Here is a 115,343-nt window from a genome sequence, read left to right as displayed (position 1 = left end):
GTGACGCGATGTGGGCGCGGCGTCGTGCGTTACAGCAGGCCCGTGTGGCGGCCAATGATTGGGTCGTTAATGCCGACGTGGATGAATTTCACGAGTATCCGGCGACTCTTGAGACGTTTCTGGACTGGTGTGACAAGCGCCGGATCAACGTCGCTCAAGGCGTCTTCATCGATCGTCTGGCGCCGCACGGCCAGTTGAAACCGATTGCTGGCGAGCCGGCCATGAGCGTGCAGTTTCCGCTCGCCGCCGAAGTACAGTGCGCGCTCGGCCAGCCATCTATTCACCAAAAACCCGGCGGCTCGGTCAAGGTCATGGCCCATCAAGGGGACGTGTTTTTAAACCGCGGCGGGCATCGGCCTGCGCCGGACAATCCGCCGATCCGGTTCGCATTTGGCCACGATCTGGATCGTTTCCCGATGCTGGACCGGCCCGTCTTTCGCTGGTCGCTGCCGCTGCGGGTGCACCACTACAAATGGACGGCCGGCCTGCGCGAGACGCTGGAGCGTCGTCTGGCCACGCCGGGCGTCAGCCCGGCAGGCGCCGAATACGGCCAGAAGCTGCTGGATCATCTGCATCGCCACGACGGCATCGCACTGGCCGAGGTGGCGGTTGCCGAACCGGGACTGGCGCCAATCACGCACCGCTGGCCGGCCGCGATTCGGCGCCGCGCACGTCAGGCGCGCTGGCTGGTGGCAACAAGAAAACCGCGCAAGAAACTCAAACGCTGGCTCGGGAGCAGGGCATCGTGAACGGATGGCAGGTCGAACAACTCACCCACGGCACGGATGCCGGGCTTTATCACGCACACAGCTATTACGATCTGAACGTATTCGACGCCGAAAGTCGTCGTATCGTGGCGCATCGCATGCACGGTGTCGCCGAGCGTGCGCTACGGCCCGATGATCGAATCACGATCGGGTTGATCGACACCGAGGCAGACGGCGCTTGGACGGAGATCGGCCAGAGCAGCGCCTGGAGCTGGCAACAGGGCCCGATGGCCCAATGGGTGCCGGGTACATCGCTCGTGCTCTGGAACGACCGCGACGATGCGACGTTCGTCACGCGCGTGCTCGATACGGTCAATCAGACGCGCCGCACGCTGCCCATTGCCAGCTATGTCGTCGATCCTCGGGCCCGGTTCACGCTTGGCGTGAACATGGCGCGTCTGGATACGCTGCGCCCCGGCTATGGCTACTGCGGCGGGGCAGGCGCCCGGCTGGATCAACGTCGGCCGCGAGAAGACGGGGTCTGGAAACAGCCGCTGGACGGCAGCGCGCCGACGTTGATTCTATCGCTTGATCGGGCCGTACGATTTCTATATTCGCAGCTCGGCTGGCGCGACGTTCTGGATCACCGGGTCAAGCGCTATCGATACTGGTTCAATCACGTCAAGATCGCGCCCGACGGCAACCGGTTTACCGTCAAACTGCGTTTTCGCTCCCGGGATGCCAAAAAAGGCTGGAGCGATCGTATGGGGGTGAGCCTGACCTGTGGCACGGATGGTGAGGTCCTGGCGCTGATGACCGACGCCACATCGCACGTGATCTGGGCCGATAACCAAACACTGTATTTCTGGCGAAAACGCGACGGTGTCTGTCTCTATGCCGACGAAACACCGAAAGGGCGCTATCTGCGGCCGATCGCGCCCGAGGTCATCGACTACAACGTGCATCTGCGCTATCTGCCGGGATCGACGCATCGCATGGTTTTCGATACCCCGTATCGCGAGTCGATCGATGTTCTGATTCACGATGAGCAGTCCGAGGCGACCCAGACTATTGCCCATTTCGACAACCACCGGCCGGCCCGCGGGCAGTATCGCTGTGACCTGCATCCGTGCCCGAGTCCGGATGCCAACAAGATCGTGGTGACCTCGCTCGACGACGGCGCGCGCCAGGTTTATCTGCTACGCAAGACGGCGTGACCGGAACCGCCTGCGAAACGCGGTCTTCCGCCCCGCGCCATGTTGTCTTCTATCTGCCAAATCTGGCCGGGGGCGGGGCCGAGCGCTCGATCCTGCGTCTGAGCCAGGCGCTGGCCGAGCGCGGCCATCGCGTCGAGCTGATCGTCAATCAGGCGGCTGGCCCGTATCGATCACGGGTGGCGGCATCCGTGCGGCTGGTCGTGCTTGAGCGGGCCAGCAAGCTGTCCGGACGCCTGGCGCTCCTGCGCCTGGCCTCCGGCGCGCGCGATGCGCGCGCGGCACTATTGCGCCTGGCCGGCATGCGGCGGCCGATCATCAAACTGGCCTATATCGCGCCGCTGACCGCCGTATTGGCCGAATCCCGGCCGGACGTCTTGATCAGCGCGCTGACACGGGCGAATCTGGCCGCGCTGCTGGCTCACCGGCTGGCCGGGGTCAAATCACGCATCTTGGTCACCGAGCGTAATCATCTGAGCGCGGAGCTGGCCGAACGTCGGACGCAGGGCGACAACACCGCCGGATGGGCATCGCTGATCGGGCTGGTCAACGCCTGTTACCCCTGGGCCGACGCGATCGCCGGGGTCTCGCGCGGCGTGGCCGACGATCTGGCGGCAAGCACGCGACTATCGCGCGATACGATTCAAACACTCTACAACCCGGTCGTCGGCCCGGATCTGGCCGCAGCCGGGCGGGCGCCGCTGCCCGAGGGGATATGGCCGGTGAGTGCGACGGATACGACGCCGGTGATTCTGGCGGTCGGGCGTCTCGAGCCACAGAAGGATTTTTCCACACTGATCCACGCGGTCGCCCGGCTATGGCGGGCGCGGCCGGTACATCTCGTGATTGCGGGCGAAGGCGTGATGCGCGCGGCACTGACGTTGGAAATCAAGCGGCTGGGCTTGGGCAACGTGGTGCATCTCGTCGGCTGGGTCGATGCGCCGGCGGTGCTCATGCATCGAGCCAGTCTGTTCGTGCTCAGCTCGCTGTACGAGGGCTTGCCCGGCGTGCTTATCGAGGCGATGGGCTGTGGCTGCCCGGTGGTGGCGACCGACTGCCCCAGCGGCCCACGGGAAATACTGCTCGACGGGCGCTACGGCCCCTTGGTGCCGGTGGGTGACGTGCAAGCACTGGCCGACGCGATGCAGGCCAGCCTCGATCAGCCCGTGGCGCGCGAGCAGTTGCTCGCCCGGGCGAGCGATTTTTCGATCGCGACATCGACCGAGCGTTTCGAGCGGCTCATCGAGGATTTGGCGACGCGCTGAAACGCTGCACCGGGCATTACGCCGATAGACGATGGAAAACACACGACAACGCGCGTGCCCGGGCGGCCCAGGTGTAGTGGCTTTCCAGATCGTGGCGTGCCTGGTCGCCCAGGCGGCGTCGCGCGGCCGGGTCATCGATCAGCGACACCAGCGTCGCCGCCCATGCCTCGGGCGCGTCGGGCGGGCACAGGCGTGCGTTGTGCTCATCGATCAGCACCTCGCGCAGAACCGCCAGATCCGAGGCCACGATCGCCCGGCCGGCGGCCATGTAATCGAACATCTTCAGCGGTGACGTATAGCGGCCGATATCGCCATGCGCATCGCCGGCGGTCGCCACGCGAGCCTGGTTGGGCAGGAGCGCGATATCCAGCGCCGCCAGATAACCCGGTACCTGCTGCGGCGCAACGTGGCCGTGAAAATAGAGATTTTCGCAGGGCCCGATCCGGGCCTGCCAGGCTGCGATATCGTCGGGTTCGCCGCCGACGACGTGAAAATCGATCGTTGGGCAGCGCGTGACTAGCTGGGCGATCAGCGACATGCCTTTGCCGGCATAAAGATGCCCGCAATAGCCAACGCGTCCGCAGTCGGGCCGGCCCGGCAGCGAAACCCGCGTCACGTTGCTGTCCGCGCGGCGTGCGCCGTCGGCCAGAACGCTGATATGGCCCGATAAGGCCGGGTAGCGCGCCACGATATCGTCGGCCAGGCGGTGGGTGATCGCGATCAGATGCCGTCGTGGATCGGGGCGCGCCAGGCGTGCCTCGAAATCGGCGTTTGAAACCAGCCCGCGATAGCCGACGAGCGAGACCAGCCTGCCAAGGCTCGGCAGGTGACGCTGGCCGCGCCATCGGCCCATTACAAGCCGGCCTGCGATACGCAGGGCCTTGACCGCGCGTGTGAACGAATAGCCCCGGGCGGCCCGGCCCGCGCCCGTGCCGGCGGGCTTGTGTGCTTCGTAGACCACCGGCCAGTGACGATCCCCGGCCAGTGCTGCGCTGGGCAGATGCCGAGTGAAAATCAGCCGACATCCGGCCCGGGCCGCCGCGTCCAGGCAGGCCATGGCCCAGAAGGCATCGGGCTTGGTGATCGCCGGCCAGTCGATCAATTTGATTTCGATGTCTGCCTGCAGGCCGTAGTAGTCGCGGATCGATTCGCCCGACGACGGCATATCGGTATAAGTCGGGGCGAACAGCACGACGTGCCAATCGGTTTCGGCCAGCGCTTCGCACATGCGTATGACCTGGAGGCTGTTCGCCGAACGCGCCGGCAACCGCGTGGCGGCGATTACGGCAACTGAGCGTGGGGCGGATGTGGTCATCGTGTCGATCGTCTAATCGACGGCATGACCACGCTCGTCGCGATAATGGGCGAGGAACGGATAGCGCTCGATCAGGCCGGCCACGCGCTCACGCGCCGCCGCCGGCCAGGCCACCAGCTCTCGTGTGGCTGACGGCCGGGTATGAATCAGCGCAGCGGATCGGGCGATGTGATCCGGGTCGATCGGCAAGCCAAGAAACGCCATCAGGCGGCTCAGAACACCGTGCGGAGCGGCGGCCAGTGCGCTGTGACACAGGGTGTGCCAGTCGGTTTCGGCCGTGTGCGACCGGATACGCTCGACCGTTTCACACAGCGCGGCGTAGATATCGATCTGCTCGTCGGAGACCGTATCGGCGATATGTCCGTCGGCCTGGCTCTGGCGCAGAGCAGCGGCGAAGGCAGCCGGCTCGGGGGTGCGTGTACGAAGCGCGTCGTACGCCCGTCCGGCGCGCAGCGACATGGTCGCGATATTATCGAAGGGGTTGCGGGTGACACAGATCCAGGGCTTGCGCCAGCGGGTGTCGCGGTTGAGTTGCTCAAGCAGGTCGGGCCGGGCCTGTATGCGCTTGACCGCCATGTCGCCTTTCTTGTCGCCGATGACCGATAGCGTATCGCCGCGATGATGACTCGCCCCCTCGACGTAATAGCAGTAGCCGTTCCAGTAACGTCCGTGGCGCGTGAACACGCGCGAGGCATGATCCATGAGAGCTGCGATACGCGATAGCGGCAGGCCGGCCTCCAGCAGGCCGATGGCGTCGAGCTCGTGAGCGATGCGCGCGTTGGGATGGGCATCGATGATCGAGCCGATCAGCGAGTGGCCCGAGCGCGGAAACCCCGCGAAGTGGACGATACTTTGAATACCGGCCAGCCGACGACGATGACGTAGTGCCTCGAAGGCGCCGCGTGCGTTGAGCCGTCGGATGGACACGGATTCGTGTCGACGCGAGGCGTGTCCGTCGAAGGCGGGGATGGAGTGCGTGGCGCGTCGCGTCATAGGCGTTCGGGGCTCGTTAGAGGTTGTGTGGTGGCCAGGCCAGCGACGACGCGGCTCGCGCGGGCCGACCAGGTGTAGTGGGCTTCCAGATCCGTGCGGGCGGCCGCGGCCAGTCGTTGACGCAGTGCGGGGTCGTCGGCCAGCCGAGACAGGGCGGCCGCCCACGCCGAAACATCGTCATGACCACATAACAGCGCGTTCGTGTCGTCGACCAGTATTTCTCGCAGCACGGCGAGATCCGAGGCCACGATCGGCTTGCCAGCGGCCATGTATTCGAACATTTTCATGGGCGATGTATAGGCCCCGATATTGGTGCCTGTGTCGCCACGTCGACTGGCCTGGTAGGTGGCGACTGTTGGTTGATTCGGCAGCAGGCACACATCGAACGCAGCCAGCCAGTCACCCACGCGATGCGGCTCGACGTGGTCATGGAAGACAAGATTCGAACAATCCGCGGTCCGGGCACGCCAACGCTCGCGATCTGCTGTCAGGCCGCCCAATACGTGGAACTGAGCCCAAGGACAACGGCGCGCAATGGCCTCGATGATCTCGACACCCTTGCCGGCATACAGATGCCCACAGTAGCCAACACACAGTGTCTTGCCACGCTCGAACGGTGCGGGGCCGGGGGGCCGCGTCGGCAGTAGCGCGCCGTCGGGGGCCACGAGAATCCGGCTGGCCAGGCGGGGCGCGGCTTCACAAAGATCTCGTGCAAGCGCGTGCGTGATCACGACGACGCGCACCAGGTTGGGATAGGCCGCCAAGCGGCGTAACAGCGTGATGTTCTGCACATAGCCGCCGCGACTTGCCAGCGCGCGCCGATCCCGGGCCTCGGCCGGCGCGTGCCGGGTCGAGGCCACGGCCTGCCAGCGCCCCCCCGTCTGTCGCAGGCGATCGTCCAGATAATCCATCGCCGGGCCGGTTTGCCCGGGGCGGGCCTGGATGCCTTGGTGGAGTTCGACGATACATCGCAGCCCGGCCTCCAGCGCGGCCCATCCGGCCGCGACATGACGCGCATAAACCAGGTCCGGCGCCCAGTGGCGTGCTGCACGCGCGCTGCGCCAGGCCCATAGACGAATCGCCTTAGCGCCGCCCGGCCATGCCACCGGCTGCGTGGTAAAAGCCGGGATGATGCCGTAGTAAGCGGCGACAGTCGGCGTATCCGTGCGGCGTTCATGCTTGCCGTCCGGCACGAGCAGGATGACGTCGTGGCCGTGCTCGGACAGCGCCTGAGCCATGCGCACCACGAACAACGCTTCGGCCGAGGGCGATGGCAGACAGGCATCGGAAATGAACACGATTTTCATGGCCTGGCTCGCGTCGTCCGGCGGCGATTGTCGCCGGCCTTACTAAACACCCTCGCGGCCGGCGATAGGCACGGCTTCCATCGATCGATTCTTTTATTGTTTTGGAACAAACAAATAGCAGCGCTCATGGTTTAGCCTCAAAGCTCTGCACCGCCCGAATAGGCCTCGTCGTGAATCGCGCATGTCTTTAAACATCACCGCCGTCACCGAGCTCTCCAATCGCGTGAGCGCCTACAGTAGTTTCGTTATCGACTGGATCGCGCGTTGTCCCGAGGCCGCCGCTCGCGTGATCGATGAGCGCCGCTTTTGTGAAAACTGCGAAACGGTCGTGTCCGCGCCGCCGCGCTTGAACGGCAATGATATCGACGGTTTCATGCGCACGCTACGCCATCACCGTAACGAAAATCTCGCCGTCATCGCCGTGCGTGATCTGGTTGCCCTGGATGCACTGGACGATACGCTGGCGGCGCTGTCGTGTCTGGCTGATGACTGTATCGAGGCCGCACTGACCGCGGCTGAATCAACGGTGGCAGCGCGTTATTCGGCGCCGGTCGATAGCGCTGGCGCCGTGGTCCGTCCGGTCGTGATCGGCATGGGCAAGCTCGGTGGCGGCGAGCTCAATTTCTCCTCCGACGTCGACCTGATCTTTGCTTACGGCAACGACGCCGAGGTCGGCGGCGACAGCAATATCGACGTGTCGGGCTATTTCCGGAAAGTGGCCCAGAAAACGGTTCAGATACTGTCTGAAACGACGTCCGACGGCTTCGTCTATCGCGTGGATACGCGCCTGCGGCCGTTCGGCGATTCGGGCGCGTTGGTGGCCAGCCTGTCGGCCATGGAATCGTATTATCAAAACCATGGGCGCGAATGGGAGCGCTATGCCTGGGTCAAGGCGCGCCCGGTCGCCGGCGATAGGGCCGCGGGATATGCGCTCATTCGCCTGCTGCGGCCGTTCGTTTATCGCCGTTATCTTGATTTCGGCACGTTTGAGTCGATCCGTGAGATGAAGGCGATGATCGATGCCCAGGTCGTGCGTGCCGATGCGGCCAACGACATCAAGCTGGGCTTGGGGGGCATCCGCGAGATCGAGTTCATCGCCCAGGCGTTTCAGTTGATTCGCGGCGGTCAGGAACCCAATCTGCAGGAGCCGCGGCTACGCCCTGTATTGGCCCAGCTTGCCGAGGCGGGCCATCTTTTGGGTGAGACCGTCGATACGCTGGACGCGGACTACGTCACGCTCCGTCGCCTGGAAAACCGGCTCCAGATGGTCAACGATCAGCAAACTCACGAGCTGCCCGACGACGATGAGGCGCGCACCCGCATTGCCGCGGCCATGGGCTATGACGATCTGGTGGTTTTCGATAACGATATCGCCACGCTTCGTCAGCGCGTGCATCGAATATTCGATGACGTATTTGTTGATCCCGACGCCGATACAGCCGAGCCTGAGAACAAGGCCCTCGAACGCCTGTGGTCAGGGGCGCTCGAGCCGGACAAGGCCCGAGCCACGCTCACCGACATCGGCCTGACGCGTGTCGACGAGATCATCGCCGCGCTCGAGGATCTGCGTGATCAACGGCTGTACCGGGTTCTGGGGGATCGCAGCCGGCGCTGGATCGCTCGGCTGATACCGCTGCTTCTGGCCGAGCCCGTGGATCAGGCGGATCGGGATATCGCCGTCATCCGCACGTTGAGTGTCGTCGGGGCTGTCATCGGGCGCAGCAACTACATCGCGCTGTTGGTGGAGCACCCCGATGCGCTACGTACGCTCATGCGGCTTTGTGGCGCCAGCAGCTGGATTACCAGTCATATCGCCGAACAACCCGCGCTGCTGGATACGCTGCTCGATAGGCGTCAGCTCTATCGGCCGCCAAGCCGGGATGAACTCGCCGCGACGTTAGCCAACGATCAGACAGCGCTCACCGAATTCGATCTGGAAGCCCGGATGAACGCACTGCGGCGTTTTCAAAAGCGTGCCGTTCTGCGCGTGGCGGCGGCCGACGTGACCGATGCGATGCCTTTGATGATCGTCTCTGACAAGCTGACCGAAGTGGCCGAAGTCGTACTGGAAGCGGCACTCGACATCGCCTGGTCACAGATGACCGCCCGCTTCGGCCGGCCCATAGGCGACGACGAGCGGCCCTGCGGTTTCACGATCGTGGCCTACGGCAAACTGGGTGGCTTGGAGCTTGGCTATGCCTCGGATCTGGATCTGGTCTTCGTCTACGATGGCCCGGTCGAGCGAGAAACAGTCGGTGGTGAGCGACACCTGACGCATCAAGTCTTTTTTACGCGTCTGGCACAGCGGCTTATCCATGTGCTGTCCACACAGACCATGGCAGGGCGCGCTTACGAGATCGACATGCGCCTGAGACCGTCAGGAAATGCGGGATTGATGGTGTCGCATATCGATGCGTTTGCTGACTATCAGCACAACAAGGCATGGACCTGGGAGCATCAAGCGTTGGTAAGAGCGCGCCCCGTGGCAGGCGATACGCGCCTTGCAACACGGTTTTGCGACATCCGCCAGGCGATTCTGGCTCGCCCGCGCGATCCGGCTGAGCTGGCGGTCGAGGTACAGGCGATGCGCCGGCGCATGCGCGATTATAAAGACGAAAGCGCCGACGGTGAGTTGGACGTCAAACAGATGGCCGGCGGACTGATCGATATCGAATTCCTGGCGCAGTACGCGGCCTTGTCGCAGACGAAGAGACACGTCGAGATCTCGCGGTTCACGGACGCGATCCGTATCCTTGAGAGTATGGAATCGGCCGGGTTGTGGCCGACGGCAGACGTCACGCGCCTGACCAACGCGTATCGCGACTATCGCGGGATCGCTCATCGCGCGGCACTACAAGAACGTCGCGCGATGATCGATGCGCACGACATGGCAGACGCGCGCCGTCATATCGCAGCGATCTGGGCGCGTTGTATCGAGCATGTTGCTGCCCCGGACGAGACCCCGAAGGCCTGATTCCGAGGGGGATGCGCGTGTCAGCGGGTATCAATGGTTTTCGCGACAGGGCCGCCGGGGCGAGACAGCCTATGGGTGTCGACGATGATGAATTCAGAATGCGTCGATCTCCAGATTAAAACGATAACGTCCGTTTTCAGTACCGATGATCAAACGTATTAAACATACGAGCACGGGGGCACAGCGCGCACGCCAGGCGAGTCTGGTTCGTTTGGTGCAGGCCAGCGTTGATGAAACTGGTGCCCAACGTGTGATTCTGTTTTCACCGGATGCGGATCAGGGTCGTTTGGAAGACACGCTGGCCGGGTTGACGGTGCCGGTGGCGGGGCATGGCGCCAGCCTGCCGGGCGCCGTCGAAACAGACCCATCCGCGCTCGTGGTGTGCAACTGTGTGCTGGAAAGACAGTCGTTGAAGCAAATTCCGGACACTATCGACGCTCTGGCGCGGTTGTCGTCGCATGCGCTGCTGCTCGTGCGCACCCGTTATGCCGGCGAGGTTGTCGACGGTGAAGATGCCCATCGCGCGCTTCGCAACGAGGCGGCGTGGCGCCAAGATCTGGCTGGCGCATACGGCGCGATCTGGCCGTTGGCCTGCGGTATGCAGGGGCTGTGTCTATTCGTGAGCTGGTGCCCGAGTCCAGCGTTTATACGGACGTTCGATGCCATCAAGACAGGTTATAGAAACCGCCGGGTTCGCCAGCGCCGTCTGACCCGCGCGATCGGCGCTGTCGCACGTTTTCTGCGCCCGCCGATAAGTGAACGCGCCGCGTTGGCCCGGCTGGCCGGCAAACGAATTGCACTCGTCGGCAATGCCCAATCGCTGATTGATCGTCGCTACGGCACGATGATCGATGCCGCTGATGTGGTCGTTCGGTGCAACCGCGCTATCGTTGTGAACGCGGCATCGCACGGCTATCGCACCGACTGGCTGGTCACGGGGCTACCGCTAACGCATGCCTCGGCCCGCGCCCGCGGCATCGAACTTGTAATCTGGTCCAGTCGAAGTAAGCGCACGATGCGGAATCTGCCGGCCTGGCCGGCATTTGCCGGATGTCTGCTGTTGTACGCTGACCGTCGGATCGCGCGTTTGCGACAAATGATCGGTAAGGTACCCTCAACCGGCATAAAAGCGATTGATTTGTTGCTGGCAGCCGACTGTCGACAACTTGATGTCTATGGGTTTGATTTCGCGCAGAGCGCTTCAGCCAGCGAACCGACGGGTTCCATGTCGGCCGATCACGACTTCATCGCGGAAGCGAAAATCGTTCGCCAGTGGGCCAGCCAGGACAAGAGATTGACCCTCCATGAATAAGCGCGGATCGGACTAGCCATGGGGTTGCGTCGAACACTTGCCGGTCTTCTGCCTTACAGTCCGTGGGGCGATAAATACCATGACATTGTCAACTTTCGCCGCCGGCATCACTACTGGCCTCGACTCCGCGGCCCGCGCACGTTCAACGAGCATCTGCTGCGGCTGCGCATCGATCACCTCGGTGACGAGAAAAGACGTTATGTCAGCGACAAGATCCAGCTCAAGACATTTGTTGCAGAAACGGTCGGATCGCGATACGTGATTCCCACCCTCGGTATCATCGATACCGTCGCCGCCTTGCACGAATTCGATTTTCCTGCGTGCTGCGTGGTCAAGCCCGCCCATGCCAGCGGGCAGGTCTTCATTCGAAGGTCAGCGCGCGATCCGGTGCCGATGCAGCAGCTTGAGGCATGGCTGGCACTGGATTATTACCGGCATAGCCGCGAGCGTAATTATCTCGGATTACAGCAGCGTCTGATCGTCGAGCAGTTCGTCGACTATGGCGACGAGGGCCCGACCGATTACAAACTTTTCTGTTTTTTCGGCCGGGTTAAGATGATCCAGGTCGACGTCGGGCGGTTTGATCTTCATCAACGCCGTATCTACTCGCCGGATTGGCAGCCCTTTGATTTCACCCAGAACCAGCACCCGCTTGCGCCCGTTCAGCCGCCGCCGGAAAATCTGGATGAGATGATCGCGGTGGCCGAGCGCTTAGCCGAGAATCTGTCGCCTATCCGGATTGATCTGTATTCCAACGGCGAGGAAATACGGGTCGGTGAACTGACGAATTGCCACACCGGCGGGGCCGGCCGATTCGATCCGCCAGAATTCGATCGCAAGCTCGGGCCCTTGTTCGAGCGCCCGGAGTTTGAGCTCGTCGAACTGCGTGCCGGCTGAGCGCATGGCGGCGCGCCTTCTTGTTGTGTCCGTACGACGCGCACGGGCGGCGCCGAGCCATCGGCCGTCGCGGCACGCAACGCTGGGCCACTGACGCTGTATTTGAAAGACATGGGAACGATATGATCATAGTTACCGGCGGCGCCGGCTTCATTGGTAGCAACCTGGTTGCCGCCCTCAACGCGCGAGGCATGACCGATATTCTGGTCGTTGACGATCTCTATGAAGGCCGGAAATGCCTCAATCTGTCGGATTGTGATTTCACCGATTATCGCGAGTACGACGATTTCATCGATCTTGTGCGCCGTGGTCATGATTTCGGGCCGGTAGAAGCCGTTTTCCATCAAGGCGCCTGTTCGGATACCACTGAGTGGGACGGGCGCTTCGTCATGGCCCGCAATTTTGAATATTCGCGCTCGCTGTATGAGTGGACGACCGCTCGAAGCGTGCCCTTGATCTATGCCTCCTCGGCCTCGGTCTACGGCATGGGCCCGGATTTCGTGGAGACACGCGAGGCCGAGCACCCGCTCAATATGTATGCGTTTTCAAAGTTCGTGTTCGATCAGTACGTCCGTGCACGCACGAGCGCGTCACAGGTTGCCGGGCTACGCTATTTCAACGTCTATGGCCCGCGTGAAGGCCACAAGGACGGCATGGCCAGCGTCGCGCGTCATTTCTCGGCCCAGATCGAAACCACGGGGCAGTGCAAGCTCTTCGAAGGCACCGACGGTTACGCAAACGGGGAGCAGCGACGTGACTTCATCCACGTCGATGACGTCGTCGCCGTCAACCTGTGGCTAATGGATAACCCGCAGGTGTCGGGCATATTCAACTGCGGCACCGGCCGGTCTCAAACATTCAACGACGTGGCCGATGCCGTGATCGGCTGGCACGGGCAGGGCAATAAACACTACGTGGCGTTCCCGGCGCATCTGCAGGGTCGGTATCAAAGCTTTACAGAAGCCGATATCGCCGCACTTCGTCGTGCCGGATATACCGCAGCATTCATGCCGGTCGAGGTGGGCGTGCCACGTTATCTCGACGCGATAGCCAAGACCCGCGAATCGTGACACAGCGGCCGCTGACGGTTTTCGGTGCGGATTTCGCCGACTATCCGATCATGCAGGAAATGCTGATGGGGCTGGCAGGCGCCGATACGCTCTGGGTTGGCGGACGTTCGGGGCTGGCACGCGTTGATCATGACGAGGCGCTGCGGGCCGTCACTTATTTTGATTGGCAACCCTACCAGCGAGCAGCTCGCGCCGCGCCGGATCGGCGGCCCGTCGGCGCGGCCGATGAGGCGTTTTATAACGAGGCACGCTGGGCGTTCGAGCGCTCGCTTGATCGCGTGTTTCTAACGCCGTTGACAGCACGCGAGATCGAGCACTATTTCTGGAATCTGGTCGAGCGGCTGGAAACGCGTTTTGTGTCGGCAAGTCACGGTTTGGTCGTCTTATTCGCGCATACGCCGCATTTTCCCTGGCATATCGTGTTTTTCCACGTATGCCGGCGCCTCGGCATACCGTGCTATATCTTCAAACGTACGCAGACGCCCGACGGCATGTTCTTCGATACGGAACTGATGGCGCGTCAGGCCCCCTGCATCGAGGCCAGGCATCCCGTCGATCCGGCCGAGGTGCTGGATGCGATATCCCAGGTTTCGGGGCGGCTGGCGCGGTCGAGAGAGATCAATCAGGCCGCAGAGAAAACGGCCATGCAACCAATGGGCCTGCGCTTGTCGCTCAAGATTCTGCGACGGTTATTCAAGCGCCGCCGAATCTTTCTCGAAGACCATTATTATCGAGAACCCTGGTGGCGCCTGTTTTTATATACGTTGCGACGGGATCGGGATCGCCGCGCGGATATCACCTATCTCAATAACCACGCCGATAGCCAGGCGCCGACACAGCCGTATGTCTACTTCGCGCTGCATTATCAACCCGAACGTACGACCGTTCCCGAAGCCGGAATCTATCAGGATCAGCGGTTGGCGATTCGCGCGCTGGCCGCCGCATTACCCGCCGGCTGGGTGCTGGCCGTTAAAGAGCATCCCCGCCAGCTCGGCGACCGGCGCCCGGATCTACGCTGTCTTCACTACGCACGGCGGAGCTTGTACACCGATATTGGCGCGCTGAACAACGTGCGTCTTGTTCATGCGTTCACGCCGTCGGCGCCACTGCTTGCCGGTGCGCGACTTGTGGCCTCGTGCAACGGCTCATCGGTGTTTGAAGGCCTGCAACAGAACATCCCGGGTCTAACGTTCGTGCCGACATGGCATTCCGCCTGTCCCAGTAGCCCGGCGGTCCATACGCTCGACTCGCTCAAGGCCGTGGTGCAAACACTGACAAAGAAGAGCCCGGCGGATGTGCGGGCCGACTTCGAGTGTTTTATCCAAACACAGGCCCGGCATTGGTTCATCGGCGCCAACGACGATCGCGCGGCCGCTTTGTCGCAGCGCACGCGCGCTGAACTGGTGGGCGCCATGCGCGCCGAGCTGGCGGGTTTGATCGACGATTCAGGCCCCGGCTTGTCCGAAACCTCGGCGAAGTCTTGATTCAAGGACGTCGGCCGGGCTATTCGTCGAGGTTCTGAGACGGCTGCACGGGCGTCACCCGATCCAGCCGGGCCTGGATTTTCTTCTCGAAAGCCGGCCAGCGCCGACGCGTGATCGCGCGCGCAAAACGGGGACTGTAGAGATAGAGCAAAAATTTGAGCTTTATCTTCTGCCCGCCGATACCATCGATCAGGACCAGGGTATTGCCGGCGCTGGTCTGCTTTACGAGTAGATTGCCCGGGCTGAGATCGTGCACCGCGATGTGGTTCGTCAGCACCCAATGCCTGAGCTCGCCGAGCAATGCCTCGGCCTCATCGCGCTGCACGATGCCGTATTTCAGGGCGTGCTGGAGTTTGATCGCCGGCGTGCCGTCGTCGTTGCAAATGCGCTCGACAACCAGCCCATCGGCCTGAGTCGTGGGTGCCCAGCCGTAGATACGCGCGCGGTGCGCGTGCGACACGCCGCGCCGGTCGAGCGATCGCGCATAGTGCGAGTCGACCAGATTGGCTTGCTGGGCCTCCGGGTGGGCGGGGTGCTTCGGCACCTTGATACACCGTTGTCGATCGGCGGGATGTACGTAGCACGAGCGCTGCGAGCCGTGCCCGATGAGCAGATCATCACGCAAGACGTGCCGCGGCGTGGGCGCCATGGCCGGTACTTTGTAACGCACGATCCAGCGAACAGCGCGACCCAGCAGAGCCATGAAAGTCGTCCTGAGTCCGCGCTCAGAGCGTTTGGCTTGTGCGTCGATCCTCGAGCAGGAATTCGACGAGACGAAAATCAAACCAGGTGTCGATGCTGACCATATCCTCAGTGACGACCGCGCCGCTGTTGTGACCGAGAATAGCGCGCTGTTCGACAAGACAGTCCCGCGTGAAGGCATAGGCCGCGCCGTTACGGTGGTACAGCGTGTCGAGCTGCTGGCGCGCGATAACCTGGCCGCCGTCCTGGCTGTGATAGCGCAGGGTGGTCTCGTCCCACTCAAGCTGCTTGCGCGGGTGATATTTCGGATCTGTGGCGGAGACGGTCCACACCGCATCTCGATTCTCATCGACAAGCGTTTGATAAGTCTGGCGGACGTGGGCCGCGGTGCGCATCGGAGAGGTTGGCTGCAACATGAGCACGATGTCGTAACGCGTGGCGTCAGCGGTTTCGCAGGCCTGCAAAGCGTGGGTGAGGACATCGAGATCGCCGATTCGATCACCCGACAACGACTCCGGGCGCATCCAGGGTGCCGCCAGCCCGCTTTGTTCTGCGGTTTCGGCGATCACGGGATCGTCGGTCGAAACAACCGCGCGGTCGATCTCGGGCAGCTGCTGTATCAGATGACCGACCCGGGCCACGATCGGCACGCCCTGTATCGGCTGAATATTCTTTTTCGGCACGCCCTTGCTGCCGCCGCGGGCAGGCACTACCGCCAGAATACGTTGACTGTCATACATTGACGCTGCTCCGTTGGGTGTCCCCGGATTCCATCCGCGCGATGCAATCGGCGATGGTCGTCAGATCAGACACCGCCACATCAGGGACATGGCTGAAACGACGGGCTGGAAGCCCGTAGGCTGAAGTATCAGCCACCACGCCGATGAAATGACAGCCGAATTCAGCCGCGCCCAGACGATCATCCTCGCCGTCGCCGATCATCACGATCTGGCTGGCCAGCAGATCCGCCGTTGCTGCGATATGGGCCAGGTTGTCCTGTTTGGACGCGGGGCCGCCGTAGATCGCCACGAATCGATCGGTGGCCATACGGCTGGCGACGGCGTCGACGAGCGGGACGGTGGGCGTGGCCGAGTTCACGTAGAGCGCGATACCGCGCTCGGCCAGGGTTGCAAGCGCGTCGAGCGCGCCCGGTACCCACTCGCACCGGGCGATCGCGTTCTGAACGATCGCGCCGTAGCTTTCGACCAGTCGTTCGGCCGACCCGGCACACGCCGGCCCGAGATCAGCGACCAGCCGCTCGAATATCTCGTAGCGATCGGCGTGCGGGTGGCCTGCACGTATGGCATCCAGTCGGGATACGTCAATACCGTGGGCCGCGGCGGTTTGCGAAAACGCCTCAGCCTTGATGGCATTGGATCGAACCAGCGTGCCGTCGAAGTCGAACACCGCCGCCTGGATCGTCATATCAAGGATCGACTGTGGCTGCGCCGGTTTCCTCATCCTCGGCGTCACTGGGCGCCGGCTCATCGGCGGCGGGGCGGCGCGGCGTCCAGATCTCGTCGCGCGAATCGTTTTTGTCGCCCAGCGTGAAGCGGCCCCAGTGATCGACGATGGTCTTGCGATCAGCACGCGGCATGCGATTGATGCGTTTGTCCTTGTAGAAGGAGTCGTCGTTTTTATGCGTCGACGATATCTCTTCGAAAATCACGCCGGTCTCGGTCCAGAAGTGGTGCCACACGCCCGGCTGAACCACGGCCGTCTCGCCCGGCGAGAGAATCTTGTGATGGCCGTCGACCTCCAGATGAAGTGTGCCGTAGACCACAATGAACGTTTCATCCTTGAGCTTGTGAAAGTGGGCCGGGTGATACTGGCCGGGCAGCTGCGCCACGATCTTCTTGCAATAGCTGCGATTGACGACGTCGATCAACACGGCGCCGATCTCACGGAAATTTTCGACGCCGTGATGATGCGAATACTCGACCTTAAAGTCGGAATTCAGCGGGATTCGTGCTTCGTTGAGCATCGCCTTGATCTGGTGCAGCGATGATTGAATGACCTTGCGATCCGGATCGCTGGGTATATCGGTGGCGCCCTCATCGATTACGCCTTGTGCCTCCACCTCTTGATTGACCACCGTGCCGGCCTTGAAGCGCCCGGAAATCAGCTGGCCGTCGTGCAGTGGCATTGCGAAAAAGACATCGTCGAGGCCGATCTCCTGGCCGGCGGTCAGCGGGGCACGAGCGTAAACACCGCGCTGCAGTGCCGCCAGCGCGTCTCGTTCGGCCTGCGTGTGGTGCGTGTCGTGGATATCGTTACCGCACAGCGCGACAGCCTTCTGATAGGCGGCCAGCCATGCACGAACCTGCTCGGGGGTGGCCGAATACGCGTTTAGCGCGGTCACGGGGCCATCAATCACGCCGACGTGTTTTTCAAAGATGCGTGCGCCTTTGGCGTACGCGGCGATCACGACGTCCGTATCGTCTGGCGCCTCATGGGTCGACCAGCCGATCGTGGTGTCGCGATAGCGCTCACTGAGCCGGTCGATCTGGTTGAGCTGGCAGTGCGCGTCCGGCGTGGGATACAGCGCGACACAATGCATGAGCGCATGATCGATGCCGCGGTGATGACAGAAGCTCGATATATTATCGATCGAGGCGATGTCCTGACCGCCGGTGGATACGATCACCGGCAGGTTGGCTTCGCTGATCCGTTCAAGCAGCGGCCAGTCCTGACACGACGCGCTGGCGACCTTGATGATATCGAAACCCATCGCCTCGATATGGTCGACCGAGCGCTCGTCGAAAGGCGTGCACATGGTCAGCATGCCTTGAGCCCGGACCTCGTCGAACATCACGCCGAACGCATCGAGCGTCAATTCGGTCGAGAGGAAGCGCTGGATGTGTTTGGGCTCGGATGCATCACGGAAATCCGGGTGGATAAAGCTGTCCAGATCTCGAAACTGGAACTTCACGGCGGCGCGAACCCCGTGGTCGCGCGCGGCCGAGCCCATCTCGCGAATGATCTTCAGCCCGTGCTGTACATCGCCCTGATGATTATTGGCCATCTCGAAGATGAACAGATCGTTGAAATCGTACGACTGACGCATTGTTGTAGTCTCCTCGATATGCAACCGCTCGGCTGTCGCAAGCGAACCGGGCGTCTTTTAATTGGGTTCAGGCGGTTAGGCTTTTTATGTTGTAGCCCTGTTGATGATCGATGCGTACCGCGCGCTGCTCGCGATGCGAGCGATGGGCCGCGGCAATGACCAACATCGTGTCCAGCCCGCGGGACAGATCCAGCGGCGATGGTGTCGCCTCGGCCACATGACGCTCGATGTGCTCGAGCTCGGCGATGAAATCATCGGGCCGCGTCTTGTGAAATAGCTCGGTTTCACCCGGGGCGCTGCCGGTGGCATGTATGACCGCATCGGCACCGGGCTCGTGGCCGGCGATCCATTCCACATGGCCGTGCTCGCCCTGAAGCCGTGCCCATTTTCTCGTTGGCTGGGTGACAACGTCCTGAACCACGCGGCCGCACAACCCGTTTTCGGTAACCAGATGTAGTGCGGCCAGGCGATCATATTCGGCTTGGCCGTCGGATACGATATCCAGCATCGCGGATACCTGGACCACGCGGCCGGCGCCCACGAGATGCGCCATGTGCTGCCACATGTTGAGCGCATGAGAGTGCTCGCCGAGCGCGCCGCCACCACGCTTCCAGTAGCCCAGATAGCTGTCGGCCGGGCCGGCCAGCCAGGGATGGGCAGCGAAGATGCCGCCCCAGTATTCGCGGAATTCCACGTCCAGCGTACGTGTCGTGCCGGTATCGCCTGTGGCGACGTACTCACCGAATCGATGACTGGCCTGGCCGACGACGTGGTCATAGCCGACAAACACCCGCACGCCCAGTTCCAGCGCGCGGTCATGCACCTGCTGATCCAGATCGGAGAGCGGCGTGCTGGCGGGCTTTTCGATCAGGATCGCGGCGGGGCGTTCCTCGAGTGCGGTGAGCGCAAGTGGCATGTGTAGATCGGGCGGCGTGCCGATCACGATCAGATCATAGCCGCCGGCGGGCACCGTAGCCGTATCGTACAAGCCGATCGAGTCGTCCCAGCTGCCATAGCGTGAGGGATAGATCTGATCGCGCGTACGCGCCAGGGCGTCGGAATCCACGTCACAGATATCTACCGACCAACCCAGCGTGCGCGCGGCGTGGGCCATATGATTGCCGATCGAGCCGGCGCCAAAAATCTTGACTTTATCTATCATTGCGTCCGCTGGCATCCATGAATGAGGGTACGGCGTCGGCCGAACGTGCCGGGAAGGGTAGCAGTGTCCGCGGTGCGGGTCAGGAATGAGGTGGTGGTGATGAAGATTTTCGGTCTGATGGTTTTGAAAAACGAGGGCGATATCGTCGGGCAGACCCTTGAAGCGGCCCTGGCCTGGTGTGATCGCATCGCGATTCTGGACAACGACAGCGACGACGATACGGTCGATGTCATTGAGCGCGTGGCGCGGGCATACCCGGGGCGCATTGATTGCATCGGCCGTTATACCGGCGCCTTTCACAACGATCTGCGCATGATTCCGTTCTATCGTCTGCGAGAAGAGGCCTCGTCCGGGGACTGGTGGTGCCGTCTCGACGGCGATGAGCACTATCCGCAAGACCCGCGCGCATTTCTGCGTGCCGTGTCGCCGCTGGATTGTCGTGTCAACGCCATCAACCTGTTTTATGAGTACACCGATCTCGATTGGGCGGCCTGGCAAGCCGGTCAGGAAAGCCTGGCCGACCGCGACCGGCCCATCACCGAGCGTCGCCGGTATTACCGGGCAACCTATGAAGAGTTGCGTTTCATGCGTCATCACCCGCACCTGCATTGGCAGGGCAGTGAACACTGGCCCACACCACGCGGGCCGCTCGCCCGGCGGCGGATTCTGATGCAGCATTTTCGCGCGCGGGACCCGGAGCAACTCAAGGCCCGGCTGGCTGTGCGCCAGGTCGCGGCTGAAAAAGGCCGCCGCAAGCCGAACCATCACTGGCGTGTTGCCGCTGAAGCCTGGCAAAGCCAGATCGTCGATCATCGTGACTGTCACTACGATGATCACACCGGTGCGTTCGCCTACAGCGCGCAGCGGTTCGATGACCCGGCGTCCAAGCGCTTCGGGCAAAGCCTCAAGCGCGTCGCGATGGCCGTGGGATGGCGAATCTGAATGAGCGCTGGCGTTTCGTGGTGATCGCTTGTCAGCATAGATCGGGCTGATCTTCTATACTCCGGGGCACTGCCAGGGACGGGTTTGGTCCATCACCGAACGGTTTGAAGTGCTGTTATGAAAAACCTCTTTCGCACGAATAAACAAGGCCATAACAAGGCGTTGTGGGATTATTTCGTCAAAGGGACGCCGCGCCGGCGTCAGTGGTATGCCAAGCGCCTCGGGGCACGCCAGGGAGCATCATTGACCCGGCGAGAACAGCTTGCCGCCGAGTTCCAACAGACGGATCTGGCGCATGCAATCGCTCGCGATAAAGGCTTTGCCTTGTTCGCGCCCGGAACGTTCGATGAGATTGGCGAGATCGTCACCGCCGCTGGCCAGATCGTGGCCGAGCGTGAGTCGGGCATGGCCCCGGGCAACAAGGATTTCTTGCAGCAGGGTTATCTGGATACGGCTTGTCTGCCTGACGACTCGCCGTTTTTGCGTTTCCCACTGCGCGAGGACGTGATCGCGGCGGTATCGGCCTATCTAGGCGTCGTGCCGGTGCTGGCGAAGATGGATGTCTGGAAATCCGACAATTCGCCGTCGCAGCATCACGCCAGTCAGCTCTATCACTGTGACTGGGATGATACGACCCAACTCAAGGTGTTCGTCTATGCCAGCGATGTCGACGCCGCCAGTGGTCCGCTGACGCTCATGGAGGCCCAGGCCTCGGATACGCTGCGCTCGAATATCGGCTATACCTATGGCCGCAAGGGCTATCGCGTCAGCGACGACACGGCCAACAAGACGGTGGGAACAGCCAGCCAACATGAAATAACCGGCCCGGCCGGCACCGCTGTGTTTGCCGATACCAGTCGCTGCTTTCATTTTGGCAGCCGGGTTCAATCCGGCGGCAAGCCGAGGGTCGTCGGGTTTTACCAGTTCGTCACCCCAACGAGTTTTCTGTTCCCGCCGTCCGGTTATCAGGACGCCGCGCCGTATCGACATATGGCCGGCACACAGCACAGCGAATTGCAGCGACTGGTGCTGGGCGGGGCTTAATCACGTGAATCGTCGAGTCGATAGCGGCGTGGGGTCGATCGGCGCGCGCATTGTCTCGTCTCGGGCATGTCTATGGCGCACGTCTGTCATCTGAATCTCTCGCGGGGGTATCGCGGCGGCGAACGACAGACCGAGCTCTTGATTCGTGCGCTGTCCCAGCGTGGCTTGACCCAGCGTGCTGTCGTTCGTGCTGGCCAGCCCCTGGGCCAGCGCCTGGCTGATGTTCCCGGTCTGGATATTCAAGCCATCGCACGACCGTTTCCGACCAAACTGCGGTGTGTCCAGGGGGATGTCGTGCATGCGCACGACACGCGAGGCGCGCAACTGGCTTGGCTGCGCTGGCGTGTTTCGGGCTTGCCCTATCTTGTTACCCGTCGTTTGGGCAAGCGGCCGAGTAACAGCGCGCTGACGCGTGCGGTGTATGCGAACGCGGCGGCGTGTGTAGGGGTTGCCAAGTCGGTATCCGCGGTCATCGCGGCATATGCAGGGCGGCCGACGACGACGGTTTACAGTGCGCTCAGTGATCTGGCGGTGAACCCCGAGATACGAGACCGTCTGCGGGCACGCTGGGGGTCGTCTTATGTGGTGGTCAACGTGGCGGCGCTTGTGGATGCGCAGAAAGGCCAGTCGTGTCTGATCGAGGCAGCGCACGGCCTCGCCGCCCGCCAGAGTGGCATGCATTTCGTGCTCGTCGGCGCTGGACGAGACCGCGAACGATTCGAGCGCCAGGCACGGGACGGCAAAGCCAGCATCGAGTTCGCCGGCTTTGTTGATAACGTCGGCGATTATCTGGCCGCGGCCGACGCGTTCGTTCTACCCTCACGCCACGAGGGTATCGGCGGCGCTGCGCTGGACGCCATGCGGGCTGGCTTGCCCGTCATCGCGTCGGCGGTCGACGGCCTGCCCGAGTTCATCGAGCATGACGTCAACGGTTTGCTGGTGCCGGCGGGCGACTCGCGCGCGCTTGAACAAGCTTTGCTTCGCTTATTCGAGGCGCCGGAATGGGCACATCGCATGGCTGTGGCCGGGCAGGAGACCGCCCGGGCGTTCAACGTCGACCGAATGGCTGATGCTTATCAAACGATCTATCAAGACATAACGCGTGGCGATGCTTGATCCGTGTCTGTCACAGCAGCCGCTCGATACGGCGCCGGCATGGGTGCAGGCGACTGCGAGTGCCCTCGGTCTCTCGCGGCTGGTAGCCCAGCATCTCGACGATGCCGCCAACGGCGTCGATGACGATACGGCCGCGAGCGACGCCAACGACACGCTGGTCGCCAGTGACCGCGTGCTGCAATACCTGGATGCGGACGCGCTGGCGCGGGCGCTGGATGCGGCGCGCCGTGTTGGTCGCCACGGTGTCTTTCGTATTTCGACACGATATTCCAGCCGTCCGTTAGTCGACGGGCATAACGAATTCGCGAGTGTTCATGACAGCACGTGGTGGTGTGAGCGGATCGCGAGCGTGTTCGGCCACGCGGCATTGGTCGCGGATACACCGCACGAGTACTGCGTGATCGTCACCGCACCGATCAGTCCGGCGCTTGCAGGCGAGATGGCCGTGCTGTCGGCACGCCAGCGGCGGCACGCCGTTTGGTCCCGTCGTCGTCAACGTCTGCTCGGGCGTCTCTGGCGGCTTGTCAGAAGACCGCGCTCACAAGACAAGCTGTTGCGAGAGCTGGCCGGCCAACGTGTCGCGCTGGTTGGCGGCGCAGCGTCCCTGGCGAAGCAGGCCTACGGCCCGGCCATTGACGCCGCCGACTGCGTGATACGTTGCAACCGCGGCGTGCTCGTAAGCGAGCGTTCGCACGGTCGGCGCACCGATTGGCTCATCACCGCGCTGCCGATGAGCCGCACGACCGCCGAGCGACGGGGCGTCGAGCGCCTGGTCTGGGTCAGCCGACGACCAAAAATGATGCGTAACATCCCGGCCTGGATGTTTGCGACACGACGACTGCACATATTATCGAAACGACGAGATCGCGCACTGGCGCAGCGGCTGGGAAAAACAGCCTCGACCGGCATGAAAGCCCTCGACCTATTGGCCGCGTCACCCTGCGCCCGGCTTGATATCTACGGTTTCGATTTCGGCGATACACGCTCCGACAGCCAGCCGACACGGCCCATGTCGACCGATCATGACTTTGATGCCGAACGTCGCTATGCGCGATATCTCATCGAGTCCGATCCTCGCCTCCATCTACACACATGATCGACGTTTGTTTTCATACCTATCCGCCGGGCTGGCCGTGGACACGGCGGGCCCGGCGTCGTGTCCGGCGCAAACGCGAAAAGATCGACTGGTCGGTCGCCCTACGCCAGGGGTTTCGTCGACACGACATCAAAACCAGACTGTATCGGCCGGGCCGCCCCTTGGACGCTGATGTGCATGTGTTCTGGGGCTGGCATGAACCCGCGATGTTCGATCGCCTGGCGCAAAGTGAGGGCCAGCACGCGCTGATTCTCGAGCGCGGGTTCTTGCCGCCGCGTCGCGGCTGGGCAAGTCTGGCCTTCGACGGGCTCAACAATCACGGTCGGTATGGGCCGGCCGGCGATAACGGCGTGCGCTTCGAGCAGCACTTCGGTCATCTATGGCGTGAGTGGCAGCATCGGGATACCGGCCGTGTGCTTCTGATTGGCCAGGTCCCCGGCGATATATCGCTCAACGGCGTGCAAGTTGACGAATGGGCGGCCGAGCGTGCCGCTCGGCTTCATGCGATGGGCCGCCAGGTCATTTATCGACCGCATCCGCTTGGTTTCACCGAATGTCCGGCACACGCCGTGGCCTCGGCGCATTCTCTGGCCGAGGATATGGCCGCGGTCGACTGCGTGATCACGTACAGTTCGAACACCGGTATCGAGGCGGTTCTGGCCGGCGTGCCGATCATCGTGGAAAGCGATGTGTCGATGGCATGGCCGATGGGCGGTCATGATATCGAGGCATCGATAGTGCGACCGGATCGAGGCGTGTGGGCCCACGACCTGGCCTGGAAACAATGGCAGCGCCACGAGCTGGCCGACGGCACGGCGTGGGATCATGTGCGACACGCGGTTGGCTTGTGATGCACGCGCCACGCGCTGGCGCGATCAGCGCGCCCGATACCTGTATTCGAAAATCATAATCGGCGACAAGGCATGATCCATGAATAACGACGCGGTGCGTGTGTTGTATATCGGCCGTCACTATCCCGATATCGGCGCTGGATTGATTACGCGCCTGCGACGCAAGAAGAACCGCTATCGCAAGCTGCGTGGCCAGTGCGGTTTCATGCGCTCAGCGCTGCACGCCAGTTTCGACGTCACCGAGGCCAGTCTTGCCTGGCTCTATCGACACCGGCGGGAGATCGGTCAACGCTTCGATTATCTAATTATCTGTAGCAAGGCTGACTCATCGGGTGAAGGCACCAACGTTCGCGAGTTTGATTTCGTCAGCGGGATCGAGGGGCTGGCGAAAGCGTTTTTCATCAGTAATCCCCAAGCCGGTTTCATGGTTGACGATCAGTGCTTGGATCGATTCGATGTGGTGTTCAAGCGCGAGCATTACGCCAACTTGGCGCGATATTCGATCACGAACCACAACCGAGACAAGATTCGTCTTGCCTGGCTTGATTGTCCGTTGATTCCGGCGCGGCGTCATAACGTGGCCCGGTTGGTGCCGCAGACCTTCGGTTTCGACAAGCCCAGCGAGACGGCGTTGTATGACGCCTGTTTCTACGGCACGCAAAGTTCGCCGTTGCGCCCCGAGGTCTGGCGACGGGTGCTGGCCGCGCCGGAGATAACGGCCATCGGCGGTATTCAGCCGCACGATATCGACACAGATGTCGCCCCCGACGTCGCCGCACCCGCGCTCGATACGGATCGGTACGTGCAGGCCATTCGCGACTCGCGCGTGAATCTGGCGCTGGACGGTCTGGGCGAGTTTACCCATCGCCACTGGGAGCTATGGCTGTTGTCGGCCTTCTGCCTGAGCAGCCCATCGATTCGGGATCTGGCATTGCCGGGCGGTGCACGAGAAAACGAGCATTTTGTCTGTTTCGACGATCTCGATGATCTGATCGACAAAATTCGCCATTACGCCACAGCCGAGGACGAGCGCCGCGAGATTGCGCGTGCCGGTCGGCAATTGTTCGAGTCGACGTTCGATTTCAAGAAATACGGCGCGTTCGTGGTTAACGAAATGAACAACGCAGTCCGTTAATGGCCCGGCCGCGGGTGAGGGTCAGGCCGATTCCTGGGTCGGGCTGTTATCGCGTGCCAGGCGCACGTGGCGCCTGGGCTCGTGCGAACCAATCGCGGTGTCGTACAGCATCTCGGCCACGGAGTCCCGCAGCGTTTGACGTGAAAACGCCGAGCGTTTGACCGCACGATCGTCGTTGGCCCCGAGAAACCACCATTCTGCGTTGTCGTCGAGAAAGCGTACGTAATCGGCGCGTACTTCGTCGGTTGGTTTGGCAAGCAGGCGCTCGATCAGGGCCGGCAGCGCCTCGGCCTGGCTACAGAGTGGCCCACTCGGGCAGGCCGAGTGCCACGTCGCGGCAAATGTGACGCCCGGAATTCCGGCCTGCAAGCCCTCGAAAACAGCGGAACCGGTACATGATGCGGTCATGCGCGCACGGCCGATCAGTGAAGCCGAATCGACGAACGCATGGATCAGAACCGCGTTCGGAATCCGCTGAATCGCGCGATACAACGGTGTGCGCTGCGTATGGAATCGGCGTAGCGACGGGCGTCGATCACCGAGCTGTCGCGGGTGTTCTTTGACCGCCAGGACCATGCCCTCGGGCAGCGCCGCCGCCAACAGCCGGATCGCCTGAATCTGGTCATGAAAATAACCCGCTTCAGGAACGGTCGTACGCTCCGGCTGATAGTGCAGGCCAAAATAGACAAACGGTTGATCGGGCGCGTGACGCCTTGCGTTGGCATCCAGATAAGCCAGATCTGCGCGGCGCTGGCGTTGACGCTGTCGGGCAACGGCCATCACCCGGCGCCAGGGCAAACGATGGTAATGACGATGGGCCAGGTATTGCCGATCTCGGAAATAACGCCAAGCAATGGCTATCCAGCGAGCAAGCCCGACGCGCTTGCGGGCATGCCGCTCTGCTCGTACGTTGATCGACACCGAGTTGGCCATGCGCGGCGAGCGGGCCCAGGCTTGGTCGGTGACCCACGTCGGATCGATCGGCTGCGCCGGGCGAACCCAGCGCTGGCCGTGCTCGCTCAGATCGGCATCAAGCAGCACGGCATCCGCGATTTGTGTGGTGCGGCAAATGAATACCGGAACATCGTGTGTCTTGCACACCTGGTGAAACACGATGTGCCAGGGAAAATGCGGGGTATGCGCAAAAAACACGGTCAGCGGACGCGGCGTACGGGTGATCCACGCTTCGAAAGCGCGAATCAGGCCATAGAACAGTTGTTCTTGCTGGGCGTAAGACGCCGGTTCGAGAAACACACGATCCAGTGAGCGCATGAATCGCTGCTTGGCCGGCTCGTAATACGACACACGATCGAGCGGGATGACGGAGCGTGCGTCCAGGCGCGGCTCAAAGTCAGCGAATCGAAAATAATTTCGCCAGTCGAAGTATTCGTATCGATCCAGTGAGGCATCGCCCGAGGACGGCGGCAGGCGCCCTTGGCCGCCGATGATCAGGCGCGTGTCATCGGCAAGACGCATGGCAGCCTCCTGCATGAACGGATAATCGGCAAAGTCAGCGCAAAATACGGTGCCTTGATTCATGAGCCTCTCGATATCCGCCGTCGAGCCATGATTAATACATCGGCGTCGGTAAAAATCTGCATGTCAGACTACGCGATTAGAAAACCGGGCGTGGCGTCGATCAACAGAATGGCGCGACACGACGCGCCCGATAGGTTTCGCCCCGCGACAGCAGCACGCCCATGACACAAGCCCCGATCAAACTGGCCCCGCACGGCTGCCATGGACAGGCCGAGTCAGCAACGACCGCGCGTTTTCGGGTCTGGAATCCGGTTTTTTTCGCTGATACAGCGCCGTGCGACGGGCTGTTCGACATCGCCGAATGGCAGCGGCGAAACGGGCTGCTCGGCCATGCCCAGGGCCGCGGCCAGGCCTGTTTTCTCCGCCGCGACGACGGCTCCTACTGGGTGTTGCGTCATTTTCGACGCGGCGGTTTCGCAGCGCGCCTCAGCGCAGACCGTTATCTGTGGACCGGCGCGCGCCGCACGCGGGCCTACCGGGAGTTTCAAATCATGCTTGATCTGGCGCGCCTGGGCCTTGGCGTGCCCAGGCCGGTTGCGGCTCAAAGCATAAGACACGGGCTGTACTACGAAGCGGATCTGATTACCGAGGGAATTCAGGGGGCTTGCCCGCTGGCCGATCGGGCCTGTCTCGAATCTGTTTCTATAGCGACCTGGCAGGCCATCGGTCGCGAGATCGCCGGGCTTCATGCCCACGGTGTCTGGCACGCAGATTTAAACGCGCGCAATATCCTGCTCGACGAGGCGGACCAGCCCTGGCTGATCGATTTCGACCGGGCGCGATACAGGTATCCGCGCCGGCGCTGGCGAGAGAACAATCTGGCGCGCTTGAAGCGCTCGCTGGACAAGTTCGCCGCCCGCGAGCCGGTCTTTCATTTTCGTTCGGCCGATTGGGCCGCGCTGCGGGCGGGTTACGAGGCGGCTTTTTTCGAGGCATCCGGTTTGTAGGGATCGAACTTCCGGCGCTTGAAGCGCTGGTGCAGCCAGAAATACTGGGCTGGGTCCTCGTTCACGACGTCTTCGATGATGTGGTTGATGCGCTGGGCATCAGCGGCTTCATCGCCGCTGGGAAAGTCGGTAAGCGCGGGTTTGACGATCAGGCGATACCCGCGCCCGTCGGCCCGGCGCAGGGTAAAGAACGGGACCACGGTGGCGCGCGTCATCTTGGCCACGCGGCTGATGGCGACATGGGTACGCGCCGGCTGGCCGAAGAAGTCGACGGTGACGCTCACACGCTTGCCGGCCTTCTGATCGGCGGCGTACCAGACGGCCTCGCCCCGGCGCAGAGCGGCCATGAGCCCGCCGATATCGTTGTCGGCGATCGTCGCGCCGCCGATGTGTGCCTCGCGGCGGGTGCGCATGACGTGATCGATGACAAGATCATGCGGGGGTTTGTACATCGCGGTCGTCGTGTAGCCCAGCGCCTGCATATACGGCCGGGCCATGCGCACCCCGAGCTCTAGCGACGTGGTGTGGGCCGACAGCAGAATGATGCCACGCCCGCGCATGGCGGCATCCTCCAGGTGATGCAGGCCCTCGATTTCGGCCAGGCCGTCGATCTCGTCCTGGCGGCCCCACCAGCAGAACACGGTTTCCAGCGCGCCCTGGCCGACATAAGCGAAGTGTGCATCGAGCAGGGCCTCGCGCTCGGCCGGCGTGCGACCGGGATAGCACAGCGATAGGTTGATGGCCGCGACCCGGGCGCGGTCGCGCACGATATGCCGCGCGAAGCGCCCGAGCCGAGCCCCCAGCCGCATCTGGGCGCGCCAGGGCAGACGCGCCAGCAGCCGGCCCAGGCCCACCAGCAGCCAGCTCGGCCAGTGCCGCGGATGAGAAAGCGAGGGCGCATCGGCGCGGGACGGGGCGGGCTGGCTCATGACATATCGGACTCGCACACACAGATCGCGAATCGCTCGGCGTTCGGGGCGTGCTGTAAATGGGGCGTGAGCGTTTGTATGATGGCCGATTCAGCCGAGCGACGAAAGATCGATGCCCACTTTGCCCGTATTCGCTGACGCACGTGTGCTGGTCATCGGCGATGTAATGCTCGACCGTTATTGGTACGGCGATACCGGCCGGATCTCGCCCGAGGCGCCGGTGCCGGTCGTGCGTATCGGTGACGAGGAGCGCCGGCTGGGCGGCGGGGCGAACGTGGCGCTGAATCTGGCCCGTATCGGCGCTCGAACCCGGCTCATCGGTGTGGTTGGTAACGACGAGCCTGGACAAGCCGCCGAGGGCTTGCTGCAAGAGGCCGGGGTGGTCAGCGATCTGCTGATCAGCAACAGTCACCCGACGATCGCCAAGCTGCGCGTCATGAGCCGCAACCAGCAGCTCATACGATTGGATTTCGAGAAATCCTTTGCCATGGACGGGGCATTCGAGCGGGCCGAGTTGCTGGCTCGGGTTCGTGCCGCGCTGGCCGATACGGACATCATCGTCTGCTCGGATTACGGCAAGGGCACATTGGCTGATGTCGCCGCGATCATCGCGATGGCCAGAGCCGCCGGCGTGGCGGTTCTCATCGACCCCAAGGGGCGTGACTGGGCACGCTATGCGGGGGCCAGCCTGATCACGCCCAATGTGGCGGAATTTGGCGCCTATGCCGAAGGTTTTGCCACGGCCGACGACTGGCAGGACGATACGACCCTGGCCCGCGGCGCCGAACACGCACTCTCGCAGCTGGATCTCACCGCGCTGTTGATCACACGCAGCGAGAAGGGCATGAGCCTGTTCGAGCGCGGCGGCGCTCAGCATCTGCCCGCCCGGGCCCGCGAGGTCTTTGATGTAACCGGGGCTGGGGACACAGTCATTGCGATGATGGCAGCCGGGCTTGCGGCCGGTCTGACGCGCGCGCAGGCCGCCGAGCTTGCCAACCTGGCCGCGGGTATCGTCGTGGCCAAGCTGGGCACGGCGACCGTCAGCCGCGACGAGCTGCTGGCCGCGCTACATGCGGCACCTGAAGGCGGTCGCGGCGTCACCGACGAAGCCGCGCTGGCTGATTGGATGACGGGTGCGAAGGCCCGCGGTGAGCGAGTGGTGATGACCAACGGCTGTTTCGACTTGTTGCATCCCGGCCACGTCGCGTATCTCGAAGCCGCCCGCGCACTGGGCGACCACTTGATTGTGGCGGTCAACGATGATGCCTCGGTCGCCCGTTTGAAAGGCCCGGCGCGGCCGATCAACCCGCTGGCCCATCGCATGCAGGTGCTGCGCGGTCTGGGGGCCGTGGACTGGGTGGTGGCCTTTGGCGAGGACACGCCCGAGCGTTTGATCTGTCGGCTCTTGCCGGACGTGCTGGTCAAGGGCGGCGACTACGACGCCGCTCAGGTGGCCGGCGCGGATTGTGTGATCGCGGCGGGCGGTGGGGTCCGGATTCTGGAATTTGTGGACGGCCATTCCACGTCCGCAATCGCGGCGCGTATCCGCGAGCGCGCGGGCGACTGAGCCCATGCGCGCTGCCCCGTTGATGCTGGCGGTCTATCGGGCTGTCGTTGTTGGCCTGTTGCCTCTGGCGCTGCTCTATTTCGTCTGGCGCTCGCGCCGGGAGCCGGCCTATCGCCAGCATCTGGCCGAGCGGCTGGCCTGGATCGCGACCCGCACCGATCGCCCGGTCTGGCTGCACGCCGCCTCGGTGGGCGAGGTCCGGCTGGCAATCGCGCTGATCCACCGGCTGCGCGGGCGTTCGGATGCCCCGATTCTATTGACCACGATGACGCCCACGGGCCGCGAAACAGCGCGTCATGCGCTCGGCGAGACGGTCGACGTCATGTATCTGGCGCTGGACACCCGGGCCGCCACGCAGCGTTTCGTCACGCGGGTACGTCCGCGGTGCGCCATTTTCATCGAGACCGAACTCTGGCCCAACCTGCTCGATACGCTGGCCCGCGCGGCGATCCCGATCGCGCTCGTTAACGCCTCGGTATCACCGCGCTCGGCAAGCCGCTATGACTCGCCCATGCTGCGAGGGCTGGTGCGATACACGCTGCAGGGCATCGATCTCATCGCGGCGGCCGGCGCGGCCGACAAGACGCGTTTTGAAACACTCGGTGCGACGGGCGCGGCATTAAAAACACTGGGCCAGCTGAAATATGATCTGGCCGCGGACGACACACTCGACCGCGCGGCGGCGACACACGGCCGGCAATCGTTGGCGCGTCCGGTCATCGTGGCGGGCAGCACGCATGATGATGAAGAGACACGCTGGCTTTCATGCTTTGCCGAAATACGGGCGCAGTATCCCGAGGCGTTGCTTGTTATCGCACCGCGCCATCCGCAACGCTTTGACAGCGTCGCCCGGCAACTGGCGGCCGGCCCGTGGCACTGGGCGCGCTTCAGCCAGCACGGCTTCGACGCGACCGCCGATATCGTACTGGTCGATACGCTGGGCGCGCTGGGTCAGCTCTATTACCGGGCCGATATCGCCTTCATCGGCGGCACGCTCGTGCCCGGGATCGGCGGGCATAACGTCATCGAGCCGGCCGCGGCCGGCTGCGTGGTCGTCACCGGCCCGCATGTGGATAGTTGGGCCGACGTGATGGCCCCCTGGTGTCGCGAAGGGCGCGGCGCGATCGTTGATGATGAGGCCGCGCTCGTTAGCCAAGTGATCAGCTGGTTGGCCGATCGGCCGGGCTGCCGGGCCCTGGGCCAGGCCAATGCCGATCAGGTGGCTGGCGCACGCGGCGCGTCGGCGGCAAGCGTTGATGCGCTCGTGGCCGCCGGGTTTCTGGTATTGGATACGCCGTCAGAGCCCAGCCAGCCGAGGCGCGTGTGAGTGCCGGGTGGGGTGTCGGACGAAACAATCGCGCCGAGACGGCCCGGCGCGCGTTGGCCGATCAAGCGTTGTCGGTTCTGGCTAGCGCCCAGGACGGCGCCATCGGGGCCGGATTACCGGCGACTTTCGATAGCGCGCGGGCACGCTGGGGGCCACTCTCGCCGCCGGTCAGTGCTTATGTGGCGCGTGTTCTGCTGCGCGAGCCCGCCCTCGATGAACCGTGGCCGGCGCGTTTGCAGCAGCTGTTGCACTGGCTGGCCGGTGTGCAGCGCGCGGATGGGCTCATCCAGGACACCACACTCGCTTCGCCCAGCCGGCGCGGTGGCCTGGTTGCCACTGGCAATGCGCTGAGTGCCTGGTGTGACTGGCAGCGAGAGCACGATGATTCCCGCATCGCCCGGGCGATCACACGCAGTGCCACGGCGCTGGCCGATCTGCTGGCCCACGACCCGGCGCGTGCCTGTGCACGCCACGGCGTCGTCGTGCCTGATTTTCTACCCGCCGCCGAGGCGGCGCGCGGCCTCCTGCTCGCCGGCCAGGCACTGGATCGGCCGGCCTGGTGGGATATCGCCGCCCGTCAGATCGACAGCGCGCTGGCAACGTGTGATGACACCACGAAAGAAACGGTTTTTGAGCTTCGCACAGGCCGAGCATTGGACAGCGCGCTTGAGGCGGCCATGCGCTGCCAGACCGTCGATGCCGTGACACGAATCGCTCGGGCGTTCGACAAGCGCTTGAATCACGGCGGGCTTACGCGGCGTATACCGGCACGGGACATGGACAAGACGCGCCGGACCCTGGCCGCTGCCGCACTCGCCCGGTCGTTACAGACGGCAGTGAAAGATGGTGTCCTACTCGACCGACGTACGGCTCGGCGTGTTCGCGGCTTGAAAATCCAGCGCATCGTCTCGCCGGGCGCTATCGATCATTGCCTGGCCTGTGATTCGCTGGCGGATCTCGTGGCCGGCTGTCGGCCGATCACGCGGCCGCAGGCGCGCTGAGTTGCGTAGAATCAGGCCGATGCAGATTCTATTGACCGGCGGCGCGGGCTATATCGGGGCACACGTGGCACTTGTCCTGCTGAACGCCGGGCACGACGTGATCGTCTTCGATAACCTCTCGAACGGCTCACGCGTCGCACTCGACCGCGTCGAGCGCCTGACCGGCCGGGGGCTGGTTTTCGAGTATGGTGATGTCTGTGACACACACGTCCTCGACGATGTGTTTGCGCGCCATACCGTCGACGCCGTGATCCACCTCGCCGGGCTGAAGTCCGTGGCCGAAAGTCTTGAACAGCCGCTGGACTACTACGCCCACAACGTTGGCGGCATCGTGGCCCTGACGCAGGCCATGGCACGTGCCGGTGTTTTCACGCTGGTGTTCAGCTCATCGGCCACCGTCTATCGCGCCAGCGACGCCATGCCCTTGACCGAGCAGGCCGCCACCGGGCGGGCGGTCAACGCCTACGGCAGCACGAAACTCGTGGCGGAATGGGTATTGGGCGATTTATGTGCGGCCGATGCGCGTTGGGCTGTCGCGGTGCTGCGTTATTTCAATCCCGTGGGGGCGCACGAAAGCGGCCTGATCGGCGAAGACCCGAAAGGTCACCCGAACAATCTGCTGCCGTATATCTGCCAAGTGGCGGTGGGCCGGCGGGCATCGCTTTCGGTCTTGGGCATCGATTACCCAACGCGCGATGGCACCGGCGTGCGCGACTATATCCACGTGATGGATCTGGCCCACGGCCACCTGGCCGCACTCGAACAGGTCAGCACCCGGCCCGGCTCGCATACATGGAACCTCGGCAGCGGCTGCGGGCATTCGGTCTACGAAATCGTTGCCGCCTTCGAGCGTCAATCCGGAAAAGTCATACCGACATGCCCGGCGCCGCGCCGCGCCGGAGACCTTGCCTACTACTGGGCAGACACCTCGGCCGCCGCGCGTGACCTGAACTGGCAGGCCACGCGCGATATCGACACCATCGCCGCCGATGCCTGGCGCTGGCAGTCACGCAATCCGGAGGGCTACGATGGGTGATACCGACACCATGCACGCGGTGCAGTCCAAACCGCTTGTGGACATCGTGGCCGCCACGCGCCCGAATTTCGTCAAAATCGCGCGGCTGTATCCACAGCTTGTTGCGAGTGGTGAGTGCCGGGTGCGTCTGGTTCATACCGGCCAGCATTACGATGCCAATCTTTCGCAGGCCTTTTTCGATGAGTTCGGCCTGCCGGTGCCTGACGTGCGGCTGGGGATCGGCAGCGGCTCGCACGCCGAGCAGACCGGGCACACGATGATGGCTTACGAACAGATCTGCCAAGCGGAGCGGCCGGCCTGGACGATCGTGGTGGGCGATGTGAATGCCACCGTCGGCTGTGCGCTGGCGGCCACCAAGCTGGGTGTGCGGGTGGCCCATCTGGAAGCCGGCTTGCGCAGCTTCGACCGATCGATGCCCGAAGAAATCAATCGCGTGGTGACAGACGCCATCAGCGATCTGCTCTGGACGCCGTCGGAAGACGCCGATGCCCACTTGGCTGAGGAAGGCATCCCGGCGAGCCGGATCGAACGGGTGGGCAATATCATGATCGATACGTTCGAGCACCGGCGCACCGCGATCGAGCAGGATACGACCGTCGACCGGTTGGGCCTGACACGCCGCGGCTACGTCATGGCCACGTTTCATCGCCCGGCCAACGTGGAGGATTACGCGTGGTGCCTCGCACTGGTTGCCGCGCTTGAAACGATGACCCGCGAGCGCGACGTCGTATGGCCCCTGCATCCGCGCACCCGAGCCCAGCTGGCCCGCTTTGAGTTGCTGGAGACCTTGAGCGTAATGCCGCGACTACAAGTGATCGAGCCGCTGGCGTATACGCCGTTCATGGCCTTGATACGTCATGCCCATGCGGTGGTTACCGATTCCGGCGGCCTGCAGGAAGAGACCAGCCATCTGGGTATCGCCTGTTTTACCGTGCGAGCGAACACCGAGCGCCCGATCACGGTCACACTGGGCACCAATCGACTCGTGCGGATCGATGAGGTGGCCGATGCGATTCGCCTGGCCGCACCACCCGATGCCAGGCGTGGCGCGATCCCGCTCTGGGACGGGCGAACGGCCGAGCGTGTGGTACATAGCCTGCTTAAACGGCTGGATGCTGTTTGATGCATCACCGGCGTGTAGTCCGCGAACCGTTGAGGGTCCGATGTCGCTGAATACGCTACGTCGTCAGATTTATAACGCGACGTGTGGCCTGGAGGCGCGCCTGGCGCCGCCGCGCGCCAGTCAGCAGCCGCTGGCGGCGCATGTCGACGCGGCAGCCGATTGGGTGGCCCGTGCCCAGGACGCACATCCCGGCGGCGGGGTCGCCGCTTATTACGACGCGCCGCGCAAACGATGGGCGGCAGATTATCCTGAAACGACGGGCTATCTGATCCCGACCTGTCTGACCTACGCCCAGCGTACGAGGCGTGACGAGTTCCACCGGCGTGCGCTGGCCATGGCGTATTGGGAATGTGATATCCAGCTCGCCAGCGGGGCCGTGCGCGCCGGGCACATGGACGCGCCGGTCACGGTGCCCACCATCTTCAATACCGGCCAGGTGCTGTTCGGGTGGGCCGCGGCCTGGCAGGCCAGTCATGAGCCGCGTTTCGCTGAGAGCTTGTCGCGCGCGGCTGCGTGGCTCGTTGCCGTCCAGGACGCTGACGGGGCCTGGCGCCGCCACGCCTCGCCGTTCGCGACGTATTCGGTCAATACCTACAACCTGCGCAGTGCGCTTGGCTTGCTACGCGCGGCCGATGTCCTGGACGAGCCGGCCTATCGCGTCGCGGCGCGGGCCAACATTCATTGGGCGCTCACGCGCATGCACGCCAACGGCTGGCTCGAGGATAACGATCTCGAAGATAATCGCCGGCCACTCACACACACATTAGGCTATTCGCTCCACGCGCTGGTCGAGCAGGCCCTGTATTTCGAAGATGATGTGGCGCTTGCCGGCGCGCGGCGCGCGCTCAGGCACTTGGCTCGCGCACAACGTCTGGACGGTGGTTTAGCCGGTCGTTTCGATGCCGACTGGCGGCCCGCAGCCCGCTGGGATTGCCTGACCGGCACCGTTCAGCTTGCCCACGCCTGGCTGCTGCTGGCCGAACATGACAGGGACGTAGAATTGTTCGAAACGGCCGATCGCGCGATTCGTTTCGTGGCCGCCGCGCAGGCGACGGCACATGCCTTGCCGGGTATCCGCGGGGCGGTTGCCGGGTCGTTCCCGCGCCGCGGCGGCTATATGCGTGGGGTGTATCCGAACTGGGCTGCCAAGTTCTTCATGGATGCAGCCATGGCACGCGACGATGTCGCCGGCACCATCTGGCCGGCGAGCCACGCCGGCCACAGCGGCTGACTACGCGGCGTCGGCCGCGCGACGATGCTGGGCCTGGCTATCGGCCTCGTCGATGGTTTCTTGATAGGTGGTTTCGGTGTTGACCGCCATGTGATCGCCGCCGTAACCCAGCATCGAGCGGGCCAGTAACAAGCCCATCTCGATCGAATGATCGGCGTTGTTATAACGAAATGTGCCCCCGCGGCCTGCGATCTCCAGGCCCTCGAAGCCGTCGAGGTAGCCCCGGATCGTCGCGATTCGATCCGCGTAATCCAGATCGTAGATCGGGTAGGCATTGGGCGTGCGTACCACGCACCAGTCGACGGCTTCGTGCGGCTCGATCAGGCCCAGATGGTCGGCCAGATCGGCAATACAGCGCCGCGCGATCGTATCGTCGTCAGACTGCCAGAGCGCGTCATCGCGAAAACAGAAACACTCCAAAACCAGCGATGTCCGATTCGACTCGGGCACCAGGGCCGGGCTCCAGTTTTTCGGCTCGTGGATGCGACCGAATACGATATCGCGATTCTGGACATACAGCCACGTATCGGTCGAGACCTGTGGCCGGTCGATGATCAGATTCACAGTGATCAGATCCCGAAACGTAAGCGCCGCGGCCGCCTCATGCACGGCCTCGTCGCAGCCGGGAGTGAGCATGCGTGCCAAGCCGCCCAGCGGCAGCGTGGAAACCACGTCGGTGGCGGCCTGCTCGCCCGGTGTCTTGTTTTCGTCCTCGTAACGCACGGTGAATTGATTCGGCCCGTGGTAATCGATTCCGGTGACCGACGCGCCCAGCTGCACGGTGTTGCCAGCCGCACTTACGTCTTCTGCCAGGCGCTCGGCAATCCGCATATAGCCATCACGCGGATACATGAACTGCTCGATCAGGCTGCTGCTGGCCGTCGAGCCGCGCTTGAGCGCGTCCTTGAGCACGCCGGTGATCGATAGCCCCTTGCTGCGCTGGCTCACCCAGTCGGCCGATAACTGATGACAGGGCCGGCCCCAGACTTTCTCGGTGTACTGGCGAAAGAACATCTCGAAAAGCCGGCCGCCGAACTGCGCCTTGAACGCATCCTCGATATGCCGGATATCGCGATCCAGCAGATCGTACTGCACCGTCGCCTTGGCATAACTCAGTGCCGCACGCGCCATGACGAGCGGCGGCGTCTTACGTGCCACGTCTGCGATCTGAATTGGGTACTGATAATAGGTGCCGTCGTGAAAGATCCGGCTGATGCGATCGACGTCTACCAGCTCGCCGTCCATCAACCGTCGAAACCAGCGATTCAGGTCTTCGTTCTTGGAAAACCAACGATGCCCGCCCAGATCGAAACGATAACCCTTGTAATCAACCGTACGGCATAATCCGCCGACGTAAGCGTTACGCTCGAGCACCGTCACCTGCGCCCCAAGACGGCTCAGCTCGTGGGCTGTGGCCAGGCCGGCCGGGCCGGCGCCCAGAACGACGACATGACGTGCTTCGGAGGATGGATCACTCATTCTGGCTGCTCGAAGAATAAAGAATCGCTTTGTACGAGCGCCGCGGCCGCCGCGCGCCCGCAGGCTACGACACGCCCCCCGAACGGTCAACGCAGCCAAAGATTTCGTCGGCCGCACCATGTGCGATCCACTCGAGCGTTATATCGTCCGCCACCGCATGGCTGACGTGACGCCAAGCCACAAGCGGGTGCATGAGCGGCGCGTCAGAACCGAATATGATTTTTTTTGGAATACGTCGAACGGCATAACGCAAATATTCGTGATGCCAGGCGCCGGACGTATCGAGATAAACCTGCTCGTGCCGCGCGGCGATAGCCACGGCATCCTTTAAATGACGCTCGGCGCAGGGAAAACTGCCCAGATGCGCGATGATTACCGGCGCGCGCGTATGTCGAATCAGGTGACGCTCGATCCATCGCGGGCTGCAGAAATCCCCGCCGTGTACAAGCAGCGGCAGGCCGAGCTCGTCGATGGCGGCTAATACATCGCGTGACGGGCAGCCATCGAGATGCGGCAATAGCTTGACCCCGTCGAAGCCGACCAGATCATCCGGCGTGGCCTGCTCGTGAAAAAACCCGGTCAGATGACGATGCAGCTTGTAGCGCACAAGCCAGGGAGCGGGTTCGGTCAAGGGAATATCGCGGCTGGCAAGCCGAGCAAACACAAGTATCGAGCGGCGCGGATCGGCCGCGGCGGTTCGCAGCCGCGCGTTGATCTGGCGATAGCCGTCCTTGCGAAGCGGGGCAAAGACACAGGCACGCGTGATACCGGCAGGCGCCATCAGTCGACGATATTCGTCCAATGCCAGATGCGGATAATAAATTTCGTTCGTGTCGCTTTCGCCGATATGAACGTGGCAGTCGGTCAGCGGTATATCGTCGAATTCGCTTCTTGGCGCAAAGATAGACGTGCTCATCGGTCGAATTGACCCGGCAAGTTGAACAAGGCGGCGGCGTTGGTCCAGCCAATAGTTTCGAGTGTCTTGTCGCATCGGATTGCGCTGGCCAGCTGCAGCCAGGCCACGTCGGGATGGGCCAGAGGCGCATCCGAGCCGAACAGCATCTTTCCCGGTACACGTTGCGCCGCGTAGCGCAAAAACTCGGATACCCACACCCCGGAGGTATCCAGGTAAACCCGCGCGTTGCGACGTGCCAGATCCACGGCGTCTGTTAGCAAACCGGCTTCGGTAGGGTAGGCGCCGAGATGCGCGAGAATCACCGGGCCGCGCAGGCGCGGGAGTACGGTTTTCTCGATCCACGACGGCGTGCTGTGCGCACCGGCATGAATAAGCACGGGTAGTTCGGCCGCATTGATGGCCGTCATCGTTTCAGTGTCCGGCAGGCCGCTTAAGTGCGGGATCATTTTCACACCGGCGAAGCCCTCGAGATCCGGGACGCTGGCTGCCACGCCTTTAAGGCGTGCACCAAGCGCTTGCCGTGCCTGCCAGAACCGGCGAACGGGCCGTGGACCGTCGGCGCCGCCCAGGCGTGCGAAGACCAGAGCGCGGGGCTCGTTGTCCAGCGCCCAGTCACGCAGCTCGAGATTGGCCGTGTGGTAATCAGCCATGAGCGGGGGGAACACACAGGCTCTGGTGATCCCGCTGCGATCCATAAATGATTGGTATTCGGCGGGCTGAAGCCGACCGTAGCCTATGCCATCGGCATCGGTGACGCCTAGATTCACGTGGACGTCGAACAGCTGTTCAGGCCGCCAATCAGCAGGACTCTCCCGGAACAATGGAGGCTCGGTCGGTCGGGTCGGCCCGTCAGACAATGTCATGGCGCCACGCGTCGTCGGTTTCATATCCCAGCTCGATGAGGTAATCGGGCATTTGAGGAATGGCCTCGAGCATGGCGCGTATTCGCGGCGCGTGCTCCGAGCGACGCCATTGCTCGATACGGCTGGACTCGACGGCACGCAGGCCGCCAAGCGCGCCTTCGGTCATCGAGTCGCGCGCGAGCGCTTGTTTTTGCACGGCGCGATCATAGTCGGCGAATTCAGCGCGGCGTCCCCAGCCGATATCGGCCTCGAGCTGTGCCTGAATACGATCGGGGGCAACGACAAGATCCTCGTAGCGAAGCGTGGTGATGTCCTTGGCCGCCGCCAGCGCACGGAAACGGCGATAGATACGGCGCCAGCGCTCGAAGCTCACGTAATAGCCACGGCTACTCGGATAAGCCGCGTGTTTGGAGGTCAGGACTGCGCGTGGATCGCGCAACATGACAACGAAATGCGCTTTGGCCGAGCGGCGGCTGTAGAACTCGCGCACGGCATCGATCGTATCGATATCGCGCGGGTTTTTCGTGAGCATCCAGCGATGATTACGCAACGCGTGTCGCGCCGCCCAAACCGCTTCGATTTCGCCGTCGAACACCCGGACATCGGGAACCGCGGCAGCAATCATCATCTGCAGCATCGTCGATCCTGTCCGTGGAAAGCCGCAGACCACGGCATGACAGGCTAATGGGGTCGTGCCGGGCAGGGGGGAATCCACTACGCGGCGGGCCGCACGCCGGCCGACACGCCGAAGCGTCGTATTGGCACGCTCGATCCGGGTCGTGCGATCAGCGTTCGGCGATTTTATAGCCTGTGCCGTGGCGTAGACGGTGCGGTAGCGCATGACTTCGCGTGACCAGCTGCGCTCATGGTCGCCCACAGAAGCGCCGGACCATGGCTCGTGCATGAAGCCGGCAAGTGCACGGCCCAACGCCTCGGCCTGTGGTGAAACGAACCGGACATCGGGGGCGTTGTCGCCGAGCAACTCGCGAAGCGCTGGTAGATCCGAGACCAGCATCGGCACGCCCGCCGCTCGGGCCTCCAGCGGCTTGAGCGGTGTCGTGGCCGCGGCTACCGGCGTGTCGCGACGTGGCACTACGAATAGATCCAGCCCGCGGTAGAAATCAGGCATATCGCCGTAAGGGATGAAGCCTGGCAGCTTTACTGTGGCTTCCAAGCCGCGCTCGGCGATACGTGCCTCGATTCGCTCACGATCGGCGCCGTCACCGGCGATCACGATCTCCAGCCGGTTCCGTAGCTGTGGCGACAAATTCGCTGCGGCATCAACCAGCAGATCCAGGCCTTCCATCGGTGAAAACGTACAGGCGTAACCCATGCGAACACGGCTTGTTCCGTAAGGACTGGGCCGTGAACCTGATGAGAAGCGCTGCGTATCCACGCTGTTACGTACAACAAACACGCGCTCGCGCGCCACGCCTGTGTTGATGATGCGCCCGGCGAGGCCATCCGAAATAGTAACCACCGCATCGGCGGCGCGACAGACCGCGGCTTCGTGACGATTGAACAACTGCCCGCGAAGGTTGGCATAACGGCTGGCAAGGCCCAGGTCATAGTCGCCGTTGAAACAGCGCAGCTCGTATACACAGGGCAAATCGAACGCGCGCGCCACGTCGATGGCCACCGAAGCCACATAGTGCGGGTGATGAACATGGATCAGGTCCGGCGAAAGCCGGCGTACAATGCTTGCGAGCTCGGCTCGAAACTCACGCTGCGTGGCGGGGGCAAGCCCGATGCCCGGCCGCTCGAAGCGTTTGATCTCAGCCACGCGATCATCGTCACTACGATGCCGGGCGGCGTGAATCTGAGCGCCCGGATGCCAGGCCTCAGTTTGAAACTGCCGATCGGCGGCCCGTGTCAGCGGCGCGAACGGCGACGTGGCGACCGTGACGTCCAGCCCTAGATGCTGGGCCTGGGCCGTGATGAGGCCGCTGCTGCGTACCGTATAACCGTCGATGTGGGGCCAGCCGTAGTTGAGCACATGCAGCACGCGCTGCACGGGGGCGTCGGCACTAACCGGCGGTTTCGACATCAAGACGGCTCGTATCGCGGATTGGCAGCAGCAGTATGACGCGCCTATCTGATCCTTGCAGTGTCAGGCTTCGGTTTGTCGCGCTTGTTTAGGCCATAGAGATGCATGGATGATTGATGCATGCACGCCGACGCGCCGAGTCACCACAAGATGCAGGCCGATGTTGGCCAGGCAGACGCTGAACGTCGTGGCCATGGCGGCACCTATCAGCCCGTAGGTCGGAATGAGCACGGCGTTGAGCACGACGTTGAGCAACACGGATGCCCCCTGAATACGAACCGTCCACCATTGATGCCCTGTCATGTTGGCCAGATAGCCGACCGATCCGGCGCCGACATTGACCAGCGCGCCGGCGACCAGCATGACGAGCGGCGCATAGGCCGTGCCGAATTCCGGCCCAAAGGCCGCCAGAATGATCGGTCCGGCGACCACGAGCCCGGCGGATACGGCCAGTGCCGGCCAGAACATCGCATGTGCCAACCGGCGCACCGTGCGTTGCAGATTCTGAAGGTCGCCGCGCTGCGACAACTCGGCGTACGTCGGGGCGGCCAGCATGTTGATGGCCACCATCGATAGGGTCACGAGCGTAGCCAGGCGGGCCGCGACCGCATAACGACCCACGTCGGCGGCGGGCAAGAACAACCCGCACATGAGCAGATCGATCTGGCGCATGCATACATCGATCGCTGCGACGAGTGCGAACGGCGCGGCGGTTTTGATCCATTGTCGACTGGCATAGCGCGGGGCCGTCTTGTCCAGCGTAGATGGCCTAATCCGGCGCAGGGCCGCGTACTGCGCAAGTGCTGCCAAGGCAGCGGCACCGGCGAATAGTGCCAGCGCCAGCGAAGGGCTGGCTTGACCGCCGACATAAATCGCGGAGCTGGCACCCACGATCAGCAGCGACGGACGACTGATATCGCCCAACAGTTTGACCATCACGATTCGGCCGAATGCCCGCGATGTGCCGGCATGGAGCGCACCGGCCACGACGAAAGGCAGGGCGATCAGCCCTGTCGCCAAGGGGCCACGATAAACAATGTCCTCGGCCAGGAGACGATCGAGGCCAACGCCGCCAATACAGACGAGCGCCGAGATTATGATCGCGATCTGATAGGCACGTCGCAATAGCCCGCGCACAGCGCCGGCATCAGTGCGAATGCGCGTGGGGGTCACGTCGCGCAGGATCAGCATCGATAAGCCCAGCTGGCATGGAATGGCAAGAAACATCACCAGAGCGCTCACCCACGCAAACACGCCGTAGCCCGACGAGCCCAGCCAGCGCGCCAGGAGGATCTGCCCGGCATAGCCGATCGCCATGCCCAGCACCTCGATGCCTGCAGCGCCAAGCGCGGCGTTATAAATACGACGCAGCGGCGTCATGAGAGCCGGCTCCTGATCGTTGCCCTGGCGCCAGAGTGTAACGATCTTGTGCAGGCGCATTGCGTATGAATAGGTACCTGCCGTAAAAGACGCGCATGACCGCTCCACAATCACTGCGTCCATCTGGCCCGCATCGACGATCGTTCGAGGCGCCGCGTGTTCTACACGTGGTCGAGACGTGGCGGCCGTTATCCACCGGCTACACCAGCCGCGGCTGGCATATCGTTGCGGCACAGACCGTCAGTGGCGCCTGTCGTGCGCACGTGCTGGTCAGCTCGAGACAGACGCGTCGGGGCGCCGAGGGGGCGAATATGCCGTCGGGCCGGGGCGCCGGCACGGCCTACGTCGCGCGCCACGCGCCAAGCGAGCGATGGCTCGGCCGTTATCGCTCCGACCATATCGCCGTCGGGTCATTGGCCAACGAAATTGTGCACGCCTGCCGCGACACTCAGATCGATATTATCCATTGTCACTGGTCGTCCGGTATCGGCTCGGCAGCCCGCCGGGCGGCCGAGCGTCTGGATATTCCGTTTATTGCCGAAGTGCGCTTCGATCTGGCCGGCGCGGTGATGAGCGAAACCGTCGGCCGGCGTGTTCCCGGCCTGGAGCATCTGCTCCGACTGCGTTTTGAGCGTCATCTTCTGGGGGCCGACGCCGTGGTCGCGGCGAGTCACTCACTGGCGCGACTGATCGCAAAGAGCCAACCCTTGCTGCGCGCCCCGATCGTGACCATGCCCAATGCTGTGGACTGCCATCGTTTTTGTCCGACGCCGGATACAAGCGGATTGCGTCGCGAGCTTGGGATAGCCAAGGGCGATTTCGTCATCGGTTCGACGACGAACATGCTCCGCTACGAAGGCCTCGACGTGTTGCTGGATGCCGTCGAGCGTTTGCGAGATCGCCTGCCTGCGCTGCATGTCGTGCTCGTGGGCACCGGAACCCAGCACGCATGGCTGGCCGGCGAGGTGGCCCGGCGCGGGCTGCCGGTCACGTTCACCGATCAGGTGCCGGCCGAGGATATTCCGAGGTATCTGGCCATGCTTGATTTGTTTGTCGTGCCTCGTCGGGATGCCGCGATCACGCGATTTGCAAGCCCGATCAAGCTGGTCGAGGCCATGGCCAGCGGGCTCGCCTGTGTTGGCAGTGCCCTGGGCGATATTGTGGATTTGTTGGCCGATGAGCGCGGCTTGACCGTAAGGCCGGACGATGTCGCGTGCCTGGCTGAGGCGATCGCGTATTTAGCCCAGCATCCTGAGCGCCGCCAGGCGCTTGGCGCCAATGCGCGGGCCTGGATCCAAGCCCAGCCGGATTGGCGCGCGCTGGCCGCCGATTACAACGCGCTTTATAGCGACGTTCTGACGCAACGGAGGCTTTGATGGCCCAATCCGAGCCCGTCTGGTCCATCGTTATTCCAACGTTTGGCCGCGGGGCACAGCTGCCGGGCCTGCTCGAGGCGTTGTCTCGACAAGTGCCGCCGGCCGGCGGCTTTGAAGTGATCATCGTCGATGACGGCAGCCCGCAGCCACTCGACGCTATCGTCGAGCCGTTTCGGGAACGACTGGTGCTCATCCTGCACCGACAGGCAAACGCCGGTCCGGCAAGTGCGCGTAACGCCGGTGTCGCTTTAGCCCGTGGTCGATGGATCGCGCTGACCGATGACGACTGCCGGCCGAGCGCGCGCTGGCTGGTCGAACTCGCGCGCGGCCTGGATGCGCGCAACGACGTGCTCATCGGCGGCATGACGATCAATGGCTTCCCCGATATGGCCGGTGCAGCCGCGAGTCAGACCCTTGTCGATTATCTTTATGCCAGCGCCCAGAAAGCCGGCGCCGGGGCGCTCGATTTCGTCACGAGCAACAATATGGCGCTTTCAAGAAATGCTTTTGAAACGCTAGGCGGTTTCGATACCGATTTCCCGCTGGCCGCGGGCGAGGATCGAGACTTCTGTGACCGCTGGATTGCGCGCGGCGGCATCATCGAGCAAGCGCCCGCAGCCCGTATCGAGCATTTCCATGCACTCACGCCGCGTGCGTTCTGGCGCCAGCATTTCAATTACGGGCGCGGGGCCCGCCGCGTGCACGCGCTGCGTCAGGCTCGAAGCGCTTCGGGGGGCCGGCGAACGTTTGAGCGGCTGTCGTTTTACGGCGATCTGATCATCTATCCGATGCGAGAGCGCCGGCCACAGGCCTTGCGCCAGACCGTCATGCTAACGTTGTCGCAGCTCGCGACCACGGCCGGCTACCTGGCCGAGCGCTTCACGCATAGCGATCGCGTTTGAAACGACGAGCCAGTCCGTAGCCGTGGTGCTCGGCCCAGACATAGACGAACGTCGCCGCGCTGTACAGGTAATAGACCTGATGGAACAACACAGCCCGAAATGCGAACCAAAGCCCGCGATGACGATTGAAGAATCGAAACAGGCCGCGGTTGATATACGCCAGTGCAATGCTTGGCGCTGCAAGCCAGCCAGCGCTGATCAGTCCGATTAGAACAAGTAGGACGCAAAGCACGAACAAGCCTGCGATGCTCGCACGCACGCGTTCGGCGGCGTCAACGTTCAGCCCGGCCGGGGCCTTGGGATGCGTGAGGATTAGGCGCGACCAGGGTAGAGCGCGATGAAAGACTTCTACCCGCAGCAAGTTGAACAACGTCCAGCGTTTGCGGTGCTCGCACTGCCAGTCGCTGATAAGCTCGATGACATAGCCGGCGGCACGCAGGCGATACCCGAAGTCGACATCTTCCATACCGATATCGCGATAGCCAACGGCATCGAAACCGTCGATTGCATCGAATGCCGCGCGCGTGACGGCGCCGCACCCTGTCCAGAATGTCTGTGCCGGGCCGGCGTGTCGTTGATGGGTGCGATGATGAATGAGGTTTTTGTACTGCGACAAAAAATTATCGGCAATCGGCTCTAGGCCGTAAGAGCCGAAGAGCGCATCGACTTTTTTGTTGTCTGATAGACGCCGGGCGAGAACACGCGCCCCGTTGTCGTGCACGACGACATCGGCATCCACAAACCAGATGATTGCGGCGTTCGAAACGGCGACCCCGGAATTGCGGGCGCCGCCTGCGCCCTGGCACATGGCATGCTCCACCACACGATCGGCACCGGCCGACGTGGCGACTCCCCCGGTGGCATCGGTAGAGGCATCGTCCACGACAATGATCCGGGCGATTTCCCCTCGGTGCCGCATGCCGAGCAGCGGGGCGAGACAGGCAACAATGTCTCGCTGGGCGTTATGCGCCGGGATGACGACATCGATTGTGAGTTCGCTATGTGTCATGGGTTAGCGGATGTCGGTTTGGCGCGGTATTGATACAAGATGAACTGTGGGTTGCGATAGACCGGTCGAAAGCGCGGTGCATGTCGTGCAAGCAGGCCAGAGAGCGTGTCGCCGTCCAGGCGCCTGCTTTCGAGTAGATAATCGGCGTCAATCCGATTCATGTAATCAAGGACCCGTGTGTCATTCGGCACGGGATTGGCGGTGTCGGTCAGCGTAACCGCATATCGATCGGTAAATAGCGACACAACCCGAGGTTTTCGAAACACGATGAGTGCATCGGCGGGCGTCTGGCGACGAATATAAGTGAACAGAGAGCGGGCGACCGGCGAGTTGGGCGCGAAAGAACGCAGGCTAGCCTCGTGTTCGAATTGCCGGTGATATTGCCCGGCATACACGCTGCCTACGACGAGCACGATGACGAGCGAAGCACACGTTGCAATGCGAGACGGTAGATATCGGGCCAACGCGTGTAGCGAGATACACATGTAGAAAAAGAAGAAAGGTATGACTGGCAAGAGGTATCGCGCTGTGTGCGCGCCCCACGGCAGCAGTGCTAGAAGATAGAGAACACAGAATACGTCGCGTAGCTGTAGTTGCCGGCGTACGTTATGAACGAATCCGTGCAGGCCCGCCATCAGTGCGATCGCTGTCAGCCCGTAACGCCACATCCCGGGCTCTTGTGAGCCGGGACCCACCGGCCAATCCAGTACAAGATAAGACCCGGCGCCCGAGGCGTAGGCCATGATCGCGCCCAGGACCCGACCAGGCAGGGCGCCTAGATGCTCCCAAAGGCCAGCAATAAACAGCGCGCCGTAACCTTCACCCGGTGCCGCACTCATGCCGGTTGGCGCGTCGACGACAGACAGCATCGTCACAGCCTCCATCGCCGCATAGACCACAAGGGCCGTCATAACAGCCGTAGCCCCCGTGTTGGTGGCCCGTCGAAAACGCAACATTTCGAAGGCCGGGATGGCCACCAAGAGCATCCACCCGAATACTCGGGTGCTGACGCCGTAGCCGATTGCGATGCCGCCCAGTGCTGCCAGCAACAGCCGTGTATGGCGAGCATCTTGCCGGCGATAAGCACTTTCTAGCGCCCACAGGCCACAGCATACACAGGCGAGAAACAACCCGTCAGAGAGTATGTCGGTGCCAATCGAGACAAGGACCGGATTGAACCCGACGCATGCGATGAGAGCGCTCCAAATAGTCGCGCCACCGCGGGCCGTAACCAGATCACGATGTATCAAGCCCGCAAACGCACCGATTGCCAGACAAAAGACCGTACTCAGGGCGTACTGGAAGGCCAATACATCAAACCCGGTCCACGACCAGACCCAGGCGATCAACAAAGGCAGTCCCGGCGGGTAGCTCTGCGGCGACAGATACGCCCACGGGTTTTGCACGTAGCCGGTTGCGGCGTACGCATGATTCGTCAACAGGTTGGATGCGTGCATCAGGTACAGCGCATTGTCGCCGCCCCAACTCATAACGCCGTCGCAGGACCAGACGACAAAAAAGACAAGTGAGCCAAAGAGCAGCAACGGGCTAATCAGCTGGAAGCCGGTGATACGTGACGACAAATTGGCGGCCGGATGGGGCAAGACGGCGCATAGCCTTGCATACGAGACAACCACGCGCGAGCGTCATCACGTATCATGCCGACATGCAAATAAGATCGTCGACGCGTTCGCGTCCCGTCGTACTTGTCACCGGCGGGGCAGGGTTTTTGGGGTCGTATCTTTGCGAGCGCCTGCTGGCGGCCCATTGTGATGTGATTTGCGTCGACAATTTTTATACCGGCAATGCCGATAACGTCGCACACCTCAGACGCGAACCGCGCTTCGAGGTCATTCGGCACGACATCAATTTTCCGCTCTATGTCGAAGTCGATGCCATCTTCAATCTTGCCTGCCCGGCCTCGCCGATCCACTACCAGCGCGATCCGGTCCAGACAACCAAGACCAACGTGCAGGGGGCTATCAACATGTTGGGGCTGGCCAAGCGCACCGGGGCGCGGATCCTTCAGGCCTCAACCAGCGAGGTCTACGGCGACCCGGGCGTTCATCCGCAATCCGAAACCTACGGCGGGAACGTCGATGTGACAGGCGCCCGAGCCTGCTATGACGAGGGCAAGCGGTGCGCCGAGACGCTGTTCTTCGACTATCACCGCCAGCACGCGACCGAGATCAAGGTTGCGCGGATCTTCAATACCTACGGCCCGCGCATGCATCCGGGTGATGGGCGCGTGGTGTCTAACTTCATTCGCCAGGCATTGGCCGATGAGCCGATTACGCTCTATGGCCAGGGCAACCAGACACGCTCTTTTTGTTACGTCAGCGACATGATCGATGGGCTGCTCGCGCTGATGGATGCGCCCGCCTTGGTTACCGGGCCGATCAATCTCGGTAATCCATACGAAATCACGATTCGTGAACTGGCCGAGCGCGTTATCGCGCTGACCGGATCCAGATCCGCGCTCGTGCACGAGCCACTACCAGATCGGGACCCGGCCAGGCGATGCCCGGTTATAGAACGTGCGCGGGACGCGCTGGGCTGGTCGCCGACGATTGGTCTGGATGAAGGACTACGCTTAACGATCGAGGACTTTCGCGCCCGACTCACATAGCGGAACGAAAGACGGGAAAGTCAAGCATTAGCGCGCGTGCTCGGTAAACGCTGCGCCGAAACTCCAGGCAGACAGATCGCGTCGTCGATGCCTGAGAATGGTGGGCGGTACTAGATTCGAACTAGTGACCCCTGCCGTGTGAAGGCAGAATTCTGGACTTCATCGGACGGCCTCGGAATTGATAAGCGGCTGAATTAAATGATTTTAGTCCGATAGAGTCCGAGTGCGTTCTGAGCGATATATCCGTACCATGTCCGTACGGACGGTCAGTAGTGGATATCGTGGCTCGGTACGAAATCGACAAAGCAGGTGTGCGTAAAAAATTGCCACCAAGAAGAGAACCCTACTGGGGCGCACCGCTCGACCGAGGTCTATATCTCGGATTCAGGAAGCTTGCTGCTGGTGGCACATGGATCGCGCGATTGCACAGCGAAGGCGCAAAGCATAGACACAAATCTCTAGGCTACTCAGATGCCATCACTCACGACCAAGCGGTTAAGGCTGCGCGGGCATGGGCGAGGTCGTTGGAAGCGGGCGTCGATACGACGCGAATAAAGACTGTATCTGATGCATGTCGAGATTACGTAAAGGACCGTCGCCGCGAAAAAGGCGAGTCAAACGTGGCCGACACGGCCGGCCGATTTCGGCGAACTGTTTATGGCGATCCGATTGGTGAAATCGAACTCTCTAAACTACGTACAGCGCACGTTAAAAACTGGCGGGCGGCGCTGAATATGCAACCAGGAAGCGCTAATCGCTACCTCTCTGCGCTGAAGGCCGCACTCAATTACGCAGTTGCGTCTCGATACGTCGATGGAGGGCAAGCGATTGAATGGAAAACCGTGAGGCCGGCTACGGTCACCACGCGCCGCGATTTGTACCTCGATCGAGGGCAACGTCGAAGGTTGATAGAGGCCCTAGCCGCGCACGCTCAACCATTCGTAAGAGGTATTTCGCTCTTGCCGCTCCGCCCCGGCGCTCTGGCAGCATGCACAGTAGCTGATTTGCAGGGCAGTTCTCTCGTCATACAGCATGATAAGGTGGCCTCCGGCCGCACGATCGCCTTATCAACGGATGCGAAACGGCTTCTGGACGAGCAAGCGAAAGAAAAAGCGAACGATGAGCCGCTTGTTGGATATACCGACGGATCGGCCTGGACCCGCTTTCGTTGGCGAGACGTGATTCAGAAGGCCGTAGTCGAAACCGACCTGCCACGAGAGACCTGTGCTTATACCTTCCGTCATAGCGTAATCACCGACATGCTTATAGGAGGCATTGACACGATGACAGTGGCGCGTATGGCCGGGACGAGTCTATCGATGATCGAGAAGCACTACGGCCATCTTTTGCAACAGCATGCGATGGATGCGATGACGAAGTTGAGGCTTTAAGCGACAGTCGGAAATCGGATTCAACACCGCTTCCACGGACGGCTGAGAAAAGGCAAAAAGCGAGCATTGCATTTTTTGGCATGCATGCGGTGTCGGATACGCGGATTATAGAAGCGTTTGACGTAATCGAAGACATTGGTACGCACCTTCGCTAGCCTCTGATAACCGCTTCGATTTACACGCTCTCGCTCGAGTAAAACGAAGGAGGCTGCGGCCATGGCATAGTCGCCGCAACGGCCGATCACACCTACGCTGCACTTCAGGTTATGACCGCATAGGAAGCGTTGATGGTCGTCGCTAGTAAATTGCGCGCCTTGATCCGGGGGCAACACACACGGCTCGTCGTGCGTTTGGTGTTGTCAATGCGCCATCAGCTCGGCCTATAGTACGAGATCACGACGGGTCAAGTGCGCGCTTATCGATCAGCCCACCACGCCTGTGTTGCACTGGTCTACGACGACACAAAAGCTTTACTAGGCTTCGGCGGTTCGTACACGGACGATATCGATACCCCATTTTGTGTTGGGTTCAAGTGTCGTGAAACCGAGCTCTGAATATTTGCGGAGTTGACTCGCGCGAACGCCAGACGGCTTGGCTCGCCAGCGCCGACGCTGCGGGATGCCTTGAAGGCCGCTGGTGGTCGTTGGCCGAGCCACCCGATAGCGGCTGACGGTCTCGCCTTCGAACTGCAGCGCTTCGATGAGCCGCGGGACATCGAACACGTCGTTGCTGTCACGCTGTTAGACGCAAATGTTCTCGATCAATTAAGCGCTGATGCGCGCCTAGCCGCTGGACAATCGGTTCGTCCAAGTATGAAATCCCCTTGTCGAGCCTGTTAGCGAAGGGCGCGCCAGCTGTCCGGGCTGACATGTCCCTGCTCACGTCTAAAGTTGGACGGCTCCCGATCAAGCGGCCTGTCGGTGCCCTCAACGCTTTGCTTCGACCAACTTTGGGCATTGACTTACTAACGGTTGCGCATCGTCGATTTCAGCCAGAGATCGCGGACGACCGTGCGCGCGCTGCCGGATGACCATCGCGCCAGACCGACGGCTTCAGCCTTGAAATCAGGGCACTAGCCATATCGCGGCAAAACACCCCTTGTCCGTCTCTGTGGTGTGCCTCCTTCGAGGTGCCCAGATCAACGAGTGAGAACTCACTAATAACTGTCAGCCAAATCGCTTCTTCGTTACAGGTAAAGCTATCGTTTGTTTTCATGGTCTCAAGAAGGTACAAAACGGACCGGCGCAATCCGCCAACTGTGTTATCCGGTCCGATGTGGGCTTTCCGGAGACCAGAAAAACCATTGTGAAAATTTTGCGGTCCAAAGCTGGGCTAATTTGGACCAGGTTTAAAGAGTGGATCTGATGCCGGTCCAATTGATGTCCTGTATGGACCGGTTAAGCGCGATTATTCGACTAGCGTATGGAAAGCTGCCGTTCGTACGAACTCGTGATGGAGCCGATGTGACTTAGTAACGCAAAGGGAGTCGCCACCGCGTGCCATTTTCGATCTGTTAAACGAAACTCTTAGGAGAGAACTATTATTGACTGAAGAAACCGGCGCGACTCTGCATTAAGCAAAGATCGTACAGCCTTCCGTCGCAACCAGTTGAGACTTATCCATTCATACCAAAAAATCTTCGCCGAAGGCGGCGTTGACCCGGTTTGAGTTTTGAAAAACCGCAGGTTCACGTAGCATAATTTTTCGGTCATTTGTCACAACTGGTTTAGACACTAGGCGACTATTAAAGCCGTGAGAGGCGATAAAAGCGCTTTCTATGTCACAACCGGTTTTGACATAAGCTTGCCGAATTCATTTGAAGCCTTATTTTCGCAGATCACCTGTCGGTTTCGGCGCAAGGGTTTCCGAATGCCCATTAAGGTAGAGACGGAAGGGTAGTCGGGAAAGGTCGCGGATATCCGCATTCGCTTTGACCAACCCGGCCATCGAACAGCACGTCAATCTTGAGCCAAAGCCGGGCGGCGATCGATAAGCGACGAGTGCGATCTGTTACTGACGGTCGCTCGACCTTCGAAACGGCAGGCTTCGGCCGCCTAACGCGCTCATTCCATCGCAGCGCTGCAAAACAAGCATCGAGGTTAGGCAACTTTGGTCATATTTTGCTTAAGCGTGATTGATGCCCGCAAGAAAACGGGCCTTGGGAAATCCGCGCGTATCCAATTGATCACCGGCGGTACACCCCGGCCTCATCGCGGCTGAGCTGACCCAGGCCAACGAGCGTTTTGAGAATCTCGTCGATAGTTTTCCGTTTTGCGCCCTTGAAACGTTTCGCCACACCATCCGTGTCGGCGCCCTCGGGCAAGTCGAAAAACACCGAGCGAACAGCAGAAAACCGTTCCGGGAGATCCGCCGGCAATTTCGGCCGGCCCGTCTGCTTGGCGTCTTGCTGCGCAGCGACAGCGATCTCGGCCTGCGTTGATTGATCGCTCCCAGTCGGATTCTGAAAACCCGGCCGCAGCCAGCGCACGTGGCCGTTCCGCTCCTCCGCAGCGCGCTCGAGATTCAGCGTCAAAAGCCGCTCGAGAATGTCATCATCGCTCAGATCAGCAGACCACCCGTATGCCGATGCGACAGCGGCATCGAGTTCGTCGTGACATTCGAGCAACACTTGAACCGCACCCTGGCTGTATATCGTGCGCTCCGTGGTGGTCAGCGTACTGCCCTCACGCAGTTTCTCCATGACGTTGTAGATGCCGGTGAGCGTCAGATTAGGATACTGCGAGAGGCGTGATTCGCGGTGCTGTTGCATGCGTGCGACTGCAGCCCTCACTGCATCGGCTCGTTCAAGCTGGGCGTCAGGGAAAGGGTAATTGTCAAAGCAATTCGATTTCGTATACCGAGGATCGTTGCCGACACCCATGCGACTGCCTGAACGCACGGCCCAAAGCACGTGGAAGCGACTCGATAGCACCCCGAAGTGGAACGAATCGTCCAGAGCAAACATCACAGTCGTGCTGTCGGCTAGCGTCTCGGCGGGAACGCGAACGAAGATCCGATGCCTCGCGGTGAGCGATGTAGCGACAACAGAGCGATTACCCACCAACGCGGGGCGGAACGTATTGCGTGGCTCTCCAAAGATCCACCACTTGGCCGCGACCGACTTACGTGCGTTCTCATCACGCTCGGGCTTAACTCGCGCAGCAAGCCACTGATAGATATCGGGCTCTCGGTCACGTAGCGCTGTTTCCGTGAAGTCGCAGACATCGATGGCGAACAAATCACGCGTGCGCTGCGTAATGTCGCGGCCTGACAACAGGGGCTTAATCAATCCCTCAGACGCGTTCTGAAAATGCGTGGCCACTTCATCCTGTGTCAGAACGAAACCTTTGCCGCTGAGTTGATAGCCGACACTGCATACGCCCTTGTTGGCGACCAGAGGCGGGCAGGCGGCCGGATCGTAATCGACGGTCAGTGCGGGCGTTATATCTCCCAGGCTGGTCGTGAAATCGATCTGTGCGACGCCTTCGTCATCGTAGGACTCCGCCTCGATCTCGGAAAGTTGCCCGGGAAGGCCGGCGCCGGCACCGACCGTCATTGCTACACGGACCGCGGCACCCAGGTGCGCGTCGATCCAGGGATGATCAGGCACACAAAAAGCGATGCGGAAGTTCTTGTTGTCCTTTAGATGTGTCTCGAGGACGCTGCGACTGAACGACTGGCGAATACTGTTCGTCGTGATAAGCCCGAACCGCCGCGTTGCGCCTTGCCGAACGGCCTCCGCCGCGCGATACCACCAATACATGACGTAATCGGCATTCTGCGGTACATCGTCATAAACCGAACGCAACGCATCCAGGTATCCACTGCCCACGGCGGCGCGGATCACGCGAGCGCCCAAATAGGGCGGATTGCCGATAATGAAGTCAGCCTCGGGCCACTCGGCACGGCGCGGGTTGCGATAGACCACTTCGTTAATCCGAGCCGTTTCGTCTGGGATCTCTTTGCCAGTCACCGGGCTGGGCTTGGTCCTTATACCGTCCCAACGGGTGATCACCTGTCCGTGTTCGTCACGATCATCCTCAACTGACGCCCACTCGATCAACGCATCGCGATGCTGTATGTTCTGGAAGTTTCGAAGCACCGGCTCGGGCGGTAGGACATTGCCATGTGTTCTGAAGTGCCACTGCAGGTAGCCAATCCAGAGCACGATATCGGCGATCGCTACCGCACGCGGGTTGATTTCCAGGCCGAGCAACTGGTGTGGATCGACGGTCAGGCCTTCGGTTTCCAGTGTCCCCTGAGTCGCACCGAAACCAGCGAGTGATTCGAGGATTTCACCTTCGAGCCGCTTGAGATGCTCCAGCGTGACGTAGAGGAAATTGCCGCTTCCACAGGCCGGATCGAGCACGCGCACCTGTGTGAGCCGACGTAGGAAGTCCCGCACCAGTGCGATTGCCTTCTTGGTGTCGCCGGCATCATCGATCTGCGTGGCCGCAGCTTCAATATTCGCCCAGTCCTCTCGCAGCGGCTCGACGATCGTGGGTACGACCAGGCGTTCGACATACTCGCGAGGGGTGTAGTGCGCGCCGAGCTTGTGTCGCTCAGTCGGTTCCAAGGCACGCTCTAGGAGCGTGCCGAAGATCGCCGGCTCGACGTTCGTCCAGTCGGCATGGGCCGATTCAATTAACAACTCGAGCTGATCGCGAGTCAGTGGGATCGCCGAGTTGTCTGCGAACAGGCCGCCGTTGAAGCGCACCAGCTTTTTACGGAGCTGGATGGAGCGCCCGCCCAGGTTCATCGTGGACCAAAGCTGCTCAAGGCTTGGTGCCACATACTCGATATTGTCGCGAAGGGACTCCAGAAGCTCGGTGAAGCTCCTGTGCGGTAGTAGGCCGACATCCTCACTGAACATCGTAAACAGGCAGCGCATCAGAAAAGACGCCACATGCTCGGGTGGATGCTCATCGTGCTCGAGCGATTGAGCCAGCCGGCCGAGCCGGTCGGCGATATCCCGAGTGATGCGTGCGCTTACGCGCGCCGGATCGAGAGCCAAGGGATCTGTCCATATCGCGCGAAGACGGTCACGAACGCGCTGCTCGCGTAGATCGTCTAGGCGAATACGATACCCGCGGGTGTCCGGGTAGGGCGTGTAGTGACCGCCGGTTCGGCTGAACTCGGCATAGACCTCGATGACGTGTCCCACATCGACAACAAGCAGGAATGGAGGCCGGCCATCGGCTGTCGGTAACGAACGGATATAGCGTTCGCCCTGACCGCGAGCCTTTTTCATGGTTCGATGCCATCCTGCCGTGCCACGACGCCCATGACCCTGCTTGCGAGTGCGGCTCGCCTGATCCATCGCTTCAGACAACAGATCCTCACCGCCGCGTTCTTCAACGCCCTGCTTGGTCTCGCAGACGAAGCAGCCGCGCTTGTACAGATCGATGAAGTTGGTGGTTTCGCGGCCTTCGGCGTTGGTGAAACTCAGAGATCGCTCGAAGACATAGGCGTTCTCCTGATTGTTCGGCTGAGCCGGATCGGGTCTCGCCACGCCCAGAACATCACAGAGCTCCGCCAGAAACAGCTGGTAGTTCGCGCGCTCCGAGCCCCCGGATGGTCGCCATCGCTCAATGAAGCTCTCGATATCCATGCCGCCCCCGGCTGTAAAAGCTGCGACACCCGCAGATCGAGCGCGCTCTGAGATTCGTCGTTATGTACGTAGAGCGTAGACGTTTCTTCGAAAGTCGAAAACCGAGTGCCCGACCACGCCGGTTGATACCCAATTTCACGCCGTGATTGACGTCGCACTGCGGCAGTAACAGCATCGACAGTAGCGACCCTTGCAGTACGAACAGAACGTGCGGACACGACAGGCGAGTCAAACACCAAGTCCTGCAGATTGGAGCCGTCATGATAGAAAAGTTCGAGAACATCCGGAAGCGCACTTCAGTACGAGCAATGGCCATCAAACTGGCGGCGTCGTAGGGGATGTGGGTGGGGTCGTGGTTAGACGCTCGGTGGTAGGGACAACTGGAGGTCGTACTCAGCGATACACAATTGGTGGAGACACGCGCGATGTGGTCGGGGAGTATTCGTCAATAAAACGCCCCACGTCCGAATCCGACGCTTAATTCACCTGTCCGTGATAATCACATCAGCTCGATCTGATCCCAACTTTGACCGCTTCCGGCTAGAATCGGACCTCTTCATCAATTCGCTTTCGATGACTATGGATCGTGGCGATACTGAGGATACGGCGATCTACTTCCTAACGCGGCTTCCTCAAGCCGCATGACCTGCCGCAGCTTGTCACTTCAAAGCCACTGAGGACTGTCGAGTCAGTAGGATCCAGTTCACTCGGACAGAAGGCAGCTCCGTCCAATTGAGGCAGCGCAGGCGCGATGAAATATATTCCGACGAGACTGCTCGTACGCTAGGCGTGGCTGCAGTTCAACGTACGAGCAACAAAAGCGGTCGACCGCTCATCGTCTATTCAATTCGGCTAATTCAGTCTGCTCGGCAGCTAACGAATCGAATATCCACTCATTCTGAGTTACGTTTTCAACTATTTGCTGAACCTGTAAGGAATTCGCTAGGTGAAGTTGATAAGCGTTTGATGAAAGAAGGGCTGATTCCGTTACGTCTACTGGCCACAGCCGCAATAAATATCCCACCTCCGCGACGCGAACATTAACTCTTAACACTTCCTGATCGTCGAAATCGTACGAGCTAAGCACTGCAGGTCGATACTGGGCCTTTGGGTGAGGCGCAAACTCTAAGCAGACGTAATTTGACCACTGCGGGTCGTTTCGAAGTGATATATCGCGGCCGCTCTCCCAGGAGCCTTGCTCGATAACGCCGAAGCGGGCAAGCATATAATCGCGGAATCCGTGACGGCTTCGGGCCCGGTCAAAGCATCGTACCCGCCATTGAAATCCATCGCTCAGTAAGGCTAGTGGAACCAATCTTCGCGCCTTATCACCGGACGACATCGACGTGTAGTTCGCAATAATTTCGCTGCGCGTGGAGATCGACCTGCAAATAGTCGCAACGACGGAGGGATCGAGCTCCCGCTGAATGCTAGGACAAGGGGCCACTGGTATGGGCACCTCTGTATCGGATCTTGCGTCGTCGTCGAGCGCGGAACTAAGCGACTGCAAGGCACGACGAAGGTTGTGCCGAAAGGCAGGCGCAAACTCGGGCGTACTCACATAACGCTTCTTCTTTAGGTCGTAACGCAGGTTATTCGGGTATGCGTCCGAATAGATGGTGAAATCGGAGCTTGCGGCCGTAGGACCAATATCAAATCGTTCCATAAGGTCTTTTCTAGACACCCAGCCACGAAACCAAGCGAGAAACTCCAGGTAACGCATGCGTTTTTTTACCGCGTTTCTGAGTTCTTCAAAGGACTTCCCCCGATCAATCGCGAGCCCTATGCGTTCGTTTTTCGAAACCATTCACTTTCCGGTTGCACTACGGTTTTCGGTTGCAGTACTATCGCATAAAGACATAGTGAACACGACAAACGCGCAAGTATGTTCTGAACCTGGGTGTAGCCATGCGGACCTCTAACAACCTTTCCGGAGCCTTCCATAAGTCCGGCTCCTCGAAGACTCTTCTCGTCAATCTCGCCCCGGATAACGAGATGCTTGATGAAATCAGGCGCGCGGAGGCGATAATTAGGCGAGAGCTGTCGGCTATCCTGAAAAAAGGCCTTAGCACAATTATGCTTTGTGACGAGGGGGTAACGCCGGCGCCGAAATACTTGCGGCAGGGTAGCAACGCGTACGGCACGCTAATCGATCCCCTGCGAGGTTCGACGAATTACCGCGAGGCGGATAGTGATATTGGTATGTATCTGCCGCTTGAGTTTATTAAAGGCGCGACCAGTACGCCGAAGCTTGGCGCTAAAAAATTGCGGGAGTTGACGGCTCAAGCCTTGGCGCAAATCGCTAACGCAAACGGATGGCGCTTCAAGTCAAAGCATTGTTGTGACCGGATTTATATTCGCGACGACGCACATATTGATGTCACATCCTATGCGATCCCACGCGCGCGACATCAGGAAATGGTCGCGTTAGCGTTTGTCGAGTCGAGCTCGAAGATGGATAGCTCTACGACCCAAAGCGACGAGATCACTTGGTTCGAAATACCGGAGACCTCTCTTCTCGCAACCTCTGACGGCTGGGTCCGATCCGATGCAAAGTCGATCAACAATACCATCGAGAATGCAAGTCAATTGTTCGGACCGATGTTCAAACGCGTCGTCAGGTTCTGTAAGGCTCTCAGGGATTGGGGCGACGATGCAGCAGGGCCGACCTCTATTGCGCTGACGTTGCTAACGGCTAAACATCTCGATTTCAACCTCTGCCGCGTTGGACGCGATGATCTAGCTCTGCTGGCCGTATTAGGGCCAATGGCCGATGGTTTGCTCGGGCGCCTGCCCGCGCCCGGCAACGAAGACATCGACGTTCTCGAAGCTACGGATTACTCCGTACGCGAACGTTTGGCGGCATCTCTTAGGCAGCGCCAGTCGGCGCTTCGAGACGCACTTCACGATCAGTCATGCGAGCAGGCTTACGACACGATGAAAGCGATATTCGGAATTCGTTTCCCAGATGCACCTGATGAAGCAAGAGAGAATGACGTTGGCGTCACGAACACCCTTGGCCTAGCAGTTCCTGGAATAGTGCATACATCTAACAACCGCGCTATCCCGCTCCGTGGAAACGCACAGTCGGCATAATTTGTTTCTCGAGATCGCCGAGGCTCTCTCTTCGCGGAATTGGCAGCCCACAGTGGATGCCCAGGGCATTTGCTATCAAAAAAATCTTGAGATCGAAGGCGGTGTCGTCGCCCTGACGCTGACTTTCAACCCAAATAAGCTCTGGCTTCCACCGAGCGCGCGTCTCACGACCGTATCAGGGGCGCCGGCTCAGGCGCTGCTCCACCGAATCGGTGACTGGTTTTGTTATCTGAATCACGAAAGCGTCGAATGGGACAGCGAGTCAACCGACTTCGTGGGGCATGTAGTGAGCGCTGCGGAGCGCGCAGAAGCTGAGTTTCATCGGATTCGAAAAGGCAACGAAATTCGGGAGTTCGACTCCGAATTTGCAGTCCATTGGCGTGGCGCGAATCTGTATCTCGACATCTCGGAAACAGGTTGGCCTCTATCTCGAGGCACAAGTCTTGTTCACTTCAAGCTAGGCCGGAGAAAGGAGAAACGCGCAAATCCGATAGAAATTGTGGCGCGAAAGGGCGACGAAGAGGCTAATAGATACGGCGCCTTCGATATTTTCGAGGCCATGGATTTGCCTCCGTGTCTAACGGTGAAACTTGACAGCTACCCGTTTCCGACATGGCCCAGCGGCAAGCCGCCAAAGACGTTAGCCGAGCTCAACGACTGGATCGCTGACCACAATCCGGTCGATCCCGAGTCAATCTGGCGAGAGCTGGGTTCTCTGATTCGCCCTAGAAAGGGCAAAACGTCTTCGGCGTTCATGTTATTGGAGACTAGAGCAGGACGATTTGGAGCATATATAAAGGTCTCCTCTCAACTAGTATCGAAATTTCGCCCGGGCGCGAAATTCGCTAAACAGCTTGTTGGAAATACGGCACTAACAAGAAGTCTACCGGTTCAGAGATGGTCGTTTCAGAGAATAGACAACGACTTTGTTTCGACAAGAAATGCGCCGTCTGGGTCAGCCGCACTTGTAGGAAAGCAGATCCATTTACTCGGGGCGGGTGCGATCGGAGCCCAGCTCGCAGATTTCCTCGTACAAGCTGGCGCCGGTCGAGATAAAGGCTCACTAGATATTTACGATCCCCAATCGCTCAGGCCAGAAAACTGCGGCAGGCATCTTCTCGGGATACCGTCGCTTGGGCTTTCGAAAGCCCAAGCCCTTGCTGCGCGATTGAAGCGTGAACGCCTTGCCGACAATGTAATTGCTCATGTGATGTGCGCCGGTGACCCTAGTGCTCATCACGAAGCAGACTTGGTAATCGACGCAACAGGCGCTCCGAATATCGGTGCGTGCTTTAGTAACTATGCTCGCCGCGAGCGTGATTGGGCCTTGCTATCGGTAGCCGTTGAAGGAGAAGGGTGGGTTGCGAGCACTCATCTCTACCGCGGAATACCTGGCGAGGGTTGCCGGACGTGCCTTGAGCCTTGGGTTGGAGGCCGAGGTTCACACATAGCAAGCGGTGATGCCCCAGAAACACGGGACGGCGGTTGCGGTGATCGATATACGCCATACAGAGCCGCCGCGGCGAGTGTCGCCGCAGGTTTGGCGAGCGAACTAGCGTGTGAGTGGGCGGCGGGTCGGCCAACCAAGCTTTTTCGCTCAATAAAGATGCACTCCGCACCTTCACATGTTCGAAATAGCCAAGGATACACACCTAAGTCGCGGCCGACATGCATCTGCGCCTCATAGATATCTAATTAATTTCAGTAGGTTATTGCGATGCTTAGTGCCGTTGATCTTAAAGCCAAGCTTGGGCTTGCGCTTATCCTAATTTTGTTATGTAGCCTGCCGGCGTATTTTCTTAAGGCGTCCGTTGCGGGCGAGTTGGGACCTAGCTTTTGGCAAATCATCGCAAGTTTGTCCCAAGGCGTGGGGTGGGCTGCAATTCTTGCAGTGCCGCTAGGTCACCCGGCTTTTATAAATTGGCTCTGGGTGCGCGTGCCACTATTGAATAACGTGCTCGCACCTAACTTGAATGGAAGCTATAAGCTTTTAGTGGCCACAAATTTCCAATTGCTCTTGGCGAGAAAAAAGCATTCGGAAAACGTATGGAAATCTGCCGGCGACCACGTTCCAGATGTGAACGAGGGCGAGCTAAAACATGTCGGTAATATAGAGATAGAAGCCGGATTGTTCTCAATTCGAATGCACATGAAACCTCTATCTAGCAAACCCTCAACTTCGTCGTCCCATGTAATCGCTTCGGTGCTTGAAAAATCGGCCAGAGAGAGCGGGTTCCGATTGCACTATGTTTTTGAAAGCGAGGTGACAACGCCTCGAGAGACCGACACGCAGAAGTTCTATGGCGCGGCGACTATAAAGGTTCCATCGGCGGTGGTTCAGAGCTGCGAAGGTGATTACTGGACCAACCGCTCATGGTCTCAAGGGTTGAATACGGCCGGACGAGTGCGAATTGAAAGATGGACCGCCGCTGTTACCCGGGATGGCAACGCGACGACGGGTGCTGCAAATACTTGAAGTAACGAAAGCTCACCAATACGTTACAACCATTCACCGCTACCGAGTAGCGCACCACGCCTGCGTCTTTGGTAATGGGCAAGCTAGACGAGCGATACGTCCGCTCTAGATCGATAGCTGCAGTCGTAGAATTCGTTGGATGACACCCTTTAGCAGCAGCACACTAGGCGCATGAGATATTGGTGGCTGCGACGTTCGATCGACCCGCATTTGCTGATGATTCGTTGGCGACGGATGGGCCCAGTTGCGTAAAAATTCGGTTCATCGTTGAGTGGGGCCTTCTCTCGCTCTTGCTTGGTCATCTGTTCGTCGCGCGGCTTACCGTTACCGCTAAAGGCAACGGCACCTGACTTCTTCGGTTTTTGAGGCCACCATTCGAGAATCGCAGCTGAAAGAATCAAATCGCGAGTTCGCCTGCGCAGTCTATTTTGGGCTGGAAGGTGAACTCGACTGACTCGCCTTTAAATTGCAGTCTGAATTTTCTTTACTTAGATTTAAATGGCTTTAGGCGCTCAGTGCACTTGTTCTAGTGTGTTCTTGGTAGCGATTGCTAATCTCCCGATGCCGATTGACTCAGCTGGGCGTATGGCCACCGAAGCAGCAATATGACTCCGCGGACGCTTGAGCGCTAGGCTGCTGAAGATGATGGGTAATCGGCTGTTCTAGACCCTCTCTCGTGACTTAATCCAAGCGTCGATTTCGCTCTCGAGCCATCCACGCGCCCGTTGATCGAGCCTTAGTGGGGCTGGAAATTCGCCTCTCTTTACTTGTTCGTATATAGAACTGCGACTTAATCCCGTACGTGATACCACTTCTCGTATTCTGAGAATTTGCATACCAGCCTTCCTTAGCAAATGAGATATGAATCGTATCGAACGACAAGCGCGGCTTTGTCCAACTAAAAACCATGCGATAACCTTTCTTGGTATCGACGGGAGAGCTTTGGTTCGAAATCACACCTCAAGCACACGGGTCTGGGTCCAGCGTTTACCGCATGAAAGAGCCGCGCCAGCGCCTATTTGCGCTAAAAAGACAGCTGGCGCGCCACAACCTGGATTTCCGATTGCTTGTAGCTGCGAATGAGTTCATCGGCATAGGTGAGGCCGCGCACTAAGGTTAGCTCGGGTCTGCGCGGCGAGAGCAGGCGCTAAGAAACTCGACAAGAGTGAACGGTTTGGCTGTAACGCTAATGATCCATTTCATATGTAATCTGATATGAGGCACCCAGTTGACGAACGCCTCAAACGATATACTTGGTTACTCCAAACCGTTCGCTGGAAATTAAAAGAAGTGAAGTTTAGGAGATCGGTTCTGCCCCCGCTAATGCGGACCTTCAAAAAAACTCTGGACTCATCCGAGTCCATTAGACACTTCTGGCCCACGAATCGACTTATTCGGGTCTATTAGACACTTCAGGCCTATGATTTGAGTATAGGAGGAAGTGTAATGAACAGTCAGCGATACACCCCGGAATTCAAAGCCGAAGGCGTCGAACCGGTGCGATCGTCATCAAGTAGTGCGAGCACGGTTGCTTGCGATCTCGGACGGAGCCCGACAGTGCTTAGTCGTTGCTGCGGAGAGGCCCAGCGTTCGTCGATGCCGAGATTGAAGGGTGGCGGCACGTTGTGTCACCAAGAGCTGGCTCCTTGGAGCGCAAGCTGGCAAACGTCAAGAGGGAGCGCGATTTCTTGCGCGACGCGGCAACGTGCTTCTGCGAGGAAACGTACGAATATACGCCACATTTCCAAAATCGTCGTGATGATCGTTCCGTCAAGCAAATGTGCCTTGTCCGAGCGTCTCGACCAGAGGCTTTAATGCTTGAGCGCGCCGCTCATCCGGTGTTCGGGCGTGTGCTACTGGCCGGTTGATTGAAAAGGTTCATACGCTGCATCGCGGTAGTAACGGTGTATTCGGCGTTCGGAGGATCACCGAAATCCTGCAGCTCGAAGGCGAGACAATCAGCCGCAATCGGGTGCCCCGGGTCATGGGCGCCAGCCGCCTTCAAGGTATCCCACGGCGTCGGCGCTGGCAGGGCAAGTCTACGGGCGTTCGTCCGGATCATGTCCGCAACCATCTTGAGCGCTACTTCGAAGTTCTTGAGGTAAACACCAAATGGCTGACAGATGTGACCTATATCAGGACGACTGAAAGGTGGTTTTATCTACGCGTTTTGTCGATCTCTATAAAAACATCGTGGGCGGTTGGTCGGTAAGCGCTTATCAGACTCAGGATCTCGTATTTGAGGCCACACACTGATGGCGCTCGGGCAACGCGAAACGCATGACGCGCCTGTCGTATTGCTTTCGGATCGCGGCAAACAGTATACGAGCGACGACCATCGGTGCTGTCCGTGCGGCTATAGTTTGATCTCCAACATAGCGCCGTATGCCACTGTTGAGACTACGCGGTAGCCCGAGGTTTCTTCGGCATGCTCGAAAGCGAACAAGTGAGCCGAGGCCACCAACAGACGTTGGCCGAAGCCTGAACCGATGCTTTTGACTAAATCGAAGGCTTCCATTGTCCGCGTATTCGGCACTGCATGAATGCCGAAGATAGAAAATTCCCGTCAGCCTTTTTGGCAACGTCCAAACTAACGGCGGATAACTCTTCAAAACGGGTAAATCCGCGGTGCATAAAAAAGTTCTGAAACGGTCGTTAGTTCAACGAGGCATTGCTAGTCGCTGAGTAGGATTGTCTCGCCAATCAAACGACCTCAATGCTATGAAATACTTTGTCGGAATACACGCCGATCTACGACAGGAAATCGATCAGTTATACGATGAGGCGCGAAATATAGTGGAATATTACTGGCAACATGGGGGCGGCCGCGTAAATTATAAAGTTGCCCATTTCCCTCATTGTAGGAAAAGGGGGGTCGCCTTTGAAGTTTCCTGGAAGCGGCGCAATTTTTTTCAGCGGTCCGATGGTAGTTGGTATATATTAGATAAACATTTGGCGCTTGGGAAGAGCGGTAAGCTTTCTCGTAAACAACTTTCTCAATTTAATTCGAGAGATAAGGCGCTAGCTATTAAAACTGATAGAGAACTTTTTATAATACGACAAAAACTCGAGAAGATTAGGCGAGTTTCGAAAATAATAAAAGCTTATGAGCGCCAGTTCAAGTAATCAATTACTGGCTTAGCCAGTTCGTTCGCCCAGTACGGTTGTAGCGTTTGACCTACGCATTCTGCCACGGCTCGCCGGGCTGGATGTATTCCTTTGTGATGCCGTTTTTTTGGTCCGCATTGACAGCGGGCCACCACTGTGTTCCGGACCGTGTTCGCAGCGGATCGCCTGCGGTTTTTCCGCGTCATTCCATAATCCGTCCCTAGCTGCGGATCACCTGGGCCGAGGGCAGTGACGGGACGACTTCGATTTCCAGACCTTCGCGACTGTAATCGTTAATGACGTTTAATAACCGGAAGCCTCGGCCAAAACTGAGTTGATTGCGCATGAAGTCCGTAGAAACGCCGTGGTTAATCGCTTTGAGCTCCGCCAGTTTATCCGGCACTTGGCGCGGCAAGCGCTTGTGTGGCTTGATCCGCAGATTCATTCAAGCTCACGATAGATCCGATTAATGCGCTTGTGGTTCCAGCGAAAGCCTTTGACGTTACGCAGGTACAAAACCCACAAGTTAAAGCCCCAACGACCGTGGGTATCGCTCAGACGCATTAACCAATCCGCGATCTCGGCATTTTCATCCGATAAGGAGGGCTGATAGCGATAGCACGTCACACTGATCGAGAACGCGGCACAGACCGGACGGATACTCAACCCGTGCTCGGCCCCGCTGCGCTGGGTCATCTCGCGGCGGCGAGATGGCCTTACCACTTTTTTGTGAGTGCCTCCAGGACGGTCTCGGCTCAAAGGCGTTCTTCGGCGTACATCATTTCGAGCCGACGATTCTTGTCCGCAAGCTCTTTCATGCGAGCCACTAGCGAGGCGTCCATTCCGCCGTACTTATTGCGTCACTTGTTGAATGTGGCCGATCTTGTGCCGTGTTCAAGGCACAACTCCAACACCGGCGAGCCGGCCTCGGCTTGCTTCGGGATCGCCAGGATCTGACTGTCGGTATAGCGGCACCTTTTCACGGAAACCTACTCGGTTCAGGGCACGAGAAAATTCTATTTTGACCCGCCTTTTTTGATTCATCGCACATTACCGGGAAAGGCATCGCGGATTTTGAGGAAGAAATAGCGGCTGTCGCGGTATCCGTAGGCCAGGCGTTTGATGACCTTGATGCGATTATTCATGCCCTCCAGCACACTGGTGTTAAGCCGGAACTGCGCGCTGGCCACGATGCCGTGGACGTAGCGCTCGAGCAGACGGGCGAAGCGCAGCACGGGCCTGAGCCCGGTCTCGAGCGCCATGGCGTGCCACTCACGCCAGCGTTGGCGGGCCTGTTCGATGGATGGGGCACGCCAGAGCTCCTTGAGCTGGGTCTTGAGCAGATAGACCTGCATCAAGGGCGTATTGGCTGCCAGCAACTCATCCAGTTTGACGGCTTGTCGCGTGCTCAGACGCTCGCGATTGCGTAGCAGCAGCCAGCGCCCTCGCTTGACCGTCCTTCGGGCATGAGCATGCCCGCGTAGCGCATTGGCTTGATCGACCCGGACCCGGTCGATCACTTCCCGGCCGAACTTGGCAATCACATGAAAGCCGTCGTAGACCACGGCCGCATTTGGACAGTGGGCGGCGACTTCCAGATCGAACGCGGTGTTCATATCCATGGCCACCGCCTCGATCTGATGACAGGCAGAGCCCAGCCATTCGAAGGAGGGCCGGATCGCGGTGCGAGAACGCCCCTCACCGACCCAGAGCACCTGACGGGTGTCGGCGCAGGCCACGACCGTGGCATAGCGATGGCCCTTGTGCAGGGCAAATTCATCCATCATTAAACGGCGTAGCCCGTGCCGATCCGGGATCGGCAATTCGCGCGCAAGTCGCGCGACATCAATGGCTTTGACGGTATGCCAGTGTAGCTCGAGCATCCGGGCCACCTGACGAATGGGCCATTGCCGCACAAAGGCCTTGACGCGTGTGACCAACGCCTGTGTCATGGCGCGTCGCCCGGCCAACCAGGGCACATGTTCTGTGCAAATACCACAGTAGCCGCAGCGCAGGCGGCACACGGGCACGTCCAGCCACAGCCGGCGATCGATCAAATCGCACTCTCGCACCCATCGGCGTAACTGATCGTGAACCGTAGACGCTGGCCGATGGCAACGCCCGCATCGCGATGGCTTATCGGCACGCGCCTCAAGCCGCAGATGAAGGCTGCCATCTGCCGCGTCGTGCCAAGCGGCCGGCTCGAAGCCTTCCCAGAACAGACAAAGCGGATTAGCCTCGGACATGGCGGCGGCCTATGAGAGCTGGATGGTGTGGTAACCCCAACTCTATCGATGAAGCATCGCCGCCTTTCTCTCGCTACTATCCCGCTGGTCTGCGAAGAACCGCTTTATTCTGGGGGCATCACCACATCGCCAGCAAAACCGGCATCGGTACCTATACCTACGGCGACGAGCGGTGCGCGGTTACGCAGATCACCGGTATACGTAACGCCACGCACGGCTACGACGCCAACGGTAATATGCCGACAGTTGACGAACGTTCGCTGAAATAGACCACCTTCAGTAAGCCGCGCGTGGTCGCCGGTTCCACGATGATGCCGGCCATCCTCCTGACCAACGATGGCTCGCTGACGGTCGAGAACGGCTTTGCCTTCTTCTTCGACGCCGCGCATATGAAGTTAAAGGAAGTGCGGCGCGTAAATAACAACGCGGGTGAATGGACACAAACGATCGCTCGTATTGGCAATCTATAGGAGAAGCGGAGCGGTAACAGCTCGACCAAAACTCAAGCTTCCGTCGGCGAGAGTGACCAAGCCTAACGTTGAGTTGCGTCTATGCGTTGCGGCGGTAATTTAAAACCGATCGCAAACACGGAACGTCACCATGACTGGGCAAAAACAGTCGAACGGCTACTGCCTTCCCGATGAGCATATTACTCGAGACAACGCGCCGAAAACCCTGCTTGAGCAGATCGTAGGCGTCATGTCTCTAGGGTCGGTTGGCTTTATACTGAACTTGCTAATAATCGCGGTTTTGTGCACTCCAGACGCCTGGCCAGGATCCCTCGTTTTTCTAGCTCTATCCGCGTTTTGCGTCACTGTTTGGTTCCTATTGGTGGACATATTTCAGATAGCCCTTGTACTCTGCATTCATCGTGCTGTGCAGAAGAACTGCAGCAGATTCTGGGCACAGAAAGGATATGTTCGAGAAGGGTTTCCCGCGCCTGAGGGTTTCGAAAGAGACGATCTCATCGAAATCTCCGACGAGAAGATTTTCGGCCGTTGATAGCGGACGGCACATCTACTGGCCTGGACTTGTCCGGGGCCCTTGCAACCATTCTCCGCAATTAAGTAGCAGCCCGATTTGGAGTCCAATCACCTTAAGTCTAGAGATTGGACATGCAGAGTCGCTACACCGAAGATCAGATCGTCGGTTTTCTGAAGAAAGCCGAGGCGGGATACCGGTTAAAAAGCTGTGTTGTCAGCACGGCTTTTCAAAGGCCAGCTACTTCACCAAAAAAAACAAGTTTGGCGGCATGGACTTGCCGGACGCCAAGCGTCTTAAGGCTTTGGAGTTCAAAAGAACGCGCTTGAAACGGCTGTTGGTCGGGTTGATGCTTGAGAACGGAGTCACGCGCGAGGTCTTGCGAAAAAAATGGTAACGGCAGCGCCCAGGCGAGAGCCGGTGCAGTTTATGAGCCAGCGCGGCTTGAGCAAACGGGCTCGTTGGCCGTTGCGGCGATGAGCGCTAGCGCATTCCGGTATCAAGCGGCGCCGGGTCAGAACGAGCGCTTGCGCGACGAGATCGTACACCTTGCGCAGCGCTATCGAGGCTACAGCGCGCGGATGATCTATCTTAAGCTTCGCCAAGCGGATTGGAGCGTCAACCGCAAACGCGTAGAACAGCTCTATACCGAACAAGGCCTACAAGTGCGTCGGCGACAACGCAAGAAGGTGGCGATAGCAGACCGCCAGCCGTTAATTCGCCCGGCGCGTGCGAACGAAGTCTGGTCGATGGATTTTGTGTTCGATCGTGTGGCTGATGGGCGTGCTACCAACTGGCTATGCAGCTTCGACGACGCTACGCACTAGTGGGTGGCACACGCGCCCAGCCGATCAATGAGCGGCGTGCATTTCGCTCGCATACTAGATGCGCTGGCGATCAGTCGTAGCTTGCCGAAGATCATTTGACCAGACAATGGTTCTGGATTTATTCGCAAGACGATATCGAGCTGGGCACATAGCAACGGCGTCCAGGTAAAGCAGATCGATCCCGGCAAACTCAACCAGAACGTGTAGATCGAGTCCTTTAACGGACGCTTTCGGGATGAATGCCTGAACGAGCAATGGTTTGTCAGTCTCGCGCCCGCCACGAGGCTTATCGGATGCTGGCACCCGAGCACAACCAGGAGCGGCCGAAGAAAGAACTCAGCTGGATGATGCCCGCTGACTATCCAGCGCAGATCGCCGCGGAAGCGGAAATTTGAACCGGTGGGTTCTGGGTCGAAGCGCTTCTCAAACCCGGGCCTGGTCGGGAACGGCTTAGGCCTTCAGTCGGAATTCGGTTCGATAGCCTCATTTGGATTGCGCAGTGCGTTTCTCCGCAGCCGTGTGCAAAAATCGAATGAAGTTGACAAAAAAGATTCTGCGGAGAGAATCAATATTTGCCCCGCTGCCTTACAGCTGACAAACCATGGCGTATCGGGCAGAAAGCAGTTTCTTGAGGTTGTTTATGAGCATTGGAATGTTGTGCGCAATTCTTGCTGGTTTTGGCACGCTTGTCGCAGGCATGGGCTACTGGGCCAAAAAGCAAAGCAAAAAAAATAGATGATCGGTTACTCGCTGATCTTTTTTTAAGTAAGAGATAGAAGGCGGTTGGCGCAATTGAGAACATTTTGAAAAGCAATCAAATTTAAAAAAGCTCAACGGCTTTCACGTATTCGACTTAAGACTTGCTGCCCATGCGAGTTTGTGAATAGCTTAGGCTTGGGTTAAGAGTAGAGCAGAGTCGTTGTGTCAGTTCGCTTACAAAAACTCGACTGTTGTTCATTTCGCTTCTTCAAGGGAAAGCTAACGACAATGCGTCACATGCCCACAGGCAGCGACAAGGCTTTGGCTGCAATACAGGGGTGTTTAGCTCTGCGACTGCGCAGGAAGCGATGTCTGCCACCGACCATCCCCCGGTTTCAGTAGCGTTTTGATGCAGAGTCCTGAGGTTCACATTGCCGCTTCTGGAGCGATTTGCGCAGTATAGTCAGCGGGCGTCAGCCCGCTGAGTGCCTTCTTCGGGCGTTGTTCGTTGTATTCGCAATGCCAGCCTCGGATGACCTCAGTGGCGTGGGCGAGGCTTACGAACCAGTGCTCGTTCAGCCATTCATCTCGCAAGCGGCCGCTGAAAGATTCAATATAGGCGTTCTGGTACGGTTTGCCGGGCTCGATTTGCTTCAGCTGTTCATCGTTGTCATGTGCCCAGTTCAGCATGGCTTTGCCGATGAACTCGGGCCCTTTATAGGGTCGCGTGATTTTCTGCAGACCGAGGGTGAGCGCCAGTTCATCAAGTACACGAGCGACTTGCGTGCTGTTCATCGATCGACCAAGCACGAGCGCCACGCATTCGTTCTGGCGTGGTCGACGATGCCCAAATACTTGAGGGCACGCCCATCAGCGACCCGATCGACCGCAAAATCGATCGACCAGACTCCGTTCGCTCGCGCGGGACGTATCAATGGCTGCTGGTCGGCTATCGGCACCTTCTTGCGTAGCCGCCAAAGTGCTTGCAGACCTTGCTTAGCACAGAGTCGTTCGACACGCTTGTGGTTCTTCGCCCAGCCGGCCTGGCGAAGCTTGAGATAGATCATCGGCCCGCCGTAGCGCCTTCAACGCTGGGCCAGACGCAGGGTCTCGGCGCGTAAGCACCCGTTTCGATCCGGCGCCGGTTGATACCGGAACGCGCTCGCGCTCATCGCGGCCACGGCCACTGAACGTCCTTCGCTGAGTCCTCGCGGGCTCATGAACCGCACCAACTCGCGCTTGGCTGTTGCGGTTACCATTATTTCGCAAGACCTCGAACGTGACCTCGTTTTCGAGCAGCGACTCGGCTAGCGAACGCTTTAAGCGGCTGTTCTTCGTCTCGAGCGCCTTCAGAGGCTTGGCGTCCGAGACGTCCATTTCGCCGAATTTGTTCCGCCACGCGTAGTAATTGCCTTCCGAGAAACCGTGCCGACGGCACAGCTCTTTAACTGGCGTACCGGCCTCAGCCTCTTTGAGAAAACCGATGATCTGCTCTTCGGTGTAGCGCTTCCTTATGTCCAATCTCCAGACTTCGGGCGATTGGACTCTAGATCGGCCTGCTACTCAATAGTGGGTGATGAGCTCCGCGGTGTCGTGAACTTAGACGCACTAACTTAATGCCTATGGCTATGTGTCTGATACGTAACTAAATTAGCCGTGAAAGGGGCAAACGACACGCTCGATTTGGAATAGCAAATATGGCCGCTCATCTGATATTAGATAGGAGGGCGCCTCACACCCGAGTCGAGTATGTTCCATACGACAGACATCACGCTGCTGCTAACAATCTTTTCGATTTCGATTGGTATGGCGATCAGCCCCGGGCAGGATTTCGCGCTTATCAGCCGAAACGCGCTGGTTCATTCTCGACGAGCTGGCGTGTCTGCCAGCTTCGGGATTGCGGCCGCAGTGTGGATACATGTCGCTTACTGCATGACCGGTGTGGCATTGCTGATCGTGAATTTTCCATCGGTCTACGAAGTCATACGTTGGATTGGCGCGGCTTACCTGATCTACCTGGGGATCATGAGTATTATCGGCGCCAGTAGCGGACCAGCCGCAGAACCGGGCGGGTCGCTCAGTCTTTCGGATAGAAAGGCATTTGTCTCAGGTTTTTGGTGCAACTTGCTCAACCCGAAGATGACACTGATTCTGCTCAGCATATTCACGCAGGTCATAAAGCCAACCACCTCGGTCACTGTTCGCCTACTGTGTGGCCTGATCATCTCTCTCGTGCATCTCGCATGGTTCAGCGCGTTAGCGTACTGGTTGTCAACACCGCGGCTGCTCGCACGAATTCAATCCTGGAAACCAATCGTTGAACGTCTACTCGGTGTCCTTCTTATTCTCGTCGGCGCGAAGCTTGTGTTGATCTGAGTAACAGCCAGGGCAACATCCCGAACACTATGCTCGCGAAGGCATTTCTGTGCTCGCGGTGGGGACACATTTCTCGCTTTCATTAACCGAGCTAATAAGGACTTGCAAAAAAGTAACTGGTAGTCGGCAGATCAATTTGGGATACAGGGTCCAAGGCTTTCCCGAGCATCCAACATGACTGTCAGCTCTCTGCTTGAGTCAGCGGTACAAGATGCCGTTCTCGAATCACTGCCCCGTGACATCGGTCATATCCTCGCAGAACAGATCAGATCGTCCTCTGTTCTGGACGAAGTCGCCGCCGATGCCCAAGCGTATGCCGATCGTGACCCCGCATGTGGGCACGACGCACGCAATATCGTCGTCGCGATCACATCCTTCCAAGCCGTGCTTCATTACCGTGTCGCACACTGGGTCTTGGGCTTGCCGGAAACACATCCCGAAATAGCCAGCGCGCGAGACGCCTTGCTTTTCGCGTTGATGATCACGTCACGTGGCAAGTTGCTTTCGCACTCCGATATTCATCCGAAAGCTGTTATCGGCTCGTCATTCGTGATCGACCATGGCATCGGCAACGTGATCGGCGAAACCTGCCAGATCGGGGACAACGTCTATTGCAACGGTGGCGTGATCTTCGGTTCGAGTCGCATCTTCGGGAACCAGACGAATAAACGTCACCCTACGATCGGCGATAACGTTCAATTCGGTGGCATGGTCGGCGTCTACGGCAACATCACGATCGGCTCGGATTCGTTCATTGGCGCCCGATGCACAGTGACCAGAGACGTTTCTCCGAGCTCGAAAGTTGTGCTGATCAGTGAGCAGCAGGTGACCCGGCCGTACGAGCTGGAGGCCTAGCCATGTTCGCCCTCGACGGTTTCGCACAGCAAGTACGGGAACGTCCTGATGCCACCGCACTCATTGATCGCGGGGCACCGGTCACATACGGAGAGCTCGACGCGCTAGTCGCACTCGTCATGAGACATCTCCCGACATTCGATGTGTCGCAAGGGTCGCTCGTATGCACGTGCTTCGAGCCATCTCGCTTCGAGATCGCCATCATGATCGCGTTGATGAAAATCGGCGCGGCCTATGTGCCCATCGCCCCGGGCTCGCCTTTGACGCGCGTACAACAGGTCTACGAGCAAAGCGGATCGACGCTCGTTCTGACCGATGACTCGCGATTGATCGAGAGCTGCCCGCGTGCTGCATCGTTGATGCAGCTCATTGAGGCAGATGTCGTACGCACATCGCAAAGCCTTAGGGCATGGCAGGCAAACGACATCGCCTACGTGATCTTTACCTCAGGTAGCACGGGCCGACCAAAGGGCGTGCCGATCACGCATCAGAATCTCGCTGCCTTGCTCAAAGCAGTGTTTTCGCAACTGACCTTGGGCAACGATGATCGCGTGCCGCTGCTCCACTCAACGAGTTTCGATTTCTCCGTTTGGGAGATCTGGAGCGTGTTGGCGGTCGGTGGAGCTCTGATCATTCCGAACCGACACGAGCTTCACGGACAAGCGTTCACACGAATGCTCGTCGATCAAGGCGTCACTGTGCTCAATCAAACGCCGGCCGAATTCGCGATGAACCAGGCCTCGATGACGGCCGAGATCGACAAGCTGAGTGCGCTTCGAACGATCATATTCGGCGGCGATAAGCTCCACAGCCGAATTCTTGTCGACTGGGTCTCGCGATGCCCGCTCGAGCGATGCCGAATCGTGAACATGTACGGGATCACCGAGACAACGGTTCACGCCTCTTACCACGAAGTCATTGCGGACGACCTCGATCGCAGCTCGATCCCGATCGGTCAGTTCTTGCCTGGCTTTGAATTCAGAATTCGTTCGGGCCATGGCCAGGCCGACAAAACCCTGCTGCGTGGACCGCTGGAGCTGGCTGGATGTCAAGTCACATCGGGTTATCTAAACGATAAGCAAAAGACCGAGGCGGCGTTCTACCACTCGGGCCACAAGCGCTATTACCGAACAGGCGACATCGTCGAGTTGACAGAGGACGGGGCCTTGATCGTGGTAGGCCGATCGGACAACCAGATCAGTCTGAACGGATTTCGCATCGAGCCCGAAGAAATCGAGTCGGTGCTCACACAAGCGACGTCGAGCTCGGAGCTTCTGGTGTACAAAGCCACGATACGCAACACCGACATTCTTGTTTGTCTGGTGTCGACCGATGAGCAACTCGATTCCAAATCGGTGATTGCCACACTTTCCGATCACGCGAATAAGCATTTGCCTGCGTTCATGCGACCGATGAAGTATCTGTCGGTCTCGGCGCTCGATAAAAACGAGAACGCGAAAATCGATCGGAAAAAGAATCAAGCCTTCATCGAAGAGCTTCAGGCCGGAGGAATGTCATGAGTGTCGTGACCCCACTTCGAGAGATCACGCCGGGGCTGCTGATGAAATTCGAGTGCGAGCAGACAGGCGGAAGCCATAAAACGCGCGCCGCACGCTGGATGATCCGCAACGGTATAAAGCGTGGCGAGATTATTCCAGGCGAAACCACCATCTTGGAGAAGACGGGCGGCAATCTCGGTTTCGGTTTAGGGCTGGCGGCCGCCGAGTTAGGGTGCGAGGTGAATGTCGTGATCGGCCTGTCATTCAGTCCGTTGAAGCGAGAGGCGATCAAATACTTCGGCGCACAGTCGGTCGGGGAGGATTTGCTACATGACGGATTGCAGCCTAAAGCGGTCATCCAGCACCTGCTCGACAACCAGCAGGCAGACGGGAAGCGTTATTACTACGTTGATCAACTGAACAATCGCGATGGTCTTGAAGCCCATGAGTACGAGCTCGGGCCCGAGATCGCTCGCCAGATCGACGATCTGCATGAATGCAAAAACGTGGTGTTCGTCACCTCGGCAGGTACGGGCGCTCACTTAACCGGAATCTCGCGTGCTCTGCGGAGAGCCGGCTACGGCGTGCGTGTGGTGCTGGTCGAGCCAGAAGGCTGTGACAGCCGTCAGAATATCTTTGCCGAGCATTCGCTCGAAGGCATTTCCGTCGGCGTAGTGCCCCCACTGATCGATTGGTCCCTCGTTGAAGAGCATACGACCGTCTCGGAGGCGCGAATGCTCCAAACGCGGCGTGCGTTCATGGCATCGCACGGTTATTTGATCGGAAACACCAGCGCGGCCTGTCTGGCAGCCGCCGAAACCGTTCGCAACGAAATAGGGCCGGATCAAAACTGGCTCGTTTTGACAATCGCATACGACAGCGGGCTCTGGTACGAGCTCTGAGTGCTGACATGACCTTCAAGAGTGCAGCGATTCTAATATTCGTGACCGTGTTGTGGGGCTTCAACTTCACGGTGATCGAGGTCGGACTCCAAGACATGCCGCCATTTCTTCTAGCGTCGTTTCGTTTCCTGCTGGCGTTTTTTCCAGCTGTACTGATCGTGCCGCCGCCGCAATGCAGCTTCCGATTGATCGCGGCGTTCGCGCTTTTTTCCGGCATCGGGCAATTTTCGCTGCTGTTCTTCGGGATTCAGCTCGGTGCGTCTTCGGGCTTGGCTTCGGTATTGCTCCAGAGTCAGGTCTTCTTCTCGATCATCATTTCGTTCTTCGTGTTTGGGGAACGAATCAACGGCCTGACCGGTGTCGGTCTGGTATTGGCGGTGATCGGTGCGAGCGTGATCCTCGTCGTGAACAGTGGCTCACCGACATTCGTCGGTATCGTCTTCCTGCTCGCCGCGGCCCTGTGCTGGTCGATCGCGAACATCGTGACGAAAAAGGCCGGCGCGGTGAACATGATCAGTTTTATCGTCTGGACCAGCGCCGTACCCATCATCCCGTTATTCATGGCAGCGCTGGTCACCAATGGGCAAGCAGTCGTGCGTCATTCGATCATGGAAATCGACGCGATCGAGATCCTTTGCCTCATCTATCTCGGTTATGTGACCACCCTGTTCGGGTACGGCCTGTTCAGTCAGATGATCAAGCAACACGGGGTGTCGAAGGTCGCGCCGTTCACGTTGGCGGTGCCCGTGTTTGGTCTGATTTTCTCTTACCTGATATTCGGGGATCGGCTGTCATCACCCGAGCTCATCGGTGTCGGCCTGATCATGTTGGGCTTGGTCAGCATAGTTCTGTTGCCGAAGCTTCAAGTGAGCAAGCCGGCAGTCAAATCCTCGAGAACAGCCCCGCGAAACGTCTAGGAGCCTCGATATGAAGATCGGTTTTATCGGATGGCGGGGCATGGTGGGCTCCGTACTGTTGCAACGGCTCCACGAGGAAGGCGATCTCGAACGTCTCGCGATCAGCCTGTTCTCGACATCCGCACCGGGTACGACCGTATCTATCCATGGCAGCGCCTATGATCTGCTCGACGCATACGATCTTGCGATCCTGTCATCGTTCGATCTCTTGATCTCGACGCAGGGTAGCGATTACACGAAAGCGGTCTATCAAGACCTGCGAGACAGGGGATGGGCCGGTTTCTGGGTCGATGCATCGAGTGAACTGCGACTGGCCCCCGACGTTGGTCTGGTTCTCGACCCGGTGAATCTTGAACACCTCGAAGAGAAAATCGACGCGGGCATTCGTACCTTCTCTGGAACGAATTGCTCGGTGTCCTTGATGCTGATGGCTCTTGGCGGGCTGTATGAGGCGGATCTGGTCGAATGGATCTCGAGCATGACCTATCAAGCCGCCTCGGGTGCCGGCGCGGCTCAAATGCGTGAGCTCATGTTCCAGATGAAGGCAATCGTCGATGCACTGCCCGAGGACATGAACGAGACGGATCCGTCGGTCCTTGAGATCGACCGACGCGTGACGCAAACGCTGCGATCGGCGGATCTCCCCGTCACCAGCATCGGCCACCCGCTGGCTGGATCGGCGCTTCCATGGATCGATTCGGAAATGCCGGAGACCGGGCAGTCGAAAGAAGAATGGAAGGGGGGTGTCGAAACCAACAAGGTGCTGAACCGTCTCGAACGCCCCGTGCCTGTCGATGGTCTGTGTATTCGGATCGGATCGATGCGCTGTCACGCGCAGGCCTTCACAATCAAGCTCAAGCGCGATGTTGCCATTTCAAAAGTCGAACAACTACTCGCCGAGCACAATCCCTGGGTCAAGATCGTCCCCAATAACAAGGACGATACGCTTCGGCAGCTCACGCCTTCGGCAGTCGCCGGTACGCTGTCAATACCGGTCGGGCGAATCCGAAAGCTTTCGGCCGGCCCTGAATACCTTACCGCTTACACGGTCGGCGATCAGCTCCTATGGGGTGCCGCTGAACCTCTACGCCGAATGATCGGCATCATCCAAGCCAGGGCATTCTCGTCTTGACGATGTTCCTATAAGCCAGCGCATCAGAACCCAAAAGACCCGACACACACAGCTTCAGGCAAGGCTTTCCTGCAGGTGACGAGTCAGCGATTCGACCAGGGTGTCGGGACAGCTCTTGCCGTCGTAGAGAACGAGATTGAACGAAGGCAGAGGCGGCAGGGCCGCGTCGACAACTTCAATGTCAGGGTTCAGTCGTGCGGTCGATTCGAGCCAGGTGGTGACGGCAAAGCCCGTCTTCACCGCGGCTCTTGCCGCATCGAAGCTGCGGTCGGTGAAAAACGAACTCCATGGAATGTTGCGACTATCGAGCGCCGATTCGACCACCGTTCTGAATGCACACTCCTCGCTGATAAAAGCGACCTGAAGCGGCCGGGTACCCTCTGTGGGTGTCTTGCTTGAACCCATCCAATGCAGTTGCTCCCTGGAGAGGTATATCCCCTCGACCGGTTTATCTGCCTCAAGCACGATGGCGACATCCACTGAGTTCGACTTCAACTTCGATTTGAGTTCCGTTGTAGTCCCGCACTGTATCGAGACGTCTACCGAGGGATGGTTCTCGGTGAAATGAGACAGCGTAGACGACACGAATATGGCGGCGAGGTCGAACGTGACGCCGAGGCGTATATGAGTACGGCTTGTTTCGCCTTGCACATCTGCCCAAAACTCATCGTTGAGTCGGACGAATTCTTCAGCTTTTGTTAGCAAGGCCCGCCCGCTGGACGTCAATTCAAGCGAGCGACCGGAACGCTTGAACAACTTCACGTTCAAAGACGTCTCAAAAGCCTTGATCTGCTGACTTATAGCGCTCTGTGTCAGGTGTACCTCGGACGAGGCCGCAACCATGCTGTTGAGACGCGCAACGCTTATAAAGGTTCGTAACGTCTGCACATTGAGGTTCTTCTGACCCATTCCGCACGTCATCCCGCGTTGTCGTTGCTCCCAGTGCAACAGTGATTGGCCGAGCTGTTCGACACAAGCACCGTGCAGTCACCTGAGAGAAAGCAGCTCAGTCAGAAAACGATCCGAGTCGCTCGAATCCATACGTTCATTCGAATCAGCAGTGTCTCGAGACATGCGTCGAGTGCTATGTACGAATCTAGAAATAATTCTTATCACATTCAGCCCGTGAAAGGAACGTCGTCACTCAACAGGCACACGAAGACGTGACACAGCGCAAACCGATGAATCAACCGCCCCAACGATCCATCAGACCGCTCTCGACATACCGGCGTCGAGCATACTTCGCTTAAGCGGGGCACACGTGGGAATGTTTCAGAATTACGTATCGGCCCTTTAATTAATTTGAATAAACATCCGTTAATTAATATTTCGCGTTTTTAACAACATCGCTTGTCTGCCTATATTAATCGTGCCCTTTCAACACGGTTTTGGCTGTCTAACGATGAATGATAAGTCGGTTATTCAAGAGCCCGATGAGGCTAATGTCCAAAACGTCGAATTGGTTGTCCTTGAGATTCTCGAGTCAAAGCTCGGGAAGTCGGTCTCTCGGTGCGACAACTTTCTCGACGTGGGCGGGAACTCTCTACTCGCTGCCGAGCTTGACACCGAAGTCGAACAGCGTTTCGGGATGAATCTGAGCATGTTCGATCTCTTCACGAAGCCGTTGGGCGCCGCCGTGAAAGACTGCATTCAAGGAGAGCACGATGCTTGATCAAACCATAGATTCACTGAAGCTCACCGAAGAGCAACTTCGATCGTTCTGGGAACAAGGCTATATCGCCCCTGTGACGGTATATACACCGGACGAAATGACCAAGATGTGGAACTCGATCCGAGTGAAGCTTCTGGACCGTAAGCACGCTGCCTATGCGCTGGATAGCCATGGGGCGGCGACGAACATCGCGAACTACGATCGCCATCTGGACGTAGACGAGCTGGCCTCGCACATCTGTAACGACGTGGTCGTCGCCAAGCTCCAGCAGATTCTCGGTCCCGATGTCCTGTGCTGGCGCACCGAGTTCTTTCCCAAATACCCGGGCGACGAGGGCACCGATTGGCATCAGGCAGATACGTTTGCCAATGCCTCGGGCAAGCCGCAAATCCTATGGCCCGATGAAGACGAAGACAATTTCGGCAAGGGCACAATCACTGTCTGGACCGCGTTTACCCGTGCGGACAAGCGCAACGGTTGCCTGCAGATCATTCCCAGTACCCATCTCAAGATGAACTACGACGAGCAGAAGGAGATGGCGTACCGCGGGGACTCGGTCAACAACCAGGAAAAGGATGGCGTCCAGCGGGGCTTTTTCGGTTACGACTATCGTGAGCTGCAGATCGACCCCGAGTTCACGCCCGATGAAGCCAATGCGGTCCCGCTGGAACTCGAGCCTGGCCAGTGTGCGATCTTCTGGTCGACACTCATGCATGCGTCGTATCCGAATACCGAAACGGACGCGGCGAACTATCGAATGGGGTTCGCTGCTCGCTACGTGCCAAGCGACGTGAAAATCTATCCCGATACCGACGAAGTCGTCGAGTATGGCGGGCGGATCCCGCTCGACAACTACGGTGCCGTTGTCGTTTCAGGCGAGAGTCGTGAGAAGACGAACACCGTATTCACACACAGCCTGACCGGCTTCAAGTTCGACGCGCTCGCCTAGTCATGGTCGAGCAATCACACCTGTTCCTCGACGATACCTATCTATTGTCGATCGATACCCGGTTCGAGTCTCGCGCGTTAGGCTCGGACCGGGTCTCAATTATTCCTGCCGACAACATCGTTCACGCTCAAGGTGGCGGCCAGCCATCGGACGACGTCACGGTGAACGACGTACCGGCTGAAGTCGTAAAAGAAGCCGGGCGTGTCGCACTCTTGGTCCCGGCCGACCGGGCGCACGGTTTTATCGATGAGCACAGGGTGACGATACGCGTCGATCGAGACACGCGCTTGCGTCACGCCGCTCTGCATACCTTTGGGCATATCATTGCCAACGTGCTTGATGAGCACGGCTGGTTCGCCAAGAAAGCGAACCATTTTCCGAGCGAAGCTCGAATCGAGTTCACGCGGAAAGACCCGTCGAACATGACAGATTGGTCGGATATTGAAGACGACGTGAAGAGCCGGTTGTCCCAGGTGCTGTCCCAGCGGCTTCCGGTACACGTGCGTCAAGACAAAAAGACATCCTTCGTGCAGGTCGGAGACTTACCCGAGTTTCCGTGCGCCGGAACGCACGTCAGGGATACCGGATGCCTGGCGACATACGAAATCATCAGTACGAAAATCAAGAAGGGCGTGCTCAAAGTTCGCTATGACGCTAAGCACACCGAGTGAACCCCTTGTTGTATTCTTTCCGCCGGCTGGCGGAACGGCGAGCAGCTGCGGGCCGTTTTCGAGGTCAGCAGAAGACGTACTTGACGTGTCTGTCATCAACTACGAATTGCCGGGGCGAGGCCGTCGTATGCACGAGCCACTCTTGCACTCGATTGATGACGTCGTGGACGACTTCGCCTGGTATATCGAGCACTTTGCCGATGCAGGTCCCAGGCGACTGATCTATGTCGGCCATAGTTTCGGCTGTTACGTCGCCTGGGCCGTCCAATCCGCGGCACTGCGTCGGGCTCAGTTGTCGAGCCTGGAAGCAGAACTACTCGTTCTTGCTTGTAATACGCCTCTCCACCTTCGCGAGAATCTGCTCGGGGAAACAGAGTTCGACAAAGACAGCCTTCAATCAAGTAGACATGAGTGGGCGTTGTCCTACTTGGTTCGTTTGAACGCGATACCAGCCCCGATTCTGAGAGATAGGCGGATGCTCAACATCGTGGTCGACGCCTTTCTTGCTGATATCACGGTTGCCGATGGGTTGTCGTTCTCATGCACCGAGCTGCAGATCAGTTCGCCGATCATATCGATCAGCGCTCGTGATGACCAGGCGACGAGCGAACACGAGCGCTGGCGTGAAATGACGACCGGACGTACTGACCATGTCGTTGTCAGCGGCGGACATTTTCCTGCCTATGACGATCTGGTCCCTCTGTGGCGCCAGATTTCGCATCGACTGTAACCACCCTCGCTTATGCAATACCGTCGTATCGACCAGGCATCGGCCGGACGAAGGGTGGTGCGAAAAGCCGCTCTAGCTTAGAGCCCGATGCTCTATATTGGAATATGAAGCTGGATACCGCTCTGTCATCGGTCTTCATTCAGAGCTTAAAGAGACATCGCCAACGGTATCCGGCGAGAAGGACGCCGTAGAGGCGGCTAATTGTTCGGTCGGACAAAGACGCTGCGGCGCAAACATCAGACAACGCCTTCAACTTAAATAGACGCGAGGAGAACCATGGACGCAACATCAGGAAACAGAAATCCGAGCGAGCCTCTTACGACAGTTGGCGAACTACGGGATGAACTGCAGCAATACAACGACAAAATGCCACTGGCTCAAGCGATTCAAACATATGTCAAACGCTCGGATGACCTCGCATCGACCAGTGTCGCTGTAGTGCCTGCAACGGACACACTCTATCCAGAAGCTGAAGCACGCGACGCCGAGGACAGAGGTGAACTATACCTGCATGAAGTTGGCCACGTTAATGAGCAGGGATTTCGGCTATGGCGTATGTTGATGCCGAAAGACTTGGAGCGGCTGGGCTATGACTTGGAAGACCCTGAAGATAGACGGTATCTCTTCGAGAGCGACGATCTGGAAGATGTAACGTTCAAAAACGGCAGCGAGGTATGCGACCAGGATCTCGAGCAGTATAGAGAGGCGTTGGACCGTGCCGAGTAATGCCCTGTCATCGAAACCGGCAAATAAACCGGCATATGAACCGGCACGAAATGCGCGTTTAGAGCCGACAACTTGATAAAGGCATATGGTGTTTGCTTGTAACGGCGGCCTATAACGATCATAGACACAAGATTTACAACCGGCATTCGGACCGGCACAATAGCTGTACAAGCTGCCCGCTAGATTGCGACTCGTGGATCTGTCGTACGGAATGGCGCCGTTCTTCCCATCGGACCCAGAGGGCGAGCTGCACGCCAAAGCTTTTCGTCTCACGCAACTGTCAAGCGAGCTGAATGGAATTGCGGCTCCCCAAACCCGAGCTGCGGTGTCGCGGATGCTCAGCGGGGTGAATGCGTACTACTCAAACCAGATCGAAGGTCAGGGTACGCACCCCATAAACATCGAACGCGCTGTGCAAAGCGGCCTGAACGAGATTGACCCCGATGTCCGTATCACTCTTGCCTTACGTGAAGCCCGCAACAAACTAGCGGACTACAGAGAGGTAGAAGGTGCGGATATACCCCACATAACAGATCCGGACTTTATACGATCCATCCACCGAGTCATTTTCAGTGACCTGCCAGATCTTGAACTCCGGGCGCATGCTCCTGATGGCACGTTTTCTGAACCCATCATTCCTGGACAATGGCGAACAAAAGACGTTCAAGTTGGCAAACATGTGGCGATAGATCATCGCGAGCTCGAGAGCACGATGAGGTGCTTCGACAGTCACTACCGACTGAACCAACCATGTCTACGCGGCGAAATGGGTCTAATCGCCGCGGCCGCAAGCCACCACAGGCTCGCTCATGTTCATCCCTTTCTCGACGGGAACGGCCGGGTCACACGGCTGTTTACCGAACTCTACCTCGAGCGTGTCCTCGGCGAACCTTTGCACTGGAGCCTGTCTCGCGGTTTAGCGCGACATCGTAACCTGTACTACAGCGCATTGCGCGAGGGCGACATGGCTCGCGAAAATTCATACGCGTCTCGCGGACCCCGCAGCGATAATGGCCTTTTCAACTTCTGCAACTTCTTCCTAGACCAGTGCCTGGATCAGTCCACCTATATGGGTAAGTTATTGTCGTTCGAGACGTACAAGAGGCGTGTCGAGATCCTCGTGAGGCAAGCCTGCGACGGCGGATTGGACGATGTCGCTATATTAGATCCACGAGCTGAAAACGTTCTAAAGACGATCTATGTCGAGGGCGAGCTGTCACGGAGCGAGGCCGGCCGGCACACTGGCTACCAAGAACGTCGGGCGAGAGATGTGATCCGTCAGCTGATCAATGAGGGCTTGCTCGAAACCGAAGGAGCACGCGGCAGCGTAAGACCCGGCTTTCCCGCAAAGTATATAGAGTATCTGTTTCCAAAGCTCGCAGGTGCAGCAATTTAGGATAAGACTCCCAATCGGTCACGACGACACTTTAGAGCCTTATCACGAATTACTCCTGTCCTCTACAAAAAAGCAATCAGTTCCGTTAACTGAGAATCGTTGGTAGTTCAAAACTAGACGATGGGAAAGAGATTCGACGGAACGTTTAAGCTTTTTGACCTACGATATAGTCGTAGAAGATTGGATTCCCATCGACGTTCTCCCGGTGAAAGATGCGGCCTCGTGTGGGATTCAGTATGCTTCCGGAAGCGATGAGTTGGGTTATCCACTCGTTCAGCGCGATGCATTCCGGATCTGGATCGTTAGGTTTGACGTGAAAGACGAACCAGCCCTGATCGGACAAGTGATCGAAGGCGGCTTGAAAGCCGGCAACGGGGATATGGTTGCCCCAACCAGTTGCTGATGCAACCGCCACACAGTTCGGTGATAAGTCTTTGATTCGCTCTGCTACGTGTCGGTCAAGTCTTGTTAGGTCGCATATTAGGTAGTCGTCATAGACGCCGGGTCTATCGCGCTCAGCTGCGCTTCGAGCTTCCTCGTGTATATCAAGGCCTACAAGGCGCTCGACTATGAAGTTGCGTCGACGAATCTGCTCGGCGAACGCGCCGCTCCCGGCGCCGATCTCGAGCATACGGATAGAACCGTTGAACGCTGATGCCTCAAGACAAACTTCGACCACTTTTGCGAGAAGCGCTGGCGTACGGCAGCCCAGCATTCCGAACATCATCGCGTCGTACAGCCCTGGCACGCGATACATCGATGGGTAATCGTGCATCTTAAAGTTTGTGCGCGTCCCATCCACGATAGCCGAAAATCCTTCAGCACTCTGGCAAGCCCGAGAATTCGCACTAATTTGAGGCTGGATTTCCATGTCTCGACAAATACCATTGTAATCAAGCATAAAGGTTGCCTTTTAGTTTGAAATACTTTCGCTACTTTCCGATTTAGATCCGACCGTCTGTTGCCAGCCGATCGCGGCACAACTCGTTATCACGAGCATCGCCCCTACGAGGGCGATCGCACTGAGGTGTGAGCCGGTCACCCATAGCAACAATGACGAGGTGACTGGCGTGAGGTAGCCAAGAACTGCGATATGCCCGCTCGAATCACGGATCATCGCCAGAGACCAGAGGAGGTAACCGAGCCCCATCGGGCCCGCACCCAAGTAAAGTCCAGCCATCAGCTCCGTTGCGGAACGATAGTCGAAGCCGGTTTTCGCCACCCAGATCAGGCAACCCAGGACTCCGATCGTTGCAGCTGGCAGAAGTACGTCTCTTGGCTCTGCCTCGATAGAGCCCACCAAGTATGAATAGCTCGCCATGCAGATCGCGGAAATTGCTGCCGCGGAATAACCGATTGGACTGAATACGGCTGAAGCAGACGCAATACCCGAGACCATGCTCACCCCCACAAACCCAAGTACTGCGCTGGTCAGAAGAAAGAACGAGCTGGAAGATTGTCCGAGCAAAACATGGCTGATGGCCAGTAACAGAGGCCAGCTATAAGCAATGATGTTCGCCTGAATCACAGGCGCGGTCGCGAACGCGATGTACTGGAAGACCATCGTGCCAACCAAACCCAGGACTCCAGTCACAGCGCCTCGAAGCCGAACTCCCGCGGCTGGCGTTGGGCCTTTTCTTTTCAAGAAAAAGAACACCAGCATCGCACCGATGAACTGGAGCAACTGCACGTTCGAGAGCTGATTCGTTTCAAGAAGCCAGTGGGCGACCGTGGCGTTGGTCGACCAGAACGCGATCGCGCACAGAGCAAGACCAGCACCATTTAAAAAATGGGACTTCACGAGCCGTGTGCCAAGTCTTTTTCGCGCTTCGTGCTTCTTTCTTCGAATGCGCGATATGCCGGCAATTGGTTGTCGTAAACATCGGCTCGAATTTCATCGACCCAGTTCGACTGATCGTGGTCGTTGTCGGCAGCGAGATAGAAAAGCCGGTTGTCATCCACCCACGGCATCACTCTCGACCGCAAATTCAGTACGAGTGTGGTACGCGTCCCCTGGGTTATAGGTGCCGTACGATGAAGTACGCCGAGGAACTGACCCACGGTGCTATATCCGAGTCTATGTTGGAAAGGTTCGATTTTTTCGGGATCGAGCGTCGCACCTGAGTTCAGAAAGGCACGGCCTTCGTCGGGGTTACCGCGATAGACTTGCAGGTGACCACCTTGCAGATCATCACTGAGAGATAGGGGGATCAATTCCGTCACGGGCACGCCATCGCCGTGCCACGAGACCGAGCCATCAGTGGGGCCCATGAAGGTGACCGTCGAACTCACTACAGAGAACGGGTAAGGCTCGACGGGGGTTCCGATCACCTCGCTTAGATATCGAAGCCGATCGCTGTCGCGTATCAATTCGCCGATTTCAGGAATGAAGCGATCGGCGCCTGTGATAAACGTCAGGTCGAGATGCTTATGAATTGCGTGCGTTTCCTTGAGAGCCAGAGCCTTCTTCTCAATCTTCAGTAGAAGATCCGGATCATAGTTGTGCTCGAATTGAGCGAGCCCGAATGGAGAGATGTTCCAGGCCGATTCGTAACCTAGAATGTCTTTGCGCGGGAGTTGAACATCGGGGCTAGCTGGGTAGTTACGCATGACTGTGTGTCTGATGAAACGGACGCAGTCAGTTACTCACCTAATTTCAACTCGGTCCATCGACAATTTCTGAAGTATGATTAAGAAGTTCTAATAGCGGACCCGGGCAAATCCAATCGCAGGCCAGAAGTGTCTAATGGACCCGCGCAAGTCCATTTCTTGATAATAATATGCAAGCTAATTTCCAGCGTCAGGGGTTGCCAGCCAGACGTATCGCGTGCCGACCTCGATTTAGTTAGCGAGGCTCGTCAAGTAGAGCGATTCAGGGTTGTGAGGTGCCGACAGTGAGAAAAGAAAGCAGCTATCAGCACCTCTAAGTACTCTCAGCGAACTCCTAATTTTTACATTCGACTCCTATCGTAAATGGGGAGTGATGGTGTAGCCGTCAAAACAACCCGGCTTTCAGATAATTGTCGACATGTGTGGAAGATACGGCAGAACCAGCGCGGCCGAGGCCTTCGCCAAGGTCATCGATGCGATGGTTTCACCCAAGCTCGACGATACGCCCGGCTACAACCGGCCACCCGGCACGTTCCAGGCCGTGGGCCTGGTGCGCCCGGACACCGGCGAGACCACCATCGGGCCGGCGTGGTGGGGGTTCATTCCGAATTGGGCGAGCGACGATAAGCTGTCACCGATCAATGCGCGATCGGAGACGGCCGCCGACAAGAAACTGTTCGCCCGGGCGTTTGCTCGCCAGCGCTGTCTGATCGCTCTCGACTACTGGATCGAATGGCAGCGAGGCGAGGGTGGCAAGCAACCGTATGCCATCCGGCCGGCGGGCGGGCATCCGTTCTTTCTTGCGGGCATTTGGTCGAAGGCGGCCAAGCTGCCCGAGGACCACGCCGCGGCCGGTCACGTGACCTTCGCCATCCTGACCGGCCAGCCGAACCCGGATATTGCCCATATCCATAATCGCCAGCCCCAGGTCCTGACGGCCAAGGCGGCGCGGGCCTGGATCGATCCCGACGGCGAGCATTTGGACGATATACTGACCGATGGCCAGCATACCAACTATGAAAGCTGGCCGATTGCCAAGCGGGCGGGGAAATCAAGTAAGAATGATAAAGGCGTACTTACAGCATGACCAGTCGATTAGATAAATACGAAGAGTTTTACAAGTTTAGGGGGCATTTCAAAGAGCGTGTTGAGCTTTTATCTAAGAGATATGGCATCTTTTCTGATTTAAGCAGTCATTATAATTTTTTCATTAAGCCTTTTGGGGTTGTGGACAGGATCAAGAACTCACCCGAAACGAAAACTTGCAGCGCCAATTTTGGTCAAAAGCCTTTTGATGAGATCGTCACCTTCGATCATCGCGTCGGTAAGCCATCAAGACGTTTGCTGGTTGAAAACGGAGGGACTTTGCATTACGCAAGAGGCGATAATGGAGCTGTAATTTGTTTTCTTTATCCTGCAACTTCTGAAAATACGCGACCGATAGAAGATTTTATTATTTTAGGTCTATTTTCGAAAGCGTCGAAAATACATGATTTGAGACTTCGACTTCATTTTAAGTGTTTCGTGTCTTATATGATCTGCACAAGCCTCGATTTTCGACCAACTTTTAAGGACCGGCTTTTAGTTTTTGCCTTACGTTACGTTTGCGTAACCGTTAAAGATGGAGAAATGCAGCCAAGGAAGTCCTCTGAATCTTTCAGAAAGATTGCCGAACTCGTTGTAACTGTCGGGGCGAGCGGTTGGCTTCTGCATCTGATCACATAGACCCGGAGAAAACTTTCTGATGCAAAAAACGGCGAGCATCTCAGCGATCTTGGTGGCTCTTTTGTGCCCCGTCGCCCAAGCCACAGACTACGGCTCGGCCACCGTCGAACGTGTCACCAGTATTTACGACGGCGATACGTTCCGGGCAGACATTGCCGGTTAGCCGCCGATCATCGGTGAGCGCATACCTATAAGAGTCCGCGGCGCCAACACGCCCGAGATGCGCGGCCAGTGCCAGGCCGAGAAGGACAAGGCACGCCAGGCGAAACAGTTCACGGTCGCCAAGCTGCGCGGCGCTCAATCGATACGCCTGGAGCATCTGGGCCGTGATAAGTATTTCAGGATCGATTCCAACGTCGTTGTGGATGGCCGCGATCTGGGCCAGATGCTGATCGGGGCGGGCCTTGCTCGGCCTTACGATGGTGGGACACGCAAGAGCTGGTGTCGTTGAACCGTCGTGATCGTGTCACCAACATGCGACGGCGAAGTTGTAACCTGCTAACCTGACAACAATTAACTAAACCAGAAGCAAGCACTAACTCAATAGTTGATTTCTATAGAGCAGTGTCTTTTATTCCCACATAGAGCTGTCACTCAGGAGGGTATGTGCCAGTTCCTTATACTCCGTTAGCGATCGCGAATACTTTTATTCAAAAATTTTCGCACGAGTCAGACGGTATAGAGCATATGAAGCTGCAAAAGCTCGTTTATTGCTCTTATGGATGGTGGCTTGTTGGAAAAAACCAGGACCAACAGCCTTTATGCTTGGAAGGTCCACAAGTTTGGGCTTACGGACCCGTCTTCCAGTCCCTCTATCATATATTCAAAGTTTTCGGGCACCAGAAAATTAAGGCCCCGAAGTCGGGCAGTCCGTTCGAGGAAATTAGTGTTGTCGACCAAGACGACCGATTAATTGAGTCGCTCATTGATTGGATCTGGACGAGATATGGGCATCTTTCTGGTCTAGCTCTATCTGAAATGACGCACAAGCCGGGCACACCCTGGCAGCGTGTCGTACAGGAATACAATTACCGTGTGCCAGACGGTCTCGTGATTCCAGATCGCTATATTTTTGACGAATTCCAAGGCCTACTTGACTCTTACCGTTCTCGCGAGACTGCGGCCACATCGTGAGTTCGAAAAGGGCCGACGATTCAGCGGGCTATGGTCCGGCGGCAGTGTCTGAAGGGCGCTCAGCGTTCATGGATGTCCCGCAAGATACTTCGGCGCGGAAAGAATACGGGACTTTTGACCCTCCAGGCCCTTCCGAGATGGAAAGGGTTAAAACGCAGGGTTTAAGAGAAAGCAATTTGAACATTCGCGTAAACCGCAAATTGCGGTGGAAATACGCGAGGTGGGTTTTTTGTTACATGGTTGCTTACACCACCGTTGTCGGGGTTCTGGTAGTTCTCGACGCGTGGTCTGTCCGCGGATTTGACCTCTCAGATTCAGTGCTCATTACAATTTCTGGATCAACGGCTGTCAGTGCAATCGGCTTGGTGCTCGCCGTTACTAAAGGGTTGTTTCAAAGCTAGAAACTGTACTCATATACAGTTACGATCGGCGCTATGCCGAACCCCGGACAACCGCCACCAGACCAATACTGGCCCTTGCCTGACGATCTACGCTTGCATGAGTGGCGCGTGGGCCACGCCGAGGACGTCCGGCGTATGCGGCTGGAGAAGTACATCGACGGCGAGTGGCGTACGGCCGGCCCCTATGTATCCGGGCCAAATACCGTGCAGCTGATGGGCGAGATCGTGAAGGCCTACCAGAATGTAGCTCAGATGATCGAAGACCGGTACCGACATCCCGGCGTCGAGCGGATCGAGGACGGCTGCCCTAAGTGCGGATCGAAAGCCCCGCGGCTGGTACTGATCGGTTATTCAGTGGGCTTTGAATGTCGCAGCTGCCAGGACAAGGCCAAGATGGCGCGGTACAAGGTGCCGAGGGCTTTTTAGGACTCGCGCGCGCCCGAGCTGTTCCCGAATCGTTTTCAATATCCGTACGGCGATCCGTACGACATAAAAAAGGGCCAGGCGAATCGCCTAAGCCCCTGATTTTATTGGTGGGCGGTACTAGATTCGAACTAGTGACCCCTGCCGTGTGAAGGCAGTGCTCTACCACTGAGCTAACCGCCCGAGCGCCGAGATTCTAGCGAGGCCGGCGTCTGCGGTCAACGCATTCAGTCGAGGGTTTGTTCGAGCGATGTTATTCTTCGCTGATTCACGCCGGCCACAGGCATTGCCACGCCATGCAGTTGATCGATCTTCAGGCACAGTATCGTCGCATCAAGGATGAGGTGGATGCCGGCATTCATCGCGTTCTGGATCACGGCAAGTACGTCATGGGCCCGGAAGTCGAGACGCTCGAACAGCGCTTGGCCGACTATGCCGGTGTCGAGCACTGCGTCGCGTTGGCCAGTGGCACGGACGCGTTGCTGGTAGCGATGATGGCGCTGGATATCGGGCCGGGCGACGAGGTCATCACCACGCCGTTCACCTTCATCGCCACGGGCGAGATGATCGGGCTGTTGGGTGCCACGCCGGTATTCGTGGATATTGATGCCGATACCTATAACCTCGACGCCGAGTTGATCGAGGAGAAAATCAACGAGCGCACGAAGGCGATCGTGCCGGTTAGCCTGTTTGGCCAGATGGCGGACATGGCGCGTATCAACGATATCGGTGAGCGCCACGCTATCCCGGTGATCGAGGATGCGGCCCAGAGCTTCGGCGCTACGTTCAGTGGCATGCGCTCCTGTGGCGCCTCGGGTATCGCGGCGACCTCATTCTTCCCGGCCAAGCCGTTGGGTTGCTACGGCGATGGCGGGGCGGCCTTCACCCATGACGGCGCGCTGGCCGAAAAGATGCGCCAGCTGCGCAATCACGGCCAGACAGCGCCGTATCATCACCCGATGCTGGGTATTAACGGGCGTCTGGACACGATGCAGGCGGCGGTTCTGTTGGCCAAGCTGGATGTCTTCGACGATGAAGTCGCACGTCGTGAACAGGTGGCGGCCCGTTACCACGAGGCCCTGGCAGATTACGTGAAAACGCCCTATGTCGACCCGCGCTGCACCAGCGTGTATGCGCAGTACACGATTCAGGTCGATGACCGCGATCAGGTGAGAGCGGCCTTGAACGAGGCAGGCATTCCCAGTGCGGTTTATTACCCGGTGCCGTTGAATCGACAGCCGGCGCTTTACTCGGATGTGCCGATTCCGAAATCCGAGCACGCTGCCGAGCGTGTTTTGAGTATTCCGATGCATCCCTACCTCTCGGAATCCGATCAGGATCAAGTCATCGAGGCGTTGAAGAAAGCGATTACAAATTAATTGCTTCGAGGTGTTGGCAAACCCGAAATCGATCCCTATAATGCGCAGCTCCTAGAGTCATAGGGGCCATAGCTCAGCTGGGAGAGCGCAACACTGGCAGTGTTGAGGTCGGCGGTTCGAGCCCGCCTGGCTCCACCAAATCGACGTCCCCATCGTCTAGAGGCCTAGGACACTGCCCTTTCACGGCAGCGACAGGGGTTCGAATCCCCTTGGGGACGCCATAATAGAAGCCGCCGGTCGATGATCGGCGGCTTTTTTTTGGTCGCCGTGCGGCAATCGGCTCGCGAGCGCCGCACCGGCCACGCATAATCGTCGGCCATCGTCGACGAAACATAATCGAGCATAGACAAGGAGCAGGGCGGACATGCGGATCACGATTTTCGGTACAGGCTATGTCGGACTCGTCACCGGGGCCTGTCTGGCCTCCAGCGGCAACGACGTGCTTTGTGTCGACGTCGATGCCGACAAGATCGCGCGACTGAAGCAGGGCGAGATTCCAATCTACGAGCCGGGCCTGGAAACGCTGGTCGCCGAAAATACCGCCGCTGGCCGTCTGTCGTTCACCACCGATGCCGGCCAGGCCGTGGCCCACGGCACACTGCAATTCATCGCCGTGGGCACGCCGCCCGATGAAGACGGCAGCGCGGATCTGAAATATGTGCTCAAGGTCGCTGAGACGATCGGCCAGCACATGACCGATTATCGACTGGTCATCACCAAATCCACCGTGCCCGTGGGCACTTCGGACAAGGTGCGACAGGCGCTGGCCGGTGTGCTGGCCGAGCGCGGTTCGACAGTCGATTTCGATGTCGCCTCGAACCCCGAATTCTTGAAGGAAGGGGCGGCGATCGATGACTTCATGAAGCCTGATCGCGTGGTCGTGGGCGTGGATACTGAACGTGCGGCCGATCATCTACGCGCGCTCTACGCGCCGTTCAACCGCCAGCACGATCGGACCATGGTCATGGATATTCGCTCGGCCGAGCTGACCAAGTACGCGGCCAATATCATGCTGGCCACCAAGATCAGCCTGATGAACGAGCTTTCACAGGTCGCCGATCGCCTGGACGCCGATATCGAGCAGGTCCGCAAGGCGATCGGGGCCGATCATCGTATTGGCTACCACTTCATCTATCCGGGCTGTGGTTTCGGTGGCTCGTGCTTCCCCAAAGACGTGCGGGCACTGGCCCATACCGCGGCCAAGATCGGCTACGACACCGAGATCATCAACGCGGTCGAGCGTGTCAACGATCGCCAGAAAACCATTCTCTTCGACAAGCTGCACGCGCACTTCAAGGGCGAGCTGGCGGGTAAGACCGTTGCGCTGTGGGGATTGGCCTTCAAGCCGAACACCGACGACATGCGCGAGGCGCCCGCCTGCACGCTAATGGAGGCGCTGTGGGCCGCGGGGGCCAAGGTTCGGGCCTATGATCCCGAAGCGATGGACGAAACGGCGCGCATCTACGGCGAGCGTGATGATCTGGTCTTCTGCAAGCACGGCGAAGACGCGGCCACCGGCGCCGATGCGCTGGTGCTGGTCACCGAATGGCAGGTGTTCCGCACGCCGGATTTCAAGGCGCTGTCGGAACTGATGCGCGAACGCGTGCTCGTCGACGGGCGCAATATTTATAAGCCGTCATATGTGGCTTCGGCCGGTTTTGCTTACTACGGCATCGGCCGCTCGGCGGCCTCCGGGGCGACGCGCGCGGTCTGATCGGTCGATCTGGCGCCGCGCGCGCAATCGACTAAAATACGTCGCGTTCTGGAATGGGTTAAATCAACGGAGCCCGTATGCCGATTTATGAATATGTCTGTCAGGACTGTGGCGAAGCCATCGAGAAGCTGCAAAAGCTCTCGGATGAGCCACTCACCGATTGCCCGGCCTGCGACCAGGCCACCCTCAAGCGCAAAGTGTCGGCCGCGGGTTTTCGTCTATCCGGCGGTGGTTGGTACGAAACCGATTTCAAATCCAAGGGCCAGCGTAATCTCACGGGCAAGGGCGAGAGCACATCGGATTCGGGCGCAAGTGATAAAACCGACAGCGGCGCTAGCGCCAAGAGCGAGGCGCCGGCCAGCTCGACCAAGAGTGAGAGCGCCAAGCCAGCCGCCAAGCCCAAATCGACCGGTAACAGCGACTAACCCTGCGATGCGTCTCGGCTACCGAGGCGCCCGCGCTCCTTGATAGACTCTGCGTCTTTTGCGCAGCGACCAAAGGCATTGGCCATGATGCGATCCCATTACAGCGGCGACGTGAACGCCGCCGCTATCGATCAAGAAATCACCGTCTGTGGCTGGGTCCATCGACGCCGCGATCATGGCGGGGTGATCTTCATCGACCTGCGTGATCGCTCCGGGCTGATCCAGACCGTGTTCGATCCTGACGAGGCCGCCACGTTCGGGGCCGCGGAAAAACTGCGCAACGAATACGTCATCAAGGCCACGGGCCGCGTTCGGGCGCGTCCGAACGGCACAGTGAACAAGAACCTGGACTCGGGCGAGATCGAGGTCTATATCACTGATCTCGACGTTCTGAACGCCTCGGAAACGCCGCCGCTGCAGCTCGACGAAACCGAGGGCGTGGGTGATGCCGCCCGTCTTCGGTATCGCTACGTGGAACTGCGCAAGCCGCGCATGCAGCGCCATATGCAGCTGCGGGCACAGGTCACGCGTGCGGTACGCAAGTCGCTGGATGATCTGGGCTTTCTGGATATCGAAACGCCGATTCTCACGCGGGCCACACCGGAAGGCGCGCGCGACTATCTCGTGCCTAGCCGTACGCAGCCGGGCCATTTCTTCGCCTTGCCGCAGTCGCCGCAGCTGTTCAAGCAGCTGTTGATGGTCTCGGGCATGGATCGCTACTACCAGATCGCGCGCTGTTTCCGCGACGAGGACCTGCGCGCCGATCGCCAGCCCGAATTCACCCAGATCGATATCGAAGCCTCGTTCGTCGACGCCGACGACATCATGGAGCTCAACGAGCGCATGATTCGGCAGCTGTTTGCCGACGTCATGGGCGAAACATTGCCTGATCCGTTCCCGCGCATGGCCTACGTCGAGGCCATGCGACGCTTCGGCTCTGACAAGCCGGATCTGCGCATCGATCTTGAGCTGGTGGATATCGCCGATCTCGTGGCCGATGCCGAGTTCAAGGTGTTCTCCGGCCCGGCCAATTCCGACAGCGGGCGCGTGGCCGTGCTACGTGTGCCGGGCGGGGCCAGCCTGACGCGCAAGCAGATCGACGACTACACCGATTTCGTTGGCCGCTACGGTGCGAAAGGCTTGGCCTACGTCAAGATTGCCGACGTGGCCGCCGGGCGCGAGGGCATGAATTCGCCGATCCTCAAGTTCCTGTCGGATGACGCCGTGGCCGGCATCGTCGAGCGCACGCACGCCGAAGATGGCGATCTGCTGTTCTTTGGCGCTGACAAGACCAGCGTGGTCAACGACGCCTTGGGCGCGCTGCGCGTTCGCCTGGGGCACGATCTGGGCCGGGTTGCCGACGGGTGGGCTCCGCTGTGGGTCGTCGACTGGCCGATGTTCGAATACGACGAAGCCACCAAACGCTGGTACGCCGCACATCACCCGTTCACAGCCCCCGCGGTCGATGATCCGGAAGCGCTGAAGGCCGCGCCCCACGAGGCGATGGCCAAGGCTTACGACATGGTCTTGAACGGCTCGGAGATCGGCGGTGGCTCGGTGCGTATCCATTCGCCGGCGATGCAGCAGGCCGCCTTCGATGTGCTGGGTATCTCGCGAGAAGACGCTGAAGAGAAGTTCGGCTTCCTGCTCGAGGCGCTGAAGTTCGGGGCGCCGCCGCATGCCGGTATCGCTTTCGGCCTGGACCGATTGGTCATGCTGATGGCCGGGGCCGACTCGATTCGCGAAGTCATCGCGTTTCCCAAGACCCAAACCGCCACCGATCTGCTCACCGGCGCACCCGGCGTGGCCGATACGGCTCAGCTGCGCGAACTCGGTATCCGGCTGCGCGCTCAGCCCAAGACGGAGGACACCGGCGAGTAAACAAAGCAGCCATAAAAACTTATAAACAAAGAAAACCGGAAATATCCTTTATTTCCGGTTTTCTTGTTATATGCAGCGATATTTTACAAAGGCGAACGTTATCCCGTAACTATTGAAGTCCGATCGTGCAATACGGTCGCACCAACACAATCATCGTGTTACTGCAAAGGGGATAACAATGAAGAGCTCGTTAGAAAGCCATAATCGGCTTCGGCGCGCCGTGCGTGCCGCAATTGCCAGCACGGCCGTGCTAGCAACGCCGTGCGCGTTTGCGGCGACAATCACGGTAGATTCCGCCGGGGACGGCATGGATGACAACGGATGCACGTTGCGTTCGGCCATCATGTCGGCCAACAACAATAGCGGCGCCGGCAATTGTGATAATGGCGGAGGCGACGCCGACACCATTATTTTCGCTGACAGCGTGACCGGCGAAACGATCACGCTGTCACAGGGCGCGCTGCCGACCATCGCGGCCGGCTCGACCTTGACGATCGGCAACGATGCCGACACCAACGTCACCATCGATGCTGCATCGATGAGTCGTATCCTGGCCAACCAGGGCGTGCTGACCCTCAACGGCCTGAACCTGATCAACGGCCAGACCATGAACGGCTCGGCCGATGCCGCCGATCGCTCAGGTGGTGCCATTCTGAACGCCGACGGTGGTTTCCTGACCGTCAACGGCGGTTCGATGCGCAACAACACGTCGGATCGGGCCGGTGGTGCCATCGAAGATGCCTCGGTAAGCGACGACAACGACGACGATGACTCTGACGACGAGTCAACCGACAACGTCCACGTCACCCTCAACGATGTCGTCTTTTCCGGCAATAACGCTGGCGCCAACCCCGGTAACGGTGGTGTGGTGCACGTGACCGGGTTCGCTGATGTCGTGGTCGAGGGCGGCACCTTCGATGCCAACCAGGCGATCGAAGGCGGCGCGCTCTGGAACAATCAGGGCACCACGAGTGTTGCCAACGCCACGTTCTCGAACAACCAGGGCAACGGCGCTGACGCCGATCAAGGCGGCGGCGCGATCTATGTCAACGCTGGCAATGTCGTGGTCACCGACTCTCGTTTCATCAACAACACCGCCGGTGACGATGACGACGATATGAGCTCGGCCTCCGGCGGCGCTATTGTCGCCAATGTCGACACCGAGCTTTCGGTGAGCAACTCTCGTTTCAGCGGCAACGAATCAAAGCGTGCCGGTGGCGCGATCGAGGTGCTGGGCGGCACGAGCACCACGCTGGATAACGTAACGGCCAGCGACAACGATGCCGGTGGCAACCCCGGTAACGGTGGCTTCCTGCACGTGACCGGCGATGGTGATGTCGATGTCGTCGGCGGTGTTTTTGCCGATAACGATGCCACCGAAGGCGGTGCCTTCTGGAACAACCAGGGTGAAATGAGCATTCGCGGTGCGTCGATCGTCGATAACGACGCCGACGGTGCCGATGCCACCCAGGGCGGCGGCGCAATCTACGCCGAGACAGCACCCGAGGGCAGCGACACCTCGGGCACGCTCACCATCGCTGATTCCCGTATTAGTGGCAACAGCGCCTCGGGTGCTGCCGGCTCCGGTGGCGGTATTCTGTTGAGCCCGGGTGCCGTGGCCGCAATTACGGCCAGCCGTATCGAAGCCAACACGGCCAACCGTGCCGGTGGCGGTATCGAGAATGCCGGCGGTGATCTCACACTCGAGCGTGTCACGCTTGGCGGTGCGACCAGCAATATGGGCAACGATGCAGGCAATAACCCCGGTAACGGCGGTGGTCTGCATATCGGTGGCGACGGTACGACGACGATCGACAACACCAGCGTGGGCTACAACACGGCCGTTGAAGGCGGCGGCTTGTGGAATTCCGCGCCGGGTACGCTCGACGTGATGACCACAACCGTGGCCAACAACACGGCCGATCGCGGCGCAGGCGTGTATCAGGACGGCGAAACCAACGCCGGCATCAGCCTGTCGTATGTCACCGTGGCCAACAACAACGGCACCGGCCTGGGCAGTGGCGGGGCGGACGTGAACGTCGCCAACACGCTGATCTCCGGTAACGATGACAGTGGCGAGGACAACGTCATGGTCAGCGCCGACGATGGCAACCTGATTGGCGACGCCGGCTTCAACGGCATGTATCGGCTTTTCGGCGGCCCCACGGCAACGTTGCCGCTGGCAGCCGGTAGTGCGGCTATCGATATGACCGACGACTGCGGTGATACCGATCAGCGCGGCGCCGAGCGTCCGGTCAGCATGAACGACGACAGCGATAGTGATTGTGATGTCGGCGCCTTCGAGCTGGCCGGCAACCCGGTACTGGACGTCACCACCGTGAGCCTTCCGAACGTCGACGCCAGCGACGGTTCGGCCGGTATCGCGACCGTGGCCGCGCTGCGCTTGGCCAACAACGGCAGCGATAGCGTCAATGTCGGTGGTCTGTCCGGTTACATCCAGCGTGATGACAGCCAGCCCAGCGGTGTCGATTTCGACAACGCCGATCTGGTGGTCTATGCCGATAGCAACGACAACGGCCGGTACGACGACAGCGACATGCAGGTCGGCAGCGGTGCTGTTGGCGACGATGGCACGACGTTCGATGTCGACTTCCAGAGCGGCTCGGGTGTCGCGATCAGCAGCGGCGACGACGAAACCTATTTCCTGGTGGTTGACCTGCCGGGCATTGGCGAAGTCGCGCGCAATGCGGTCAAGAGCCTGACCAGCCAGCCGATGCTCGCCGGTGGCGCGCTGCTGGCACTGTTCGGCCTGATCTCAGTGGGCGGTCTGCGTCGACGTTCGCAGTTCGCGCTCGTCGCCATCGCGCTGGCCCTGACGTTGACAGCCTGCTCGGACGACGAGAACGTCAACCTGGACGGCGACAACATCGGTAACAACAACGGCGGCGGCAACGACAACGGAAACGACAACGGCGACATGCGTGATGGCCTGGAGGCCAACGAGCTGCGCTTCGTGGTCGATCAGTTGGAGCCGACGGCCAATTCGCCGGAGACGAACCTCGTCATCGGCGACGGCCTGCCAGTATTCGGCCCGATCGTGACGATCGGCAGTCTGGATGATCCGATGGCCGACGGCGATAGCGACGTCGACGACAGCGACAGCATGGAAGACCCGATGAATTGATCATCGCCTCGGGCGCCGATTGTTCGGCGTCTGCTGTCTGATACAAGCCGAGTCGGCATCTGCCGGCTCGGCTTTTTTCGTATCAAGGGCCGGCTGGCGGCCTGACGCAGCCAAGGGTTGCGTTATACTGCCGCACTGAATCCTTTGGCGTGTGTTTTACGGTAGAAAACGCATGCCGCTCGCAAATTTCTGTCAAGGAGCTGCTGATGTTCGATGCCTCCCAGCGTATCGCTGATTTCGACCCCGAACTGGCGGCGGCCATCGCCGACGAAGATCAGCGTCAGGAAGATCACATCGAGCTGATCGCCTCGGAAAACTACACCAGCCCGCGCGTGATGGAAGCCCAGGGCGGCCTTCTGACCAACAAGTACGCAGAAGGCTATCCGGGCAAGCGTTTCTATGGCGGCTGCGAATACGTCGATGTCGCCGAGCAGCTGGCCATCGACCGGGCCTGTGAACTGTTTGGCTGTGATTTCGCCAACGTTCAACCACATTCCGGCGCCCAGGCCAATGCGGCCGTGTTTCTGGCACTGGTCAAGCCGGGCGACACGATCCTCGGCATGAGTCTGGACGCCGGCGGGCACCTGACCCACGGTGCCGCGCCCAACTTCTCGGGCAAGAACTACAACGCTGTGCAGTACGGCCTGGACGAAGCCACTGGTGAGCTCGACTATGATCAGATCCAGCGTCTGGCTAACGAGCACAAGCCCAAACTACTGATCGGCGGTTTCTCGGCGTATTCGCGCCGGATCGACTGGGCCCGCATGCGCGAGATCGCGGATTCGGTCGGCGCCTATCTGCTGGTCGACATGGCCCATGTGGCCGGCCTGGTGGCCACCGGCGAATATCCGAGCCCGATCCCGCATGCGCATGTCGTGACCACCACCACACACAAGACGCTGCGCGGCCCGCGCGGCGGTTTGATGCTGTCCAACTGCGGCGATCAGAAGCTCTACAAGAAACTGAACTCGGCCGTGTTCCCGGGCACGCAGGGCGGCCCGCTCATGCACGTCATCGCCGGCAAGGCCGTAGCGTTCAAGGAAGCGCTGGATAGTGACTTCAAGGGCTATACCCAGCAGATCGTGGCTAATGCGAAAGCCATGGCCGAGGTGTTCGTCGAGCGCGGCCTGGACGTCGTATCGGGGGGCACCGATAACCACCTCATGCTCGTGAGCCTGGTCAAGCAGGACGTCACCGGCAAGGAGATCGAGGAATATCTGGGGCAGGCCCATATCACGGCCAATAAAAACGCCGTGCCGGGGGATCCGCGCTCGCCGTTCGTGACCTCGGGCCTGCGCATCGGCACGCCGGCGGCGACCACGCGCGGCTTCAACGAGAGCGACATGCGCCAGGTGGCGACCTGGATTTGCGATATCGTGGATGCGGTCGCCAAGGGCAGCGATATCGAGGCCGAGATCGCGCGGGTACGATCGGCCGTGGCCGAGCTGTGTCGCGCGCATCCGGTGTATCGTCAGGGTCAACGCGGCGCGGCCTGATACGCCCTCGGGCCGTTTTCGGTGCACTGTCCGTTCTGTCATGAGCGCGCCACGCGCGTTGTCGATTCGCGCCTGGCTGCCGAGGGCAGTCAGGTGCGGCGTCGCCGGCAATGCCCCGGTTGCTTGGCCCGTTTCACGACGTTTGAAACCGCCGAGCTGTTCCTGCCGCGGATCATCAAGACCGACGGCACGCCCGAGCCGTTCTCAGTGGATAAACTACGGCGTGGCATCACCCGCGCGTTGTATAAACGCCCGGTTGGCCCGGACGCGGTCGAAACCGCGATCAGCCATATCCAGCAGCGCATGCACCACGACGGTGAACGCGATGTGCCCTCCAGGCGCCTGGGTGAATGGGTGATGGAAGAGCTGCGCGGGCTGGATCAAGTGGCCTACGTACGTTTTGCCTCGGTGTATCGTCGTTTCGAGGATGTTCAGGCGTTTCGTGAAGAGATCGAACGCCTGGAATCCGCTCCGCATCGTGACAGCGCCCAGCTGTCGCTCATCGATCTCGGCCAGGATGCGAGCGACGATATGGGCCAGGACACTGGTCAGAGCAACGGCCAGAGCAACGCCCAGAATAGTGGCGAGGAATCTTCATGAGTTCGGACGACGTACGTATCAGGGTCCATGAAATGTACATGCAGCGGGCGATCGAACTCGCGCGGCGTGGCTGGTATACCGCGCGGCCCAACCCGCGCGTCGGCTGTGTCATCGTCGCCGGCAGCCGTGTGCTGGGCGACGGCTGGCATGTACGGGCTGGTGAGGCCCACGCCGAACGCAATGCGTTGGCTGATGTCACCGCCCGCGGCCACAGTGCCAAGGGCGCGACGGCCTACGTCACGCTCGAACCCTGTGCGCATACCGGGCGTACGCCGCCCTGCACCCAGGCCCTCATCGATGCCGGCATCGAGCGCGTGGTGATCGGCGCACAGGACCCGAACCCGGCCGTCGACGGGCAGGGCATCGATGCCCTGCGGGCAGCCGGCCTGGATGTCATCACCGGTGTGCTGGCCGAACGTTGTGCCGCGCTCAATGCCGGCTTCAACCAGCGGATGACGCGCAACCGACCATGGGTGCGCGTAAAGCTGGCCATGAGTCTTGACGGGCGCACCGCGGCCGCCGACGGCACCAGCCAGTGGATCACCGGCGACACCGCCCGCGATGACGTGCATCGTCTGCGCGCGGAATCCGGCGCGGTGATGATCGGGCGCGGCACAGCCAGCGCCGATGATCCCGCGCTGACAGTGCGCCTGTCCGGCGATTGGGATCAGCCGCTGCGTGTCGTGCTCGACTCCCGACTCGCCATGGCCGCGGACGCCAGGATGTTCTGCCAGGCCGGTGAAACACTGATCTTCACCGCCAGTGACGACGAGGACAAAACCGGCGCGCTGGAGGATGCCGGCGCGCGGGTGGCGCGCGTGGGCGGTAGCGACACAGGGCTGGATCTGGGCCGCGTGCTGGGGCTACTGGCCGAGCGCGAGATCAACGATGTGCTCGTTGAGGCCGGGCCGACCCTGGCCGGCGCGCTTACCCAGGCCGGGCTGGTGGATGAATATATTATCTATGTCGCCCCGCAGTTGATCGGCGATACCGGCCGCGGGCTGATGTCCCTGGCCGGCGCCATCGGGCTGGACGATGCAACCCGGCTGACGTTCGATAACGTCGAGCCCGTCGGCGTTGATCTCAAGATCACGGCCCGCCCCTTGAAGGAAGGCTAGCTATGTTCACCGGACTGATCCAAGGCGTCGGCCAGGTTGTCGAACAAGAAAAACGCGGCGGCGATACGCGTCTCGTCATCGATTGTGGCGATGCGGATCTGGGCACGATCGCGGTCGGCGACAGCATCGCGATCTCGGGCGTGTGCTTGACCGCTACCGAAATCGACGGGCACTGTTTTGCCGCCGACGTGTCCAAGGAAACGCTCAAGCTGACCACGCTCGGCAACTTCGTTGTCGGCACGCGCGTCAATCTGGAGCCGCCGCTGAGAGCCGGCGACGCGCTGGGCGGCCACATGGTCGCCGGGCATGTCGACGGTCTGGGCGTGGTCGAGGAGCTTCACGCCGATGCGCGCTCGTGGCGGCTGAGCTTTTCCGTGCCCAAGCCGCTGGCGCGCTATCTGGCCTCCAAGGGCTCGATCGCCGTGGACGGCATCAGTTTGACGATCAACGAAGTCGATGACCGGCGTTTCGGCGTCAACATCATTCCGCACACCATGAGCCATACCTCATTGGGCGATCGCCGCATTGGCGATCACGTCAATATCGAGGTCGATCTCGTGGCGCGTTATCTGGCGCGAATCGCCGGCTACGAATAACCGCAGGCCCGCGTTCGGCATGCGATAATGCCGTATTGCTCAATCGGGACATGCCATGCAGACCATCCAAGGAGATTTCGACGGCGACGGCCTTCGTATCGCCATCGTCGCCACGCGCTGGAACGACGAGATCGTTGATCGTCTGGTCGACGGCGCCGTGGACGTGCTCACCGATTGCGGCGTCGAAGACGACGAAATCACCGTGTTCAAGGTGCCTGGTGCCTTCGAGATTCCGTTGGCGGTTGACCGTCTGGCCGAATCCGGCAGTTACGACGGTATCGTGGCGCTTGGCTGCGTGATTCGTGGCGACACACCGCATTTCGATTTCGTGGCCGGCGAGTGTGCCAAGGGCCTGACCGCAGCCATGCTCGAATACGGCTTGCCGGTAGGCTTTGGCGTGATTACGGCAGAAAACGCCGAACAGGCCGATGCGCGTGCCCAGCCGGACGAAGAAAACAACAAGGGCGCGGAATCCGCCAGCGCGGTGGTCGAGATGATTACCCTGTTGCGCCAGATCGAAGGCGACGAGTAGCCCGATGCCGATTCGCAATCAGTCGCTGGGTGAAGCCGCCGACGACGATCAAGATAAACGTGCGTCCACTGAAGGCGAGGCCCCGGCCAGGCCCGCCGCCGAGGACCAGGCACCAGCCGACGTGCCTGAAACGCCGGCCATACCCGCCGAGGCGCCGCCGCCTGACGATGAAACAGGCGACGACACGGGCGAGGTCACACCCGACGAGCTGCCCGCGCTGCCGCCGAAAATGCCCGGCGGTGGGCGGATTCGGGCGCGTATGGCGGCTGTTCAGGCGGTCTACCAGTGGCGGATGTCGGGCACCGAGATCGGCGAGCTGATCCTGCAGTTCGCCACCGCCGGTCGGCTGCGTGATCTGGACCGGGCGTATTTCGAAATGCTGCTGCGCGGCGTGGTGCACGACGTTGGCGGGCTGGAAAAAGTCTTCGATACCCATCTCTCGCGCCCGGCAGTCCAGCTGGATCCGGTGGAATACGCGATTCTGCTGCTGGCCACCTACGAGCTGCGCGAATGCCCCGAAATCCCGTTTGCGGCCGTGATCAACGAGGCCACGAACCTGGCCAAGATCTTTGGCGCCACCGACGGTCATCGCTTCGTCAACGGCGTCATGGACGCCGTGGCCCATGACGTGCGCGCTGACGAAATAGGGCGCAGCCGCAAACGCTCGCGTCACTGACGCGACGTGGCAGGGCGAGCATTCGTGCGTGAGTTCGAGCTCATCGATGCCTTGCGCACGTGCCTGGCCGCCCGGCGCGATGACACCCGTCTGGGTATCGGTGACGATGCCGGAATCCTCGCGCCACTGCCGCATAGCGAACTGCTGGTCACCACCGACACACTGATCCGCGACCGGCATTTTCCGGGCGATACATCCGTCTTTGATATCGGCTACAAGGCCGTCGCGGTCAATCTGAGCGATATCGCGGCCATGGGCGGCGCACCGGCCTGGTTGACAGTCTCGTTGGCCGCGCCAGCGCTCGATCGGGCCTGGGCAGACGCGTTCGTTGACGGGCTCCAGGCCGCCTGCGCGGCCTATCCCGGCCCCGACCCGATCGATATCGTCGGTGGTGACACCACGCGTGCCGATCAGCTCATGGTAACCGTCACCGCGATCGGGCATGTGCCCAGCGGCCAGGCAATCCGCCGAAGCGGCGCCCGTGTCGGTGATCTCATCGCCGTTACCGGCACGTTGGGTGATGCGGCGGCCGGTTTGGTGCGCTGGCCACAACGAGAGCCGGGCGCGTCAGAAACCGATCCCCTGATCCGTCGCCTGGTACGCCCGGACCTGCGCGACGGCCGTGCGCTGATCGGCCGCGCAACCGCGGCACTCGATGTCTCGGATGGTTTTCTGGCGGATCTTGGCCATATTCTCACCGCCTCGAACGTGGGCGCACGCCTGGCGGTGGATGACCTGCCAGCCGCTCACGCGTTGGCTGCCGCAGCGCCTGATCTGACGACCTTCCGGCGTTGGCAGGCCACGGGCGGTGATGACTACGAGTTGTGTCTGACGGCACCGGCCGATCAGATCGGCCCGCTGCGCGATGCCCTGGACTGTGCATTAACGGTTGTCGGTGAGATTACGGCCGAGCCCGGACTAACGTGTCTGGACCGCCACGGGCAGTGCCTGACCGCGGATGTGTTCAGTCAGGCTGGCTGGGATCATTTCGCCTGAACAAGGCGCGTTGCGCGTCTCGACGTGCACGGTAGACTAGCCAGCGTTTTCAAGAATCGGACCCCTCGTTGACGATGCTGCATCTTTACAACAGCCTGTCGCGCACGCGCGAGCCGCTGCAGACCATCGAGCCCGGCGTGGTGCGGCTGTATGTCTGTGGCATCACGGTCTATGACTATTGTCATCTGGGCCACGCGCGGTTTCTGATCGTCTTCGATATGTTCGTGCGTTTTCTGCGCAGCCAGGGCTGGCAGGTGCGCTATGTGCGCAACGTCACCGATATCGACGACAAGATCATCAAGCGCGCTGCCGACACCGGCGTCGATGCCAGCGAGATCGCGGCGCGTTTCACCACTGCCATGAGTGAGGACGAGGCCGCGCTTGGCCTGGTCGCTCCCGACGTGGAGCCGAAAGCCACGGCCCATATCGATGACATCATCGCCATGATCCAGGCCCTGCTCGACAAGGGCGCGGCCTACGTCGGCGATAACGGCGATGTCTATTACGACGTCTCCACGTTTGCCCGCTACGGCGCGCTGTCCGGGCGGGATACTTCAGAGCTGCGCGCCGGCGCGCGTATCGCGGTGAACGAATCCAAGGACGACCCGCTGGATTTCGTGCTCTGGAAACCCGCCAAGGACGGCGAGCCCGCGTGGGATGCCCCCTGGGGCGCCGGGCGGCCGGGCTGGCATATCGAGTGCTCGGCCATGTCGACCTGCTGCCTGGGCCAGACGTTTGATATCCACGGCGGCGGCTTGGACCTGCAGTTCCCGCACCATGAAAACGAAATCGCCCAGAGCGAGGCGGCCACCGGCAAGCCTTATGTGGGCCTGTGGATGCACAACGGGTTCGTGACCGTCGATGACGAGAAGATGTCGAAATCGCTCGGCAATTTTCTCACCGTGCGCGACGTGCTGGCCGATTACGACGCCGAAGCGATCCGTTATTTCGTGCTGGCCACCCACTATCGCAGCCCGCTGGCCTATAACGGCCCCGCGATGGACGCCGCCGGCAATGCCTTGTCACGGCTGTACACCACGCTGCGCGACGCCCCGCACGGCGGCGATGCACGCGCCGAGGCCCTGGCCGATGATCGGGCCCGTTTCTTCGCCGCCATGCACGATGATCTGAACACCCCGGGCGCGATCGCCGTATTGTTCGACCTGGCACGCCGCGCCAATCGAAGCGGCGACGAAAAAACGCGCGCGGATATCGCTGATCTCATGCGCGAGCTGGGCGCCACCGTCGGCCTGCTCGGCCAGGAGCCACAGGCATTTCTGCAGGGCGGGGGTCAGGATGAGTCCGCCCTGTCGGCCGCGACCATCGAGACCATGCTCGAGTCCCGACGCGACGCCCGACGAAACAAGGACTTCGCCACCGCCGACAGAATCCGTGACGAGCTGACCGCGGCCGGTATCACGCTAGAGGATAGCGCCGACGGTACGAAATGGCGCCGCGACTGAGATAGCCGTCTACCGCCCGCCGGCGCGTTGGCTCAGGCTGTCGGGGTGATCGGCGCCTGGCTGGCCTCGCGCAGCTCGGCCGCGCGTAGTGTGTTGGTCATCAGCATGGCGACCGTCATCGGCCCCACGCCGCCGGGCACCGGCGTGATCCAGGCCGCGCGTTCAGCCGCGGCCTCGAACTCGACGTCGCCGACGAGTTTGCCGGATTCGAGTCGGTTCATGCCGACATCGATCACGGTTGCGCCGTCCTTTATCCACTCGCCGCGCACGAGTCCCGGCTTGCCCACGCCCACGACGAGGATATCGGCCCGTGCGACCTCGGCGGCCAGATCCTCGGTGAAACGATGACATACCGTGGTCGTGGCGCCCTTGAGTAGAAACTCCAGCGACATGGGCCGGCCCACGATATTGGAGGCACCGACCACCACGGCCTGGCGGCCGCGAAACGGCTCCTCGATGGTCTCCAGCAACCGGATGATACCCAGCGGTGTGCAGGCCCGTAGCAAGGGCACACGCTGGGCCAGCCGGCCCACGTTGTAGGGATGAAACCCGTCAACGTCCTTGTCCGGCCGGATTCGCTCGAGCACCGCGCTGGCGTTGATATGCGCGGGCAAGGGCAGCTGGACCAGAATACCGTCGATCGACTCGTCGGCGTTGTAGTCATCAATCATCGCCAGCAGCGCGTCTTCGCTGATATCCGATGCCGGATAGTCGGCACGCGAGACCAGCCCGACGTTCTCACAGGCCTGGATCTTCTTGCCGACATAGACCTGTGAGGCCGGGTCTTCACCCACCAGAATCACCGCCAGCCCGGGCGCCCGCAGGCCATTGCCACGACGATCGGCGATCGCCTGTTTCACGGATTCGCGATACTCAGAAGCGATCCGTTTCCCATCGATCAGCCGAGCGGACATAGGCGTACAACAACATTGGTGGCGGGCGCAGGCGCGGATTCTCGCACGCCGTCGGTAGCCGGACAATTGAGCCCTTGCTCGGCCCAAGAATCAGCCAGCGCCCTGGCTTACAAGCGCGTTTTTTCGCGCTACAATACGCGCCAGTCGGGGCATGGCGCAGTTTGGTAGCGCGTCTGCTTTGGGGTTGGCGGCAAGCCGCCAACGCGGAGCGACGAACGTCGCGTGGCCGGGTCACTTAGAGAGCGCGTAGCGCGAACTTAGTGACAGACTGCTCGCAGAGCAGACGCAGGATATTGACTCTTGTCCTGCAAAAATCGCTAGACTAGCGAGCACAGTCGGGGCATGGCGCAGCTTGGTAGCGCGTCTGCTTTGGGAGCAGAAGGTCACAGGTTCAAATCCTGTTGCCCCGACCATTCTTTTTCTTCTCGATATCGATCGGTCAGCGTGCCGGCGGCCAATTCTTGAATGCTTTGGGCCGCGGCGCGGCATATGTGCGTGTCTTGGATGTCGACAAGCCTTGTGCGACGAGGCCTTCGGCCAGTTTGACCGCGGCCGAGACGCCGTCGATGACTGGGACGCCGGTGCGTTCGATCACGGCCTGTGTCAGGCCGGCCATGCCGCCACAGCCCAGACAGATGGCCTCGGCCCGGTCGTGCTCGACCGCGTAGGCGGCTTTTTCGACGATGATATCGATGGCGGCCTGCGGGTCGCGTTCGAGCTCTAGCACCGCGAGGCCGCTGGCGTGCACCGAGGCCAGTCGATCGGCCAGGCCGGCCAGTTTGAGGCGGTCCTCGATCATCGGCACGGCCCGGTCCAGCGTGGTGACGACCGAGTACTTGTGGGCCACGAACATCGCGGTGGCCGCCGCGGCCTCGGTGATGTCCACGACGGGCACATCGAACAGCTCCTGCAGGCCTTCGCGGCCGTGTTCGCCGTAGCCGGCCTGCACGATGGCGTCGTACGGGCCGTCGTAGGCACGGATGGTTTCCATGACCGCGACGGCGGCCACATAGCTTTCATAATTGCCCTCGACCGATTCGGCGCCGAACATCGGCGTGATCGGCACGATTTCTGTATCGGGCAGGGCGATCCGGCGTGCCTGCCGGGCGATGCCCTGCGTCATCGATTCGGTCGTATTGACGTTGGCTACAAGAATACGCATGGATAAATCTTTCAGGTTATGGGCGTCAGACGCCGTCGCGTGCGATGGCTTCGCCGTCCTGCTGGCGATAGCTCACCCGGCGGGGCATGAATAAGGCGTGCAGCAGGCCGGCGATCACGGCGCCGATGAACCAGGAGAAGCCGGCGGCGGCAGCAAACATCGGCAACAGGCTGATCGCCACCGCGATTAGTGCAGCCGGCAGCAGGGCGGCCAGGGCCCGAGGATTGATGCCGGCGCGGTAATGATAGTCGCCGCTGGTGGCCGTGCTATAGAGATCCGGTACGTTCACCCGGGCCCGGCGCACCCACCAGTAATCGGTCATGATCACACCAAAAAACGGGCCCAGCACCGCGCCCAGGCCGCCGAGGAAATACTCGATGACCAGCGGGCTGTTGTAGAGATTCCACGGCAGGATCACCACGCCGATGAGCGCACTCACAAGCCCGGCGCGCTTGAAGTTGAGTACGCGCGGGGCCAGATCGGCGAGCATATAGATGGGGGCGACGAAATTGGCCACCAGGTTGACCGCGATCGTGAGCACGACCAACGACAACGAGGCCGCGATTCGCCAGCCCGTATCAGGAATGGTGGCCACGATATCGGCCGGGCTCTGAATGATGCGCCCGTCGATGGCGAACTGGGCGCCGGCCAGCACGATCACGATGGCGGCAAAGACCATCATGTTGAGCAGAATGCCCACGAAGTTACCGCGCACGATGGCCGCGGGGCTTGCCGCACAACGGGTGAAATCACAGAAGTTGAGCGCGAACGTGCCATAGATGACCACCCAGAGCGCGGCCCCGGCGCCGATCTTCTGCCACATGGCCACACCGGTGAGCGGAGCGTCGATCGAGGTTGCGATCGTGTAGTCGGCCCGCGTGAACACCCAGGCAGCCAGCGACAGCATCGTCACAAGGATGATCGGCCCGGCAAAGGCCACGTAGCGCCGTACCATGGCCATGCCGCGGGACACGATGGCCACCTGTACGGCCCATAGCAGCGCGAACGAGGCCCAGCCCAGCAGCGACAGCCCCAGCACCTCGCGTGCCTCGAGGGCCGCAAGCGGCGGGAACAACGTCAACAAGAGCACGCCGAGCACGGCGGCAGCCAGATAGGTCTGAATGCCGAACCAGACGATAGCCACCACGCCACGGGCGATGGCCGGAATCCGCCCGCCACGGATGCCGAAGGCGATACGGCCGAGCACCGGAAACGGCACGCCCGTACGCTCGCCGACAAAGCCCGAGAGCGTGAGCATCACGAACAGGGCAGCGGCTCCCAGGGCAAAGGTCAGCAGGATCTGCCAGGCACCCAGGCCCAGCGCGAACAGGCCGATGGCGAAGGTGTAATTGCCCAGGCTATGGACATCGTTGGCCCAGAGCGTGAACACGTGATAAGCCCGCCACGGCCGGTTGTTGCGTGAGACCGGCGCAAGATCGTTGTTGTAAAGCCGGGGGCTGGGAAAGACATCGGCGCTTGCCGTTGGCCGGGCGCCGGCAAGTGCGGCGTCAGGGTGTGCGGCGCTCATGGCTTGCGCTCCGGTTCCACGGCCACGGTCAGGCCGGCGGGCAGGTCGTGCTCGTCACAGTTGGCCCCGGGCCCGCCGCGATGCACCTCGACGAAACGACAATCGTGATCCAGGGCGATCATCGGGTGATGCCAAACTCCGGCGTGATAATTGATGCCCTGATCGCCGGTGGCCAGAAACACCGCCAGATCGTTCGGGCCGGGCGGCGCGCCGGCGTGTGCGACCACGACCAGATAACGCTGGCCGGCCAGGGGGACAAACGCCTGACTGGACAGGGGATGGCGCTCCATCAAACGCAGCGCGACCGGCGTCGGCTCGGCGATACAGTCCACGAGACTGATGGCCGGGCGGCCGCCCTCGCGGGTGAGTGCCAGCGCGGCCAGATCCAGATGCCGAGCGCCCATGCCCTGATTGATCGCCACGGGCGTATCGCCGGCCTCGATCACATCGCCATAGGGTGCAAAAGCGTGGCGCGTGAGCGGGCGGGCGGTGAATGTCGGCGTCTTCTTTTCGAGACGTGTTTTCGACATGATGATCTCCTCCGAAAGACCGGCGCGCCTCAGCGCACCGGGTGATGGGCGCGCCAGTGCCGTGCGATCTCGTCGCGCCGACAGACCCAGACATCGTCGTGGGCCTGCACGTAATCCAGGAATCGCGCCAGCGCGGCGGCTCGCCCCGGCCGCCCGGCAATACGACAGTGCAGGCCGATCGAGAGCATTTTCGGCGTGGTGGCGCCTTCGGCGTAGAGCACGTCGAAGGCATCGCGCAGATAGTCGTAGAACTGGGTGCCGCTGTTGAAGCCCTGCGGGGCCACGAAGCGCATATCGTTGGTATCCAGCGTGTAGGGCACGATCAGCTGATCGGTCGTATTCTCTGCCGGGCCGACCGTCTCCCAGTAGGGCAGGTCGTCGGCATAGGAATCCGCGTCGTAGAGAAAGCCGCCGTGCTCGGCGACCAGGCGCCGGGTGTTGGGCCCGCAACGACCGGTGTACCAGCCCACCGGCGTCTGGCCGGTGGCGTGTTCGATCGCCGCGACGGCCTTGTCGATATGCGCGCGTTCGGTGGCGGCGTCCACGTATTGATAATCGATCCAGCGCCAGCCGTGACAGGCGATTTCGAAGCCGGCATCGGCCATGGCGCGCACGGCCTCGGGGTGGCGCTCCACGGCCATGCCCACGGCGAACACCGTGGCCGTCATCCGGCGCTCGGAAAACAGCCGCAGCAGGCGCCAGACGCCCGCGCGGCTGCCGTATTCATAGAGCCATTCCATGCTCATGTGGCGCACGCCGGGCCGGGCGTCGGTGCCGACCATTTCCGAGAGAAAGCTCTCCGAGGCCGCATCCCCGTGAAGAATATTGTTTTCGGCCCCTTCTTCGTAGTTGATGACGAACTGCACGGCCAGACGTGCGCCGCCGGGCCAGGCGGCCTGTGGCGGTGTGGCGCCGTAACCGATCATGTCGCGGGGATAGTCAGTCATGGGTATATCTCGTTATTGGTGGATCAGGCCCGGCGCGGGCCGCGCAGCAGATCAGCCAGGGCCGGCGTTTCAGTCGCCGGGGCGTCGAGCACCAGCCGGTCCTGGCAATCGCGCAGATGCGCGGCCAGTGCGGCCTGGGCAGGCGCCACGTCGCCGGTCGCGATATCGGCCAGCAGGGCGGCGTGATCGTGATGAGCGCAGGGCGCGGCATCGCGGGTGTCGTAAAGTGCCACGATCAACGACGAGCGCCCGATGAGTTCGTCGAGAAAGGCCAGCAGCACGCTGTTGTTCGCCGGTGCGGCCAGACGTCGATGAAAATCGCCCGAAGCGCGGATCATTGCCTGGCGATCGCCGGCCTCGTGGGCGGCGATATCCGCGGCCAGAATACGGTCAAGCTCGGCGTGGTCGGTCGGCGTCATGCAGGGCAGGCTTTCGGCCAACAGGCTCGTCTCCAGCACGCGCCGGGCGGTAAAGACCTCGTGGGCCTCGGCCGGGCTCGGCTGCCAGACGATCGCCCCGCGGTTGGGCCGGATATCCACCAGCTTGTCGGCGGCCAGATGAAACAGGGCCTTGCGCACCACCGTGCGCGATACGCCGTAGATCTCGCCGAGCCCGGCCTCGGACAGCCGGGTGCCGGGGGCGAGACGCTGATCGAAGATCGCCTCGGCGATATCCGCGCGCATGCGTTGATCGATTGACACAGCGGGCGCCTCGCTCACGCGCCCGCACCGCTCAGGGATAGCCGGGGATGCCGGTTCACGTCTTTATAGAGCAGATACCGAAACGGCCCCGGTCCGGCGGCATAGCAGGCCTGTGGGCAGAAGGCACGCAGCCAGAGAAAATCACCGGCCTCGACCTCGACCCAGTCATCGTTGAGCTGATAGAGCGCCCGGCCTTGCAGCACATAGATGCCGTGCTCCATGACGTGGGTTTCGGAAAACGGGATCACGCCGCCGGGCTGAAAGGTCACGATATTCACGTGCATGTCGTGCGACAGATCGTCGGCCGCCACAAATCGCGTGGTGGCCCAGACGCCGTCGCAGTCCGGCATCGGCTCGGGGGCCACATCCGCGTCGTGACTGACAAAGCTGGCCGGTGTGGCTACGCCCGGAGCCGGCTCGTAGCGCTTGCGGATCCATTGCAGGCGCGTCGGGCTGTCGCTGTCGTTGGTAATCGCCGAGTCGCTGTCCGGGCCGATGAAGACATAGCTGCCGGGTGTCAGCGTATGTCGCGCGCCATCGAGCGTGAGCGCGAGCGTGCCGGCCAGCACGAACAGTACGCCTTCAGCGCCGTGCTCTGGCTCGGGGGCTGCGCTGCCGCCGCCCGGGCCGATCTCCACGATGAGCTGGGCGAAGGTTTCGGCAAAGCCGCTGAGCGGGCGGGCCAGTATCCAGGCATGCGTGTTCTGCCAGCCGGGCAGCCGGCTGGTCACGATATCGCGCATGACCGTATTGGGAATCACGGCATAGGCCGGCGTGAACACGGCGCGATCGCGGGTGCGCTGGGTCTGCGGGGGTAGACCACCGCGCGGCGTGGCATAGACAGGGCGGTCGGTCATGACGACTCGGGCACGAATGACGGGCCCAATCTGGCCTGCCCGGCGGATTGGATACAATACGACCTTCGTGTTGTATCCTTTAAATTGTTATACAATAACTAAATCAAGTTTCAGAGCGCTGTGGTTTCGGAACTCACGCGGGCTTGATATGTCGTAATTGAGACGCATTCTCAAAAAGATCAGGCGTTGCCGTATAGTGACGCACCGGCGTGCGCGCTGCCGTGCGGGCGCTTGTCGGCCCTGATGTGTTGTTTTGATGCCTGCAAGCCCTGGTTCTGAATGAGCGACGACACTCTCTATCCCACACCGGCCGACAACGGCGAGCGCCGTCTGCGCGGATGGGAGATCGCTGCCCTGATCGCTGGCTCGCTGGCCGTGCATGCCGGGCTGTGGTGGTGGTTGTCGCACCAGGACATCACCCCGGCCCAGACCAAGCCGATGGGTGGCCCGCCGCCGGTGGAAATCACGCTGCAGGCCCCCGAGCCTGAAACAAAGCCCGAGCCCGAGCCCACGGAACAGGCCCCCGTTGTCGATGACAACGCGGTAGAGCCGGCCGAGGAAGAACCGCAAGAACAAGAGCCCGAGCCGGAGCCGGAACCCAAGCCGGAGCCGAAACCCGAGCCGAAGCCGGAGCCTAAACCAAAACCGGAACCAAAGCCCGAGCCGAAACCAGAACCCAAGCCGGAACCGACACCGGAACCCAAGCCTGAGCCCAAGCCACAGCCCAAAGCCGAGCCGTCGCCAAGCAGCGGCCCGAGCCAGCCGTCCGAGGCAACACGTACAAGCCGCGACGCGCCGGCAAGCGGCCAGCCGAGCCAAAGCCAGACGGTCACGCCGGCCCGCTCGGGCATCCAGAGCTTGAACAATCCGCCGCCGAAATATCCGGCCCGGTCTCGGCGTCGGCGCGAGGAGGGCACGGTCACGCTGATGATTCTGGTTCAACCCAACGGCCGGGCCGGCCAGATCAAGGTCGAGACTTCCAGCGGCTATCCGGAACTGGATCAGCGCGCGGTCGAGACCGCCAAGGGCTATGACTATGTCCCGGCCAAGCGCGGGGATACGCCGGTGGCCGGCTATGCCCGGCAATCGTTCAAGTTTTCGTTATCCAATTGATTCGTGTCAGCTAAGAGAATTCGATCATGGTGAGCACCCAACTGAGTTGGCTCGTCGTCCCGGCCGTGCTGTGGACGCTCGTGATCCTGTCGATCATCACCTGGGCGTTGCTCGTGGCCAAGCTCGTGCAGTACGCGCGTGGTCGGCGGGCCGACAAACGTTTTCAGAAAGCGTTCTGGCAGGCCAATGATCTGAGCGCCGGCGAGCGGGTCGTGGATGCCCATCGCGGGCCGATGGCCGCGATCGCCCGGGCCGGCTTTGCCGTGGTCTCGGGGCGAGACATCGCACCGGCCAATCGCGATCTGGCCCATCAGATCGATCGCGGCGAACGCCTCGAGCGGGTGCTCAAGCAACAGATCGAGCGCGAGCGGCGTGGCCTGGAGGGTGGGCTGGCCGTACTGGCCAGCTTTGGCAGCACCGCGCCGTTCATCGGCCTGTTCGGTACGGTCTGGGGCATCATGGAAGCCCTGGTGGGCATTGGCGAAACCGGGGCCACCGGGCTCGAAGCCGTGGCCGGGCCGGTGGGCCATGCGCTGATCGCCACGGGCCTGGGTATCGCCGTGGCCGTGCCCGCGGTGCTGATCTACAACTTTCTGGTGCGTCGCATGAAGACCGGCGTGCACCGCATGAACGATTTCGCCCAGGATTTCTATGCCCTGTGCCAGCAAAGCGGGTTTGCCCAGCGCGACACAGCCGCGCGTGCCGATGACATCGCGGCCGGCACCGATAACGATACCGCCACGGTCGGCCAGACCACCACTACGGCCCCCACGCGCTGATTCCGAGGTATTGCCATGGCCATGACGCCCAGCGACGATGATAACGAAGTGCTCTCCGAGATGAACGTCACGCCCCTAGTGGACGTCATGCTCGTACTGCTGGTGATGTTCATCATCACGGCCTCGGCGGCCACCACCGCGGTCAAGGTCAACCTGCCCAAGACCGATGCCGTAGCGCCGCCTGACGCCACCGAACCCCTGCACGTAACCATCGACGAAAGCGGTGCCTATTTCCTCGACGACAAGCGTCTGGAACTGCCGGCGCTCAAGGCGGCGCTGGCCAAGGCACATGAGGCCAACCCCGACCGCGCCGCCCAGCTCCAGGCGGATCAGGGCGTGGCCTATGGCCGTGTCGGCAAGGCAATGGCCGCACTGCAAAAAGCCGGGATTCAGAAGATCGCCGTGCTCAGTGATCCCAACGGTTAGACGCTGATCGGTTTGATGCCGGGCGGCAGGTCGCGCAGGCGGCCCGGTTTCAACCAGAACTGATCCGGGCCGTGAAAATCGCTCCCGCGTGAGCCGGTCAGATGAAACGCGCGGGCATCGCGTGCGATCTGGGCCTCCTGCTGCGGCGTCGTGGTGCCGGTCACGATCTCCACGCTCCGCCCGCCGGCCACCACAAACGCCTCGAGCGCGCGGCGCCGCCAGGCGCCGGTGAACCCGTAGCCGAACGGATGGGCGAACACCGGGATGCCACCGGCGGCCCGTATCCAGGCCACCACCGTATCTAGCGAGGCCCACTCGGCGCGCACATGCGCCGGGCGCCCCGGGGCCAGATAGCGCTTGAAGGCATCGGCGGCGCGATGGGCCCGCCCCTCGGCCACGATCAGGCGCGCGAAATGCGCCCGCGTGATCTGACCCGTGCCGGCCATGGCATTGATACGCGAGCCCACATCAGCGATACCCAGGGCAGCGACCCGATCCACCAGTGCCGCGGCACGGCGCGCGCGCTCAGCCTGCTGGGCGTCGATGCCGGCAAGCAGACCGGCGTGCGTATCATCAAACGCCAGCCCCACGATATGCAGCGTGCGCCCGCGCCAGCTCACCGATAGCTCGATACCGTTGATCAGGCGAATACCCTGGGCCGTGGCCGCCGCTCTGGCCTCAGCCAGGCCGGCCACGGTGTCGTGATCGGTCAGTGCCAGGGTCGTCACGCCGTGGGCTGCCGCATGGGCAACAAGCGCGCTCGGGCTGAGTCTGCCGTCCGAGGCTGTCGAATGGCTGTGCAGGTCAAAAGACATGACGCGCGGGTGGTGGGACAAGGCGAGTGACAGGGTAGCGCGA

Annotated in this window: 98 protein-coding genes, 4 tRNA genes and 3 pseudogenes (1 of these 105 running past the window's edge); 68 read left to right on the top strand and 37 right to left on the bottom strand. The window is 60.2% G+C overall.

The genetic code is table 11. From position 1 onward, the window contains the following. The 3 genes in view from SAJA_RS12665 to SAJA_RS12655 are tightly spaced (each overlapping or abutting the next) and all read left to right on the top strand, a layout consistent with a single transcriptional unit that may run on beyond the window. Positions 1-749, top strand: the 3' portion of a protein-coding gene (locus SAJA_RS12665; protein ID WP_184999881.1) for a glycosyltransferase family protein. 229 nt of this gene lie to the left of the window's left edge; only the last 749 of its 978 coding nucleotides appear in the window; the start codon falls outside the window, past its left edge; its stop codon occupies positions 747-749. Further along, a complete protein-coding gene (locus tag SAJA_RS12660) occupies positions 746-1,924 on the top strand; it encodes a hypothetical protein (protein WP_123659034.1) in 1,179 nt (392 codons plus the stop codon). The genes SAJA_RS12665 and SAJA_RS12660 overlap by 4 nt, the downstream gene beginning before the upstream one ends. Further along, the gene (locus SAJA_RS12655; RefSeq protein ID WP_184999880.1) at positions 1,921-3,186 is read left to right on the top strand and encodes a glycosyltransferase; all 1,266 of its coding nucleotides are present in this window, start codon (positions 1,921-1,923) and stop codon (positions 3,184-3,186) included. Before SAJA_RS12660 ends, SAJA_RS12655 begins: the two co-directional genes overlap by 4 nt. Before the next feature lie 16 nt (positions 3,187-3,202). Here the strand turns inward: SAJA_RS12655 and SAJA_RS12650 are convergent, their stop codons facing one another. The 3 genes from SAJA_RS12650 to SAJA_RS12640 are packed head-to-tail and all read right to left on the bottom strand — an operon-like array spanning position 3,203 to position 6,801. Further along, the gene (locus SAJA_RS12650; RefSeq protein WP_123659032.1) at positions 3,203-4,501 is read right to left on the bottom strand and encodes a glycosyltransferase family 4 protein; all 1,299 of its coding nucleotides are present in this window, start codon (positions 4,499-4,501) and stop codon (positions 3,203-3,205) included. Positions 4,502-4,513: 12 nt separating this feature from the next. Then, positions 4,514-5,494 (bottom strand): hypothetical protein, encoded by a 981-nt coding sequence (locus SAJA_RS12645; RefSeq protein ID WP_123659031.1) that lies wholly within the window; start codon positions 5,492-5,494, stop codon positions 4,514-4,516. Then, entirely contained in the window at positions 5,491-6,801 is a 1,311-nt protein-coding gene (locus SAJA_RS12640) for a glycosyltransferase family protein (protein ID WP_123659030.1), read from the bottom strand. Before SAJA_RS12640 ends, SAJA_RS12645 begins: the two co-directional genes overlap by 4 nt. Positions 6,802-6,982: 181 nt before the next feature. On the opposite strand from SAJA_RS12640, the gene glnE reads away from it, so the two are divergent. The 5 genes from glnE to SAJA_RS12615 all read left to right on the top strand — a co-directional run bounded on the left by glnE (position 6,983) and on the right by SAJA_RS12615 (position 14,538). After that, the gene (glnE, locus tag SAJA_RS12635) at positions 6,983-9,775 is read left to right on the top strand and encodes a bifunctional [glutamate--ammonia ligase]-adenylyl-L-tyrosine phosphorylase/[glutamate--ammonia-ligase] adenylyltransferase (protein WP_123659029.1); all 2,793 of its coding nucleotides are present in this window, start codon (positions 6,983-6,985) and stop codon (positions 9,773-9,775) included. 214 nt (positions 9,776-9,989) lie between these two features. Beyond that, complete coding sequence (locus SAJA_RS12630; protein WP_245963320.1) at positions 9,990-11,087, top strand: glycosyltransferase family 29 protein; 1,098 nt, start codon at positions 9,990-9,992, stop codon at positions 11,085-11,087. Between the two features lie 18 nt (positions 11,088-11,105). After that, positions 11,106-11,984, top strand: coding sequence for an ATP-grasp fold amidoligase family protein (locus SAJA_RS12625; protein ID WP_123659027.1), 879 nt, complete (start codon positions 11,106-11,108; stop codon positions 11,982-11,984). Positions 11,985-12,106: 122 nt separating this feature from the next. Next, on the top strand, positions 12,107-13,054 hold the full coding sequence (gene rfaD / locus SAJA_RS12620; RefSeq protein ID WP_123659026.1) for an ADP-glyceromanno-heptose 6-epimerase: 948 nt from the start codon (positions 12,107-12,109) through the stop codon (positions 13,052-13,054). Further along, positions 13,051-14,538, top strand: a complete 1,488-nt coding sequence (locus SAJA_RS12615; protein ID WP_123659025.1) for a hypothetical protein — start codon at positions 13,051-13,053, stop codon at positions 14,536-14,538. Before rfaD ends, SAJA_RS12615 begins: the two co-directional genes overlap by 4 nt. A gap of 19 nt (positions 14,539-14,557) precedes the next feature. Here the strand turns inward: SAJA_RS12615 and SAJA_RS12610 are convergent, their stop codons facing one another. The 5 genes from SAJA_RS12610 to SAJA_RS12590 form a co-directional block, all read right to left on the bottom strand. Further along, a complete protein-coding gene (locus tag SAJA_RS12610; RefSeq protein WP_184999878.1) occupies positions 14,558-15,241 on the bottom strand; it encodes a YrbL family protein in 684 nt (227 codons plus the stop codon). Positions 15,242-15,263: 22 nt separating this feature from the next. After that, entirely contained in the window at positions 15,264-15,980 is a 717-nt protein-coding gene (locus SAJA_RS12605; protein WP_123659023.1) for an acylneuraminate cytidylyltransferase family protein, read from the bottom strand. Continuing rightward, positions 15,973-16,665, bottom strand: a complete 693-nt coding sequence (locus SAJA_RS12600) for an HAD family hydrolase (protein WP_184999877.1) — start codon at positions 16,663-16,665, stop codon at positions 15,973-15,975. Before SAJA_RS12600 ends, SAJA_RS12605 begins: the two co-directional genes overlap by 8 nt. A gap of 1 nt (position 16,666) precedes the next feature. Then, positions 16,667-18,307 carry a D-lyxose/D-mannose family sugar isomerase gene (locus tag SAJA_RS12595; protein ID WP_123659021.1) on the bottom strand — a complete coding sequence of 547 codons (1,641 nt, stop codon included), beginning with the start codon at positions 18,305-18,307 and terminating at the stop codon, positions 16,667-16,669. Positions 18,308-18,374: 67 nt separating this feature from the next. Further along, positions 18,375-19,469, bottom strand: a complete 1,095-nt coding sequence (locus SAJA_RS12590) for a Gfo/Idh/MocA family protein (protein ID WP_184999876.1) — start codon at positions 19,467-19,469, stop codon at positions 18,375-18,377. 99 nt (positions 19,470-19,568) lie between these two features. Here SAJA_RS12590 and SAJA_RS12585 point away from each other — a divergent pair, with 99 nt between their 5' ends. From SAJA_RS12585 to SAJA_RS12560, 6 genes are all read left to right on the top strand, one after another. Next, positions 19,569-20,411: a glycosyltransferase family 2 protein gene (locus SAJA_RS12585; RefSeq protein ID WP_184999875.1), complete on the top strand. Its 843-nt coding sequence runs from the start codon at positions 19,569-19,571 to the stop codon at positions 20,409-20,411. Between the two features lie 117 nt (positions 20,412-20,528). Then, positions 20,529-21,455: a phytanoyl-CoA dioxygenase family protein gene (locus SAJA_RS12580; RefSeq protein WP_148070970.1), complete on the top strand. Its 927-nt coding sequence runs from the start codon at positions 20,529-20,531 to the stop codon at positions 21,453-21,455. A 66-nt stretch (positions 21,456-21,521) separates the two neighbouring features. Beyond that, the gene (locus SAJA_RS12575) at positions 21,522-22,571 is read left to right on the top strand and encodes a glycosyltransferase family 4 protein (RefSeq protein WP_123659017.1); all 1,050 of its coding nucleotides are present in this window, start codon (positions 21,522-21,524) and stop codon (positions 22,569-22,571) included. Then, positions 22,564-23,667 (top strand): glycosyltransferase family 29 protein, encoded by a 1,104-nt coding sequence (locus SAJA_RS12570; RefSeq protein WP_123659016.1) that lies wholly within the window; start codon positions 22,564-22,566, stop codon positions 23,665-23,667. Before SAJA_RS12575 ends, SAJA_RS12570 begins: the two co-directional genes overlap by 8 nt. After that, entirely contained in the window at positions 23,664-24,518 is an 855-nt protein-coding gene (locus SAJA_RS12565) for a hypothetical protein (RefSeq protein ID WP_123659015.1), read from the top strand. Before SAJA_RS12570 ends, SAJA_RS12565 begins: the two co-directional genes overlap by 4 nt. Before the next feature lie 79 nt (positions 24,519-24,597). Next, positions 24,598-25,653 carry a glycosyltransferase family protein gene (locus SAJA_RS12560; RefSeq protein ID WP_123659014.1) on the top strand — a complete coding sequence of 352 codons (1,056 nt, stop codon included), beginning with the start codon at positions 24,598-24,600 and terminating at the stop codon, positions 25,651-25,653. A gap of 21 nt (positions 25,654-25,674) precedes the next feature. On the opposite strand, the gene SAJA_RS12555 is transcribed toward SAJA_RS12560, so the two are convergent. Further along, a complete protein-coding gene (locus SAJA_RS12555; RefSeq protein WP_123659013.1) occupies positions 25,675-27,192 on the bottom strand; it encodes a hypothetical protein in 1,518 nt (505 codons plus the stop codon). 161 nt (positions 27,193-27,353) lie between these two features. On the opposite strand from SAJA_RS12555, the gene SAJA_RS12550 reads away from it, so the two are divergent. Continuing rightward, a complete protein-coding gene (locus SAJA_RS12550) occupies positions 27,354-28,139 on the top strand; it encodes a 3-deoxy-D-manno-octulosonic acid kinase (protein WP_123659012.1) in 786 nt (261 codons plus the stop codon). Here SAJA_RS12550 and SAJA_RS12545 read toward each other — a convergent pair. Further along, a complete protein-coding gene (locus SAJA_RS12545) occupies positions 28,103-29,068 on the bottom strand; it encodes an LpxL/LpxP family acyltransferase (protein WP_123659011.1) in 966 nt (321 codons plus the stop codon). The genes SAJA_RS12550 and SAJA_RS12545 overlap by 37 nt on opposite strands. A 112-nt stretch (positions 29,069-29,180) precedes the next feature. On the opposite strand from SAJA_RS12545, the gene hldE reads away from it, so the two are divergent. From hldE to SAJA_RS12515, 6 genes are read left to right on the top strand one after another with little or no spacing between them, the layout of a single operon-like run. Continuing rightward, positions 29,181-30,635 carry a bifunctional D-glycero-beta-D-manno-heptose-7-phosphate kinase/D-glycero-beta-D-manno-heptose 1-phosphate adenylyltransferase HldE gene (hldE, locus tag SAJA_RS12540; RefSeq protein WP_123659010.1) on the top strand — a complete coding sequence of 485 codons (1,455 nt, stop codon included), beginning with the start codon at positions 29,181-29,183 and terminating at the stop codon, positions 30,633-30,635. A gap of 4 nt (positions 30,636-30,639) precedes the next feature. Further along, positions 30,640-31,962, top strand: coding sequence for a 3-deoxy-D-manno-octulosonic acid transferase (locus SAJA_RS12535; protein WP_123659009.1), 1,323 nt, complete (start codon positions 30,640-30,642; stop codon positions 31,960-31,962). Continuing rightward, on the top strand, positions 31,959-32,963 hold the full coding sequence (locus tag SAJA_RS12530) for a hypothetical protein (RefSeq protein ID WP_123659008.1): 1,005 nt from the start codon (positions 31,959-31,961) through the stop codon (positions 32,961-32,963). Before SAJA_RS12535 ends, SAJA_RS12530 begins: the two co-directional genes overlap by 4 nt. Before the next feature lie 19 nt (positions 32,964-32,982). Next, positions 32,983-33,999: a UDP-glucose 4-epimerase GalE gene (gene galE, locus SAJA_RS12525; RefSeq protein WP_123659007.1), complete on the top strand. Its 1,017-nt coding sequence runs from the start codon at positions 32,983-32,985 to the stop codon at positions 33,997-33,999. After that, entirely contained in the window at positions 33,992-35,122 is a 1,131-nt protein-coding gene (gene wecB / locus SAJA_RS12520; RefSeq protein WP_221180233.1) for a non-hydrolyzing UDP-N-acetylglucosamine 2-epimerase, read from the top strand. Before galE ends, wecB begins: the two co-directional genes overlap by 8 nt. Positions 35,123-35,162: 40 nt before the next feature. Continuing rightward, positions 35,163-36,353: a glycoside hydrolase family protein gene (locus SAJA_RS12515; protein WP_221180232.1), complete on the top strand. Its 1,191-nt coding sequence runs from the start codon at positions 35,163-35,165 to the stop codon at positions 36,351-36,353. Here SAJA_RS12515 and SAJA_RS12510 read toward each other — a convergent pair whose 3' ends face one another. From SAJA_RS12510 to SAJA_RS12490, 5 genes are all read right to left on the bottom strand, one after another. After that, complete coding sequence (locus SAJA_RS12510) at positions 36,354-37,832, bottom strand: FAD-dependent oxidoreductase (RefSeq protein WP_184999874.1); 1,479 nt, start codon at positions 37,830-37,832, stop codon at positions 36,354-36,356. It abuts the gene before it with no gap. Positions 37,833-37,896: 64 nt separating this feature from the next. Continuing rightward, positions 37,897-38,748: an amidohydrolase family protein gene (locus tag SAJA_RS12505; RefSeq protein ID WP_184999873.1), complete on the bottom strand. Its 852-nt coding sequence runs from the start codon at positions 38,746-38,748 to the stop codon at positions 37,897-37,899. Continuing rightward, the gene (locus SAJA_RS12500) at positions 38,745-39,635 is read right to left on the bottom strand and encodes an amidohydrolase family protein (RefSeq protein ID WP_123659004.1); all 891 of its coding nucleotides are present in this window, start codon (positions 39,633-39,635) and stop codon (positions 38,745-38,747) included. Before SAJA_RS12500 ends, SAJA_RS12505 begins: the two co-directional genes overlap by 4 nt. Beyond that, on the bottom strand, positions 39,598-41,658 hold the full coding sequence (locus SAJA_RS12495) for a glycosyltransferase (protein WP_123659003.1): 2,061 nt from the start codon (positions 41,656-41,658) through the stop codon (positions 39,598-39,600). Before SAJA_RS12495 ends, SAJA_RS12500 begins: the two co-directional genes overlap by 38 nt. 63 nt (positions 41,659-41,721) lie before the next feature. Beyond that, the gene (locus tag SAJA_RS12490) at positions 41,722-43,098 is read right to left on the bottom strand and encodes a lipopolysaccharide biosynthesis protein (RefSeq protein ID WP_184999872.1); all 1,377 of its coding nucleotides are present in this window, start codon (positions 43,096-43,098) and stop codon (positions 41,722-41,724) included. 107 nt (positions 43,099-43,205) lie between these two features. Here SAJA_RS12490 and SAJA_RS12485 point away from each other — a divergent pair, with 107 nt between their 5' ends. Then, positions 43,206-44,414: a glycosyltransferase family 4 protein gene (locus tag SAJA_RS12485; protein ID WP_184999871.1), complete on the top strand. Its 1,209-nt coding sequence runs from the start codon at positions 43,206-43,208 to the stop codon at positions 44,412-44,414. Next, on the top strand, positions 44,414-45,316 hold the full coding sequence (locus SAJA_RS12480) for a glycosyltransferase family 2 protein (RefSeq protein ID WP_123659000.1): 903 nt from the start codon (positions 44,414-44,416) through the stop codon (positions 45,314-45,316). Before SAJA_RS12485 ends, SAJA_RS12480 begins: the two co-directional genes overlap by 1 nt. On the opposite strand, the gene SAJA_RS12475 is transcribed toward SAJA_RS12480, so the two are convergent. After that, the gene (locus tag SAJA_RS12475; protein WP_123658999.1) at positions 45,294-46,325 is read right to left on the bottom strand and encodes a glycosyltransferase family 2 protein; all 1,032 of its coding nucleotides are present in this window, start codon (positions 46,323-46,325) and stop codon (positions 45,294-45,296) included. The two genes, SAJA_RS12480 and SAJA_RS12475, sit on opposite strands and share 23 nt — an antisense overlap. After that, positions 46,322-47,929: a hypothetical protein gene (locus SAJA_RS12470; protein WP_123658998.1), complete on the bottom strand. Its 1,608-nt coding sequence runs from the start codon at positions 47,927-47,929 to the stop codon at positions 46,322-46,324. The genes SAJA_RS12475 and SAJA_RS12470 overlap by 4 nt, the downstream gene beginning before the upstream one ends. A gap of 62 nt (positions 47,930-47,991) precedes the next feature. Between SAJA_RS12470 and SAJA_RS12465 the strand changes: the two genes are divergently transcribed. Together SAJA_RS12465 and SAJA_RS12455 are read left to right on the top strand one after the other, a co-directional pair. Continuing rightward, complete coding sequence (locus SAJA_RS12465) at positions 47,992-48,954, top strand: UDP-glucuronic acid decarboxylase family protein (RefSeq protein WP_123658997.1); 963 nt, start codon at positions 47,992-47,994, stop codon at positions 48,952-48,954. Between the two features lie 272 nt (positions 48,955-49,226). Next, a complete protein-coding gene (locus SAJA_RS12455; protein ID WP_123658996.1) occupies positions 49,227-50,345 on the top strand; it encodes a tyrosine-type recombinase/integrase in 1,119 nt (372 codons plus the stop codon). Between the two features lie 473 nt (positions 50,346-50,818). Here SAJA_RS12455 and SAJA_RS15250 read toward each other — a convergent pair whose 3' ends face one another. From SAJA_RS15250 to SAJA_RS12440, 3 genes are all read right to left on the bottom strand, one after another. Then, a complete protein-coding gene (locus tag SAJA_RS15250; protein WP_123658995.1) occupies positions 50,819-51,067 on the bottom strand; it encodes a hypothetical protein in 249 nt (82 codons plus the stop codon). 1,463 nt (positions 51,068-52,530) lie between these two features. Beyond that, on the bottom strand, positions 52,531-55,956 hold the full coding sequence (locus tag SAJA_RS12445) for a class I SAM-dependent DNA methyltransferase (RefSeq protein ID WP_123658994.1): 3,426 nt from the start codon (positions 55,954-55,956) through the stop codon (positions 52,531-52,533). 832 nt (positions 55,957-56,788) lie between these two features. Further along, positions 56,789-57,763, bottom strand: a complete 975-nt coding sequence (locus tag SAJA_RS12440) for a BrxR family helix-turn-helix transcriptional regulator (RefSeq protein ID WP_123658993.1) — start codon at positions 57,761-57,763, stop codon at positions 56,789-56,791. Between the two features lie 101 nt (positions 57,764-57,864). Between SAJA_RS12440 and SAJA_RS12435 the strand changes: the two genes are divergently transcribed. From SAJA_RS12435 to SAJA_RS12425, 3 genes are all read left to right on the top strand, one after another. Continuing rightward, positions 57,865-59,052, top strand: a complete 1,188-nt coding sequence (locus tag SAJA_RS12435; protein ID WP_123658992.1) for a CBASS cGAMP synthase — start codon at positions 57,865-57,867, stop codon at positions 59,050-59,052. Positions 59,053-59,611: 559 nt separating this feature from the next. Continuing rightward, positions 59,612-60,739: a ThiF family adenylyltransferase gene (locus SAJA_RS15615; protein WP_425471667.1), complete on the top strand. Its 1,128-nt coding sequence runs from the start codon at positions 59,612-59,614 to the stop codon at positions 60,737-60,739. A 30-nt stretch (positions 60,740-60,769) separates the two neighbouring features. Further along, positions 60,770-61,528, top strand: a complete 759-nt coding sequence (locus SAJA_RS12425; protein WP_123658990.1) for a hypothetical protein — start codon at positions 60,770-60,772, stop codon at positions 61,526-61,528. A gap of 662 nt (positions 61,529-62,190) precedes the next feature. Here SAJA_RS12425 and SAJA_RS12420 read toward each other — a convergent pair. Further along, complete coding sequence (locus SAJA_RS12420) at positions 62,191-62,364, bottom strand: helix-turn-helix transcriptional regulator (protein WP_123658989.1); 174 nt, start codon at positions 62,362-62,364, stop codon at positions 62,191-62,193. Positions 62,365-63,392: 1,028 nt separating this feature from the next. On the opposite strand from SAJA_RS12420, the gene SAJA_RS15610 reads away from it, so the two are divergent. Next, positions 63,393-63,740, top strand: coding sequence for an IS3 family transposase (locus SAJA_RS15610; RefSeq protein WP_123658988.1), 348 nt, complete (start codon positions 63,393-63,395; stop codon positions 63,738-63,740). A 509-nt stretch (positions 63,741-64,249) separates the two neighbouring features. Beyond that, complete coding sequence (mobI, locus tag SAJA_RS15605; protein ID WP_221180230.1) at positions 64,250-64,654, top strand: conjugative transfer protein MobI(A/C); 405 nt, start codon at positions 64,250-64,252, stop codon at positions 64,652-64,654. Between the two features lie 208 nt (positions 64,655-64,862). On the opposite strand, the pseudogene SAJA_RS15600 reads toward mobI, so the two are convergent. Both SAJA_RS15600 and SAJA_RS12400 read right to left on the bottom strand, forming a co-directional pair. Further along, positions 64,863-65,619, bottom strand: a pseudogene (locus SAJA_RS15600) (transposase); the annotation flags it as partial. Between the two features lie 57 nt (positions 65,620-65,676). Then, on the bottom strand, positions 65,677-66,882 hold the full coding sequence (locus tag SAJA_RS12400) for an ISL3 family transposase (protein WP_123658985.1): 1,206 nt from the start codon (positions 66,880-66,882) through the stop codon (positions 65,677-65,679). Between the two features lie 290 nt (positions 66,883-67,172). Between SAJA_RS12400 and SAJA_RS12395 the strand changes: the two genes are divergently transcribed. Together SAJA_RS12395 and SAJA_RS12390 are read left to right on the top strand one after the other, a co-directional pair. Beyond that, positions 67,173-67,352 carry a hypothetical protein gene (locus SAJA_RS12395; protein ID WP_123658984.1) on the top strand — a complete coding sequence of 60 codons (180 nt, stop codon included), beginning with the start codon at positions 67,173-67,175 and terminating at the stop codon, positions 67,350-67,352. Between the two features lie 645 nt (positions 67,353-67,997). Next, a pseudogene (locus SAJA_RS12390) lies at positions 67,998-69,085 on the top strand (IS3 family transposase). 730 nt (positions 69,086-69,815) lie between these two features. Here SAJA_RS12390 and SAJA_RS12385 read toward each other — a convergent pair. Next, positions 69,816-70,904 (bottom strand): annotated as a pseudogene (locus tag SAJA_RS12385) (IS3 family transposase). Between the two features lie 234 nt (positions 70,905-71,138). On the opposite strand from SAJA_RS12385, the gene SAJA_RS12380 reads away from it, so the two are divergent. From SAJA_RS12380 to asd, 6 genes are all read left to right on the top strand, one after another. Next, a complete protein-coding gene (locus SAJA_RS12380; RefSeq protein ID WP_123658983.1) occupies positions 71,139-71,765 on the top strand; it encodes a LysE family translocator in 627 nt (208 codons plus the stop codon). 174 nt (positions 71,766-71,939) lie between these two features. Continuing rightward, positions 71,940-72,620, top strand: coding sequence for a serine acetyltransferase (locus SAJA_RS12375; protein ID WP_123658982.1), 681 nt, complete (start codon positions 71,940-71,942; stop codon positions 72,618-72,620). Positions 72,621-72,622: 2 nt separating this feature from the next. Then, a complete protein-coding gene (locus SAJA_RS12370; RefSeq protein WP_123658981.1) occupies positions 72,623-74,140 on the top strand; it encodes an amino acid adenylation domain-containing protein in 1,518 nt (505 codons plus the stop codon). After that, positions 74,137-75,021, top strand: coding sequence for a pyridoxal-phosphate dependent enzyme (locus SAJA_RS12365; protein WP_123658980.1), 885 nt, complete (start codon positions 74,137-74,139; stop codon positions 75,019-75,021). The genes SAJA_RS12370 and SAJA_RS12365 overlap by 4 nt, the downstream gene beginning before the upstream one ends. 8 nt (positions 75,022-75,029) lie before the next feature. After that, positions 75,030-75,938: an EamA family transporter gene (locus SAJA_RS12360; RefSeq protein ID WP_123658979.1), complete on the top strand. Its 909-nt coding sequence runs from the start codon at positions 75,030-75,032 to the stop codon at positions 75,936-75,938. Positions 75,939-75,948: 10 nt separating this feature from the next. Further along, a complete protein-coding gene (gene asd, locus SAJA_RS12355; protein ID WP_123658978.1) occupies positions 75,949-77,070 on the top strand; it encodes an aspartate-semialdehyde dehydrogenase in 1,122 nt (373 codons plus the stop codon). 54 nt (positions 77,071-77,124) lie between these two features. Here the strand turns inward: asd and SAJA_RS12350 are convergent, their stop codons facing one another. Then, positions 77,125-77,979, bottom strand: a complete 855-nt coding sequence (locus tag SAJA_RS12350) for a LysR family transcriptional regulator (protein WP_184999870.1) — start codon at positions 77,977-77,979, stop codon at positions 77,125-77,127. Between the two features lie 493 nt (positions 77,980-78,472). Here SAJA_RS12350 and SAJA_RS12345 point away from each other — a divergent pair, with 493 nt between their 5' ends. From SAJA_RS12345 to SAJA_RS12320, 6 genes are all read left to right on the top strand, one after another. Next, a complete protein-coding gene (locus SAJA_RS12345) occupies positions 78,473-78,742 on the top strand; it encodes an acyl carrier protein (RefSeq protein WP_123658976.1) in 270 nt (89 codons plus the stop codon). Then, a complete protein-coding gene (locus tag SAJA_RS12340) occupies positions 78,735-79,691 on the top strand; it encodes a chlorinating enzyme (RefSeq protein WP_123658975.1) in 957 nt (318 codons plus the stop codon). Before SAJA_RS12345 ends, SAJA_RS12340 begins: the two co-directional genes overlap by 8 nt. Positions 79,692-79,693: 2 nt before the next feature. After that, entirely contained in the window at positions 79,694-80,362 is a 669-nt protein-coding gene (locus tag SAJA_RS12335) for an alanyl-tRNA editing protein (RefSeq protein ID WP_123658974.1), read from the top strand. Beyond that, the gene (locus SAJA_RS12330) at positions 80,340-81,092 is read left to right on the top strand and encodes a thioesterase II family protein (RefSeq protein WP_123658973.1); all 753 of its coding nucleotides are present in this window, start codon (positions 80,340-80,342) and stop codon (positions 81,090-81,092) included. Before SAJA_RS12335 ends, SAJA_RS12330 begins: the two co-directional genes overlap by 23 nt. A 276-nt stretch (positions 81,093-81,368) precedes the next feature. Then, on the top strand, positions 81,369-81,818 hold the full coding sequence (locus tag SAJA_RS12325; protein ID WP_123658972.1) for a hypothetical protein: 450 nt from the start codon (positions 81,369-81,371) through the stop codon (positions 81,816-81,818). A gap of 193 nt (positions 81,819-82,011) precedes the next feature. Further along, on the top strand, positions 82,012-83,214 hold the full coding sequence (locus SAJA_RS12320; RefSeq protein ID WP_123658971.1) for a Fic family protein: 1,203 nt from the start codon (positions 82,012-82,014) through the stop codon (positions 83,212-83,214). Between the two features lie 145 nt (positions 83,215-83,359). Here the strand turns inward: SAJA_RS12320 and SAJA_RS12315 are convergent, their stop codons facing one another. From SAJA_RS12315 to SAJA_RS12305, 3 genes are read right to left on the bottom strand one after another with little or no spacing between them, the layout of a single operon-like run. After that, a complete protein-coding gene (locus SAJA_RS12315; protein ID WP_123658970.1) occupies positions 83,360-84,115 on the bottom strand; it encodes a methyltransferase domain-containing protein in 756 nt (251 codons plus the stop codon). A gap of 12 nt (positions 84,116-84,127) precedes the next feature. Next, the gene (locus SAJA_RS12310; protein ID WP_123658969.1) at positions 84,128-85,015 is read right to left on the bottom strand and encodes a DMT family transporter; all 888 of its coding nucleotides are present in this window, start codon (positions 85,013-85,015) and stop codon (positions 84,128-84,130) included. Beyond that, entirely contained in the window at positions 85,012-85,824 is an 813-nt protein-coding gene (locus tag SAJA_RS12305; RefSeq protein ID WP_123658968.1) for a hypothetical protein, read from the bottom strand. The genes SAJA_RS12310 and SAJA_RS12305 overlap by 4 nt, the downstream gene beginning before the upstream one ends. Before the next feature lie 418 nt (positions 85,825-86,242). Here SAJA_RS12305 and SAJA_RS12300 point away from each other — a divergent pair, with 418 nt between their 5' ends. The 5 genes from SAJA_RS12300 to SAJA_RS12280 all read left to right on the top strand — a co-directional run bounded on the left by SAJA_RS12300 (position 86,243) and on the right by SAJA_RS12280 (position 89,510). Continuing rightward, positions 86,243-86,911, top strand: a complete 669-nt coding sequence (locus SAJA_RS12300; protein WP_123658967.1) for an SOS response-associated peptidase — start codon at positions 86,243-86,245, stop codon at positions 86,909-86,911. After that, positions 86,908-87,549 carry a hypothetical protein gene (locus SAJA_RS12295; RefSeq protein ID WP_123658966.1) on the top strand — a complete coding sequence of 214 codons (642 nt, stop codon included), beginning with the start codon at positions 86,908-86,910 and terminating at the stop codon, positions 87,547-87,549. Before SAJA_RS12300 ends, SAJA_RS12295 begins: the two co-directional genes overlap by 4 nt. Before the next feature lie 169 nt (positions 87,550-87,718). Next, positions 87,719-88,000, top strand: coding sequence for a thermonuclease family protein (locus tag SAJA_RS15240; RefSeq protein ID WP_342777553.1), 282 nt, complete (start codon positions 87,719-87,721; stop codon positions 87,998-88,000). Positions 88,001-88,155: 155 nt separating this feature from the next. Further along, positions 88,156-88,683 (top strand): Panacea domain-containing protein, encoded by a 528-nt coding sequence (locus SAJA_RS12285; protein WP_123658965.1) that lies wholly within the window; start codon positions 88,156-88,158, stop codon positions 88,681-88,683. Between the two features lie 476 nt (positions 88,684-89,159). Next, on the top strand, positions 89,160-89,510 hold the full coding sequence (locus tag SAJA_RS12280; RefSeq protein ID WP_184999869.1) for a hypothetical protein: 351 nt from the start codon (positions 89,160-89,162) through the stop codon (positions 89,508-89,510). Positions 89,511-89,615: 105 nt separating this feature from the next. On the opposite strand, the gene SAJA_RS12275 is transcribed toward SAJA_RS12280, so the two are convergent. Next, positions 89,616-89,690 (bottom strand) — tRNA-Val (locus SAJA_RS12275). A gap of 113 nt (positions 89,691-89,803) precedes the next feature. Here SAJA_RS12275 and SAJA_RS12270 point away from each other — a divergent pair. The 15 genes from SAJA_RS12270 to cysS all read left to right on the top strand — a co-directional run bounded on the left by SAJA_RS12270 (position 89,804) and on the right by cysS (position 105,528). Continuing rightward, positions 89,804-90,886 carry a DegT/DnrJ/EryC1/StrS family aminotransferase gene (locus SAJA_RS12270; protein ID WP_123658964.1) on the top strand — a complete coding sequence of 361 codons (1,083 nt, stop codon included), beginning with the start codon at positions 89,804-89,806 and terminating at the stop codon, positions 90,884-90,886. A gap of 62 nt (positions 90,887-90,948) precedes the next feature. Further along, positions 90,949-91,024 (top strand) — tRNA-Ala (locus SAJA_RS12265). A gap of 7 nt (positions 91,025-91,031) precedes the next feature. Next, positions 91,032-91,107, top strand: a tRNA-Glu gene (locus SAJA_RS12260). Between the two features lie 143 nt (positions 91,108-91,250). Next, positions 91,251-92,600: a UDP-glucose dehydrogenase family protein gene (locus SAJA_RS12255; RefSeq protein ID WP_123658963.1), complete on the top strand. Its 1,350-nt coding sequence runs from the start codon at positions 91,251-91,253 to the stop codon at positions 92,598-92,600. 77 nt (positions 92,601-92,677) lie between these two features. Continuing rightward, positions 92,678-93,025 (top strand): FmdB family zinc ribbon protein, encoded by a 348-nt coding sequence (locus tag SAJA_RS12250; RefSeq protein ID WP_123658962.1) that lies wholly within the window; start codon positions 92,678-92,680, stop codon positions 93,023-93,025. Positions 93,026-93,112: 87 nt separating this feature from the next. Beyond that, positions 93,113-94,906, top strand: coding sequence for an aspartate--tRNA ligase (gene aspS, locus SAJA_RS12245; RefSeq protein ID WP_123659046.1), 1,794 nt, complete (start codon positions 93,113-93,115; stop codon positions 94,904-94,906). Between the two features lie 307 nt (positions 94,907-95,213). Next, positions 95,214-98,051, top strand: coding sequence for a beta strand repeat-containing protein (locus SAJA_RS12240; RefSeq protein ID WP_184999868.1), 2,838 nt, complete (start codon positions 95,214-95,216; stop codon positions 98,049-98,051). A gap of 206 nt (positions 98,052-98,257) precedes the next feature. Next, positions 98,258-99,547: a serine hydroxymethyltransferase gene (gene glyA, locus SAJA_RS12235; RefSeq protein WP_123658960.1), complete on the top strand. Its 1,290-nt coding sequence runs from the start codon at positions 98,258-98,260 to the stop codon at positions 99,545-99,547. 21 nt (positions 99,548-99,568) lie between these two features. After that, on the top strand, positions 99,569-100,147 hold the full coding sequence (gene nrdR, locus SAJA_RS12230) for a transcriptional regulator NrdR (protein WP_123658959.1): 579 nt from the start codon (positions 99,569-99,571) through the stop codon (positions 100,145-100,147). Then, positions 100,144-101,265 carry a bifunctional diaminohydroxyphosphoribosylaminopyrimidine deaminase/5-amino-6-(5-phosphoribosylamino)uracil reductase RibD gene (gene ribD, locus SAJA_RS12225; protein ID WP_123658958.1) on the top strand — a complete coding sequence of 374 codons (1,122 nt, stop codon included), beginning with the start codon at positions 100,144-100,146 and terminating at the stop codon, positions 101,263-101,265. Before nrdR ends, ribD begins: the two co-directional genes overlap by 4 nt. A 2-nt stretch (positions 101,266-101,267) precedes the next feature. Further along, positions 101,268-101,861 carry a riboflavin synthase gene (locus SAJA_RS12220; protein ID WP_123658957.1) on the top strand — a complete coding sequence of 198 codons (594 nt, stop codon included), beginning with the start codon at positions 101,268-101,270 and terminating at the stop codon, positions 101,859-101,861. A gap of 55 nt (positions 101,862-101,916) precedes the next feature. Next, positions 101,917-102,393, top strand: coding sequence for a 6,7-dimethyl-8-ribityllumazine synthase (gene ribH, locus SAJA_RS12215; RefSeq protein ID WP_123658956.1), 477 nt, complete (start codon positions 101,917-101,919; stop codon positions 102,391-102,393). 4 nt (positions 102,394-102,397) lie between these two features. Then, positions 102,398-103,069, top strand: coding sequence for a transcription antitermination factor NusB (gene nusB, locus SAJA_RS12210; protein ID WP_245963318.1), 672 nt, complete (start codon positions 102,398-102,400; stop codon positions 103,067-103,069). 6 nt (positions 103,070-103,075) lie between these two features. Further along, entirely contained in the window at positions 103,076-104,065 is a 990-nt protein-coding gene (gene thiL / locus SAJA_RS12205) for a thiamine-phosphate kinase (protein WP_123658955.1), read from the top strand. 74 nt (positions 104,066-104,139) lie between these two features. Beyond that, on the top strand, positions 104,140-105,528 hold the full coding sequence (gene cysS / locus SAJA_RS12200; protein WP_123659044.1) for a cysteine--tRNA ligase: 1,389 nt from the start codon (positions 104,140-104,142) through the stop codon (positions 105,526-105,528). Positions 105,529-105,560: 32 nt separating this feature from the next. On the opposite strand, the gene folD is transcribed toward cysS, so the two are convergent. Further along, positions 105,561-106,442 carry a bifunctional methylenetetrahydrofolate dehydrogenase/methenyltetrahydrofolate cyclohydrolase FolD gene (gene folD, locus SAJA_RS12195; RefSeq protein WP_123658954.1) on the bottom strand — a complete coding sequence of 294 codons (882 nt, stop codon included), beginning with the start codon at positions 106,440-106,442 and terminating at the stop codon, positions 105,561-105,563. A gap of 336 nt (positions 106,443-106,778) precedes the next feature. Here folD and SAJA_RS12190 point away from each other — a divergent pair. Further along, positions 106,779-106,855, top strand: a tRNA-Pro gene (locus tag SAJA_RS12190). Positions 106,856-106,881: 26 nt separating this feature from the next. Here SAJA_RS12190 and SAJA_RS12185 read toward each other — a convergent pair. The 6 genes from SAJA_RS12185 to SAJA_RS12160 are packed head-to-tail and all read right to left on the bottom strand — an operon-like array spanning position 106,882 to position 112,167. Continuing rightward, positions 106,882-107,604: an aspartate/glutamate racemase family protein gene (locus tag SAJA_RS12185; protein WP_123658953.1), complete on the bottom strand. Its 723-nt coding sequence runs from the start codon at positions 107,602-107,604 to the stop codon at positions 106,882-106,884. Between the two features lie 25 nt (positions 107,605-107,629). Continuing rightward, positions 107,630-109,132, bottom strand: a complete 1,503-nt coding sequence (locus tag SAJA_RS12180) for an NCS1 family nucleobase:cation symporter-1 (RefSeq protein WP_123658952.1) — start codon at positions 109,130-109,132, stop codon at positions 107,630-107,632. Further along, positions 109,129-109,662 (bottom strand): ureidoglycolate lyase, encoded by a 534-nt coding sequence (locus tag SAJA_RS12175; protein WP_123658951.1) that lies wholly within the window; start codon positions 109,660-109,662, stop codon positions 109,129-109,131. The genes SAJA_RS12180 and SAJA_RS12175 overlap by 4 nt, the downstream gene beginning before the upstream one ends. Before the next feature lie 29 nt (positions 109,663-109,691). Further along, the gene (puuE, locus tag SAJA_RS12170; protein ID WP_123658950.1) at positions 109,692-110,609 is read right to left on the bottom strand and encodes an allantoinase PuuE; all 918 of its coding nucleotides are present in this window, start codon (positions 110,607-110,609) and stop codon (positions 109,692-109,694) included. Between the two features lie 23 nt (positions 110,610-110,632). Continuing rightward, positions 110,633-111,310 carry a GntR family transcriptional regulator gene (locus tag SAJA_RS12165; RefSeq protein WP_123658949.1) on the bottom strand — a complete coding sequence of 226 codons (678 nt, stop codon included), beginning with the start codon at positions 111,308-111,310 and terminating at the stop codon, positions 110,633-110,635. A 14-nt stretch (positions 111,311-111,324) separates the two neighbouring features. Then, positions 111,325-112,167, bottom strand: coding sequence for a bifunctional allantoicase/(S)-ureidoglycine aminohydrolase (locus tag SAJA_RS12160; RefSeq protein WP_123658948.1), 843 nt, complete (start codon positions 112,165-112,167; stop codon positions 111,325-111,327). A gap of 279 nt (positions 112,168-112,446) precedes the next feature. On the opposite strand from SAJA_RS12160, the gene SAJA_RS12155 reads away from it, so the two are divergent. Genes SAJA_RS12155 through SAJA_RS12145 form a run of 3 tightly spaced genes read left to right on the top strand, consistent with a single transcriptional unit; the run spans position 112,447 to position 114,485 of the window. Further along, on the top strand, positions 112,447-113,280 hold the full coding sequence (locus SAJA_RS12155; RefSeq protein WP_123658947.1) for an energy transducer TonB: 834 nt from the start codon (positions 112,447-112,449) through the stop codon (positions 113,278-113,280). 26 nt (positions 113,281-113,306) lie between these two features. Then, entirely contained in the window at positions 113,307-114,059 is a 753-nt protein-coding gene (locus tag SAJA_RS12150; RefSeq protein WP_184999867.1) for a MotA/TolQ/ExbB proton channel family protein, read from the top strand. Positions 114,060-114,080: 21 nt separating this feature from the next. After that, positions 114,081-114,485 (top strand): ExbD/TolR family protein, encoded by a 405-nt coding sequence (locus SAJA_RS12145; protein ID WP_425471666.1) that lies wholly within the window; start codon positions 114,081-114,083, stop codon positions 114,483-114,485. Here the strand turns inward: SAJA_RS12145 and SAJA_RS12140 are convergent. Next, a partial coding sequence (locus SAJA_RS12140; protein WP_221180227.1) for a PHP domain-containing protein occupies positions 114,482-115,343 on the bottom strand: 862 nt, incomplete at its 5' end. The two genes, SAJA_RS12145 and SAJA_RS12140, sit on opposite strands and share 4 nt — an antisense overlap.

It is taken from the genome of Salinisphaera japonica YTM-1, assembly GCF_003788585.1.
Taxonomy (GTDB): Bacteria; Pseudomonadota; Gammaproteobacteria; order Nevskiales; family Salinisphaeraceae; genus Salinisphaera; species Salinisphaera japonica.
Note: the sequence above shows the minus strand (reverse complement) of the source record. Positions and strands in the feature narration are given on the sequence as shown.

Excerpts from the sequence above, each read along its gene's own strand:
- SAJA_RS12650 (WP_123659032.1), bottom strand. The coding sequence starts at position 4,501 with ATGACCACATCCGCCCCACGCTCAGTTGCCGTAATCGCCGCCACGCGG.
- SAJA_RS12645 (WP_123659031.1), bottom strand. The coding sequence starts at position 5,494 with ATGACGCGACGCGCCACGCACTCCATCCCCGCCTTCGACGGACACGCC.
- SAJA_RS12640 (WP_123659030.1), bottom strand. The coding sequence starts at position 6,801 with ATGAAAATCGTGTTCATTTCCGATGCCTGTCTGCCATCGCCCTCGGCC.
- glnE (WP_123659029.1), top strand. The coding sequence starts at position 6,983 with ATGTCTTTAAACATCACCGCCGTCACCGAGCTCTCCAATCGCGTGAGC.
- SAJA_RS12625 (WP_123659027.1), top strand. The coding sequence starts at position 11,106 with ATGGGGTTGCGTCGAACACTTGCCGGTCTTCTGCCTTACAGTCCGTGG.
- rfaD (WP_123659026.1), top strand. The coding sequence starts at position 12,107 with ATGATCATAGTTACCGGCGGCGCCGGCTTCATTGGTAGCAACCTGGTT.
- SAJA_RS12610 (WP_184999878.1), bottom strand. The coding sequence starts at position 15,241 with ATGGCTCTGCTGGGTCGCGCTGTTCGCTGGATCGTGCGTTACAAAGTA.
- SAJA_RS12605 (WP_123659023.1), bottom strand. The coding sequence starts at position 15,980 with ATGTATGACAGTCAACGTATTCTGGCGGTAGTGCCTGCCCGCGGCGGC.
- SAJA_RS12600 (WP_184999877.1), bottom strand. The coding sequence starts at position 16,665 with ATGACGATCCAGGCGGCGGTGTTCGACTTCGACGGCACGCTGGTTCGA.
- SAJA_RS12595 (WP_123659021.1), bottom strand. The coding sequence starts at position 18,307 with ATGCGTCAGTCGTACGATTTCAACGATCTGTTCATCTTCGAGATGGCC.
- SAJA_RS12590 (WP_184999876.1), bottom strand. The coding sequence starts at position 19,469 with ATGATAGATAAAGTCAAGATTTTTGGCGCCGGCTCGATCGGCAATCAT.
- SAJA_RS12585 (WP_184999875.1), top strand. The coding sequence starts at position 19,569 with ATGAAGATTTTCGGTCTGATGGTTTTGAAAAACGAGGGCGATATCGTC.
- SAJA_RS12580 (WP_148070970.1), top strand. The coding sequence starts at position 20,529 with ATGAAAAACCTCTTTCGCACGAATAAACAAGGCCATAACAAGGCGTTG.
- SAJA_RS12575 (WP_123659017.1), top strand. The coding sequence starts at position 21,522 with ATGTCTATGGCGCACGTCTGTCATCTGAATCTCTCGCGGGGGTATCGC.
- SAJA_RS12570 (WP_123659016.1), top strand. The coding sequence starts at position 22,564 with ATGCTTGATCCGTGTCTGTCACAGCAGCCGCTCGATACGGCGCCGGCA.
- SAJA_RS12565 (WP_123659015.1), top strand. The coding sequence starts at position 23,664 with ATGATCGACGTTTGTTTTCATACCTATCCGCCGGGCTGGCCGTGGACA.
- SAJA_RS12560 (WP_123659014.1), top strand. The coding sequence starts at position 24,598 with ATGAATAACGACGCGGTGCGTGTGTTGTATATCGGCCGTCACTATCCC.
- SAJA_RS12555 (WP_123659013.1), bottom strand. The coding sequence starts at position 27,192 with ATGAATCAAGGCACCGTATTTTGCGCTGACTTTGCCGATTATCCGTTC.
- SAJA_RS12550 (WP_123659012.1), top strand. The coding sequence starts at position 27,354 with ATGACACAAGCCCCGATCAAACTGGCCCCGCACGGCTGCCATGGACAG.
- SAJA_RS12545 (WP_123659011.1), bottom strand. The coding sequence starts at position 29,068 with ATGAGCCAGCCCGCCCCGTCCCGCGCCGATGCGCCCTCGCTTTCTCAT.
- hldE (WP_123659010.1), top strand. The coding sequence starts at position 29,181 with ATGCCCACTTTGCCCGTATTCGCTGACGCACGTGTGCTGGTCATCGGC.
- SAJA_RS12535 (WP_123659009.1), top strand. The coding sequence starts at position 30,640 with ATGCGCGCTGCCCCGTTGATGCTGGCGGTCTATCGGGCTGTCGTTGTT.
- galE (WP_123659007.1), top strand. The coding sequence starts at position 32,983 with ATGCAGATTCTATTGACCGGCGGCGCGGGCTATATCGGGGCACACGTG.
- wecB (WP_221180233.1), top strand. The coding sequence starts at position 33,992 with ATGGGTGATACCGACACCATGCACGCGGTGCAGTCCAAACCGCTTGTG.
- SAJA_RS12515 (WP_221180232.1), top strand. The coding sequence starts at position 35,163 with ATGTCGCTGAATACGCTACGTCGTCAGATTTATAACGCGACGTGTGGC.
- SAJA_RS12510 (WP_184999874.1), bottom strand. The coding sequence starts at position 37,832 with ATGAGTGATCCATCCTCCGAAGCACGTCATGTCGTCGTTCTGGGCGCC.
- SAJA_RS12505 (WP_184999873.1), bottom strand. The coding sequence starts at position 38,748 with ATGAGCACGTCTATCTTTGCGCCAAGAAGCGAATTCGACGATATACCG.
- SAJA_RS12500 (WP_123659004.1), bottom strand. The coding sequence starts at position 39,635 with ATGAAACCGACGACGCGTGGCGCCATGACATTGTCTGACGGGCCGACC.
- SAJA_RS12495 (WP_123659003.1), bottom strand. The coding sequence starts at position 41,658 with ATGTCGAAACCGCCGGTTAGTGCCGACGCCCCCGTGCAGCGCGTGCTG.
- SAJA_RS12490 (WP_184999872.1), bottom strand. The coding sequence starts at position 43,098 with ATGCGCCTGCACAAGATCGTTACACTCTGGCGCCAGGGCAACGATCAG.
- SAJA_RS12480 (WP_123659000.1), top strand. The coding sequence starts at position 44,414 with ATGGCCCAATCCGAGCCCGTCTGGTCCATCGTTATTCCAACGTTTGGC.
- SAJA_RS12475 (WP_123658999.1), bottom strand. The coding sequence starts at position 46,325 with ATGACACATAGCGAACTCACAATCGATGTCGTCATCCCGGCGCATAAC.
- SAJA_RS12465 (WP_123658997.1), top strand. The coding sequence starts at position 47,992 with ATGCAAATAAGATCGTCGACGCGTTCGCGTCCCGTCGTACTTGTCACC.
- SAJA_RS12445 (WP_123658994.1), bottom strand. The coding sequence starts at position 55,956 with ATGGATATCGAGAGCTTCATTGAGCGATGGCGACCATCCGGGGGCTCG.
- SAJA_RS12440 (WP_123658993.1), bottom strand. The coding sequence starts at position 57,763 with ATGGTTTCGAAAAACGAACGCATAGGGCTCGCGATTGATCGGGGGAAG.
- SAJA_RS12435 (WP_123658992.1), top strand. The coding sequence starts at position 57,865 with ATGCGGACCTCTAACAACCTTTCCGGAGCCTTCCATAAGTCCGGCTCC.
- SAJA_RS15615 (WP_425471667.1), top strand. The coding sequence starts at position 59,612 with ATGGATTTGCCTCCGTGTCTAACGGTGAAACTTGACAGCTACCCGTTT.
- SAJA_RS12425 (WP_123658990.1), top strand. The coding sequence starts at position 60,770 with ATGCTTAGTGCCGTTGATCTTAAAGCCAAGCTTGGGCTTGCGCTTATC.
- SAJA_RS12420 (WP_123658989.1), bottom strand. The coding sequence starts at position 62,364 with ATGCAAATTCTCAGAATACGAGAAGTGGTATCACGTACGGGATTAAGT.
- mobI (WP_221180230.1), top strand. The coding sequence starts at position 64,250 with ATGAAATACTTTGTCGGAATACACGCCGATCTACGACAGGAAATCGAT.
- SAJA_RS12400 (WP_123658985.1), bottom strand. The coding sequence starts at position 66,882 with ATGTCCGAGGCTAATCCGCTTTGTCTGTTCTGGGAAGGCTTCGAGCCG.
- SAJA_RS12380 (WP_123658983.1), top strand. The coding sequence starts at position 71,139 with ATGTTCCATACGACAGACATCACGCTGCTGCTAACAATCTTTTCGATT.
- SAJA_RS12375 (WP_123658982.1), top strand. The coding sequence starts at position 71,940 with ATGACTGTCAGCTCTCTGCTTGAGTCAGCGGTACAAGATGCCGTTCTC.
- SAJA_RS12370 (WP_123658981.1), top strand. The coding sequence starts at position 72,623 with ATGTTCGCCCTCGACGGTTTCGCACAGCAAGTACGGGAACGTCCTGAT.
- SAJA_RS12365 (WP_123658980.1), top strand. The coding sequence starts at position 74,137 with ATGAGTGTCGTGACCCCACTTCGAGAGATCACGCCGGGGCTGCTGATG.
- SAJA_RS12360 (WP_123658979.1), top strand. The coding sequence starts at position 75,030 with ATGACCTTCAAGAGTGCAGCGATTCTAATATTCGTGACCGTGTTGTGG.
- asd (WP_123658978.1), top strand. The coding sequence starts at position 75,949 with ATGAAGATCGGTTTTATCGGATGGCGGGGCATGGTGGGCTCCGTACTG.
- SAJA_RS12350 (WP_184999870.1), bottom strand. The coding sequence starts at position 77,979 with ATGGGTCAGAAGAACCTCAATGTGCAGACGTTACGAACCTTTATAAGC.
- SAJA_RS12345 (WP_123658976.1), top strand. The coding sequence starts at position 78,473 with ATGAATGATAAGTCGGTTATTCAAGAGCCCGATGAGGCTAATGTCCAA.
- SAJA_RS12340 (WP_123658975.1), top strand. The coding sequence starts at position 78,735 with ATGCTTGATCAAACCATAGATTCACTGAAGCTCACCGAAGAGCAACTT.
- SAJA_RS12335 (WP_123658974.1), top strand. The coding sequence starts at position 79,694 with ATGGTCGAGCAATCACACCTGTTCCTCGACGATACCTATCTATTGTCG.
- SAJA_RS12330 (WP_123658973.1), top strand. The coding sequence starts at position 80,340 with ATGACGCTAAGCACACCGAGTGAACCCCTTGTTGTATTCTTTCCGCCG.
- SAJA_RS12325 (WP_123658972.1), top strand. The coding sequence starts at position 81,369 with ATGGACGCAACATCAGGAAACAGAAATCCGAGCGAGCCTCTTACGACA.
- SAJA_RS12315 (WP_123658970.1), bottom strand. The coding sequence starts at position 84,115 with ATGCTTGATTACAATGGTATTTGTCGAGACATGGAAATCCAGCCTCAA.
- SAJA_RS12305 (WP_123658968.1), bottom strand. The coding sequence starts at position 85,824 with ATGCGTAACTACCCAGCTAGCCCCGATGTTCAACTCCCGCGCAAAGAC.
- SAJA_RS12300 (WP_123658967.1), top strand. The coding sequence starts at position 86,243 with ATGTGTGGAAGATACGGCAGAACCAGCGCGGCCGAGGCCTTCGCCAAG.
- SAJA_RS12295 (WP_123658966.1), top strand. The coding sequence starts at position 86,908 with ATGACCAGTCGATTAGATAAATACGAAGAGTTTTACAAGTTTAGGGGG.
- SAJA_RS12270 (WP_123658964.1), top strand. The coding sequence starts at position 89,804 with ATGCAGTTGATCGATCTTCAGGCACAGTATCGTCGCATCAAGGATGAG.
- SAJA_RS12255 (WP_123658963.1), top strand. The coding sequence starts at position 91,251 with ATGCGGATCACGATTTTCGGTACAGGCTATGTCGGACTCGTCACCGGG.
- SAJA_RS12250 (WP_123658962.1), top strand. The coding sequence starts at position 92,678 with ATGCCGATTTATGAATATGTCTGTCAGGACTGTGGCGAAGCCATCGAG.
- aspS (WP_123659046.1), top strand. The coding sequence starts at position 93,113 with ATGCGATCCCATTACAGCGGCGACGTGAACGCCGCCGCTATCGATCAA.
- SAJA_RS12240 (WP_184999868.1), top strand. The coding sequence starts at position 95,214 with ATGGATGACAACGGATGCACGTTGCGTTCGGCCATCATGTCGGCCAAC.
- glyA (WP_123658960.1), top strand. The coding sequence starts at position 98,258 with ATGTTCGATGCCTCCCAGCGTATCGCTGATTTCGACCCCGAACTGGCG.
- ribD (WP_123658958.1), top strand. The coding sequence starts at position 100,144 with ATGAGTTCGGACGACGTACGTATCAGGGTCCATGAAATGTACATGCAG.
- SAJA_RS12220 (WP_123658957.1), top strand. The coding sequence starts at position 101,268 with ATGTTCACCGGACTGATCCAAGGCGTCGGCCAGGTTGTCGAACAAGAA.
- ribH (WP_123658956.1), top strand. The coding sequence starts at position 101,917 with ATGCAGACCATCCAAGGAGATTTCGACGGCGACGGCCTTCGTATCGCC.
- nusB (WP_245963318.1), top strand. The coding sequence starts at position 102,398 with ATGCCGATTCGCAATCAGTCGCTGGGTGAAGCCGCCGACGACGATCAA.
- cysS (WP_123659044.1), top strand. The coding sequence starts at position 104,140 with ATGCTGCATCTTTACAACAGCCTGTCGCGCACGCGCGAGCCGCTGCAG.
- folD (WP_123658954.1), bottom strand. The coding sequence starts at position 106,442 with ATGTCCGCTCGGCTGATCGATGGGAAACGGATCGCTTCTGAGTATCGC.
- SAJA_RS12185 (WP_123658953.1), bottom strand. The coding sequence starts at position 107,604 with ATGCGTATTCTTGTAGCCAACGTCAATACGACCGAATCGATGACGCAG.
- SAJA_RS12180 (WP_123658952.1), bottom strand. The coding sequence starts at position 109,132 with ATGAGCGCCGCACACCCTGACGCCGCACTTGCCGGCGCCCGGCCAACG.
- SAJA_RS12175 (WP_123658951.1), bottom strand. The coding sequence starts at position 109,662 with ATGTCGAAAACACGTCTCGAAAAGAAGACGCCGACATTCACCGCCCGC.
- puuE (WP_123658950.1), bottom strand. The coding sequence starts at position 110,609 with ATGACTGACTATCCCCGCGACATGATCGGTTACGGCGCCACACCGCCA.
- SAJA_RS12160 (WP_123658948.1), bottom strand. The coding sequence starts at position 112,167 with ATGACCGACCGCCCTGTCTATGCCACGCCGCGCGGTGGTCTACCCCCG.
- SAJA_RS12155 (WP_123658947.1), top strand. The coding sequence starts at position 112,447 with ATGAGCGACGACACTCTCTATCCCACACCGGCCGACAACGGCGAGCGC.
- SAJA_RS12150 (WP_184999867.1), top strand. The coding sequence starts at position 113,307 with ATGGTGAGCACCCAACTGAGTTGGCTCGTCGTCCCGGCCGTGCTGTGG.
- SAJA_RS12145 (WP_425471666.1), top strand. The coding sequence starts at position 114,081 with ATGACGCCCAGCGACGATGATAACGAAGTGCTCTCCGAGATGAACGTC.